Below are 112,966 nucleotides of genomic sequence, written 5' to 3'. Positions count from 1 at the left end.
CGACGTGATGTACATCCTCGCCAACGTCGGCGAGCTGCCCGCGTACCTGGACCGCGTGCACACCGTCTTCAGCCGCCTGCTGACCTTCCCCATGACGACCGTCGCGGCCGTCAACGGCCACGCCTTCGGCGCCGGGGCGATGCTGGCACTCTCCTGCGACTTCGCCGTGATGCGCGACGATCGCGGCTTCTTCTGCCTCCCCGAGGTCAGCCTCAAGATGGGGTTCACCCAGGGCATGGCCACCCTGCTGCGCTCGCGCCTGCCGTACCAGACCGCGCTCGAGGCGATGACCACCGGACGTCGCTACGGCGGCGGCGACGCCGTGGCCGCGGGCATCGTGCAGGCCGCCGTCTCCGACGAGGAGCTGCTGGCCACCGCGACCGCCCGCGCCGCGACCAACACCGCGGCCGACGGCCCGACCCTGAACAAGATCAAGAACGACCTGCACGCGCCGCTCATCGCGGACCTCGCCGTCCCGACGACCGAAGTCAAGTTCGGCTGACGGTGACCGGTCGCGTCACCTCCGTCCTGGAGGCGCTCACCGGCACCGTCGACCTCGTCCGGGACGACCTGGTCGCGGTCAGCCGTGCGGTGCACGGCCGGCCGGAGCTGGCGTTCGAGGAGCACTACGCCTGCGGACTGCTCGCCGACGCGCTGGCCGGGCACGGCTTCGCCGTCGAGCGCGGGATCGCGGATCTCGAGACGGCGTTCGTCGCCCGTGCCGGATCCGGTCCGCTGCGGGTCGCGGTCTTCGCCGAGTACGACGCGCTGCCCGGCATCGGGCACGCCTGCGGGCACAACATCATCGCCGCTGCGGCCGTCGGCGCCGGCATCGCGCTGGCCTCGGTCGCCGACGAGCTGGGCATCACCGTCGAGGTCTACGGCACCCCCGCGGAGGAGTCGGGCGGCGGCAAGGTGCTCATGCTGCAGCGGGGCGTGTTCGACGGTGTCGGCTGCGCGGGCATGGTGCATCCGGCCCCGTTCGACGTGGTGCGCACCCGCACCCTCGCGCTCGCCGACCTCGCGATCCGGTTCTCCGGCCGCGAGGCGCACGCCTCCGCCGCCCCGTGGGCGGGCCGCAACGCGGGGGACGCCGCCACCGTCGCCCAGGTCGCGCTGGGACTACTGCGCCAGCACCTCGAGCCCGGCCAGCAGCTGCACGGCATCGTCAGCGAGGGCGGGACCGCGCCGAACGTTGTGCCCTCGGCGGCGGAGCTGCTCTACTACCTGCGCGCCGACGACGCGCAGTCGCTGGAGCGCCTCGCCGCCCGGGCCGGCGACTGCTTCGCCGCGGGCGCGCTGGGCGCCGGCTGCACCCATGAGGTGAAGGAACTCGCGCCCGCCTACACCGAGCTGCGCAGCGACGACGCGCTCGCCGCCGCGTACCGCGCCGCGGCGATCGCGATCGGCCGCTCGCCCGTGGCGCCCGAGTTCGAGGGCCTGGTGCCGCTGGGGAGTACCGACATGGGCAATGTGAGCCACGCTGTACCGTCGATCCATCCGCTGATCGGCCTCGAGACCGACGGGGCCGTGACCCATCAGCCGGAGTTCACGGCCGCCGCCGCCACCGAATCCGCCGATCGGGCCGTGCGCGACGGTGCGCTGGCCCTGGCCGCAGCCTTCGCTGCGGTCGCGGAGGACGAGGGCGAGCGCGCCCGGCTGCTCACGGCGGCCGAGCGCCGTGGAAGTGATGGAGGCGGACAGTGAGCGGGACTGCGGGCGAGGATCTCTCGAGGGCCGCGTACGTCGATCAGTGGTTGCGGCGCAAGGGCGACTGGCTCCGCGAGTTCCGCCGCGACCTGCACGCGTACCCCGAGCTGTCCTGGCGTGAGCAGCGCACCACGGGCGCCGTCTTCGAGGCCCTGACCGCCGCGGGCCTGCACCCGCGCAGGCTCTCCACCACCGGCCTGGTGTGCGATCTCGGGCCCGCCACGGGCGAGCGGGTCGCGCTGCGCGCCGACATGGACGCCCTGCCCATTCACGAGGCCACCGGCCTGGACTACGCCTCCACCGTCGCGGGCGCCTCGCACGCCTGCGGCCACGACGCCCACACTTCGATCCTGCTGGGCACCGGACTGGTGCTCGCCGAGCTCGACCGCGCCGGGCGCCTGCCCGTCGGCGTGCGGCTGGTCTTCCAGCCCGCCGAGGAGGTCATGCCCGGCGGCGCACTGTCGGCCGTGCGCGACGAGGTCATGCAGGGCGTCTCCCGCATCTACGCCCTGCACTGCGATCCCCGCGTCGAGGTGGGCAGGATCGGCGTCCGCTCGGGCGCCATCACCTCCGCCGCCGATCACGTCGAGGTGATCCTGCACTCGCCGGGCGGACACACCTCGCGCCCGCACCTGACCAGCGACCTGATCTACGCCATGGGCGCCGTCATCACCGGACTGCCGGGCGTGCTCTCGCGGCGCGTGGACCCGCGCTCGGGCACCATCATGGTGTGGGGCGCCGCCAACGCAGGCTCCGCGCCCAACGCGATCCCGCAGATCGGCGCGCTGCACGGGACGGTCCGCACCGGTGAGCACCACATCTGGGAGTCGCTCGAGCCGCTCGTGCGCGAGATCATCGCCGAGCTGCTCGCGCCCCTGCGGGTCAAGCACGAGGTGAACTACACCCGCGGCGTGCCGCCGGTGATCAACGAGCACCTGGCCGCCACCCGGCTCGCGGACGCCGCCCGCGCCGTCTCGCCCGACGGTGCCGTCGACACCCCGCAGTCCGGCGGCGGCGAGGACTTCTCCTGGTACCTCGAGGAGGCGCCCGGCGCCATGGCGCGGCTGGGCGTGTGGTCCGGCGAGGGCCGCCAGTACGACCTGCACCAGCCCGACTTCGTGCTCGACGAGCGCGCGCTGGAGATGGGCGTGAAGGTCTTCACGAACGTGGTGTTCGCCTCCGAACGCTGACCGCCGTGCCCGAGTTGTATCCGCGCTGACGGCCACCCGCAGTGCCACGGCGAGCCGGATGTCACATCCGTGGTTTCTGTGACCGGGTCCGATAGTCGGAATGAGCAGGCCGTCGACGAGGTGTCTACCTGCGGGGCGTGTCGTCGTTGAGAACTCGATAGACGACGTAGCCGGCGAACCAGAAAGTCGCGACCACGCAGACGCCGAACAGGACGTCGAAGAAGATCACCATGGTTTGCGCCGACCATCCACTCTCCACATGGAGAGCAGCTTACCAGGTAAGCTCTCCACGTGGAGAAGTCATCGCGGGAGCCGATGCTGCGAGCAGGTCTGGACCTGCTCGGACGGGTCGGGCTCAAGAACTGGTCGATGCGCGCGGTGGAGGACGAGGCCGGTGTTCCGCACGGGACTGCGCGCCATCATTTCTCGAACCAACGCGGACTCGTGCTGGCGATGGTGAGGCACCTGCTCGACGTCGACCGACCGTCGGACGGCGCGACGGTACACGACCAGGTCGTCAGGTGGGTGGGAATCGAATCGGGGTGGACCCGCGCGCGGTACGAGCTGATCGTCGCCTCCTTTCACGACGAAGAGCTGGCAGCGGAAATCGTGCGCGCACGCGACCGACTCATCGAGGATCTTGTTGATCGCGGGCTGAACCCGACTGACGCGACCGCGCTCGCAGTGTCGTTGGACGGTTTCGTGCTCGACGCGGTGTTGCGGCGTTCTCCTGCCGCGAGAGTCGATCTCGATGCCATCCTCAGTCGCTTCGGAGTCGACTAGATCGCCGTCAGTCGGCGCGCCAAGCGCGCGACAACTGCGGGTTCAGCGCCGGCTTCGATGCTGGTGGCATGACAGCCATCCGTCTGATTCGGCACGGTTCGCCCCTGACCCGCAGTTGGGTCCCGCCCACTGTCGTCGTCGACGGACGGATGTGTCCGGTGAACGACGACGACACGCTGATCCCCGTCTCGCCCGGGGTACGGATGCTCGCCGTGTCGGAGAACATGCCTGCCCCGTCGAAGTGGGCGTCGATGTCGGTCTCCGTGGCCCCAGGTCAGGTGGTCACGGTGTATTTCTCGCCGCCCGCGTTTCCCTCTGTGAGCGGTGTTCTGGGGTTCGCGCCGCAGACCCATTCGAGCTGGCCATGGATGTACGTACTCCTCGGAGTCCTCGCTCTGATGGTGATCCTGCCAGCCGCGGTGTTCCTCGTCGTCCTGCTCATCGCGGCGGCGTGACCGCCGGAGGGGGAGGTCGGGTGCGATCGATGAGGGCGTCGCCGAGGGCGGTGCGGCGGTAGAGGACCCGGTGGCCGTAGCGGGAGCTCTCCACGATGCCGTTGGCGCCCAGCACCTTCAGGCTCTGCGACACGGCGGACGGTGAGATCCCCAGTGCGGCAGCCAGGTCCACGACCGCGGCAGGGTCGGCAAGTGCTGCGAGCAGGTCGGCCTTCGCCGCCCCGATGAGTCTGCGCAGTGCGTCGTCCGCCACGGGGCGAACGGTTTCCGCGAGAGTCGCCGATCCGCGGGCCGGATAGCCGATGTGCGGCGCGGTGCGGCGGGGATCGTGCGCCACGGTGATCATGCCGATGAAGACACTGGGCATCAGGGTCAGCCCGCGACCGCCCGACGAGAAGCGGCCGGAACCGGCGGTGCACGCGAGGTCCACGCTGAGTTCGCCCGTGCGAGTCCATTCCACACGGGGACTGAGTGATTCGAAGAGCTTTGTGGGTCCGCCCGTCGCCAGGACGCCGCCCCGGTGGGTGACGTCCGACTCGAGGATCCGCGAGAGCGTCGGCCAGACCGGTGCGATCGCCGCGCGGTGGTAGTCGGCGAGGGCCTCGGCGATGACCGGTGCCGGGTCGTCGAGCGAGAGCAACGTCGCCAGGGCGGGGGACGGCGGTCCGTCCTCGATGAGGCCGGCCAGTTCGGTGTGTGCAGTCGCCGGATCGGTGGCCGCGACGGCGGCGACGTGGTCGTCGAACGACGGGCGGCCCGAGCCCGGCGCCGTGATCGGGGTGAGGAAGTCGGGGATCCGGCGCCCGGAGGGCGACACCAGGGCGTCGATGAGGTCCCGGTCGTACGTGGCGCGGAGCTCGTCGGCGGCCGCGCGCCAGGCGGTCAAGTGATGCGACGTGCGGTGAATGTGATTGAGGTGGAAAATGCTGAGCGCTGTTTCGTTGAGCGGGGACACCACGAATCGGGCGTCGGCCAGGTCGCCGACGTCCAGCAGGTAGGTCAACATGTAGGCGCCACCTAATTCATTGGAACCCGCGACGAGGTTCGTGTGTGCTTGCCGTATGAGCGAATACAGAGAGCACTGGAACCTGACGGCGGATCCTCCGATGGCAGCAGTCTACGCCCGTCTCGCGGACGCGCACGAGCGCTCGGAGGCCGAGCGGGCGGCGCGGAACCGGGTGGGGCGCACCGTCGACCTGCGGCGAAGTGGCGTGCGGCCCCGGCTGGCCGGCGCGCTGCGACGGCTTGCGACGGCCATCGAGCCGGCACCGGCGACCTGCGGGTCCGACGCGGCCTGAGGGGTCTACTCCGGGCCGTCGGCGGAGGCGCCGGGGCCGGGCCCGACGTTGCGGGATTCGCGGGTGCGGATGTCGAGGACGTAGTCCTCCGGGGCGCCGGCGATGTACGCCGCGTCGGCCATCACACCGAGGTAGCGGGCCGAGGGCAGGCCGCCCTCGAAGGCGTCGACGACGTAGAGCCAGGCCAGCGTCGAGCCGCCGTCGATGAGGTCGACCCGCGCCTTGAGCTTGACGTGGATGCCCAGCTCGGAGCCTTCCCAGCGGTCGAGCGACAGCTCGTCGTCGGGCGTCACGTCGTAGAGCACGACGAACACCTTGGCATCGGGATCGGACGGGTCCTCGGTGACCGTCGCGAGCGCGCCCTCCCAGCCGATGTCCTCGCCGGAGAAGGTCAGGCGCCAGCCCCGCAGCCACCCCGTACCTGCCATGGGCGAGTGCGGGGCGCGCTCGGCCATCTGGTCGGGGTGCATGTTGGAGCCGTAGGCGGCGTAGATCGGCACAGGTGGACTTTACCGCGCCCGCCCACCGCGTGGCTCTGCCCGACGGTGCCCGCACGCGGCGCGGGCCCGGGCGCTAGCGTGGCAACCATGACGAACATCGTGATCATCGGCGGCGGTCCGGCGGGGTACGAAGCAGCACTGGTGGCGGTGGCGCACGGCGGCGACGTCACGGTGATCGAGTCCGACGGGATCGGCGGCGCGTGCGTCCTGTACGACTGCGTCCCGTCGAAGACCTTCATCGCCTCGACCGGCATCCGCACCGAGACCCGGCGCGCCGTCGACCTGGGCATCGAGCTGCACTTCGAGCGCGTCGAGATCGACGTCGAGCGGATCAACACCCGCGTCAAGGACCTCGCCGCGGCGCAGTCGGCGGACATCCGCGCCCGGCTCGTGGGCGAGGGCGTGCGGATCATCCGCGGCAGCGCGGCCATCGCCCCGAGCAATCCCGGCATGGCGCAGCACGTGGTGAACGTGGTCACCCCGACCGGTGGCGAGCAGATGCTCGAGGCCGACGTGGTGCTCGTCGCCACCGGCGCGTCGCCGCGCGTGTTGGAGTCCGCCAAGCCGGACGGCGAGCGGATCGTCACCTGGCGCCAGCTCTACGACCTGGAGGAGCTGCCCACGCACCTCGTGGTCGTCGGATCCGGCGTCACGGGCGCCGAGTTCGTGCACGCGTACACCGAGCTGGGGATCAAGGTCACCCTGGTCAGCTCCCGTGACCGCGTGCTGCCGCACGAGGACGAGGACGCCGCCCTGGTCCTGGAGGACGCCCTGGTCGACCGCGGTGTCTCGCTGGTCAAGCGCGCCTACGCCGACAAGGTCGAGCGCACCGAGGACGGCATCGTCGTGCGGCTCACCGACGGCCGCACCGTGGAGGGCTCGCACTGCCTGATGACGGTCGGCTCCATCCCGAACACCGCGGGGATCGGCCTCGAGGAGGTGGGGATCGAATTGGACAAGGGCGGCTACATCCCCGTCGACCGGGTCTCCCGCACCAAGGTGCCCGGCATCTACGCCGCCGGCGACTGCACCGGCGTGCTGCCGCTCGCGTCCGTCGCCGCGATGCAGGGCCGCGTCGCGATGTACCACGCGCTGGGCGAGGGGGTCTCGCCCGTCAAGCTCAAGACGGTCTCGTCGGCGATCTTCACCCGCCCGGAGATCGCGACGGTCGGCGTCTCGCAGGCCGCGATCGACGACGGCACGTACCAGGCGCGCACCGTCATGCTGCCGCTCGCGACCAACCCGCGCGCGAAGATGTCGGGGCTCAAGCGCGGCTTCGTCAAGGTCTTCTGCCGTCCCAATACGGGCCTGGTGATCGGCGGGGTCGTGGTGGCGCCCAACGCCTCCGAGCTGATCCTGCCGCTCACCGTCGCGGTGCAGAACGGGCTGACCGTGGACGACGTGGCGCAGACCTTCTCCGTCTACCCGTCGCTGGCCGGCTCGGTGACGGAGGCCGCACGACAGCTCATGCGCCAGGACGACCTGGCCTAGCGATCCGCCGGTGACCGATCACGACGCGGTCTTCGAAGCGCTGCGGCCCCGGCTGTTCGGGGTGGCCTACCGGATCCTCGCCTCGGCGCCGGACGCCGAGGACGTGGTCCAGGACGGGTGGCTGCGCTGGCGCGCGGCCGAGCGCGACGCGGTCCGCGACCCCGAGGCCTTCCTCGTGGTCACGGTGACGCGGCTCGCGCTGAACGCGGCGCAATCGGCGCGGGCGCGCCGTGAGCAGTACGTGGGAGAGTGGTTTCCTACGCCCGTCGACACCGCCGCCGACCCGGCGCTGGGCGCCGAGCGGACGGAGGCGCTGGAACTGGCCGTCGTGCACGTGCTGCAGCGACTGGCCCCGGAGGCGCGCGCCGCGTACGTGCTGCGTGAGGCCTTCGACCACCCGTACGCCCGGATCGCGGAGATCCTGCAGATGCGCGAGCCCGCCGTGCGCAAGCTGGTGAGCCGGGCCCGCACGCAGGTGGCGGGGGAGCGGCGCACCACGGCCACCCGCGCGCGGGCCCGGGCCCTGCTCGACGCCTTCCTCGCCGCCGCGCACGCGGGCGACGTCGCCGGGCTCGAGGCCGTCCTGGTGGCCGACGTGGTCAGCGAGACCGACGGTGGCGGGGCCCGCCGGGCCGGACGCCGGCCGGTGGTCGGAGGCAACGCGGTCGCCCGGTTCGTCGCGGGCTTCTCGGTGCGCTTCATGGCGGACACCACCGCGCGGATCGTCGAGGTCAACGGCCTGCCCGGTGCCGTCTTCACCCTCGACGGTGCGCCGGTGGCCCTGTTGTGTCCGACGGCCTCCGACGACGGTCTCACCCGGTTGATGTGGGTGATGAACGCCGAGAAGCTGGCGGATTTCGCCTGACGGTCACAACCGGACCTGCTATCCGGTCCTTGTAGTGGAGGCCCGAACGGATCGGGCCCGAGCGAGAGGACATGACATGGCGAAGTTCGTGGTGATCGGCGGCACCGGACTGATCGGGTCGAAGGTGGTGGCCGGCCTCACCGCCGCCGGGCACGAAGCGCTCGCGGCGGCCCCGAGCACGGGCGTGAACGCGGTCACCGGTGCGGGGCTCGCCGATGCGCTCGCGGGCGCCGAAGCCGTGGTGGACGTGGCGAATTCGCCGTCCTTCGAGGACGCCGCGGTGCTGGAGTTCTTCACCGCGTCCACCATCAATCTGCTCGCCGCCGCCCGGTCGGCGGGCGTCGCGCGCTACGTCGCGCTGTCGGTGGTGGGCACCGATCGGCTCGCCGAGAGCGGCTACTTCCGCGGGAAGATCGCGCAGGAGGAGCTGATCGAGGGCGGCGACGTGCCGTACACGATCGTCCGCGCCACGCAGTTCTTCGAGTTCGTGCCGGGCATCGCCGCCGCCTCCGAGGTCGACGGTGCCGTGCGCCTGCCGGGCGCGGGGATCCGGCCGATCGCCTCCGACGACGTGGCCGCCGCGGTCGTGCGGGCCGCGCTCGCCGCTCCCGTCGGTGGGCGCATCGAGGTCGCGGGACCCGAGGTCTTCGCCCTCGACGAACTGGTGCGCCGCGCGCTCGGGGAGGCCGGGGACGAGCGGACCGTCGTGCGGGATGCCGAGGCGACGTACTTCGGTGCGCGCCTGGACGACGGCACCCTGCTGCCCGGCCCGGGCGCCGAGATCGCGGCGACGAGGTTCTTCGGCTGATCGAGCACGCGTCGGCGGGCGCCGGAGCGGGCATATCGATCATGAAGTAACGAAATCTCACAGAAATTCGCAGTGTTTGTGAGTCGTTCTGTTAGATTTCGTGGCACTTCGTCTCGACTGCACAGGAGGCCGCCACTCATGACACTGGCGCTCGATGCTCCGCTCCGGCTCAACGTCGGCTTTCTCGACTACTGGCTCATCGCCATCTACTTCGTCTTCGTGCTGGGCATCGGCTACATGGCGCGCAGGCAGGTGGCCTCCAGCCTCGACTTCTTCCTCTCCGGCCGGCGCCTGCCCGCGTGGGTGACGGGCATCGCGTTCGTCTCCGCCAATCTCGGCGCGGTGGAGATCATGGGCATGTCGGCCAACGGCGCGCAGATCGGCATGGCGACGTTCCACTACTACTGGATCGGCGCCGTGCCGGCGATGGTCTTCCTCGGCATCGTGATGATGCCCTTCTACTACGGCTCCAAGGTGCGCAGCGTGCCGGAGTTCATGCGCAAGCGGTTCGGAACCGGTGCGCACCTGGTGAACTCGCTGAGCTTCGCCGTCGCCCAGGTACTCATCGCGGGCGTCAACCTCTTCCTCCTGGGCACCGTGATCAACGTGGTCCTCGGGTGGCCGCAGTGGGTTTCGCTGCTCGTGGCCGCCGCGGTGGTGCTCACCTACACGGTGCTCGGCGGCCTGTCCGCCGCCATCTACAACGAGGTGCTCCAGTTCTTCGTGATCCTCGCCGCACTCGTTCCCCTGACCGTGATCGGACTGATCAAGGTCGGCGGCTGGAGCGGGCTGAAGGAGAAGGTGATCGAGACCCGTACCGATCAGGGGGTCTCCGCCACCGTCGCCGATCAGCTGCACACCTGGCCGGGGCAGGCGCTCAGCGGGTTCGAGTCGCCGGTCTGGTCGGTGGTCGGCATCGTCTTCGGCCTCGGGTTCGTGCTCTCCTTCGGCTACTGGACGACGAACTTCGTCGAGGTGCAGCGCGCCATGGCCTCCGATTCGATGTCGGCGGCGCGGCGCACGCCGATCATCGGCGCCATCCCGAAGATGTTCATCCCGTTCGTCGTGGTGGTGCCGGGGATGATCTGCGCGGCCGCGGTCGGCGACATGATCAATCTCAAGAACAACGGGGCCGACGCCGGCGTGACGTACAACGACGCGATGCTGCTGATGATGCGCGACATCCTGCCCAACGGCCTGCTCGGCGTGGCGGTCGCCGGCTTGATCGCCTCCTTCATGGCGGGCATGGCGGCCAACGTCTCCGCGTTCAACACCGTCTTCAGCTTCGACCTCTGGCAGCAGTACGTCGTCAAGGACCGCGAGGACGCGTACTACATCCGGGTCGGTCAGGTGGCGACCGTCGTCGCCGTCCTCTTGGCCATCGGCACCGCGACCATCGCCGCCGGGTACTCGAACCTGATGGACTACCTGCAGACGCTGTTCGGGTTCTTCAACGCGCCGCTGTTCGCGACCTTCCTGCTCGGCATGTTCTGGAAGCGGATGACGCCGACCGCGGGCTGGGTCGGCCTCGTCTCGGGCACGCTCGCGGCGATCGTGGTCTTCGTGCTGCAGAACACCGGCGTCATCGACCTCCCCGGGCAGGGTATGGCCTTCGTCGCCGCATCGACGGCCTTCGTCGTGGACATCGTGGTCTCCGTGGCGGTCTCGGCCGTCACGAAGCCCAAACCCGACTCCGAGTTGGTGGGGTACGTCTACGCGCTGACCGACCGCGCGACGCTGCGGGGTGAGGACGATTCGGCCGCGCCCTGGTACTCGCGGCCCGTCCCGCTGGGCGCCGCGGTGATCGCCACCACGGTGGTGCTCGGGGTGATCTTCCGATGACCGGCGAGAACGACAACGGCTACGAGGAGAGGAACCCGAAGACCATGACCGACACCAGTGAGCGCGGCGCCCGCCTGGCGCGCCTGTTCGACATCCGCAACGTCGTCGGAGCACTCCTCGGGCTCTACGGGCTCGGCCTGCTCATCGCCGGCCTGTTCCCGGGGCTGGCGGAGGCCGGCACCCCGGGCCTCCAGCACCGGCCCGACGTCACGGATCTGGCGGCCGGTAGTTCCGCCAACCTCTGGGTCGGTGCCGCCCTGGTGCTCTGCGGCATCGCCTTCGTCGCGTGGGCGGTGCTGCGCCCGGCGCGGGCCTCGACGGATCAGGAGTAGGGCGCAGTGCTGGCAGCAGAGCGCCGTCGGTACATCCTCGCGGCGGCGGTGGCGCGCGGCGCGGTCCGCGTGATCGATCTCGCTGAGAGCCTGGACGTCTCGGAGATGACGATCCGGCGTGACCTCGACCGGCTCGAGGAGGCCGGGGAGCTGACCAAGGTGCACGGCGGCGCCGTCCGCACGGGCGCGAGCGCGGCCGCCCGCGGGTCGGAACCCATGTCGGCCCACAAGGCCGAGCGCGACACGGCGGAGAAGCGGGCGATCGCGACCACCGCGGCGGCGCTCGTGGAGGACGGCATGACCGTCGCGATCGGTGCCGGCACCACCACCCTCGAACTCGCGCGCCTGCTGCGCGGCCGCCCGATCGCCGTGGTGACCAACTCCATCTCCATCTTCCACGTGCTGACCGACCCGACCGGGGACATGATGGACGGGAGCGCGGTGCAGCTCACCGGGGGACAGCGCACCCCGTCGGACGCACTGGTCGGGCCCGTCGCGAACGCGATGCTCGAACGCGTCCGCTGCGATCGCGCGTTCCTGGGCACCCACGGCATCGACCCGACGGCGGGTTTCACGAGCCCCAACATCGGTGAGGCCGAGACCAATCGGCGCCTGATCGGGACGGCGCGCGTCACGCACATGCTGGCCGATCACACCAAGTTCGGAGAGATCGGCGCCCACCTGTTCGCCGAGTTCTCCGCGGTGGGCGGGCTCATCACCGATGCCGGGCTGGGGCCGGCGGCGCGCGAGGCGCTGGCCGATGTGCTCGCACTGACGATCGCGAACGGGGGCCCCGAATGACCCGGCACTCACCCACGCCGACCCGAGGCGCCCTCGCGGACGGCAGGGAGATCCTGCTCTTCGACCTCCCCGGGGCGCCGCAGCCCGTGCTCGGAGTCGATCACCGGAGCCTGGCGCCGCGGCCGGCGGAGCCGGTGACCACCGTGCGGCGGGACCCGCAGACCGGCGACCGGGTGATCATCGCGCCGGCCCGCCAGGACCGGACCTACAAGCCGGTCAAGTCGATGTGCCCGCTGTGCCCCGACCCCGAGGGGCTCTCCAGCGAGGTGCCCGTCGAGGACTACCGGGTCGCGGTGTTCGAGAACCGCTTCCCGTCGCTGGCGGGGACCGCGGCGCCCGGGCCCGGCCCCGTCGACGCCCTGCGGACGGAGACCGCCGGCGTCGGGCGTTGCGAGGTCGTCTGCTTCACCAGCGACCACGACGGTGCCTTCGCCCGGTTGCCGCACGAGCACGCCCGGCTGGTGCTCGACGTGTGGGCGCACCGGACGGCCGAGCTGCTCGCGCGGCCGGAGGTCGAGGAGGTGTACTGCTTCGAGAACCGCGGCGAGGAGATCGGTGTCACGCTGCCGCATCCGCACGGGCAGATCTACGCCTTCCCTTACCGGACGCCGCGCACGGAGTCGATCGTGGCGCGGGCCGAGGATTTCCGCGAGCGCGAGGGCGGGGACCTGTTCGAGGCGATCCTCGCCGCCGAGGTCGCCGACGGGACGCGCCTGCTCATCCGCACGGAGCACACCACCGCGTTCGTGCCGTACGCCGCGAAGTGGCCGGTCGAGGTGCACGTGTACCCGAACCGGCACGTGCGCAACCTCTCCGAGCTCACCGAGGCCGAGGCCGATGATCTGGCGGCGGTGTACTTGGCGCTGCTGCGCGCCTTCGACGCGCTCTACGACGCGCCCCTGCCGTACATCGCGTCCTGGCACCAGTACCGGCCCGACGCCGAGGAGGGGTACCTGCACGCGGAGCTGTTCTCCATCCGGCGCAGCGCCGACAAGCTCAAGTACCTGGCCGGCACGGAGTCCGGGCGCGACGCCTTCGTCACCGACAAGACGCCCGAGGCGATCGCGGACGGGCTGCGGGCGGTGATCGAATGACGGTGCGCGCCTACGCCCCCGGCCGGGTGAACCTGATCGGCGAGCACACCGACTACAACGACGGCTTCGCGCTGCCGATGGCCCTGCAGGTGGGCACCGACGCCGAATTCGACGCCACCGGTGCCGGTTCCGCGATCATCGTGAGCTCCGCGCAGGAGGAGGGCGCCGTCACCGTGCCGCTGGACACCATGCCGGGCGACGTCACGGGCTGGGCCTCCTACGTGGCGGGATGCGTGTGGGCGTTGCGCGGGCACGACGTCGACCTGCCGGCCGGGACACTGCGACTGCGCTCGGACGTGCCGGTGGGGGCGGGACTCTCGTCGTCCGCGGCGCTCGAATGCGCGGTGCTGCTGGCGTTGACCGCATCGTCGGGGGCGCTCGACCGGACCGAGCTCGCCCGGATCGCGCAGCGCGCCGAGAACGACTACGTCGGGGCGCCGACGGGCCTGCTCGACCAGATGAGCAGCCTGCACGGCGCCGAGGACACCGCGCTGCTGCTCGACTTCCGCACGCTCGCAGTCGATCCCGTTCCCCTGCGGCTCGGCGACGACGTGCTCCTCGCGATCGATTCGTACACGCCGCACCAGCACGCGGCGGGGGAGTACCGGCGCCGCCGCGAGGCCTGCGAGCGGGCGGCCGCGGAACTCGGGGTCGATTCCCTGCGTGACGCCGCGGACGACGACTGGAAGCGGCTGGCGGACGCCGAGACGCGGCGTCGGGCCCGGCACGTGCTCACCGAGAATCGGCGTGTGCTCGACGCCGCGGATGCGCTGCGCAGTGCCGATCACGCCGCCTTCGGCGCGCTGATGAACGACTCGCAGGCGTCGATGCGCGACGACTTCGCGATCACCGTGCCCGCCATCGACCTGATCGCCGAGACCGCCGTCGCGCTCGGCGCGTACGGCGCGCGGATGACCGGTGGTGGCTTCGGCGGCACCGTCATCGCCCTGGCGCCGGCCGACGCGGCCCGCAGCATCGTGGAGGAGCTGCCGGCCCGGGTCGCGGGTGCCGGCCACCCCACCCCGACGGTGACCTCGGTCCGGCCAGGGAGAGGCGCACACGTCATTGTGGATGTGTGAGCGCACAGATACGCCCGAACCGCCTCGCCTCCCGCCAGTCGGACTGTAGATTCCATTCCACGGAATTCGTCCGACTGTGAGGTCGGTGGGAAGAGGAGTGATGTGGTGGTTCGACGCGCTCTGGTAGTAGGCATTGTCGCGGTGGCGCTGACGGCCGCGGCATGCGGCTCCGGCGAAGATGCAGTGGTGTCGGGCTCGTCGACGGCGCAGGCGCCCGCAATGATCGTGCTGATCAATCCGAATTCGAGTGTGAGCGCGACCGACTCGATGGTCGCACTTGCGCGCTCCGAGGTGGGCGGAGCGGCCACGATCGTCGGCGTCACCAACGAGGGCGCGCCGGCGTTGCTCACCACCCAGCAGGACATGGTGACCGCCGCCCAGGGCGTGCTCCGTCGCGGCGTCGCGGCCGCGAAGGAGCCGGGCGTCCGGGCGATCGTCGTCGCGGCGTTCAGCGATCCCGGTCTGGCGGAACTGTCGAGTGCGGTGTCGATCCCCGTGTTCGGCATCGGCGCTGAGGCGTTCCGTGAAGCGGCGCAGGGCGGGCGTGCTTTCGGTATTGCGACCGTCACCTCGGACCCCGCACTGGTGGAGTCCTTCCGGCAGAAGGCCGACGAGCTGGGCGTCGGATCCCAGTACCGCGGTGTGCGGGTCACTCCCGGCGACGCCACGAGACTCGTCGCCGACCCGGACGCGCTCGACGCGGCCCTGCGCGATGCGGTACGCGCCTCGGTGGCGCAGGACGGTGCCGCGGCCGTGATCATGGGTGGCGGTCCGCTGTCACCGTCCGCCCTGCGGTTGCAGCCCGCGACCGACGTGCCGCTGATCGTCGCGGTCAACGCGGCGATGCGGAGCGCGGTCCGCGAGATCGGTTAAGCCGGTAGCGCCGTCGCGAGGCGGTGCACCGCTTTCCGCAGTTCTTCCGGGGTGCCGGTGGTGAAGCACAGGCGCAGGGCGTGCGAGAGATCGCGCTGCACCGCGAAGGCGGAGCCCGGGACGTAGGCGACTCCGGCCGCCACAGCCTCGTCGAGCCGGTCGGACGTCCGCGTTCCGTCGGTGAACTCGCCCCAGAGGAACATGCCGCCCTCGGGGCGGGTGGGGCGCAGGCGATCGCCGAACGCCTCGATCAGCGCCGCGTGCAGAGCGAGCGCCCGCTCGGCGTAGGCGGCGCGGATCCGCTCGACGTGCTCGTCGAGCCATGCGGTGTCCGCGAGCAGTTCGGCGGCGATGGCCTGGGTCAGGCTCGAGCCGCACAGGTCCGCCCCCTGCTTGAGTCGCTCGACGAGCGCGAGAACCCCGGCGTCGCCGTGCATCCAGCCCACCCGCAGCGACGGCGCGACGATCTTCGACGCGCTCGACAGGCGCAGCACCCGGTCGGAGTACGCGGCGACGGGTGGCACCGTCGACCCGGCGAACCGCAGCTCCCCGTACGGATCGTCCTCGATGATCCAGAAGCCGAATTCGTCGGCGAGACGGGCGAGTTCGCGCCGTCGTCCCTCGGCCAGCGTCGCGCCGCCCGGGTTGTGGAAGTTCGAGACCGTGTGCACGATCCGGACGCGCGCGCGTTGCAGGATCGGGCGCAGCTCGTCGGTGCGCATGCCGTCCGCGTCCATCGGCACGCCGATGACGCGCGCCCGTGTGGTGTCGAAGGCCTGCAGCGCGCCGATGTAGCCGGGGTCCTCGACGATCACCGCGTCACCCGGATCGAGCAGCGCCTGCGCCAGCAGCGAAAGGGCCTGCTGCGAGCCGTGCGTGACGACGACGGCCCCGGCGTCCCGGCCGAGCTTCGCGGACTCGCGGGCGTGCACCACCTCGCGCAGCGCCGGGGCGCCGGTGGTCACGCCGTACTGCAGCGCCGACGGTGACCGCAGGGCCGCCGCCGCGGCACGGGCCACCCGCTCCACGGGCAGCGACTCGGAGGAGGGGAGGCCGCCCGCCAGCGAGAGCACGCCGGGCTGCTCGACGACGGCGAGCAGGTCGCGGATCGCGGAACCGCGCACGGCGCGGACGGACAGGGAGCCGGATTCCTCGGACATGCAGGAACCATCTCAGACGCTGTCCCATATGTCGAAACCATTATCTCATTGATTGAGACAGCTGTAGCTGTCGCGCTCCCTAGCGGGACGTGCATCACCCCGGCGTGTCGTGCATTCCCCCTGTCCATGGACCTGGGGAGGTGGCCGCCCCGCTAGGGACGGCGACGGGGGCGGAGGCGGGGCGGCGGGTCAGGCCCAGTTCAGCGTGCGCTCCACCGCGCGGTTCCACTCGTCGAACAGGTGCTCGCGCTGCTCGGCCGGCATCGTCGGGAGCCACCGGCGATCCTCCGCCCAATTGGTGCGGATCTCCTCGAGCGTCCACACGCCGGTGGCGTACCCCGCGGCGTAGGCGGCGCCGAGTGCGGTGGTCTCGATGATCCGCGGCCGGATCACGGGCACGTTCAGCACGTCGGCCTGGAACTGCATCAGCATGTCGTTGACCACCATGCCGCCGTCGACGCGCAGCTCCGTGAGTGCGATGCCGCTGTCGCCGTTCATGGCGTCGATCACCTCGCGCGACTGGTAGGCCGTCGCCTCCAGCGCGGCGCGCGCGATGTGCCGCTTGTCGGAGAAGCGGGTCAGGCCCACGATGACGCCGCGGGCGTCGGGCCGCCAGCGCGGCGCGAACAACCCGGAGAACGCGGGCACCACGTAGACCCCGCCGTTGTCCTCGACACCCGTGGCCAGCTCCTCGATCTCGGGCGCCGACGAGATGATGCCCAGGTTGTCGCGCAGCCACTGCACCAGTGACCCGCTGACCGCGACCGACCCCTCGAGCGCGTACACCGTCGGCGCGTCGCCCAGCTTGTAGCAGACCGTCGTGAGCAGTCCGTGCTCGCTGAAGACCGGCCGCTCGCCGGTGTTGACCAGGAGGAAGTTGCCCGTGCCGTAGGTGTTCTTGGCAGTCCCCGGATCGAGGGCCGCCTGCCCGAACATGGCCGCCTGCTGATCGCCGAGGATCCCGGCGATCGGCACTCCGCCGAACACCCCGCGCTCCCGGACGGTGCCGTAGACCTCGGCGCTGGAACGGATCTCGGGCAGCATGGACATCGGGATCCCCATCGCGGCGCAGGTCGCCGGGTCCCACGCGCCGTCCGCGAGGTTCATCAACATCGTCCGCGAAGCGTTGGTGATGTCGGTGACGTGCAGCGGCCGGGTGGTGTCGGCGCGCCCCGGCCCGAAGTCGTCGTCGGTGGTCAGGTTCCACACCAGCCACGAGTCGATCGTCCCGGCGCACAGCTCGCCCCGCTCGGCCCGTTCCCGCGCACCGTCGACGTGATCGAGGATCCAGGCGATCTTGGGTCCGGAGAAGTAGGTGGACAGCGGCAGGCCGCAGGAGGCCCGGAACCGGTCGCGGTCGGGCTCGTCGAGGCCGACGGACGCGAGTTCCTCGCAGAGCGCGTCGGTGCGGGTGTCCTGCCAGACGACGGCGTTGTGGATCGGCTCGCCGGTGGCCCGGTCCCACACCACCACGGTCTCCCGCTGATTGGTGATACCGACCGCGGCGATGTCGGCGGCGGTGAGGTCGGAGGCGGCGAGGGCCTCGGCACACACCAGGCGCGTGTTCCGCCATATCTGCGTGGCGTCGTGCTCCACCCACCCGCCGCGTGGGAAGATCTGGTCGTGTTCCCGTTGTTCGGAGGCCACGATGGTCCCGCGCCGATCGAAGATGATGCACCGCGTCGAGCTGGTGCCCTGATCGATGGCGGCGACGAACTGCGGGGCGCGCGAGTAATGAGCCACGACCGAATACTGACATGGTGATCACTGATGAACGCTGCCAACCCTGAATCCGCCGCGACGCCGGGTGCTTCCGGCGCGGCCTCTGCGGGCGTCGCGACCACCGCGTCCCTGCTCTCACCGGAGTACCGGACCCAGGCCTGGGACCGCCTCGGCTCCGACGAGTTCGACCTCGTCGTGATCGGCGGCGGCGTCGTCGGCGTGGGCACCGCGCTCGACGCCGCGACCCGTGGCCTGAAGGTGGCGCTCGTGGAGGCCCGCGACTTCGCCTCGGGCACCAGCTCGCGCAGCTCCAAGATGTTCCACGGCGGGCTGCGCTACCTGGAGCAGCTCGAGTTCGGCCTGGTGCGCGAGGCGCTGCACGAACGCGAGCTCTCGCTCTCCACGCTGGCCCCGCACCTGGTCAAGCCGCTGCCCTTCCTGGCGCCGCTGACCAAGCGCGTCATTGAGCGGCCGTACATGGCGGCGGGCATGTTCCTCTACGACACCATGGGCGGCGCCAAGTCGGTCCCCGCGCAGAAGCACCTCACCCGCGCCGGCGCGCTGCGGCTCGCGCCCGGGCTCAAGCGCGGCGCTCTGGTCGGCGGCATCCGCTACTTCGACACCGTCGTCGACGACGCCCGGCACACCATGACCGTCGCCCGCACCGCGGCCCACTACGGCGCCGTGGTCCGCACGTCGACGCAGGTCGTCGACTTCCTGCGCGAGGCGGACCGGGTCTCCGGCGTCGTGGTCCGCGACAGCGAGACCGGCGAGACCACCGAGGTCCGCTCCACCGTCGTCGTCAACGCCACCGGCGTCTGGACCGACGAACTGCAGGCACTCTCGCACCAGAAGGGGCGCTTCCGGGTCCGGGCGAGCAAGGGCGTGCACATCCTGGTGCCGCGCGACCGAATCGTCAGCGACGTGGCGCTGATCCTGCGCACCGAGAAGAGCGTGCTGTTCGTGATCCCGTGGGGCATCCACTGGATCATCGGCACCACCGACACCGACTGGAATCTCGATCTCGCGCACCCCGCGGCCACCGCGACGGACATCGACTACATCCTCGACCACGTCAACAAGGTGCTCATCACGGAGCTGACCCGCGACGACATCACCGGCGTGTACGCGGGCCTGCGCCCGCTGCTGGCGGGCGAGTCCGACGAGACGTCCAAGCTCTCGCGCGAGCACGCCGTCGCCGCGATCGCGCCCGGCCTCGTGACCATCGCGGGCGGCAAGTACACCACCTACCGGGTGATGGGCGCGGACGCCGTCGACGCCGCGGAGGCCTACCTGCCGCACAAGATCCCCGCCTCGTGCACCGAGAAGGTGCCGCTGCTCGGGGCCGACGGCTACTACGCGCTGACCAACCAGACCACGTCGATCGCGCGCGAGCACGACGTGCACCCGCACCGGGTCACGCACCTGCTCAACCGGTACGGCTCGCTCATCGGCGACGTGCTGGCGTTGGCCGAGGAGGATCGAGGACTGCTGGAGCCGCTGGCCGGCGCCCCGCAGTACCTGCGGGTGGAGGCGCTGTACGCCGCGAAGGCGGAGGGTGCCCTGCACCTGGAGGACGTGCTGGCGCGACGCACTCGCATCTCCATCGAGTACCCGGACCGGGGTCTCGAGGCAGCCGCCGAGGTCGCGGAGCTCATCGCGCCGGTGCTGGGCTGGTCCGCGGCCGATGTCGCGCGGGAGTTGGAGAACTACGGCGCGCGCGTGGCCGCCGAGATCGAATCGCAGAGCATGCCGGACGACGAGACCGCCGACGCGCTGCGCGCCGCGGCGCCCGAGGCCCGCGGCGAGATCCTCGAGCCGGTGCCCGTCCCCGGCGCTGAGCACGGGGCGCTCCGGCAGTAGTCGTGCGCCGCCCCTCGCACTCGCCTCGGCCGAACGGCCGAGTCGCGGCGGGGTGGTTCGATCCTTCGGTGGAGTCGGCGGCGGCCGCACTCCGGCAGAGTCGCGTCATGATCATGACGCGCCTGGATCGGGTCATGCTCGGTGTGGTCCTCGCCGGCGGATGGGCGATCGGGACGGTGATCTCCCTCATCGTCAACGCGTCCCCGTTGTCCGTGGTCCTGATCGCGGTGGCGTCCCTGGGGGGCGCCGTCACCGTGTGGTCCGAGATCCGCGGAGCCAGCGCGGCATGGTCATGGGGTGGGGCGGCGGTCGCCGCCGTGGCGTTCACGGTGGCGGCCGTCGGTCCTCACGGCGAACCGATCTGGCCGGCCGGCGCGTGCTGGGTGTTCGTCATCGTCGCCGGGATCACGGCGTCGTACGCGGACACCTCGTTCGACGGGGTGCTCGAGCTCGCGGCGGGCGTCCTCGCCGTCCTCCCGGTGGTTCCGCTGGCGATGCACGCGCCGCAGCTGTGGATCCTGGCCTTCCTCATGGCGGGTGCGGTGAACGCCGCCGTCATGTTCGGACACCGGCACCGCACGGCGGAGCGGAAGATCGAGGAGACACGGGCGGAGGTCCAGTTGGCCGAGCGCACCGCGATGGCGCGGGAACTGCACGACGTGATCGCCCACGAAGTGACGGGGATCGTGGTGCTGGCGCAGGCGGGGATCGCGGCGGGCTCGGACGCCACCGGCACGCTCGCCCGGATCGAGCGCAGCGGCGCGCGCGCCCTCGCCGACATCCGCGCCATGGTCGGGACCCTGCGGGAGCCGAACGACGGTCCGCTGCCGCTCGCCCCGTCGGCGTCGGGATCGCTCGGGCTGCGGGCGGCGCTCGCCGATCTCGCCCAGGACGTCGCGGGGGAGCGGATCACGCTGGCCGTCGATCCCGCGGCGGACGGCGAGGAGGTCCCGGACCTCGTGCGGCTGGTCGCGCACCGCGTGGTGATCGAGGGCGTCACGAACGCCCGCCGGCACGCGCCGGGCGGGAGCGTGCGGGTCACCGTCGGGCGCGAGGACGGGGCGCTCCGGGTCGACGTGGCCGACGACGGACCCGCCGACGGCGGGCCGGCGGGCCCCGGCCCCGGCGGCGGAACCGGCTTGACGGGCCTGGTCGAGCGGGCGGCCACCGTCGGGGGAGAGGTGACGTACGGTCCCGACGGACAGGGGTGGTTGTTGTCGGCGAGCCTGCCGATGCACGGGGGAGCGGTGACGTGACGATCAGGGTGGTGCTGGCGGACGACCAGGAGATGGTGCGGATCGGCTTCGCGATGATCCTCGGGGCCGTACCGGACATGCAGGTGGTGGGGCAGGCGGCCGACGGGGTCGAGGCGGTCGGCGTGATCGCCGAAACCCGCCCCGACGTGGTGCTCCTCGACATCCGGATGCCCCGACTCGACGGCATCGAGGTGTGCCGGCGCGTCGCCGAATCGTCGACGCGGGTGGTGATCGTGACGACCTTCGGCGAGCCCGACTACGTCGACGCGGCGCTCGGCGCGGGTGCCTCGGGCTTCCTGCTCAAGGACGCCGGGCCGGACCTGCTGATCGCCGCGGTCCGCGCCGCCGCGACGGGGGACGCCCTGATCAGCCCCGAACTCACCGTCGACCTGCTGGCCAGGAGCCGGGGTTCCGGGCGGCGCGACGCCGCGGCGGCGGTGGCGCTCGCCGAACTGACTACGCGCGAGCGCGAGGTGGCCCAGTGCGTGGCCCGCGGCCGCACGAACGCCGAGATCGCCGACGAACTGGTGATCAGTCTGGGCACCGTCAAGACCCACCTCGGCGCGATCACCCGCCGGCTGGGCGCGCGCAATCGCGTCGAGGTCGCCGCGGCGATGTGGGCCGCGGGCGAGATGGACTGAGCCGCGTCAGCGAGCCGCGGGCGGGACGGTCACCGGCGCGGTGCTCGACGGCGCGGTGCTCGACGGCGCGGTGCTCGTGGCGCTCGCGGCGCTCGAGGAGGGAGCGGCGCTCGCGGACGGTGCCGCGCTCGCGGAGGGGCTCGCCGGGGTCAGGACGAAGGTCCACGCGCGGTTGTTGTCCGGATCGGTGAGCACGAGCTCGGTGCCGTTGCGCGACCAGATCCGCTCGCCCTTGAGGGCCTCGCTGATCGCGGTCTGCGTGCCCTTGGGGTCCTGGCAGTACATCATCGTCGACGCCAGGCCGGCGCCGAAGTCGACGCGGTCCGCCGTGGCCAGCGACGTCGCGGTGCCGGTCAGGGTGTTGCACGAGTCGTTGCCCGAGATGTTCGAGCCCTGGACCCGGAACCAGGCCTTCGGGTCGGACTTCAGGCGCCACTGCGCGCCCACGAGGGAGGGCTTCGACGGCGCCGCGGTGGCGGCGGGCGCGGAGCTCCCGGAGGGCTTCGAGGAGGTGGCGGGATCGGCGCCCGCGGAGGCGGCGCAGCCGGCCGTGAGCACGGCGGCGCCCGCGAGCAGAGGGAGGACGAGGGAGGCGGACTTACGCATCATGGATGCGATTATGCCGCCTCCCTCGTCACAGGGGAAACTTCAGCAACACCCTAGTGGGGCTTACTGATGTTCACGCTCTCCTTCGTGGGGCCGTCCGCCGGGCCGTCGGCGGCGGAGGTCGCCGGCGCGCCCGCGGCGTTCGCGACCGTCGCCGGGACGCCCGGCACCGCGGCGGCGTCCGCTGCGGGGTCGATGTCCAGCGTGGTGCGCAGGGGCTTGTTCGGCAGCAGGGCGACGGCGATCAGGGTGACGATCGCGCACACCGTCGAGACCATGAAGATGCGCCCCGTGGCGTCGCCGAACGCGGCGTTGGTGATCTCCACGAACAGCGGATTGCGCAGGTCCGGGACCACCTGCTGGGCGAGCGCACCCTCCTTGACCAGGTCGGTGACGCGTGCCGTGAGCACCGCGCCCAGCGCGGAGACGCCGATCGCGCCGCCGAAGGTGCGGAAGAAGGCCACGGAGCTCGAGGCCGCGCCGATGTTCTGCACGCTGACGGTGTTCTGCACGGCGAGCACCAGGTTCTGCATCAGGGCGCCGACACCCAGGCCCATGATCGCGATGAAGACCTGCACCCGCCAGATCGGGGTGAGGTGATCGATGGTGCTCAGCAGGGCGAAGCCGATGACCAGGACGATCGCACCGCCGACGACGAACTGCTTCCACTTGCCGGTCCGCGTGATCAGCTGGCCCGAGACGACGGACGAGAACAGCATGCCCACGACCATCGGGATGGTCAGGACGCCGGCCATCGTCGGGCTGTAGCCGCGCGAGTTCTGGAAGTAGAGGCCGAGGAACGACATGGCGCCGAACATGCCGACGCCCACCGCGATCGAGGCGATGATCGCGAGCGCGGTGGTGCGCTCGGTGATGATCGTGAGCGGGATGATCGGATCCTTCGCGCGCTTCTCCACGACGATCGTCGCGACGAGCAGTGCGATGCCCGCGGCCAGGTACACGGCCGACGAGGTGGACGCCCAGCCGTAGTTCTTGCCGGCGAACGAGACCCAGATCAGCAGCACGGACACGCCCGAGGTCAGCAGCAGGGCGCCGAGCCAGTCGATGGAGACGTCCTGCTTGCGGGTCGAGGACAGGTGCAGGGTGCGCTGGATCAGGATCAGCGCGAACACGGCCAGCGGCACGCTGACGTAGAAGCACCAGCGCCAGCCGATGTGGTCGGTGATGACGCCGCCCAGGATCGGACCGCCCGCCATCGAGACGGCCATGGTCGCGCCCATGTAGCCGGAGTACCGGCCGCGCTCGCGGGGCGGGATGATGCTGCCGATGATGGCGACGACGAGCGCCGTCAGGCCGCCCATGCCGATGCCCTGGATCACGCGCGCGACCATCAGGACCTCGATGTTCGGCGTCGCGCCGGCGAGCACGGAGCCGACCACGAAGATGATGATCGCGGCCTGCACCAGGACCTTCTTGTTGAACAGGTCGGCCAGCTTGCCCCAGATCGGGGTGGACGCCGCGTTGGCCAGGAGCGCGGTGGTGATCACCCACGAGAACGCGGTCGTCGAGGCGCCGAGGTCGTCGATGATCTTCGGGAGTGCGGTGGACACGACGGTGGTGCTCAGCAGCGCCGTGAACAGGGCGGCGAGCAGGCCCGCCATGACCTCGAGGATCTCCCGATGGGTCATCGGAGCCTCGGTCTGCGGTGGCGTTTCCGCCGTGGTCTCGGACATCGGGCCTTCCTTCAAAACTCTAAGCAATAACGTGCAGGGTGCAACTGTAACGGCGGCGAAGATATTCCACCAACTCATTACCGTGTGATGCGGCTCGCAGAAGGTGGAACGTGTTCTAGGTTGGTCGCATGGCCTTCACCATCGACCACAGCCGGGAGATCGCGGCGCCGCCCGCTCTCGTCTGGCAGGCGCTCACCGACTTCGACGCCTACCCCGAGTGGAATCCGTTCGCGGTGCAGGCGCGCTGCGACCTGCGACCCGGCGGCGCGATCACCATGCGGGTCGCCCTGCGACCGCCGAAGGTGATGACGCAGAAGGAGTTCATCGTCTCCGTCGACGAGGGGCGCGGGTTCGCGTACGCCATGAAGCCCGCTCCCGCAGGACTGCTACGCAGCATCCGCGAGCAGGACATCGCCGACCTCGGCGACGGGCGTTCGCGCTACACCTCGCACTTCCAGCTCGACGGTCCGCTCTCGCCCCTCGTCGGGCTGCTCCTCGGGGCGAACCTGCAGCGCGGCTTCGACGGCAACGTCGACGGTCTCGTGCAGCGGGCGGAGCTGCTCGCGCGCTGACCGCCGCACGGGCGCGTCAGCCGTCCATGCGGAAGCCGATCTTCAGCGTCACCTGGGTGTGCGCGACGGCCCCGTTCTCGATGTGACCGCGGGTGGAGACCACCTCGAACCACTCCAGGTTCCGCATGGTCTGCGCGGCGCGGTCGACCGCGTTGGCGATGGCCGCGTCGAACCCCTCCGTGGAGGACCCGACGACTTCGATGACTCGATACACGTTGTTCGTCATACCTCCCCATGTTCCGCCTCCACCGCGATCGGGGTGGCGGAACGGCGAGGTCGCTACTGCGCGCGCACGCGGCGCGTGAACCGCGCGCTCGCGCGGGCGACCACCCGGTCCTCGCCGTCGGTCACCCGGATGACGAACAGGTCCTCCTTGGGCAGGCGTTCCCCGATGCCGGCCTCGGCGCGCAGGGAGTCGCCCAGGCGGGTCGGGCGCAGGTAGTCGATGTGGATCGCGCTGGCCACGCCGGTGTGCTCGTCGTCGTTGGCCGCCGCGGCCACCGCCGTGCCGACGAGGGCGAAGACGAAGGCGCCGTGCGTGGTGTCGTGCGGGTTGAGGTGGTCCTCGGTGACCGTCACCGTCGACACCGCGCGGCCGCCGCCGTGCCCCGTCACCTCGATCCCGAGGAACTGGGCGTAGCGGTCGACGGGCTGTGTGCTCATGCCTCCATCCTTCCCGACGGTGTCGCGGGCTCCGCACCGTCCTCCCCCTCGATCCATCCCGTCCCCACCGGGACGCACGGCGGATCGGTGGGGAGGGAACGGATCGAGGGGGCAAGGTGGCGGATCGGTGGGGAGGGAACGGACCGGGTGGGAATGGCTCACCGGGCGCGCGCGGCGTCGACGAGGCCGTGCCGGGCCATTGCGGGCAGTAGCAGCGCGTGGAGCCGGCCCGGCACGATGAGGTGGCGCCACTGCCAGCGGATGACCTCGCCGCCGGAATCCGTGAACTCGGCGGCGCGGGCCTTCTCCTCGGCGAGGGCGGCGGCCTGCTCCTCAGCCGTTTCGCCGTACTTGCCCTCCCCGTCGAACTCGCCGACGAGGGTGCCCCACGCGAAGTCGGCGAAGTAGGTGCGGCCGCCGATCGCGTACTCGGCCTGCAGGCGCGGCTGCGGGAGATTCCAGTTCAGCATGTCGATCCGCGACCAGGATTCGCCCGGCGACTCACTGCGCTCGACCGACAGTTCGAGCGCTCGACGGGCCGTTGCAACGCCGCGCCGGGTGCCGAGCCGATCGAGGTGGACGTGCAACTCGTCGACGCTCACGGGTGGCGGATCGTCCGGCCTCGGGTAGCGCCGGACCAGGCGGACGGCGTCGAAGGCGCAGACGCCGCGGAGGAGGTCGCCGGACATCGCGACGTCGACCGCCGTCCGGGCCCGCGAGGTGACGGGGATGCCGTCCACCGTCGTGATCTCCTCCGGCTGAAGGGGCCGCGGGTGGAGGTGGACCTTGCCCGCCCGGCCGCCGCGGACGCCTCCGCCGTGGTCGCGCCCGGTGGTGAAGTGCACGTGGGTGCGTGCCGGATGGAGGAACGGTATGTCGTGCAGTGCCGCGGCGCTCTCGTGGCTGACCACGTGGATGCGGTTGACGGTCGCGGCTCGCACGCGCAGGAGGTACTTCACCCACGGCGCGCTGTCGTCGGGCACGGTGTACATGCCGCTCGCAAGCCGTTCGAGCTCGCCGGCGGCCACGGCGCGACTGATGGCGCCGCTGCTCCACCCCGTCGATTCCAGATGTCCCCGCGTCAAGATCGTCCCCATACCCGCAGTGAACCAGTGCCCGCGGACGTCGATCCCCGCGTAGACGCGGTTATCCACATGCAGTGGGGTTCGGGCGGTGCCGTCGTGGAATCCATCCACAGGCCATCGTCCCCCCCTGATACGTCGCCTCCCCACCTGAACGCCGCGCGAAACGGTGGGAGAGGAACGGATCGAGGGGGAGGGGTGGCGGATCGGTGGGGAGGCGACGAATCGGGTGGGAGATCAGCGGACGCGAAGACCTTTGGGGGTGCGGGCGAAGCCCGCGGCGGTCAGCGCCCCGGCCAGGGGCGAGGTGAGGGCGGGGGCACCGTCGATCTTCTCGACCGTGAGGCCACCGAACCGGGGCGCGGCACCGGCGAGCGCGGTCAGTGCGGCGTCCGGCGCGTCGGTGAAGGTGAGCAGGGTGCGGCCGCCGCGCTCGACGAAGAGGGCCAGCGCACCGTCGACCAGGACGACGACGGCGCCCGCCTTGCGCCCCGGCCGGGCGCCCTCCTCGCCGCGGTCGGGCCAGGGCAGCGCCGCACCGTACGGATTGGCGGGATCGGTGGCCGCCAGGACCAGCGCCGAGGTCTCGCCGTGCTGCTCGGCCCGTTCGAGCGCGGACGCCGCGTCGCGCAGCGCGTCGACGGTGCCGCTCCGCGCGAACTGGGCCGCCCCGAGGCGCTCGATGAAGTACCCGCGCCGCGCCTTGCCGGACTCCTCGAAGGCGGCCAGCGTGCGGTAGACCCGGGCGAAGCCGCCCTCCACGTGCTCGGCCGTGACCGCGCCGCGGGTCACCACGCCGTAGCGCTCCAGCAGTTGCTCGGCGATCGCCGCCGACTGCTCCGTGGCGCTCGCCTCCACCGGGGCGGGAGGCAGGGACCACCGGCCCCCGACCATCGGCGGGGCCTGGTCGACCGCGACGCGGTACCGCGCCCGCGGCGGTCGCCGGGGCGTGCGGTGCGCCGTGGCGCGGCGCCCGCCGGACAGGCGCGCACGGACCGGGGCGAAGGTGTCGCCCGTGAGTCGGCCCGCCCAGACCAGGTCCCACAGCGCCTCCGGCGTCGCGCCCGGGAGCTGGCGGTAGAAGTACGCCCCGCCGCCGCGGACCGCGTCCTCGATCGCCTCGTGCGCGGCGGTGGTGTCGAGCGGTGCCGGCGGCGGCAGCGTCAGCGGAGCGAGATCGGCGGGGTGGAAGGCGATCCAGCCGTCCTGCGCGCCGATCGCGCCGTGCCCGGTCCACACCACCTCGCCGGTGCCGGTGAGCTCGTCGAGCATGGCGGGGGAGTAGTCCGCGACGCGCTGCGGCAGGACCAGCGACTCCCACGCCGAGGCGGGCACGGGGACGCCGGCCAGCTGGTCGATGACCGCGGCGACGCCGTCGATGCCGCGCAGCGGGGACGTCAGGTGGTGCCAGCCCGCGAGGAACTGCGCGTACGCGCGTTCGGGCACGGGCTCCACGTCCTGCCGCAGGCGCGCGAGGCTGCGCTGCCGGATGCGCCGCAGCACCTCGGCGTCGCAGAACTGCGGCACACCGTCGAGACCGGCGTCGTCGGCGTCGGGGACGAACCGGCCCTCGATCACGCGCCGCGCCGCGACGAGTTCCGTGAGCGGGCGCTGCACCACCGCGACGCCCAGCCCGTAGCGGGCGGCGACCTCGGCGGCGGTGAACGGCCCGTGCCGGCGGGCGTACCGCGCGATCAGGTCACCCACCGGATCGGGCACCGCATCGGTGAAGGCCGACGCGATCCCCGGCTGCAACGGCACGCCCAGGCCGTCGCGCAGCCGCGCCGCATCCTCGACGGCCGCGATCCACCCGTCGCCGTACTCGAAGACGCGTCCCGCGGCGAGCAGCTCGTCCACCGCGGTAGGCGCTCCCTCGGACCGCGCGGCGATCTCGGCGCGGGTGAGCGGGCCGAGCTCGCGGATCAGATCCGCGACCTGCTCGACGGTGCGCGCCCGGTAGCCGGGCGCGGTGCGCTGCAGCTGGGCACCGACCTCGGCGACGATCTCGGCGTCGAGCAGCTCCGTCAGCTCGACCCGGCCGAGCAACTGCGAGAGCACCGCCGGATCGAGGCTGAGCACCGCCGCCCGGCGCTCGGCCAGCGGCGCATCGCCCTCGTACATGAACGCGCCCACGTAGCTGAACAACAGTGAGGCCGCGAACGGCGAGGGCACGGGCGTCTCCACCTCCGCCAGGCGGACCGACCGCGCCTCGAGGGCGCGGTGCACGGCGATCAGCTCGGGGACGTCGTAGACGTCCTGCAGGCACTCGCGCACGGCCTCGAGGACGATGGGGAACTGCGGGTACCCGCGCGCCACCTCGAGCAACTGGCTCGCGCGCTGGCGCTGCTGCCACAGCGGTGCCCGCTTGCCCGGATCGCGGCGCGGGAGCAGCAGGGCGCGCGCGGCGCACTCGCGGAACCGGGAGGCGAACAGCGCGCTCGATCCCACCGCGTCGGTGACCAGCGCATCGATCTCATCCGGCTCGAACCGGAAGAGCTCGCCACCGGGCGGGGTGTCGTCCGTATCGGGCAGGCGGATCAGGATCCCGTCGTCGGTGGCGGTGACCGCGCCCGAAAGCCCGAGGGAGGCGTTCAGGCGCGCGCCGATCGCGAGTGCCCACGGTGCGTGCACCTTCATCCCGAGCGGCGAGTGCAGCGCGACGCGCCAGTCGCCGAGCTCGTCGCGGAACCGCTCGACCACCAGCGTGCGGTCGGTGGGCAGGACGCCCGTGGCCCGCTGCTGCTCGTCGAGCAGGGCGATGAGGTTGTCGGTGGCCCACTCGCCGAGGCCCACCTGCTGCGCGCGGGCCCGCTGCTCGGTGGCGCCGAGCGCGGTGAACTCGCGGGTGAACCGGCCGATCGCCCGGCCCAGTTCGGCCGGGCGGCCGACCGTATCGCCGACCCAGAACGGCAGCCGGCCCGGCTGGCCGAAGGCGGGGGAGACCAGGACGCGGTCGTGCGTGATCTCCTCGATCTTCCAGCTCGTGGCCCCCAGCGCGAAGACATCGCCCACCCGCGATTCGTAGACCATCTCCTCGTCGAGTTCGCCCACGCGGGACGCCTTCTCACCGACCATGAACACGCCGAAGAGGCCGCGGTCGGGGATGGCGCCGCCCGAGGTGACGGCGAGCCGGCCCGCACCGGGCCTGCCGGTGAGTGTGCCCGCGTCGCGGTCCCACACCACGCGCGGGCGCAGCTCGCCGAAGTCCTCCGCGGGGTAGCGACCCGAGATCAGGTCGAGCACCGCCTCGTACGCCGAGTCCGGCAGCGCGGCATAGGGATGCGCCCGCCGTACCAGGGCCAGCCACTCGTGCACGTCGAGCACGTCCATGGCCGCGGCGGCGATGCTCTGCTGGGCCAGCACGTCGAGCGGGTTGCGCGGCACGACGAGCTTCTCGATCGCGCCCTCGCGCATGCGCTGCACGGTGACGGTGCTGTGCAGCAGATCCGTGCGGTGCTTGGGGAAGAAGACGCCGCGGCTGGGCTCGCCCACCTGGTGCCCGGCGCGGCCGACGCGCTGCAGCCCGGCGGCGACCGAGGGCGGGGCCTCCACCTGGATCACCAGATCGACCGCGCCCATGTCGATCCCGAGTTCCAGGCTGGAGGTGGCGACCACGCAGCGCAGCCGGCCCGACTTCAGATCGTCCTCGATGAGCGCGCGCTGCTCCTTGCTCACCGAGCCGTGGTGCGCCCGCGCCAGCACCGCCTCCGCCCCGTGCGTCTGGCCGCTGGCGAGCAGCTGCGCGGGCGAGCCGCCCGCGACGGCGGGATTGGGCGGCCCCGCGTGCACCCCCGCGGCGAGCTCGTTGATCCGGGCGGTGAGCCGCTCGGCCAGCCGGCGCGAGTTGGCGAAGACGATGGTGGAGCGGTGCCGCTCGATCAGCTCGACGATGGCCGACTCCACGTGGGGCCACAGCGAGCCCTGCTGCACGGGTTCGTCCGGATCCTCGGCGACCACGTCGAGCTCCGTCATGTCCGCCACGGGCACGGTGACGCTGAGCTCGAAGGCCTTCTCCGAGGGCGGGCGCACCACCGTCGCGGGGCGCGGGCCGCCGAGGAAGGCCGCCACCTCCTGCGCCGGCTCCACGGTGGCGGACAGGCCGATCCGCTGCGCCGGCTCCTCCAGCAGGGCGTCGAGCCGCTCGAGCGAGAGCGCCAGATGCGTGCCGCGCTTGGTGCCCGCGACGGCGTGCACCTCGTCGACGATCACGGTGTGCACCTGCGTCAGGCTCTCGCGCGCCTGCGAGGTGAGCATGAGGAACAGCGACTCGGGGGTGGTGATGAGGATGTCCGGCGGGGTGCGCACCAGTTGCCGCCGCTGCTGGGCCGGCGTATCGCCGGAGCGCACGCCGACGGTGACCGCCGGGGCCGGTTCGCCACGGCGCTCGCGCACGCGCGCGATGCCCGCCAGGGGCGCCCGCAGGTTGCGCTCGACGTCGACCGCGAGGGCCTTGAGCGGGGAGATGTAGAGCACGGACGTGCCGCGCGGACCGTCGGACTGCGACGGTGCCGGACGGTCCGCGAGCCGGTCCAGGGCCCACAGGAACGCCGAGAGGGTCTTGCCGGAGCCGGTGGGCGCCACGACCAGCGTGTTCTCGCCCCGGGCGATCGATCGCCACGCCCCGGCCTGCGCCGCGGTGGGGGCGGCGAACGACTCGGTGAACCACTCGGCGGTGGCGGGCGTGAACGCCCGGAGGGCGTCCGGCATGCCTTCATCATGGCGCAGGGCACCGACAACCCGCGGCCGGGAAGGTCGAGGCGCCCATTCGCGTGCGACTTTGTCGACCCTCTGATTGAATCGCAAAGAACGGATTCCGGACACGGGTCGCCGACGGCGATCGGGGAGAGAGCGGTGCGACATGGGGAACCCCGTCGTCGATTGTCCTGCAGGTGAGATCAGTGGCGCGCTGGTGGGCGGTGTCGCCCGGTACCTGGGGATCCCGTACGCGCAGCCCCCGGTCGGGGAGCGGCGCTTCCGCCTGCCCGAGCCGGTGGACCGGCTGCCCGGCGTGTTCCGTGCGACGGAGTTCGGGCCGACGCCGCCGGCGTCGATGGAACTCCCCGAGCCGTACAGCTATCCGGTGATCGAGGGCGACGACTGGCTCACGCTCAACGTGTGGGCCCCCGCGGACGCCGAGCCCGGCGCGAAGCTGCCGGTGTACGTGTGGATCTACGGCGGCTCGTTCGCGATGGGCAGCAGTGCGCAGTCCCTGTTCGACGGGACGGCGTTCGCGCGCGACGGGATCGTCTACGTCTCCATCAACTACCGGGTGGGCCTCGAGGGCTTCACGCACCTGGCCGACGCGCCGGACAACCGCGGCCTGCACGATCAGATCCTCGCTCTGCAGTGGGTGCAGGAGAACATCGAGGCCTTCGGCGGCGATCCTGCGCGGGTCACGATCGGCGGCGAGTCCGCGGGGTCGATGAGTGTGTCCACGCTGGCCACGACGACGTACGCGGGATCGCTGTTCCAGCAGGTGATCTGCGAATCGGGCATCGGCGTCGCGGCCCCGGTCGAGACGGCGCGCAAGGCCGCCATGCCGCTGCACGCGGGCCTGGGGCTCCACATGGCGGCGAAGGCCCTGCGCGACGGCGACCCGCGGCAGCACGCCGCCGCGGTGGCGAAGGTGATGCGCACCCTGAGCCCGCACAACGTGCTCACGCTGTTCCCTCCCGTCATCGACGGCGACCTGGTGCCGGTCAACCCGGCCGCCCGCCTCGCGAGCGGCCCGGTGCCCGTCCGGATGCTCATCGGCAACAACCGCAAGGAATCCGATTTCTGGCGGGTCTTCGGTGAGTTCGTGCCGAGCGATCGCACCCTCACCGCGCTGGGCGAGCTGCTGCGCCCGTTCGGCGCCGTCCCGCCCGTCGTGGCGGCCTACCAGGAGGTCTACGGCTCCTCGCTGACGGCCGGGGAGATCTTCCTCGAGCTGCTCTCCGACGGTGCCTTCGGCGGCCCGACCTACGCGGCGCAGACGGGTCAGGGCGAGAACTGCTACGCCTACTACTTCACCTGGCCGTCGAGCATCCACACGAAGTCGGCGATGCACACGCTCGATCTGGGCTTCGCCTTCGACAACATCGCCGATCCGGGCTTCACCCTCTACGGCGGCGAGGACGCGCCGCAGGAACTGGCCGACGACGTGCACGGCCGATGGGTCGACTTCATCACTACGGGCACGCCCGGCGCCGGGTGGAGCCCGTTCCGGTCCGAGGAGGACCTGCACGTGTTCGGCCCGGCGGCCGAGCGGAACACCCGGGCCCTGTCCGCCTGGACGTACTGATCCGGCGGTCGCCGCGCCGGCGCCCCGGCGACACGCCGACGGTACCGTTGTTGCCTGTGTGACTACTGTGATTCATGATGTTCTGGAGGTACGGACCGAAGGAGCACGCATGACCACGCACGTCACGTCGAACAGCCACCGTCGCGCCTGGTTCCGGGGCGCCGTCGCCGCGGCGGCCGTCGCGGTGGGCATCAGCGGCACCATGGCCGCCGTCGCCAAGGCCGATCAGCAGGTGGGCCGGTTCCTGGTCAAGGGCCAGATCGAGGTGTCCTACTTCGCGACCGGCGGTGCCCCGACCTGGGGTGTTCCACTGATCGCCGAGTCCAACGCCGGACGCGGCGGCAAGTTCCAGATCTTCAAGAACCAGGCGTCGTTCTACTGGCACCCGTCCGCCGACGGCGGCAACGCCCACCAGGTCGGCGGCGCGATCCGCGCGAAGTGGGGCGAGAACCGCTGGGAGAACGGCCCCCTCGGCTACCCGATCACCGACGAGATCCGGGCCCGCGGCCCCTTCAACGCCGTCACCGGCGCGATGAACGCCTTCCAGGGCGGCGTGGTCTACTGGTCGCCGGCCTCGGGCGCCTGGCCCGTGTGGGGCGAGATCCTCGTCAAGTGGAGCGCCGACAAGCGCGAGTCCGGCAAGTACGGCTACCCGACCGGCCCGGAGGTGCGGACCGGGAGCGGCTTCTCGCAGAGCTTCCAGCGCGGCGTCATCACCTGGCCGTGACGACGACGGGCGGACCCGGCCGTACGGCGCGGGCCCGCCCGGAGACGGTGGAACCGGTGATCAGGCCTGTTCGCGTGTGGTGGCCGCGATCAGCTGATCGAGCACCGTCGCGAGCTCGTGCTCGCGACGCTCCAGCGGCGTGAAGGCGCCGTCGCCGTCGAAATCGGTGAACAGGCCGAGGCTGACCTGCGCGCGCACGTCGACCATCGAGAAGTTCGCGGTGATCTGGCGCCAGTGCTCCACCGAACGGACGCCGTTGTCGGCACCGTAGGCGACGAAGGCCACGGTCTTGCCGGTCCACTCGGGACCGATCGAATCGAAGGCGTTCTTGAAGCCGCCCGGCACCGAGTGGTTGTACTCGGGGGTGACGAAGATGAAGCCGTCCTCGGTGTCGATCGCCTTGCCCCACGCGGTGACCGCCGCGCTGTCGTAGTTCCGGTTGGCGGCGCCGGGCACCGTGGCGGAGGTCAGCAGCGGCACGTCGAACGCCTTGAGATCGATGACGGTGATCTCGACGCCCTCACGCGCCTCGGCCTGGGCGGCGACCCACTTGCCGACCTCCTCCGCCTTGCGCCCGTCGCGGATGGAGCCCAGGATGATGCCGATCTTCATGTGAGTCCTTTCGGGTTTGCGATCGCCCACGCGGGCGCACGGCTCTCACCGTAGCCGAGCGCCCGCATGCGCACCCGGCGTCGGATCAGCGGCGTGCGGTCAGGGCGACGAGGGCGTCGATGGTCGCCGCGAGCTCCCCCGTCCGCCGGTCCACCGGCGTGAATCCGCCGTCCGGAGCGAAGTCGGTGTGCAGGCCCAGGCCGACCTGCTGCACCGTGCCCACCATGTCGAAGATCGCGGTGATCTGACGCCAGTGCTCGACCGAGCGGATGGCGCCGGTGGCCCCGTAGCCGACGAACGCCACGGTCTTGCCGCTCCACTCCGAGCCGAGCAGATCGTAGGCGTTCTTGAGCGCGCCCGGCACCGAGTGGTTGTACTCGGGGGTGACGAAGACGTAACCGTCCTGGGCGTCGATCGCCTGACTCCACGCGGTCACCAGCGGGTCGTCGTACTTCTTGTTCGCGTTCTCCGGCGGGGTGGGAGCCATCAGGATCGGCAGATCGAACGCCGCGATGTCGAGCAGGGTGGCCTCGACGCCGTCGCGGGCGGCCACCGCCGCCGCGACCCATTCTCCGACCTGTTCCGCCTTGCGGCCCTGGCGTACCGAGCCGACGATGATGCCGATCTTCATGGGGTCCCCTCCCAGAGGTTTCGCAGTCGCAAACGCGAGTGCTGGCTCACAGTAGCTCGGCGGAGCCGGTTCGGTCGGGTGTTTGGGCGGCTGGGCTCCCCACGGGCACAATGGATGTGTGCCGGACAACGACGATCCCGTCCTCGCGCACGTCGGACCGCGGCTTCGCGCGATCCGGCAGGAGCGCGACATCACGCTGACCGCGGTGGCCGAGGCCACCGGCATCTCGGTGAGCACGCTCTCCCGGCTCGAGGGCGGCACCCGCAAGCCCACCCTGGAACTGTTGCTGCCGCTGGCCCGGACGTACGGCCTCCCGCTCGACGAGCTCGTCGACGCGCCGGAGACCGGGGACCCGCGGGTGCGACTGACGCCGCAGCGGCACGGGGACCGGACCATCGTCCCGCTCACCCGCCGAGCGGGTGGCCTGCGGACCTTCAAGGAGGTGATCCGGCCGGCGCGCGGGGTGAGCGTTCCCCGGCAGGTGTCGCACCCGGGCTACCACTGGATCTACGTGCTCGACGGGCGGCTGCGGCTGCTGCTCGGCGAGAAGGACATCGTGATCAAGCCCGGCGAAGTGATCGAGTTCGACACCCGCCTACCGCACTGGTTCGGCAGCGCGGACGGTGAGCCGGTCGAGTACCTCGGCATCTACGGGCCGCAGGGCGAGCGCGCGCACCACGTGTCGGGGGACTAGCCCCGGTCGGAGATTCCGCACTCAGATCGGCTCCGAGGCCGAATTCCCCCTCGGAGGGGAAACGGATGCGAAATCCCCGGCGCCTAGTCGCTGCCGAGGCCGGTGGCCTTGCGCAGGTGGCTCACGCCCGGGAGCTTGTTCACGCCGCGCTGCACCTCGCTGAGCTTGCCGGTGACCTCCACCAGCGGCGGGAGCACCGCGTCGAGGGTGTTGAGCGCGGGATCGGCGACCGCGGTGAGCCGCTCGACGCGGTCGATCACGTTGTTGGCGCGCTCGATCATGTCGGCCATCGCGAGCATGACCTTCGGCAGCTCCGCGATGAGCTCGATGGTGTCGGGCGGGATGGTGCTGAGCTTGCCGACGCTGGTCACGGTGCGGCCGGTGTTGTCCATCGCCTTGCCGGCGGCGGCCCGCACGGAGTCGACGAGGTCGTTGACCGATTCGCTGATGCTGGGTGGAGCCTTCGGGGGCTCCGGCTTTCTCGCCATGCCACGATCATCGCGCGCGGGCGCGCCGATCGCGGGGATTTCGCTAGAGGGACGCGCCGAACCGCTGCACCGCGGCCCGCGCGGTGCGCAGCCCCTCGCTGTCCTCGCCGTCGACGGTGACTTCACCGGACGGGTGCAGGACGACCTCGCCGATCGACTCGCCCGTGGTGTTCACCCGGACGGCCCAGGCGTAGGCCTCGTCGGCCAGCCAGGCGTCGGGGCGCAGTTCCGTGAGGTACCACGCCCCGACGTTCAGGCCGACCGGATCCACCTGATCAGGCCTCGTCGGACTTGATCTCGAGCAGGACGGTGCCCTGCGTGACGGCGGTGCCGGGCTCGATCGCCAGGCCGGTGACGACACCGTCCTTGTGCGCCGCGACTGGGTTCTCCATCTTCATGGCCTCGAGCACGACGACCAGATCGCCGGCGCTGACCTGCTGGCCGTCCTCGACGGCCACCTTCACGACGGTGCCCTGCATGGGCGCGGTCACCGAGTCGCCCGTGGCGGCCACGCCGGCGCCGCGGTCGCGGGTGCGCGGCTTCGGCTTGCGACGGATCACGCCGGCGCCGCCGGCCGCGCCGCCACCGCCGAGCGAGAGCTCGCCGGGCAGCGAGACCTCGACGCGGCGGCCGTCGACGACCACGACCACGTTCTGGCGGGGGAGCGAGTCGTCCTCCTCGATGGCCTGGCCACCGGTGTACGGCTCGATCGGGTTCTCCCAATCGGTCTCGATCCACTTCGTGTAGACCTCGAAGCCGTTCTCGTCGCCGATGAAGGCGGGGTTGGAGACGATGTGGCGGTGGAACGGGATGACCGTCGCCAGGCCCTCGACCTCGAACTCGGCCAGCGCGCGCCGCGAGCGCTCCAGCGCCTCCTCGCGGGTGGCGCCGGTCACGATGAGCTTGGCCAGCATCGAGTCGAACTGGCCGCCGATCACGTCGCCCTGGTCCACACCGGAGTCGACACGGACGCCGGGGCCGGTGGGCTCGCGGTAGACGGTGATGGGGCCGGGGGCGGGCAGGAAGCCGCGGCCGGCGTCCTCGCCGTTGATCCGGAACTCGAAGCTGTGGCCGCGCGGAGTGGGATCCTCCGTGATGGTCAGTTCCTTGCCCTCGGCGATGCGGAACTGCTGGCGCACGAGGTCGATACCGGCCGTCTCCTCGGTGACGGGGTGCTCGACCTGCAGGCGGGTGTTCACCTCGAGGAAGCTGACCAGGCCGTCGGCCGCGACGAGGAACTCGACGGTGCCGGCGCCGTAGTACCCGGCCTCGCGGCAGATGTCCTTGGCCGACTGGTGGATGCGGTCGCGCTGCTCGGTGGTGAGGAACGGCGCGGGCGCCTCCTCGACGAGCTTCTGGAAGCGGCGCTGCAGCGAGCAGTCGCGGGTGCCCGCGACCACGACGTTGCCGTGCTGGTCAGCGATGACCTGCGCCTCGACGTGGCGGGCCTTGTCCAGGTAGCGCTCCACGAAGCACTCGCCGCGCCCGAAGGCGGCGACGGCCTCGCGGGTGGCCGACTCGAACAGCTCGGGGATCTCCTCGACGGTGTAGGCGACCTTCATGCCGCGGCCGCCGCCGCCGAACGCCGCCTTGATGGCGACGGGCACGCCGTACTCCTTGGCGAACGCGACGACCTCGTCCGCGCCGGAGACCGGATCCTTGGTGCCGGGCGCCATCGGGGCGTTGGCCCGCTCGGCGATGTGCCGGGCGGTCACCTTGTCGCCCAGGTCGCGGATGGACTCGGGCGACGGCCCGATCCAGGTCAGGCCCGCGTCGATGACGGCCTGCGCGAAATCGGCGTTCTCGGACAGGAAGCCGTAGCCGGGGTGGATCGCGTCGGCACCGGACTTGCGTGCGGCGTCGAGGATCTTGTCGAAGACGAGGTAGGACTCGGCCGAGGTCTGTCCGCCCAGGGCGAAGGCCTCGTCGGCCAGGCGCACGAACTTGGCGTCGGCGTCGGGTTCTGCGTACACGGCGACGCTGGTCAGGCCGGCGTCCCGGGCGGCGCGGATGACGCGGACGGCGATCTCGCCACGGTTGGCGATCAGCACCTTCTCGATCTTCTTGTCAGCGTGGGCTGCCACTCAATCTCCTTGTTCCTTGCGGTACGCACCGGAACGCGCACCGACATGGGTATCCCGTAGAACACAGTCAACGACCAGTCTATGCCTACGGTCCTGTGGCGCAGCTGACAGTCCCCACTCGGGTTCAGTTACCCGCGAGTAACCGTCGCATCGCCTATTTCGGTCACCATCGAACGTAGCGCGCCGAGGTAGAGCGTGACACTCCGGCGTGCCGTGTCGAAGCCGGGGAAGCGCGCGGCCACGTGCAGACCCGTCGGTGTGCGCAGCATCCAGAGGTAGACGTCGTCGATCGAGTAGTCCCGCGAGCGCAGCGCGCCGGCCCCGCCGTCGTCGTTGCTCTCCGCGCCGGGCGCGGAGCGGGTGTCCATGAAGGAGACGACGAAGCGCGGCGGCGGCGCCTGGGAGCGGCCGGGCTCCTCGGCGAGCACCTCCCCGATCCGCAGGTAGGGCAGGGTGCTGCCGATCTTGGAGTGCTTCCACGCCGACTGCGCCCGCTGCGCCAGCTCGCCGAAGGTGCGGGTACCCGTCGTGTCGAGCCGGAACGGCGCGATACCCACGAACCAGCCGAGCGCCGCGATCCACTGCTCGGCGTCGCGGGTGTGCCGGGTGACGGCGCACCGGAACACCGGCCCGAAGCCGAGGTCGGTGTTGATCTTGGCCATGCACGCGAGCACGCCCGTCACTATCGAGGCGCCGGACTCCGAGCAGACGCGGGTGAAGTTGTTGGCCCGGTCGTCGTCGAGCAGGTGGAAGTTGAGCGCGCCCTGCGGGAGCCGGGGCACGCCGTCGGGGTCGCGGCTGAGCGCCGCGCGGGTCTCGTCGGCCAGTTCTGTGGCGCGCAGCGGCAGCAGCGGCATCGGGAACGGATCGGGGCGGAAACCGGTCTCGCTGAGGTACTCGTCCCACATCTGCGCCGCGGGGTGGCTCGCCCCGGCGCGGTCCGCGGACTGCCGGTCGGTGTCCGAGTAGTTGACGTAGCTGCCGGTGGGCAGCAGGCGGGCGGGCTCGCCGCCCATCGCCTCGCGGTAGAGCTCGCGCAGCTCGTACGGGCTCAGGATCAGCGAGTAGCCGTCCAGCAGGGAGTGGTCGGCGGCGAAGAAGAGGGTGAACGAGTCCTCGCGGGCGACCGTCGAGAACAGGTACGCCGGCCAGGTGAGCGGGGCCGTCGACCGGTCGAACTCCCCCAGCAGCTGCTCGGCCAGGGGACCGGTGGAGCGGTAGGTGCCCACCGTCCTGATCCGCAGGTCGACGGTGTCGGTCTGCGCGCTGCGGCGGCGCGGCCTGTCGTCCTCGAGGAAGACGTGCGTGCGCAGCACCTCGTGCCGGTCGATCCACGCCCGCAGCGCCGTGCGCAGGCCGGGGATGGACAGCGGCTCGTCGAACTCGACGCCGAGGCCGAGCCAGGACTCGCGGCCGCCGTCGATGTGGCGGCGCTCGAGCACCGCCTGCGCGCCCCGCAGGTGCGCCTCGTGCACGTGCGAGGTCGCGCGCGGATCGTCGCGCCAGCGCGCCGCCGGGCCCGTCGTGGGGATCCAGTTGCGCAGTTCACCCGGGCGCAGCGGGTACGCGTCCAGCTCGGTGAATCGCATCGCGGGCCTCGCTCGGCGCGGCTACCCGGCGAGCCGGCGCTTGATCCGCGCCAGCATCGCCGACATGCCGCGCAGCCGCAGCGGGCTGACCACGGAATCGAGGCCCAGGGCGTGGTGGAAGTCGTCGGGCACCGCGAGGATCGCGGCGGCGGGCTGCCCGTCGAGGCCCTGCGCGAGGATCGACGCGAAGCCGCGCGTGGTCGGGGCCTCGGGCGGCGCGCTGAAGTACAGCCGCACCGCCTCGGGATCCGTCGCATCGACGTCCAGGAACAGCGGCGACTGGCACTCCGGGACCGGTTCCATCGCCGCCGCACTCAGGTGCTCCGGCAGCTCGGGCAGCTCCCGGGAGAATTCGAGCAGCATCTCGAGCCGGTCCTGCTCGCCGACGCCGGCGAAGTCGTCGACGATCTCCGCAAGCGGCGCGGGAAGGGCGGCCGTCATGCGCCCGGAGCCGTGCCCGGCTCCTCGCCCCGCACGATGGGCGCCCGGACGGTGTTGCCCCACTCGGTCCAGGAACCGTCGTAGTTGCGGACGTCCGAGAAGCCGAGCAGGTGCGTGAGGACGAACCAGGTGTGGCTCGAGCGCTCGCCGATGCGGCAGTAGGCCGTGACGGGCGCCTGCGGGTCCAGTCCGCCGTACACCTCGAGCAGGTCGGCGTGGGGGAGGAAGCGCCCGTCCTGCCGGGCCGCCTTCGCCCACGGGATCGACACGGCCGTGGGGATGTGGCCGCCGCGCAGGGCGCCCTCCTCCGGGTAGTCGGGCATGTGGGTGCGCTCGCCCGTGTACTCCTGCGGCGAGCGCACATCGACCAGTGCCCGCCGCCCGATGTCGGCGCGCACCTCGTCCGCGAAGGCGCGGATGCGCGAGTCGTCCCGCGGGACGACCGGATAGTCGCTGCGCGGGTACTCGGGCTGCTCGAGCGAGACGTCGCGGGCGTCGCTGATCCACTTGTCGCGGCCGCCGTCGAGCAGGCGCACGTCCGGGTGCCCGAAGAGCGTGAACACCCACAGCGCGTACGCGGCCCACCAATTGGACTTGTCGCCGTAGATGACGACGGTGTCGTCGCGGCTGATCCCCTTGCTGCGCATGAGTTCCGCGAACTGTTCGCCGGTGATGTAGTCCCGGGTCACCGGGTCGTTGAGGTGCAGGTGCCAGTCCACCTTCTGCGCCGTCGGGATGTGCCCGATGTCGTAGAGGAGCACGTCCTCGTCGGACTCGATCACCTTCAGGCCGGGGACACCGAGGTGCCCGCTCAGCCAGTCCGCGGTGACGAGGCGCTCGGGGTGTGCGTAGTCCTGCAGTTCCGCGCTCGGATCGGTCTCGATAGCCACGTCCGCCAGCCTAGCGCGCGCGGTCACCCGAAGGTCGCCAACGTCGCCCGCAGGTCCTCCGCGTACCGGGCGACCTCCGCCGTGGCGGTCGCGGTGTCGGGGCACTGCGCGCCGATCTCGAGGCCGCCGGACTCCCGGGTGAGCCAGAGCGAGACGTTCGCGGTGCTCCCGTCCCCCGGGAACATCATCGACGAGGCGACCTCGGGCAGCGCCGACGCCACCGGCCGCGCATCGAGGTAGGAGATGAGCGGGGGCCGGGTGACCGCGGCCGGGTCGACGGTGCCCTCCGCGAACAGGACGCCGAGGGCGGCGGCGGTGGGGATCGCGCCGGCCCGGCGCGCGGCGCGCACGGCCTCCCCGGCGTCGGCGATCACCTGCGCGGGCTCCTTGTCCGCCAGGCCTTCGAGCAGCAGCGGGGCGAAGCCGACGACCCAGCCCTGCGTGAGGCTCAGATCCGCATCGGGGGAACTGAACTCGCGGCGCAGGTCCTGGACCACGACCCGCATCCAGGTGTCGGATCCGGTGCGCGCGTGGTCGGTGATGGCGAGGGCCGCGTAGAGCGCCGCCGACAGGCGCGCGGGGGCGACCGAGGCCTCGAGCGCGGCGACCTGGTCCGTGTCGAGCAGCCGGTGGTGCAGGGCCTGCACGGGTGCCGATGCGCCCGGCTCGAGGCCCGTGTCGATCGGCAGCCGCTCGAGCCCGCCGCCGGTGGCCGTGAACGCGCGGCGCCAGACCTGCAGGGCGGGGTCCGAGGGATCGGTCGCCGCGGTGCGGTCGCGCTCGGTGCGCGCGACGTGCGAGTGCGGGGCGAGCGCGGACGGGAGCGGGGCGCTCGTGCCCTCGCGGTGCGCCCGGTAGCGCACGATGATCTCGTTGAGCCCGAGCAGCAGCGACGCGCCATCGGTGGCGCTGTGATCGGCCGCGACGTACAGGCCGAAGGAGTCCTCCCCGGCGATCGCACCGATCACCGCGCCGGGCACCCGCCACGCGGTCGCCTCCTCCGAGAAGCGTCCCCGCAGCCGCGCCGTGAGCTCCGGGCCGTCCGGCGCCGGGCCCGCGTCGACGGCGGCGACGGTGATCGCCTCGGCCGGCGTGACGAGCCGCTCCCAGCCGTCACCCGCTCGCACGAACCGGGTGCGCAGTGACTCGTGGGCGCGCACGAAGTCGGTCACGGCCGCGGTGAGCGCGGCGACGTCCGCCCGGCCCCGCACGTCGGCCGCGAATCCGATGTAGGCCGTGTGCCGTTCGGCCTTCTCGGCCGCGGCGAGGTGCTCGGCCTGCAGGAAGGTGGGCCCGACGTCCGCGGGCTGCTCGCCCGCGCCGACCGTGGCCGTGAAGTCGATCAGGGTTCCCTGCGGAGGACGCCAATCATCCAGTGCTGCACCGATCATCGTTCCTCCTCAGATGTTCCAGAACTCGGGGGCGATCCCGAACCGCTCGGCGGTCGCCGCGAGGTGCCGCTGCGCGTCGGCGGCATCGGCGAAGACGAGCGGATCCAGGCAGACCACGCTGAGCGTGAGCGTGTCCCCGACGATGTCGAGCCACGCGGCCAGCCCGCCACCGCCGCGCGCGAGCCGCTCCGGGGTGACCGGGGTGGGCGCGGCCACCATCAGGATCCGGTCGGCCGCCGGCCCGAACAGCGACGGGAAGTCCGGATCGACGGCGCCCATGTTCGAGCACGTGAGCATCGACAGCGGGTGCGGCCCGGCCAGCCGGTCCACCAGGGCGTCGGGGATGAAGTGCGCGGCCACCTCCAGCGGCGTCGAGCGCCGCTGCGTGCCCGGCCGGTTGCCGCTCGCGACGAGGGCCGCCTTGATCGTCGCGTGCAGGCCCGCCAGATCGCCCTCGATCGCGTCCCTGGTGACGGCGACGGTCACCGACGCGGTGTTGTTCGCATCGCGGGAGCCCTCCGCGCGCACGTCGATCGGGATGTTGGTGGGCACCGCGTCGATCCCGGCGTACCGCTCGGTGCTCAACAGCAGGTCCGTCATGAACGCCACGAGAAGCGTGTTCCCACTGGCGGACCGGGCTTTCGCCGCCGCCTTCCACGCGGTCCCGGTGGTGGACAGGGCCACGACGAGCGGGGTGGGGCCGTCCCCGGCCGGAGCGCCGCCGGGGGCGGGACGCTCGACCGCCGGGACCGGCGTGCGCGGCGCCTCGCGCTCGCGCACCGTCCGGATCAGGCGGCGGAACTGGCGCCCGGAGTCCACCAGGTCGTCGGTGATCCGCGGTGCGCGCGCCCGCTCGTCGGGGGTGCGCGCGCCGCTCAGGCCGCGCGAGGCGGCCAGCAGTGCGGCGTACATCGCGCCGCCGTCCGCGGCGGTGTGCGGGTACTGCACGGTGACCAGGGTGCGCCCGTCGGTGCGGTGCGCCCGCGAGACCGAGACCAGGCCGCGGTCGCCGCCGGCGTGCTCGCGCTGCTCCTGCAGCCACGCCACCGTCGACGAGGGTTCCAGGGGCTCCTCGCGCAGGTGCAGGGTCACCGTCGGCGGTCCGGGCAGCCACGAGCTGCGGGCGCCGGGCACGGGGGAGCGGCGCAGGGTCCGGTTCAGCGGTCCGCGCGCCAGGTGCCCGACGGTGCGCCGCAGGTCCGCGATCGTGGGCGCGTTCTCGGTGGCGTAGTCGAAGGTCGCCTGGGAGATCAGGTGTCCGCGGAGCACCACGCCCGCCAGCTCGATCGTCCGGTCGTCGTCGGTGACTCGGTTGGCACGGCAGTCATCGCGCAGGATGGGCATGGACTTCTCCTTCGGTTGTCGAGAACGCCTCGGCGTCGGGGCCGGCGGCGGGATCGCCGGGCCGGAGCCGGAGCGCGAACACCGCGCACAGGGCGGTGAGGACCGCGCACAGCAGGACGGTCGCGCTGAACGCGGTGCGGGCGGAACCGCCCTCGCTCATCCGCGCGTACAGCGTGCCGAGCACACCGGTCCCCAGCGCGGAGCCGGTCTGCTGGCACACCGCGAAGACCGCCGTGGCGGTGGCGGCGCGGGCCCCCGGGATGTCGGTGAGCACCACGCCGAGCGCGGGAGCCGCGCACAGCCCGAGGCCGGCCGCGGCCACCGTCGAGGTGATCACCAGCGGCAGCGAACCGTCCAGGCCCGCGACCATGCTCGCGAACATCGCCGAGAAGCCCACCGCCGTGGCGCTCACGCCCGCGATGATGAGCAGGCGCGCCGGCACCCGCGCCAGCACCATGCCCAGGGCGATGCCGCCGAGGGCGCCGCACCCGGCGGGGACGAGCAGCGCGCCCGCGCGGAGCGGTGGCAGCTCCAGGCCGTCCTGCAGGTACAGGGTGAAACACAGGTAGAAGCCGCCGATCGCGGCCTGCCCGAAGAGCTGGATGATCACGCCCCAGCGGAAGTTGGGGCTCGCGAACAGGTCCGGATCGACGATCGGCCGCAGCGCGGACCCGCTGCGCAGCAGATGCCGCTCCCAGGCCAGGAAGCCGCTGCCCGCCACCGCCAGCGTCGCGAACAGTACCAGCTCCGTCGTGCCTGCCTGCCCCGAGAACGCGAGCAGCGCAACGGTGATCGCGACCACCATCAGGGCGAGCCCCACCCAGTCCAGGGGATCGGCGCCGTCCTCGGCCCGCGGGCGCGCCGGGAACGGCGCCGCCAGGAGCACCACGACGGCGAGGACGCCGATCGGCACGTTGACGTAGAACACGGCCCGCCAGCCGATCCCGAACGCGTCGATCGCGAGCAGACCGCCGCCGACGAGGGGGCCGAGCAGGATGGCCGCGACGGACGTGGCGCTCACGGCCGAGAGCGCGCGGGCGCGCCACGAGCCCGGCAGGATCTGCTTGACCATCGCGGTGACCTGGGGGACGATCATCGCCGCGCAGGCGCCCTGGAACACTCTGCCGGCCAGCAGGACCGGCAGCGCGGAACTGGCCGCCACCACGATCGAGGCGAGGGTGAACACGGAGATCCCGCCGAGCATCGCGGCGCGGGGACCGACCCGGTCACCCAGCGCGCCGCCGGGGATGAGGAACGCGGCGAAGCTCAGCGCGTAGGCCTCCGCGATCCAGATGCCCCGCGCGGGGGAGAGCCCGAGATCGCGCTGGATCGAGGGCAGCGCGATGTTGGCGATCGTCACGTCGACGGTGGCCATGAACAGCACCAGCAGGCCCACGCCCAGCAGGGCCGCCGCGGCGCCGTCGCTCATCCGGGGCTGTGCCCGGGTGGCCGCGGCCGTCACGGCCGCACCGCCTCGGGAGCGAGCGTGGCCGCCAGGTGCGCGGCGAGCGCCGCGCTCCCCAGCGCGGTGGGATGGCGCGGCGGCGTCAGCGAGACGAGGGAGTCCCCCTCGAACCAGCGCTCGGAGCGCGGGGCGGCACCGTCGTGGCCGCGGGTGATGTCGAGGACCGAGACGAAGGTGACGCCCGTCCGGTCGCACGCGGTGCGGTACACGTCCTCGAGCGCCTCGAAGAACTCCGCCGCGGTGTGCAGCGCCAGCTCGGAACCCGATGCGGCGCACAGCGGGACGTCCGCGTCGGGGAGCGGGTAGTAGCCGCCGTGGCCGACCAGCAGGACCGTCGCGTCCGGCGCGCGGCCGCGGACGTCGGCGAGGGCCACCGCGAGGTGCGCCCCGAGGCCCGTGAGCGCGGCGTCGATGCGGCGCGCGCGGTCGGTGTCGCTGCGGAACCGCGCCGCGGCACCGGGGCGGTGGGAGAAGGCGCCGCCGATCAGCGAGTGCCAGCGGATGTCGTTGCCGCCGATGGAGAGCGTGACCAGATCGGTCTCCACGCTCAGCGCGTCGGCCTGGGGCGGCAGCACCACCCGGCGCAGCCCCTGATAGCGCACCTGGCCGCGACGGTGCAGGTTCTCGGTGGTGGCGCCGACGCACGAGCGGTCCTCGAACAGGGCCGGGCGCAGCAGCGCCGCGAGCTCGTGCGGGTAGCCGCGGCCGCTGCGGCCGTCGGCACGGCGCAGCAGGCTCAACCACGTGGGGGCCGCCGCGCGCGAATCGCCCAGCGCGACGTACGTGCCCCAGTCGCCGGGTGCCCGGCCGGCCACCGTCACGCGGCCCACTTCTGGGGGACGGCGACGACGGCCACGGTGGAGCGCAGGGACTGCAGGACGGTGCGCATCGTGCGGTGCGCCTGCGGGGTGTCGGGGTGGCGGGTGCGCACCGAGACGCCGTCGTGCGTGCGGGAGAACCACAGTTGGACGTCGTCGCACCGGGTGATGTTGGAGACGTGCGTGCGGTTCGTACCGAACCCGCTGTCGCCCTGGGTGATCCGACGGTAGTCCAGGTACGAGGCCATGAACACGTCCTGGCGCCGGGGCCGGTATCCGCCGGTGGTCGCCGCGATCACCTGGCCGAGCGGCACGTCGGCCCGGTCGCGGGCGCGCCGCAACTCCTGCTGCGTGAGCGCCACGCTGCGTTCGAAGAGCGTGCACGGATCGGCCGGCCGGCCGTCGTCGTGCACCGAGACGGTGATCGGGGCGCTGGTGACGAACCAGCCCAGGGCACGTGCGTAGCGCTCGTCGTAGCGGGTGTGCGCGGGGAAGGTCAGCGGCAGCAGGTCCGAACCACCGGCCGCGTGGGTCGCCATCGCCAGCGCCGTCAGCAGCCCCGCGTAGGTGGTGCCCCCGGCCCGCGCCGTGGCCGCGGAGAAGGCCTCGGCCTCGTCGGCGTCGAGCAGCAGCACCTCGGCGCTGTGCTGCGGTGCGCTCTCCCCGATCGGGACGCCCAGCTCCAGCGGGAACTCGGGGGCGTGGCCACCGGCGTCGGCGAGGAACTCGATCCACTCGGCCAGCCGCGGATCGTGCGGATCGACCTGCTCGGCGGCCGCCTCCTCACGGCAGTAGTCGAGGTGCCCGTCGCCCGGGACCGACACCGCGGGCGCGACGCCCGCGTAGGCGGCCGCCACCTCGTCGATCGCGATGGCCAGCGACAGCGCGTCGACGTGGACGTGGTCGAAGCCGCAGACGATCGTCGAGGTGCCCGGCCGGCTGATCGCCGCGAGGACGTAGTTCGGGAAGCGCAGGGGGCGGCACTGCTCGTCGAGCCGGCCGCGCAGACGCACGGACGGCTGTGCCTCGTCCTCGGCGTGCTCGGCGACGGGCGCGCCCACCCGGATGCTCCCCGCCGGGTGCACCGATCGCTGCGGGGTGCGCGCCCCGTCGTCGGCGACGGCGAACTGCGAGCGCAGCGTCGCGTGGGTGTCGACGAGGCGCTGGAAGGCCTCCTGCAGCGCCTCCTCGTCGATGGGACCGTCGACGTCGAAGACGCCGCACAGCCAGGTGCCCGGGGAGGAGTCGTCGCCGTCCGCGGCGCGCAGGTGCGACTGCTGGTTGAAGCACGGGGGGACGTCGCTGGGGACGGCGGTCCCCGTCGGCACGACGGGGAACTCCAGGTACCGGCCGGGCGCGGTGCGCAGGCCGTCGATGGTGGTGACGCGCATGGTTCCTCCCGGGATCAGCCGGCGTGGCCGGTCAGGGCGGTGGGGACGTCGCTGGCGTGGTCGATCACCTCGGCCAGCTGCTCGCGCAGCGCGGCGATGAGCCGGAAGACGTTCGCCGAGGCGACCGGGTTCGACGGGAAGCGGGCCGAGAAGTACAGGCCCGTGTGCGAGCGGCTGATCCAGATGTAGAGCTCGTCGTCGGCGGTGCACTCCGAGCGCAGCACCGCGGCGTTCTGCTCGCCCCACTCGGCGGCACCGGGGACGTAGCGGACGTCGACGTAGCTGAGCACGTACCGCGGCGCGGGAAGCCCACGGCCCGTGCGCTCCTCGACGATCGACGAGAGCAGCGGGTACGGGACCGGCACGACGTCGCGGTTGCGGCGCAGGGCGTCCGCGACCGACTCCAGCGTGGCGCTGAGCGCCGAGGTGGCCGGCAGCGCCAGGTCCACCGGCATGAGGCCGACGAACCAGCCGGCGGAGGTGGCCCAGCGCTCCTCCGAGCGGGTATGCATCGGCATCACGAAGCGCACGTGGTCACTGCCGGTCAGCCCTGCCTCGGCCCGCGCGAACGCGCCGACCACGCCGTTGCCCGCCTTGCCGCCGGCCGCCTTGCAGGCCGCGTCGAAGGCGGCGGTGCGCTCGACGTCGAGCAGCTGCAGGGACAGGCTGGACTGGAAGACCCGCAGGTTGGCGCGGGCGTCGCGATCGGTGAGCGGGAGGCCGAAGCGGGGCGACTCCCCGTCGTCCTCGGCGAGGTAGTCCAGCCACGTGCGCACCGCCGGGTGCTCGAAGTCGATGTGCTCGAACTGATCCCGCTCCAGCGCGCAGAAGTCGAGGTAGCTGCTCGACGGCGTCAGCCGGGCGGGCCGGTCCGCCCGCTCCGCGCGGTAGAGCTCGGTGAGCTCGCTGATGGCGAGCACCTGGGTGTAGGCGTCCATCACGGAGTGGTCCGCGCCGAAGACGATGGTGAAACCGGGGCCCGCCGGGTTGTCGACGGTGGCGAGCACGCAGTGCGGCCAGCGCGAGGGCGTGATCGTGGCGTCGAAGTAGTTCTTCAGGTGCTGATAGACCCGCAGCGAGGTGGTCAGCTTGCCGACGCTCTGCGCGACGAAGTCGATCGACTCCGGCGGGGTGGTGGTGCGCAGCAGGGTGCCGTCCTCGGCGTGCGAGATGAGGCTGCGGAAGGCCTCGTGGCGGCCGAACCAGCCGCGCAGGGCCCGGCGCAGGGCGTCCTCGTCGAGATCCTCGTCGATCTGCCAGACCCCGCCGATCCACTCGCCCGGCCGCACGACGGTGGTCTCGTGGTGCGCCGCGCGCCGCACGTGGTCCGCCTGGTTGTGGCTCGGCGGCCGGTGATCGGCGCGCCAGCCGGTATCGGGATCGACGACCACGGGGATCCACTCGGTGACGACGCCGGTCGTGAGCGGGTAGTCGGCCAGTTCGGTGTATTCCATGACGTTCCTCCTGGTGCGGTGCGGGGGTGGTGCGGTCCGGCGGTGGGCGACGGGATGTCAGGCGGCGGTGCCGACGGGGAGCAGGCTGCGGATCTCGTCCTCGATCCGCAGCAGGAGCCGCTCGGACTCCGCGGCGGGCGTGCCGGGGCGGGTCCGCAACTCCACCGAGAGGCGGCCGGCGAAGACCGACAGGACGTACGAATCCTCCTGCGGTGCAGCGGCGGTGCGGTGCGAGTGGAAGTCCGGGACCTCGAGGTTCGCGGGTGCGACCGGCGCGCCGACGGTGCCCAGGTCCTCGATCCGGCCCACGGGCGCCCCGGCCCGGTCGAGCAGCTCGCCGACCAGCTCGCCGAGGGGGATCGCCCGCACCCGCGCGGTGTCCAGCAGGTCGGCGGTGGTGCGCGCGTCGAGGCGCAGGCGCAGCGCGTCGTCCGTGCGCGCACCCTCCGGCTCCCGGGCCGGGCGGCCGCCGGCGGCGGGAAGTCGCTGCGGCTCGGTGGGGAAACCGAAGGCGCGCACGCCGATCGGGCGGTGCACGCGCGGCCGGTCGCCGGCGGCGAGCGCGGTGTAGAACTCGAACAGGCGGCGCGCCGGGGCGAGGACGCCCACCGGCTGCGCCGCGGCCCTGCTGATCCACAGGGTGAGGCGGTTCTCCTCACCGATGCCGGTGAGCCACAGGGCCGAGAGCTGTTCGGTCCCGACGAACGACGGCGGCGTCTGCGCGAAGCCGGCCCACGGTGCGGCCGTGTCGCGGAAGCCGATCGCCGCGGCGACCGCCGGATCGCCGGGGGCGAACCGGAAGCGATCGTGCTCGGCCGTCACGCGGGCGGCGAGCGCGGGGTACTCCTCGAGCAGGGCCGCGTACGCCGCGCGCAGGGCGGTCACGTCGATCCGGCCGCGCACGGCGAACGAGCAACCGTCCACCTCGCGGGTCGCGGCGTGGGGGACCGGGGCTCCGGGGGTGGTGAGTGGTCCAGGCGTCGTGGTCATGTGATGACGCTAAGACGCGAGGCATTCCTTTCGCGAGGCGAAAGAGTGGTGTCGCTCGTCACTCGGTTCAGGTCTTGACCAGGGTTGGCGGAAGCGCGGGTTAGGGGATACTTCGGTGTTCTTGCAGGTCGGACGCCGTACGTGATTGAAGTGTGGAGTGTGTCGCCCGAGCTGCGGAAACGCGATGATCGCGCGCTGTTAACGAGATGATTACGCGGAGGACGGGCCCAAACCTATGAGGTCTCTCACATCATGCTGGTGAACTTTCAAGGCCGGTCGGACCACAGCTCGACGGGCGAGACGCCGAGCTCACCCAGCAGCGCCCGGGTGAGGGGCAGCGAGATGCCGATCACCGAGCTCGGGTCGCCGTCCACCGCCTCGACGAACCAGCCGCCGAGCCCGTCCAGGGTGAAGCCTCCGGCCACCTCGAGCGGCTCGGCGGTCGCGACGTAGGCGTCGATCTCGGCGTCCGTGGGCGTCCCGAACCGCAGTGTCGTGGAACGGGTCCCGGTGACGGTGCTCGCGACGGCGCCGTCCTCGAGCAGGATCGCGCAGTGCCCGGTGAGGAGGCGGCCGGTACCGCCCCGCATGGCCCGCCACCGCGCTGTCGCGGTGGCGGCGGTGTGCGGTTTGCCGACCAGCTCACCGTCGATCGACAGCATCGAGTCGCAGCCGATCACCACGGCGCGGCCGGGGATCGGGTCCACCGCGACGATCCGGTCCACCACGTCCTGGGCCTTGGCCCGGGCCAGGACCTCGACGGCGTCCCCATGGGTCACGTCCGGGCCCAGGCCGGCGAGGATCGCGTCCTCGTCGACCTGGGAGACGGAGACCAGCGGCGCGGTGCCGGCGGCGCGCAGCACCCCCAACCGCGCCGGCGAGGCCGACGCGAGCACCAGGCGCACGGGGGTGGAGATCAGGACCCCTTGGTCCAGAAGATCGGGGTCTGGCTGGTGAAGGCGTTGGGGCCGTTGAAGTACTGCGGGCGCATGCGCTCGCGGTTGTCGCCCCAGATCGACTTCGGGCCCTCCGGGCCGGTCTGCGGCGCGGAGCCGGCCGCGGCGGCCAGCACGGCCACGACGGCCGCGACGTCCTCGGCCGACGGGTTGCCCTTCTCGAACCGGATGGCGGCGCTGAGCTTCTCGACGTCGGCCGCGCTGGCCTGCACCGGCTTGTCGTTCGCGCTCACAGCGGGATGTTCCCGTGCTTCTTGGGCAGGGTGGCGACCACCTTGCGCTCGAGCATGTTCAGCGCCGTGACGATCTGGCCGCGGGTGTGCGAGGGCGGGATGACCGCATCGACGTAGCCGCGCTCGGCCGCCACGTACGGGTTGACCAGCGTGTCCTCGTACTCCTGCTGCAGCTTCAGGCGCAGGGCCTCGACGTCCTCGCCCGCCTCGGCGGCCGCGGCGAGCTCCTTGCGGTAGACGAAGCCGACGGCGCCGGACGCGCCCATCACCGCGAACTGCGCGGTGGGCCACGCCAGGTTGATGTCGGCGCCCATGTCCTTGCTGCCCATCACGCAGTACGCGCCGCCGTAGGCCTTGCGGGTGACCACGGTGATCTTCGGGACGGTGGCCTCGCCGTAGGCGTAGAGCAGCTTCGCGCCGCGGCGGATGATGCCGTCGTACTCCTGGCCGATGCCGGGCAGGAAGCCGGGCACGTCCACCAGGGTGACGATCGGGATGTTGAAGGCGTCGCAGAAGCGCACGAAGCGGGCGGCCTTCTCCGAGGCGTCGATGTCGAGGCAGCCGGCCAGCTGGGTGGGCTGGTTGGCGACGAGGCCGACGCTGCGGCCGTCGATGCGGCCGAAGCCCACGATGATGTTCATCGCGCGCTGCGGCTGGATCTCGAGGAACTCGTCGTCGTCGAGCAGGCGGCGGATGACCTCGTGCATGTCGTACGGCTGGTTCGGCGAGTCCGGGATCAGCGTGTCCAGCTCGCGGTCCTCGTCGTTGACCGACTCCTCGATCGAGCCCGTGAGCGGGTCGGTCGGCACGAAGCGGGGCGCCTCGGCGCGGTTGTTCGAGGGGAGGTAGGTCATCAGCTCGCGCACGTAGTCGAGCGCGTCCTGCTCGCCCGAGGCGACGTAATGCGCCGTGCCGGACTTTGTCATGTGGGTCTGGGCGCCGCCCAGCTCCTCCTTGGTGACCTCCTCGCCGGTCACGGACTTGATCACGTCCGGGCCGGTGATGAACATCTGGCTCTCGTGATCGACCATCACGACGAAGTCGGTGAGCGCGGGGGAGTAGACGTGGCCGCCGGCGGCCGCGCCCATGATCACCGAGATCTGCGGGATGACGCCCGAGGCCTGGGTGTTGCGCATGAAGATCTTCGAGTACAGGGCGAGCGAGACCACGCCCTCCTGGATGCGCGCGCCGGCACCGTCGATGATGCCGACCAGCGGGCGGCCGGTCTTGGTGGCCAGGTCCATGACCTTGACGATCTTCTCGCCGTAGACCTCGCCGAGCGAGCCGCCGAAGACCGTCGAGTCCTGGCTGAAGACGCACACCTCGCGGCCGTCGATGGTGCCGTAGCCGGCCACCACGCCGTCGCCGACGGGGCGGCGGGCCGCCATGCCGAAGTTGGTGGAGCGGTGCTGCGCCAGCTTGTCGAGCTCGACGAAGGAGCCCTCGTCGAGCAGCGCCAGCACGCGCTCGCGGGCCGTGAGGCGGCCCTTCTCGTGCACCTTGTCGATCGCCGCCTGGCCCATCGGGGCCAGGGCCTCGGCGTCCTTCGCGCGGAAGGCCGCCAGCTTGCCGGCGGTGGTGTGGATGCTGGGCGCGGCGTCAGCGTTGTCACCGGCGCCGGAGGCGCCGTCGGTGGTGGAGGCACTCGTCATGCAATCGACTCTAACCAATAGAGTCGATTCGGAACCGCACTGCCCATCGATGGAGGAGGTCGTGGTGCTCCCCGATCAGACGGTGATCGCCGAAGCCGTGCGCGGCACGCGCTGGCACGAGGTCTCGGTGGTGCCCAGTACGGGCTCCACCAACGCCGACCTCGCCGACGGGGTCCGCGCGGGCGAGGAGCCCGGCCGCGTCCTCATCGCCGATGTGCAGACCGCGGGCCGCGGCCGCCACCTGCGGCCCTGGTCGGCGCCCGCCGGCACCCAGCTCTCCCTCTCCGTGACGGTGGCGGTGCCCGCCGCGGCCGCGCCCCGCGCGGGCTGGCTCTCGCTCGTGACCGGCGTCGCCGCCGTCGCCGCGGTGCGGGAGGTCACGGGGCTGACCGCCGGACTGAAATGGCCCAACGACGTGCTGCTGGAGCCCGCGCCCGGGGGCCGCGGCGGTAAGACCGCCGGCATCCTCTCCGAGCTCGCCACCGGGCCCGACGGTGCGCTCGTCGCCGTCATCGGCACCGGGCTGAACACGACCCTGGCCGCCGCCGACGTGCCGGTCGAGACGGCCACGTCGCTCCAGCTGGCCGGCGCCGAGAACCCGGACCGCACCGCCCTGGCCATCGCCTACCTGCGCCACCTCGACGCCGGGCTCGCCGCCTGGACCGACGACCCCGCCGCGGCCCGCGCCGACTACCTGGCCGTGTGCGTCACCGTCGGGCAGGAGGTGACGGTCTCGCTGCCGGCCGACGAGGTGCTGCGCGGCACCGCCGTCGACGTGGACGTCGAGGGCCGCATCGTGGTACAGGACGCGGCCGGAACGCGCCACGTGCTCTCGGCCGGCGACGTCACCCACCTGCGGCCGGCCTGATCGTGGGCTTCCCGGCCAAGGCCCTCGTCGACGACGAGCGGATCCTGCTGCACACGCGGCCGCAGGCCACCCGGATGATCGTCCCGGTGCTGGTCCTGTTCGCCGCGTGCGCCGCGGCGGGCGTCGCGCTCGGGCTGCTCGGCCGCGCTCGGCTCGACGGTGCGCTGCCCGACTGGTTGCTGCTGGCGATCGTCGTGGTGTGGGTGCTGATCGTCGGCTGGTGGACCGTACGGCCCTGGGCGGTGTGGCGCGCCACGCACCTGGTGATCACCGACCTGCGGATCATGTTCCGCTCCGGGATCGTGCGCCGCCGCGGCATCGACATCCCGCTGCGCCGGATCAACTCGGTGCAGTACCACCAAAGGCTCCTCGACCGGATGCTGCGCAGCGGCGTGCTCACCGTCGAGTCCGCGGGGGAGGATCCACTGGACTTCCCCGACGTGCCTCGCATCGCCGCCACGCACGCGCTGCTCGTCGACGCGCTCGACGACGCGGACGACGACCGCGGTCGCGACGGCCGTTCGGCGGAGTACCCTCGGCGCTCATGACCACGCGGGTGCTCCTGGCCGAGGACGACGAGGCGATCGCATCGCCGCTGGCCCGCGCGCTCTCGCGCGAGGGCTACGAGGTGGACGTCGCCGCCACCGGGACCGACGCCCTGCGCCGCGCCGTGGACGAGGAGTACGCGCTGCTCATCCTCGATCTCGGCCTGCCCGAGATGGACGGGCTCGAGGTGTGCCGCGAGGTCCGCGCTGCGCGCCCCGAGCTGGCGGTGCTCATGCTCACCGCCCGCACCGACGAGATGGACTTCGTGGTCGGCCTCGACGCGGGCGCCGACGACTACGTCGGCAAGCCCTTCCGCATGTTCGAGCTGATGGCGCGCACCCGGGCGCTGCTGCGGCGCAGCGCTCCGGCGCAGGACGCCCCCGAGGTGGTCGAGGCCGGCGGGATCCGGCTCGACGCCAGCGCGCGGCGGGTCACCGTCGACGGGGAGGACGTGGCCCTGGCGAACAAGGAGTTCGAGCTGCTGCGCTTCCTCATGGAGCACGCGGGTCGGCTGCTCTCGCGCGAGGAGATCCTCGCCGACGTCTGGGGCGATTCGGACCTGCGGGGCTCGAAGACCCTGGACATGCACATCTCCTGGCTGCGCCGCAAGATCGGCGACGATCCCGGATCGCAGCGCCGGATCGTCACCGTGCGCGGCGTGGGTTTCCGATTCGACGCGGAGTAGAAACGGCCGACTTCCCGTACGGGTTGCAGTTGCAACATATGCTCGCGCGGTGCACACCGTTGACCGCCCCGTCCTGACGCGGCGGACGGCCCTGCTGGGAGCCGCCGCCGCGATCACCGCCGCAGCCCTTCCCGCGCCGGTGCGCGCCGCTCCCGAGCGCACGCACGTCACCGCCCTCGTGATCGGCACCGGGTTCGGTGGGTCCGTCGCAGCGCAGCGCCTCGGCGCCGCCGGCGTCGACACGCTGGTCCTCGAACGGGGCCGCTCCTACCGGCTCGACGATCACGCCGAGGTCTACGCGCCCGGTACGAACCCGCTGCACCCCGACGCGCTGTGGGCGCCGGAACTCGGGCGGACCGGCGTGCTCGACGTCGACCTCGCCGGCACGCTGGCGATCCTGCGCGGCGCCGTCGTCGGCGGCGGTTCCGTCGTCTACTTCGGGGCCACCGTGCCCCCGCATCCCCGGTACTACGACAAGATCTTCCACTCGGGGCCGCGGTACCCCCAGCTCGCTGGGGAGTACCTGCCGCGGGCGCTGCGGAACCTGCGCGCGGCGCCCATCCCCGACGACGTGCGGGCCAGCCGCCCGTTCGCGACCCTGCGCCGGTTCGAGGCGTCGATGGACCGCGCCGGGTGGCGGTGCGAATCGGTGCCCTGCACGATGAACTGGGACGTCGTGCGCCGCGAGCTGCGCGGCGAGGTCCGGCCGTCGGTGACCGCCGGAGAGATGACCTTCGGCGTGAGCAACGGCGGCAAGCGCGAACTCTCGACCACCTACCTCGCCGCCGCGCTCGCGCAGCCCTCGGTGCGGCTGCGCACGCTGCAGCGGGTCACCGGCATCACGCAGGAGCGCGGACGGATCGCCGTGCACGTCGAGGAGCTGAACGGCGGCGGCGGGGTCGAGCGGCGTCGCGACTACACCTGCGATCAGCTCTACCTGGCCGCCGGCTCGTACGGCACGACCGAGCTGCTGCTGCGGTCGCGGCTCGCGGGCGGGCTCCCGAACCTCAACGAGCACGTGGGCACGCAGGTCGGTGACAACGGCAACCAGGTCGCGGTGCAACTGCGCGCCGACGGGCTCGGGCCGCAGGCCGGGGCCATCGCGACCTCGGCGTTCGTCGATGACGACGACGATCACCTGCCTGTGCGGGTCGAGACCATGGGCATGCCGCTGTCGATGCCGGCGATCCCCGTCTTCACCGTTCCGGCCGACTGGGAGAACCGGGCGTCCTGGACGGTGGTCGGTGGGGAGCCACGGCTGCTCGTGCCGCCGCTGGGGATCTCGGCCGACGCGGGCGCGGCGAGCGCGCGGGTGCTCCGCCGACTCACCGAGGTCGACGGCGGCCTGGCGCTCGCACCGCTGCCCGTCGCGGCGGGGCTCGGCGCCGACCCGGCGCTCGGCTTCGCGAACGCGGGCCTGCCGCCCACCGCCACCGCCCATCCGCTGGGCGGCGTTCCACTCGGTGCGGCCTCGGACGCCGAGGGCCGGTTGCACGGGCATCCCGCCATCCGGGTTCTCGACGGCGCCGGCATCCCCGGCAACGCGGGCGGGGCCAACCCGTCGCTGGTGATCACGGCCTTCGCCGAGTATCTGATGGACCGGGCGCTCGGCGCCTGATGCTCAGCGGGGCTCGGGCTCGGTGAGGGCGTGCGGGGGTTCGAGGTCGTCGCCCGCGCCCGCTGCGGGGAGGAAGACGGCGAAGGTTGTGGGCTTGCGGCTCTGCAGCTGCAGGCGGCCACCGTCGGCCTCGACGAAGGCGCGCGCGAGGGCCAGGCCCACGCCCGTGCCGTCGCCCGCCGAGTAGCCGCGCCGGAAGATGCGCTGGGCGTCGGCGTCGGAGATGCCCGATCCCTCGTCCGCGACGGTGATCTGCACGGTGTGTTCGCCGACCGGGCGCAGCGTCACCGTCACCTCGCCGCTGCCGTGCTCGAGCGCGTTGTCGACGAGCACGGCGACGGCCTCCCGCGTGCGTGTCGCCGTCGCCCGGGCGGTGAGCGGCGGACCGTCGGGCGGACGGACGGTGAGCCGGCGGCCGGCCCGGGCGAACGACGGCGCGAGGTCGGCGAGCAGCGGAGCGAGCTCCGCCCGCACGTCGACGGTGCCGCGCGCGGACCGCTCGACCCGCGACATGCGCACCATGTCGCCGACGGAGGAGGTCAGTCGGTCGACCTGGTCGAGGGCCGCCTGCGCCTCGGAGACCACCTCGGGATCGGGGTGCAGGGTCAGCTCGTCGAGGCGGATGTGGATCGCCGTCAGGCGGCTGCGCAGTTGGTGCGAGACGTCGCCGACGATCTGCCGCTCCCGCTGCAGGCGGTCGGCGATCTCCACGGTCGCGGCGTCCAGCACGTCGAGGACGCGGTCGAGCTCCTCGATGCCGTGCCGGTGCGGGTCGGGCCGGAAGTCGCCGCCGGCGAGGCGCTGCGCGCGGTGCGCGACCTCCTGTACCGGGTCCGCGACGCGGCTGGCGGTCACGGCGGCGACCACCACGCCCGCGGTGAGCGAGAGCACCATCACGATGAACTCGATGGTCAGCGCGCGGTACTGGTCGTCGCGGATCACCGAGTAGTCCTGCTCGATGCGCAGCAGGCCGGCGTCGCCGAGCGAGGTGCCCTCGGTCATCGCGTGCTGGAACGGCCCGCGGCCGACCGTGAGCTCGCGCGGCGTGCCGGTGCGATCGGTGTAGGAGAGGGTCAGCCGGCCCTCGGACGGGACCAGCAGGCGGAGCGCCTCGACCGGCGGCTCGTCGACGACGCCGGTGCGCTGCTCCTGCACCAGGATCTCCGACGAGGCCCGCTGCAGGCGGTGCTGCAGGTCCGTGCGGGCGGTGTCATCGAGCCAGCGCCACGTGTAGAACATGAGCGGTAGGCCGAGGAACAGGCCCGTGACCGCGACGACCGCGATCGTCGAGCGGAGGATGCGATGGCGCACGCCCGGAGGGCTCAGCGTTCGCCGGCGGACGTCGTATCGCCGGCGGCGGGGATGGACTCCTGGACCGGGGCGTCGCGCATGTCCTCGGGGAACGCGTAGCGGCGCAGCGCCCAGAACCGGAAGGCCATCTGCAGCAGGTTGCCCACGATGTAGTTGAGCACGAAGTCGACCACGATCAGCGTGGTCTTCGAGTCGACGTTGCGCAGGTCGAAGAAGTTGTTCGCGATGAAGATGGGCGCGGCCATGATGAGCACGCCGATGCCCGAGATGGCGAAGAACAGCAGCGCCTCGTGGTGCTTCTCCCTGCCGCCGCGGTGTTTGAAGCTCCACTCGCTGTTGAGGATGTACGAGAGGATCACGGCGCAGACGCCCGAGAAGATCTTGGCGACGGTGGGCTTGTCATCGAGGACCGTGAGGACCAGGCCGTAGAAGATGGCGAGGTCGAAGACCGCCGTCGTGCTGCCCACGATCGCGAACTTGATCAGCTCGTGGTGCTGCATGACGAGTCCGCGGAGCGGTGCCGGGGTGCGATCCAGGATCGCCTCGATGAATGCCACGTGCGCCACTCTAACGGAACCGTGAATCGTACCGCGGAGAGTGTGACGCGGTCGGAGCGGGGCCGCACGCTGTGCCGGGCACCCCCGGACTGTGGTGGACCTGCGATTATGGACGGGTGAGTGATGTTCAAACGCGCCGGTCGCGGCCCGTCGTGGCCATGGTCGGCGGCGGCCAGCTGGCCCGCATGACCCATCAGGCCGCCATCGCGCTGGGCCAGTCCCTGCGCGTGCTCGCCGCCGCGCCCGACGAGCCCGCGCCCCAGGTGTGCCCGGACGTGGTCCTCGGCGACCACGACCGGCTCGAGGACCTGCGCCGCGTCGCGACCGGCGCGCACGCGCTGACCTTCGATCACGAGGGCGTGCCCACCGAGCACCTGCTGGCGTTGCAGGCCGAGGGCGTCACGGTCAACCCGCCGCCACAGGCGCTGCTCTACGCGCAGGACAAGCTGGCGATGCGGCACCGGCTGACCGAACTCGGCGCCCCCGTGCCCGGCTTCGCCGAGATCGGCACCGTCGACGAGGTGCGGGCGTTCTGGGAGCGCTACCCCGGCGCCGTGGTGCTCAAGGCCGTGCGCGGTGGCTACGACGGTCGTGGCGTCTGGCTGCCGGACACCCTGGACGAGGCGCTGGAGGTGGCGAAGGCCCAGCTCGCCGCCGGAGTGCAGCTGCTGGGCGAGCAGCGGGTGGAGCTGGCCCGCGAGCTGTCGGCCATGGTCGCGCGCTCGCCCTTCGGGCAGGGCGCCACCTGGCCGGTGGTGGAGACGGTGCAGCGCAACGGCCAGTGCGCGGTGGTGCTCGCGCCCGCCCCGAACCTGTCCGACGCGGAGGCGTCCTTCGCCGAGTCCCTGGCGCTGCGGCTCGCCAACGAGCTGGGCGTCGTGGGCGTGATGGCGGTGGAGCTGTTCCAGACCCCGTCGGGCGAGATGCTGGTCAACGAGCTCGCGATGCGGCCGCACAACTCCGGCCACTGGTCGATGAACGGCTGCGTCACCAGCCAGTTCGAGCAGCACGTGCGGGCCGTCCTCGACTACCCGCTCGGCGGCACCGCCCCGACCGCGCCGCTCACCGTCATGGCGAACGTGCTGGGCGCACCGTCGGAGCCCGAGATGGGCGTCGACGAGCGGCTGCACCACCTCATGGCCCGGATGCCCGAGGCGCATGTGCACATGTACGGCAAGGAGGGGCGGCCCGACCGCAAGATCGGGCACGTCAACCTGGTCGGTGCGCCCGACGGCGACCGGAACGACCCCGACTACGCGGCGGAGCTGCGGGAGCGGGCGGAACGTGCGGCGCACTGGATGGCGACCGCGGAGTGGACCGATGGATGGAGTGAGCATGGCTGAGAACACCGGACCGCGCGTCGGACTGATCATGGGCAGCGACTCGGACTGGCCGACGATGGAGGCCGCCGCCGAGGCACTCGCCGAGTTCGGGATCCGGTTCGAGGTGGGCGTGGTCTCCGCGCACCGCACCCCCCAGCGGATGCTCGACTACGCCAAGGGCGCCGCGGACCGCGGCGTCGAGGTGATCATCGCCGGCGCCGGCGGCGCCGCGCACCTGCCGGGCATGGTCGCCTCCGCGACCCCGCTGCCCGTCATCGGCGTGCCCGTGCCGCTCAAGCACCTCGACGGCATGGACTCGCTGCTCTCGATCGTGCAGATGCCCGCCGGGATCCCCGTGGCGACGGTGTCCGTGGGCGGCGCCCGCAACGCCGGCCTGCTCGCCGTGCGGATCCTCGGCGCCGCCGATCCCTCGCTGCGCCAGCGCATGGTCGTCTTCCAGGAGAACCTGGAGAAGATGGTGCTCGACAAGGACGAGGCGCTGCGCAAGAAGCTCCTCGAGGGGTAGCCGCCTGCCGCCGTTGCGGCGCGGCGGCGGAGACGCGTCGCTAGCCTGTCCCCATGACGGGTCAGGTGCGCGTGCACAACTTCGCGATCTCGCTGGACGGCTTCGGGACCGGAGCGGACCAGAGCCGCGACGCGCCCTTCGGGCACGCCGGTGGATCTCTGATGCAGTGGTTCTTCGGCACCCGGCGGGGCGCGGCGATCCACGGACTGACCAGCGCGGCCCGCGGCGTCGACGACGCCTTCTCCGAGGCCTGGGACGAGGGGATCGGCGTGGAGATCATGGGGCGCGGCAAGTTCGCGCCCACGCCGGAGGTCCTCGCCGACGAGTCCTGGCGCGGCTGGTGGGGTGAGCAGACGCCCTTCACCACGCCGATCATCGTGCTCACCACCCGGCCCCGGCCCGCCTTCACCACGGCCGACGGGGTGGAGTTCCGGTTCCTCGACGCCTCACCCGCCGAGGCGGTCGCGGCGGCGCGGGAGATCGCGGGGGAGAAGGACATCCGCATCGGCGGGGGAGTGCAGACGGTGCGCGAGTTCCTCGCCGCCGACCTCGTCGATCACCTACATCTGGTGGAGGTGCCGATCGTGCTCGGCCGCGGCGAGCGGCTGTGGGACGGGCTCGAGGGCGTGCAGGAGCGGTTCGCGATCGAATCCACCGCCAGCCCCAGCGGCGTCGTGCACCGCGTCTTCACGCGCTCACTGCGCTGACCACCGGACGATCGCCGGCGTCGATCGTCACCCGGAACGGCGCGTGCTCGGTGAAGTGCGCCGGAAGCAGGAGCAGGCCCTCGTCGGCGCACCGTCGAAGGAGTTGCTCGCGGGTGGCCCGCGCGGTTTCGGGATCGGCGTCGCCGCCCTGGACGAGGTCCGGATGCAGGAGCTGGATCGGGTGGTGGATCGCGTCGCCGGCGACGATCGCGCCGCCCTCGGAGGAGCTGATCTCCACCGCGAGGTGCCCGTCGGTGTGGCCCGGGGAGGCGCGCACGATCACCTCCGTGTGGTCGTCGGCGGCGATGACCTCGCCGTCGTCCACCGCGCGCCAATGGCCCTCGCGCAGTACCGGGCCGACGCTGTCCACGTAGGTGCGGGCGAGATCGGCCATGACACCGTCGAGACCGTCGCCCGCTGCGAGCGACTGCAGGGCGATCAGATCCGCCCGGGCGAAGAGGTAGACGGCGTTCGGGAACGTCGGCCGCCACTGCCCGTCGACGAGCCTGGTGTTCCATCCGCAGTGATCCGGGTGCAGGTGCGTGCTGATGACGAGGTCCACGTCGTCCGGGGCGATCCCGGTCGCGGCGAGGCGATCGAGGTAGTCGGTGTCGAACATGTGATGCGGCAGCAGCGCGGGCCGCTCCTTGGCGTTGCCGTTGCCGGTGTCCACCACGATCGTCGTCTCGCCCAGGCGGATCAGATAGGTGTGGATCGCCAGCAGCAGATCGCCGGTGTCGGGGTCGATGTAGCCCGGGCCCAGGTCCGCCAGCGCCGCCTCGGCGAGGCCGTCCGGGATCGCGGGGAACAATCCGGCGGGCGGGAAGGCCCACCGGTCGAGCTCCGTGACCTGATCCACCTGTGCCGCGCCGAACGTCGTCGTGAAGGTCATGGCTCGATTGTCGTTCACATTCCGAAGGACCGCTCGTGCTGGGCGGAGCGGCGGTGGTTGTCCCCGGGAACAGGCGGACCGTCGGATATTGGTTACGTGCGACTAACTGACCCTCGGAAGGGCATGGATACAATCAGCGCGGACATAACACGTAGACGCTGATGGAGGCCCCCATGGCTGGCAACCCCGACTTCGACCTGTTCCAGCTCCCCGAGGAGCACGAGGAACTGCGCGCCGCCATCCGGGCGCTCGCGGAGCGCGACATCGCGCCGCACGCCAAGGACGTCGACGAGAAGGAGCGGTTCCCGCAGGAGGCCCTGGACGCACTGGTCTCGAGCGGCTTCAACGCCATCCACGTGCCCGAGGAGTACGAGGGCCAGGGCGCCGATTCGGTCGCCACCTGCATCGTCATCGAGGAGGTGGCCCGCGTCTGCGGCAGCTCCTCGCTGATCCCCGCCGTCAACAAGCTCGGCACCATGGGCCTGATCCTCAACGGCTCCGAGGAGCTCAAGCAGCACGTGCTGCCCTCGCTCGCCAACGGCGAGGCCATGGCCTCCTACGCCCTCTCGGAGCGCGAGGCCGGCTCCGACGCCGCGTCGATGCGCACCCGCGCCCGCAAGGACGGCGACGACTGGGTCCTCAACGGCTCCAAGTGCTGGATCACCAACGGCGGCAAGTCCACCTGGTACACCGTCATGGCCGTCACCGACCCGGAGAAGGGCGCCAACGGCATCAGCTCCTTCATCGTGCACAAGGACGACCCCGGCTTCTCCGTCACCGGCTACGAGCACAAGCTGGGCATCAAGGGCAGCCCGACGGCCGAGCTGGCCTTCGAGGAGTGCCGCATCCCCGCCATGCGCATGATCGGCGCCGAGGGCACCGGCTTCAAGACCGCGCTGCAGACCCTCGACCACACCCGCCCGACCATCGGCGCGCAGGCCGTCGGCATCGCGCAGGGCGCGCTCGACGTGGCGATCGAGTACATCAAGGACCGCAAGCAGTTCGGCAAGTCCATCTCCGAGTTCCAGGGCGTGCAGTTCATGGTCGCCGACATGGCGATGCGCCTCGAGGCCGCGCGCCTCATGGTCTACACCGCGGCCGCCCGCGCCGAGCGCGGCGAGAAGAACCTGGGCTTCATCAGCTCCGCGTCGAAGTGCTTCGCCTCCGACGTCGCGATGGACGTCACCACCGACGCCGTGCAGCTGCTCGGCGGCGCCGGCTACACGCGCGACTTCCCGGTCGAGCGCATGATGCGCGACGCCAAGATCACCCAGATCTACGAGGGCACCAACCAGGTGCAGCGCCTCGTCATGAGCCGCCAGCTGCTGCGCTGAGCCCGACGGGCCGATACCGGCTCGCCCACGGTTCGATAACGATCCGCCCCTCCCGCCCGGTCCGCACCTAGCCTGGACCGGACGAGAGGGGCGGACGTGCATCTGAGGACCGGTGGGCGCACGATCACGGCGATCGCGCTCGGCGCGGCCCTGACCGCGTGCACCCAGGACGGGGCGGTGACGGCGCCGTCGGGCATCGCGCGGCCGTCGGTGACGACGATGACCGGTGCGGCACCGCCGAGCTCCGCCCCGGCGCCGACGACGACCACCGCGACCGCCACCGCCGCCGCGCCCGCCGGCGCGTCGGTCGCCCCGGGGGAGACCATGCTCGCGGACCTGCGGACGGGCGCCCGCGACGGCGCCGACCGGGTGGTGCTGGAGTTCACCGGCCCGGTGCCGCCGTACCGCATCAGCCGGGAGGCGGGGCCCGTCGTGGACTGCGCGTCGGGCGCGACGCTCGGCGGACCGGGGCAGTACCTCGTGGTGCGGGCCGAGCCGGTGGGGATCTTCGACCACGACGGGGTGTCTCCGTACACCGGCGAGCGCACGGTCGCCGGACCCGGCGGCGCCGTCGCGCGCGCGATCATGACGTGCCACTTCGAGGGGCAACTGCAGGTCGCGATCGAGCTCGCCGGTACCGCGCAGCGCTACGCCGACTCGACCCTGACGGGGCCGGGACGCATCGTCGTCGACGTGCAGCGGTAGCGGCTCAGGCGACGCGCGCGGTCGCCTTCTCGACGCCGAACTTGTCCATCAGCTTCGCCGGGTCCGGGTTCGACACGTGGATCACCGACGCGGGCGCCGCGAACGGGGCCAGCAGGCCGTCGTAGAGGTCGTCGACGGAGCGCCACTCCCGGGTGGAGAGCACGCGGTCGCCCGCCGCGTAGCCGGCCGAGGCGGACAGGGCGGTCGAGCGGGCCAGCACGATCTCCGCGTCGTCACCCGCGAGCGCAGTGCCCGCGCCGCCGGGGGTGAAGGCGTCGGGGTGCACGCGCACCTCGGTGGTGTAGTCGTCGATGCCCGGGGGCAGGTCGGGCACGGCCATGCCGAAGGCGTCGAGGCCGACGGCGAGGATCTCGTCGCCCTCCGCGTCGTCCAGGCGATCGGGAGAGGCGAAGGTCACGTCGCCGGACTCGCCGAAGCGCACCTCGCAGCCGGCCCACCAGGCGCCGAACAGGATCCCGGCGGTCTGCCAGTGCGCCGGCAGCAGTACGCCGACGGGGTCGCCGGGGCCCAGCCCGTACTGGTCGCGCAGCAGATTCCCGCACTTGGCGGCCCAGTTGCCCAGTGTGATCGCCGAGAGCCCCATGCGGGCGCCGGTGGCATCGTCGTACCAGGTGAACCGGGGTGCGGCCCCGTCGGCCTGGACGATCGGCACGAGCAGCCGATCGGTCACCGTCAGTCCACGCACGGCACGCCCCCGTCCTGCTGGGCCGTGAAGCCGGGTTTGTTGAGCAGCGAGCTGATGCGCGCCGCCTCGCTCGGGTCGAGCGCCTCGGTCATGCCGGGCGGGATCGACGTGGTGGTCGCCGCGGAGTCGGAGTCGGAGCCCGAATCGCTCGACGACCCCGGGCCGGCGTAACCGTCCTGGATCAGGACCTTCACGTGCCCGGACTGCACGGTGCCGCTCGCGACCACCGGCAGCCCGCCGAGCAGTGCGGCGACGGCCTTCGCGCCCTGATCGTTGGCAGACGAGGCCAGCACCGCGCTCTTGGCGCTGGACGAGGACTCGGTCGACGAGGCGTTACCCGTGGAGCCCTGCGCGAAGCCCTTGCCGCCCAGGAACGTCGAGACGTTGCCGGCCAGGCCCGATGTGGTGCCCGCGTTCACCACGTCCACCGTGTAGGAGGAGCGGTTCACCGAGGGAACGGCCGGCGACGACTTCGTCGTGGGCTTCGGCTTGGCCTCTCCCGGCTTGTCGCCGAGCAGACCCGCGACGTACGCCTGCACCTGCTTCGGGTCGACGACCACCACGGACTGTGTGCCGTCGTCGCTCCAGCCGTCGTCGCGGACGACGGGCACCGTCGAGAACTTGATGTTGCCCGCCGAGAGGTTCGCCAACTCCTTCGCGAAACCCATCACGTCCCACTCCTGATCGAGCGTGACCGATGTGGTGAGCGCGTTCTGCAGCTGGCTGAGCTTGTTCGGGCTGGTGAGCGTGCCGGTGGAGAGGATCTTGCCGGCCAGCGAGGCCATGAAGACCTGCTGCCGGGTCACCCGGTCGAGGTCGCCGCGGGGCAGGCCGTGCCGCTGGCGCACGAAGCTCAGCGCCTGCGGGCCCTTGAGCGTCTGCTTACCGGCCTTGAACCGCGCGCCCGAGAACGGGTCGTTGACGGGCTTCTTGAGGCACACGTCGACGCCGCCGACGGCGTTGGTGAGGCGGGAGAATCCGACGAGGCCGATCTCCGCGTAGCGGTCGACGGAGACGCCCGTGAGGTTCGCGACCGTCTCGATCAGTGCCTTGCGGCCCTCCTCGTTGCCCTTCTGGATCGCGGTCTTCTCGTCGTCGCCGTTGGCCATCGCCTGGTCGCGGGTCACGTTCGCCGCACCCGCGAAGGCCGAGTTGATCTTGCCCTTGCCCTGATCGGGGATCGCGACGTAGGCGTCGCGCGGGATCGAGATCGCGGTGGCCGAGCGGCCGTCGTTGGGGATGCGGATCAGGATGATGGTGTCGGTGTTGAGCGTGCCGTCGTCGACGCCCGCGTTCAGTCGCGCCAGCTCCTGCTTGGTGAGCGGATTGCCCTTGGCATCGGTGCGCGAATCGGTGCCGACGAGGAGGATGTCGGTGGCACCGTCGGGCTTGGCCGCGATGCTCGGCCCGCGGACGATGTCGTCGGCGAAGCGCGACCACCAGAACCACGCGACACCCGTGACCACGAGCACGATCGCGGTGGTCAGCGCGAGCAGCGTCTTACCGCTGCGCTGCAGGCGCTCGCGGGTCTCGTCGTTCAGGTCGCCTGCGCCGGGCACGGCCCGGACGCGGGGCGAAGGCGCACCGTCGACGGCCTCGTTCTGGGCGCGCACGCTCCTGCGCCGCAGTCCCGACCGGGTGCGCGCGGTGCTGCGCGCGTCCGTGTCGGCGGCATCCTTGCGTCGCGCGCCGGCGCCCTGGGAATGGCGCGCGCCGCGTCGGCTGGGGCTGTCGGACACCCACCACTCCTCAACGTCGGGAAAGCGGGCCGTCTGCTTCGGCCCGCATGATCACATCTCCATAACGGTACCGACTCGCGACGCGGACCCACCGCAGACGCGGCCGTGACGTACCGTTCGCTCTGTGGAACTGGTGGTCACCGGCGCGGCCGGGCAAGTGGGGTCCGCCCTGGTCGCGGCGGCCGCGGCGCGGGGAATCGCGACGCGTGCGCTGGGTCGTGCACAGCTCGATGTGACTTCGCCACAGTCGGTCGCAGGGCTCGCCCTGGGCCCGTCGACGGTGCTCGTCAACTGCGCGGCACACACCGCGGTGGACGCCGCCGAATCCGAGCCGGACGCCGCCGCGGACCTCAACGCGGCCGCGCCCGCGCTGCTCGCGCAGCGCTGCGCCGCCACCGGCGCGCGGCTGGTGCAGGTCTCCACCGACTACGTCTTCGGGCCCGCCCCGGAGCCGCCCCGGCCGTGGGAGCCGACGGACCCGACGGGCCCGGCCGGCGTCTACGGGCGCACCAAGCTCGCCGGTGAGGAGGCGGCCCGCGCCGCCGACCCGCGGACCGTCGTGGTGCGGACCGCGTGGGTCTACACCGGTCGCGCCCCCGGCCCGGACGGCACGGACGGGTGGGCGCGGGACTTCGTCGGGACGATGGGGCGGCTCGCCGACGGCGGCGTCGACCCGAACGTCGTCGACGACCAGACCGGCTCGCCCACCTACGCCCCCGACCTGGCCTCCGGACTGCTCGACCTGGCCGTCCTGCTGGGGGAGGAGCCCGAGCGGCCCGGCGCGGTGCTGCACGCCGCCGGCGGAGGCTCCGCCACGTGGTTCGACCTCGCGCGCGGCGTCTTCGCGCGGACCGGCGCGGACCCCGCGCGGGTCACGCCCTGCACCACCGACGAGTTCCCCCGGCCCGCGCCGCGCCCGGCGTACTCGGTGCTCTCGCCCGCCGCGTGGGCGGCGTGGGGGCTCGCGCCCCTGCCCGACTGGGACGACGCGCTGGACCGGGCCCTGCGGCGGGCGGTGGGCGGCCCCGCCCCGCGCGACCGGTAACCTGACCGCGTGCCCGGAACCGACACCTCGCTGCCCACGATCGCCGTGGTCACCGTCACCTACTCGCCGGGCGAGCACCTCGAGAACTTCCTGGCCAGCATCGACGGCGCCTTCTCCGGTGCCGCCCCGCGCGTGCTCATGGCCGACAACGGCTCCGTCGACGGTTCCCCCGAGGCCGCCGACGCCGCCCACCTCGAGGCCGAGCTGCTGCGCACCGGCGCCAACCTGGGCTACGGGGGTGCGATCAACTACGCGGCGGCGCGGCTGGACCTCGACGCGATCGACTTCCTGCTCATCAGCAACCCCGACGTCGTCTTCGGGCCCGGCGCGATCGACGCCCTCGTCGAGGCCGCGGCGCGGCACCCCGAGGCCGGATCGCTCGGGCCCCTGATCCGCGACCCCGACGGCACCGTCTACCCGTCGGCGCGCGCCGTGCCCAGCATGCGGTTCGGGATCGGGCACGCGCTGCTCGGCACCGTCTGGAAGTCGAACCCGTGGACGCGGGCCTACCAGCAGTCGCAGGCCGAGGTCGCCGAGCGCGAGGCGGGCTGGCTCTCGGGCTCGTGCCTGCTCGTGCGGCCGGAGGCCTTCGCCGCGATCGGCGGCTTCGACGACCGCTACTTCATGTACATGGAGGACGTCGACTTCGGCGACCGCCTGACCCGCGCCGGCTGGCGCAACGTCTACGTCCCGACGGCGGAGATCGTGCACGCCAAGGGACACGCGGCGGGGAAGGTGCCCGAGCTCATGCTCCCGGCGCACCACGCCTCCGCGTACCGGTTCTTCGCCGACCGGCATCCCGGTCCGGCGGCCGCGCCCCTGCGCGCGGCGATGAAGGTGGGGCTGGCCGCGCGCTCGCGGATCAGTGTTCTCGCGGCGACGCGGAAACGAAAAGGGGAATGATGACCTCGGTGGATCAGGACGCCGGTGTGGACCTCAGCGACGTGGAGGCCGTGATCCTGGTGGGCGGCAAGGGCACGCGCCTGCGCCCGCTCACCCTCTCGGCGCCCAAGCCGATGCTGCCGACGGCGGGCAAGCCCTTCCTGCTGCACCTGCTCTCCCGCATCCGTGATGCGGGCATCCGCCGCGTGGTGCTGGGCACCTCGTTCAAGGCGGAGGTCTTCGAGGAGTACTTCGGTGACGGCTCCGAGCTCGGGCTCGAGCTGTCCTACGTGGTCGAGGACGAGCCGCTGGGCACCGGCGGCGGCATCCGCAACGTGCTGTCCGCGCTCAAGGCCGACGACGTGCTGGTCTTCAACGGCGACGTGCTCGGCGGCTCCGACATCCGTGCCGTCGTGCAGACGCACCGCGACAAGGACGCCGACGTCACGATGCATCTCGTGCGCGTGCCCGATCCGCGCGCCTTCGGCTGCGTGCCCACCGACGCCGACGGCCGCGTCACCGCCTTCCTGGAGAAGACGCAGGATCCGCCGACCGACCAGATCAACGCCGGCTGCTACGTCTTCAAGCGCTCGGTGATCGAGGAGATCCCCGCGGGCCGGCCGGTGTCCGTCGAGCGCGAGGTCTTCCCGTCGCTGCTCAACGGCGGTCGCAGGCTCTACGGGCACGTCGACTACGGCTACTGGCGCGACATGGGCACCCCCGAGGACTTCGTCGCCGGCAGCTCGGACCTCGTGCGCGGCATCGCCCCGTCGGCCGCGCTCGACGGCGGCCGCGGCGAGTGCCTCATCCACCCCGGCGCCTCCGTCGCGCCCGGCGCGCTGGTGATCGGCGGATCCGTCGTCGGGCGCGGCGCGGAGATCGGCGCGGGCGCCCGCCTCGACGGCGCCGTCGTCTTCGACGGGGTGCGGGTCGAGGCCGGCGCGATCGTCGAGCGCTCGATCATCGGCTTCGGCGCGCACATCGGCCCGCGGGCCCGCATCCGGGAGGCCGTCATCGGCGACGGTGCCTCCGTGGGCGCGCGCTGCGAGCTGCTGCACGGAGCGCGCGTGTGGCCCGGCGTGGAGCTGCCCGACGGCGGCGTGCGGTTCTCGACGGACGTCTAGCCATGGCTGACTTCCTGCGGTACGTGGCGATCGGGGACTCGTTCACCGAGGGCGTCGGCGACCCCGACCCGACGGGCACCCACGAGTACCGCGGCTGGTCCGACCGGGTCGCCGAGGTGCTGGCGGCGCGCTCCCCGGACTTCGGGTACGCGAACCTGGCGATCCGCGGCAAGAAGATGGACCAGATCGTGGCCGAGCAGGTCGATCAGTGCCTGGACCTCGGACCCGACCTGGTGACCGTGTACGCGGGCGCGAACGACCTGATCCGGCCCTCCGTCGACGTGGACGCGGTGGTCCGCGTGTACGACGAGATGCTGGGGCGGCTCGCGGACTCCGGCGCGACCGTCGTGGTGTGGACCGCGGCCGACACGCACGGCGGCGGCCTGTTCGGGGCGCTGCGCGGCCGGTTCGCCATCTACAACGAGCTCGTCCGCGAGATCGCGGCCGACCGGAACCTGGTGCTGCTCGACTACTGGCGGATGAAGGAGTACCGGGACCTGCGGATGTGGGAGTTCGACCGGATCCACATGTCCGTCCCCGGGCACCTGCGCATGGCGATCGCGGTGCTCGACGTGCTGGGCGTGCCGCACGATCTGGAGGTCCCGGACCTGGGGCCCGAGCCGGTGATCACCCCCGCCGAGGACCGCGAGATCAAGCGGAAGTGGCGGCGCGAGTTCGCCTACCCGTGGATCTCCCGGCGCGTGCGCGGCATCTCCACCGGCGACGGCCTGCCGCCGAAGTACCCGACGTTGCTGCGGCCCGTCGGGGTCTCGGCGGACCGATAGTCTTTCCTGGCCCCCATGCGCGCGGCGCATGGGTGGCAAAAGAGCAGGTCAGTGACTGTTTCTCCGGATCCCTTCACGTTCCGCGCATGGCTCGGCGCCGGCGAGCGATCCCTCCTCGCCGCTCGTCGCGTCCTCATAGCGTCGTTCACTTTTCATAACGTTGCAACGCTATGAAGAAGCAGGACCGACCTGTGGACCGCGGTCCGGGCAGCGGATGTCATCTGAACAGGGCGTCGCGAGCGACTTCGACACGACCTACGGGGCACGAAGACGCCGTGGTTTTCGGCGACTGCATCGCAGGTGGGCGGCGCGCCGATTCCGCAGGCACGTCGATCGCCACCGATTCCGCTGGAGATGTCCGTTGTGCCACGGGTGGTCACGATTGCCTAGCCCGTGAACGACATCCACGGCGCCCGGCGACCCCCGGATCTAGCCCTCCGGGACGAAGGCCTTCGCCGCGGCGACGAGGCCGCCGCCGAGCGGCAGGATGACGGGGAGCAGGTTCTCGTCCGCAGCGATGATGCGCGTGGCCTCGCGGGCGGCGAAGGCCTCGTCGTCGTAGGCCTCGGGATCGGGGATGCGGTAGCCCGCGTCGCCCAGGTTCACCACCACGACGCCGCCGGGGCGGAGCAGGCGCACCGCGTCGATGACGTAGCGCGGGTGATCGACGGGCTCGCCGTCGAGGAAGATGAGGTCGTAGGCGGCGTCCGCGAGGCGGGGGAGCACGTCGAGGGCGTGGCCGTTGATCAGGCGCGTGCGGTTCGCGGCGACCCCGGCCTGCTGGAAGCCGATCCGCGCGGCCGCCTGGAACTCCTGCTCCGAGTCGATGGTGGTGAGCACGGAATCGGGGCGCATGCCCGAGAGCAGCCACAGGCCGCTGATGCCCGCGCCGGTGCCCACCTCGACGACCGATTTCGCGCCGCCCGCGGCGGCGAGCACCGACAGCAGCGCCCCGACGGACGGCGAGACCGCGTCGACCCCCAGGTCGGCGGCGCGCTCGCGGGCCGAGGACATCGCCTCGTCCTCGACGATGGCGTTCTCGGCGTACGTGACGAGGGCGGATGCGGCGGATTCAGACACGCCGCAATGGTAGCCGGTCGCCCACCGGTCACCGTGCCGTGACACAACCGTCACCGACCGCGATGCATGCACAGGTAACACTCAGGGAGGAATCAGCGCTCCCACACCGCGGCAGGGAAAGGTATCGGTCAGTGAAGAACGACCCGGCGTGCGATCCACGATCGTGGGAACAAATCGGACGCCCCGGGAGTTCTGTCAGGTAAGAGCCACACCGTCCGGTGCTGGCACGAGGAGGAGCGCATGGCCCTGGCCCGCAAGGCCGGACCCCGGCAGGAGTCGCAGCCCGAGGCTGCGTACGCGACGTTCGACGACGAACGTGCTGCTGAACCCGCAGGTACCGCCGCATTCGATGCGTCCGGTGACCGTTCCGACATGCCCACCTGGGACGAGCTCGTCCGCGAGCACGCCGACCGGGTCTACCGCCTCGCCTACCGGCTCTCCGGCAACGCGCAGGACGCCGAGGACCTCACGCAGGAGACCTTCATCCGCGTCTTCCGCAGCCTGCAGAGCTACGAGGCCGGCACCTTCGAGGGCTGGCTGCACCGCATCACCACCAACCTCTTCCTCGACATGGTCCGCCGCCGCAACCGCATCCGCATGGAGGCGCTGCCCGAGGACTACGAGCGCGTCCCGTCGAGCGATCCGGACCCCGGCCAGATCTACGCCGACGCCAACCTCGGGCCGCAGCTGCAGAACGCGCTGGACGCGCTGGCGCCCGAGTTCCGTGCCGCGGTCGTCCTTGCTGACATCGAGGGGCTGAGCTACGAAGAGGTCGCGGCCACGCTGGGCGTCAAGCTCGGCACCGTGCGTTCGCGCATCCACCGCGGCCGCAAGTCCATCCGCGAGGCGCTGGCCAACCAGGGCCTGACCAGCAGCGCGGCGCTCGCCTACTGAGAACGCCCGTCGCTGCGGCGGGGAACTGCGGGCCGACTCCGATCGTTGAACTCGTGAGTGCAGGTACTGTGGCGAGAGAACCGCGGTACGGCCGCCGGACCGAGCAGAGGAGGGGAGCGTCGTGGAGCACCTCAGTGGCAGTTTCAAGCGCGTCTTCGCCCGCCGCCCGGGCGAGTTCTCGTCCACCGAACACCTCGCGTACGAGGCTGTCGTCGCCTTCGTCGACGGCGAGCTCCGGATGAACGCGCACCTGCGCGCCGGTACCCACATCGCCGAGTGCGCCACCTGCGCGGCCGAGGTCGACGCGCAGCGTCAGGTCCGCACCGCCCTGCGCGAATCGGGGGAGATCACCGTCCCGCACCGCCTGCTCGGCCAGCTCTCCCAGATCCCCACGGCGTGCCACGGCCCGCAGCCCTTCGAGGGCTTCCCCACGTTCACCCCGGAGCCCACGCGACGCGACGAGCGCAACAAGCGCGGCCGGCGGCGGAACGCTCGGTAGATTCGCTGACGTGACCTCCGATCCCGACGCCCGGCGCCCGCGCCTGGAGCCGCGCCCCACGTACCGCCCCTCGGTGTCCGAGGGCGAGCAGGTCGTCTTCGGCAGGCCGGACGGGGTCGACGGTGCCTTCGCCCCCGAATCCGTCCGCAGCGCCACCGCGCGCGGGCCGCAGCCGCAGGCCGCAGCGCCCGATCCCGTTCTCACCGAGGCCTTCTCCCGCCCGGCCGGCGCCACCGAGGCGCTGCAGCGGGATCCGTACGCCGCGCCGCTGGTCCCCGATCCGGAGCCCGAGCCCGTCGACCCGTGGCGCGATACGCAGTCCGTCGCCGCGCTCGGTGAGCCCGGTGTCACGCCGCCCGCGACGCCGCAGCCTCAGCCCGACACGGAGCAGCTCGGCGTCCGCGACGTTCTCTTCGGCCGCCGCGTCTCGGTGCGCGCGCTGGTCGTGCTCGGCGTGATCGCCCTCGTGATCGGCCTGCTCGGCGGCGCAATCGGGCGCATCACCGGCAGCTCCGTCCAGAAGCTCACCGACTCCCGCGTGAGCATCCCCGTCGACGACACCGAGGTCACCGACCAGGGTGCCGTCGCCGGCATGGTCTCCAAGGTCGGCGCCAGCGTCGTCACCATCGAGGTGCGCACCAAGACGACCGGTGAGACCGGCTCCGGCTCGGTGATCGACGCCGAGCGCGGCTACATCATGACCAACAACCACGTCGTCGAGACGGCGTCCAACAACAAGGACGCCAAGATCGAGGTCGTCTTCTGGAACGGCAGGCGCACCCCGGCGCAACTCGTCGGGACGGACCCGTACACGGACGTCGCCGTGGTGAAGGTCGCGGTCGACGGGCTGCAGCAGATCAGCCGCGGCGATTCGAGCCGGCTCATCGCGGGCCAGCCGGTGGTGGCGATCGGCTCGCCGCTCGGGCTGCGGCGCACCGTCACCTCCGGCGTGGTCTCGGCCACGCATCGCCCGGTGCAGGGGCCGGCCAACGGCCCGAACCCGCCCGCCACGTTCGACTCGGTGCAGACCGACGCGTCCATCAACCCCGGCAACTCCGGGGGGCCGCTGCTCGACCTCAAGGGCCGGCAGATCGGCATCAACACGCTCGGCCTGGCGCCGTCGGGTGGCTCCATCGGCCTGAACTTCGCCATCGCGGCGGACGTCGCCTTCCCCATCGCCGAGTCGATCATCCGCGGCGAGAAGGTCGTGCACGCCGATCTCGGCATCAACGGCCGCGAGGTCAGTAACGAGGCCGCGTCCGGCGTGCGCGTGGAGAACGTGAAGAAGGGCGGCGCCGCCGAGAAGGCCGGCATCCGCGAGGGCGACGTCATCACCAAGGTCGGCGACACCGAGGTGGCCGAGGCCGCCGACGTCATCGTCGCGATCCGTGCCACGGGCGTCGGCAAGGAGACGACGGTGACCGTCGCCCGCGACGGCCGGCAGGTCCCGATCACGGTCACGCCGCAGCCGCTGAACTGAGCCGCCGTGGCGTGCACGCGCCGCTGAGCGTCCCGTAGCATGGCGGAGTGTTCAGCAATCTCGGCATGGGGGAAGTCCTCATGCTGGTCGTGGTGGGTCTGGTGATCCTGGGGCCGGAGCGGCTCCCGGGAGCGGTCAACTGGTTCTTCACCGCGCTGCGGCAGGTGCGCGACTACGCCACCGGCGCCACGCAGCAGCTCAAGGACGACATGGGCGGCGATTTCGATGCCATCCGCGAACCGCTGCAGCAGATCCAGAACCTGCGCGGCATGACGCCCACCGCCATCGTCACCAAGCACCTCCTCAACGGCGACGACTCGGTGATCCGCGAGATGGGCGATCAGGTCCGCTCCACCGCCGACGCGCTGAATCTGCGCAAGGCCGTCGACGCCGCCGCGCCCGTCGCCGCGCCCGTCGCCTCGCTCGAGAAGGCCGCGCCCGAGTCCCCGATGCCGGAGCAGCGCGCCCCCACCATGCCGCGGATGCACAAGCCGCTGGCCCCGGAGGAGCGCGCCCCCTTCGACGTCGACGCCACCTGAGCCCGGCCTCGCCCGAACGGTTCCGGCAGCGCGCTGCCGATCTTCGTCAGCGCTGCCGGTTCTCGGCAGCGTAGGTGGGTTCCGGCAGCGTGAGCAGGGGATTCGGCAGCGTTCCACGATGCCGAGTGCGGTCGGTCGGTCGTGCCCCTGTGGAAAACCGCGATCCTGTGGATGACCGGGCTCGCGCAGCTCGATCGCGCTCGCCGGTGCGGTTCACTGACCGCATGGGACAGATGTGGACACGAGCGCAGCTCAGGGCGATGGGCTGGAGCGATGAGCGGATCGCCCGTGCAGCGGACGCGGAGCTGACGCGACTGGCGCACGGCGTCTACGGCGAGCGGACCGCCGACGCGCCGCAGTGGGTCCGGGACCGGGAACGCGTTCTCGCGGCGGCGCTGACCTGCGATGCGGTGGTCAGCCACGAGAGCGCCGCGTTCCTGCACGGCATTCCCGTCCTCCGCCCGGACCGGCGGTACGTGCACTTCACCATCGACCGCGCCGGCGGCGGATGGAAACGCCGCGAACAGCACGTGCACGCGCGGCCGCTGAGCGCGGATCAGATCACGATCGTCGATGGGGTGCGGGTGACGTCGCGGTGTCGCACTGCGGTGGACGTCGCCATGTCCGGCGGGGTGGAGCGGGCGGTCTGCGCGTTCGACGCCGTCCGCCTCGAGCCCCGGTATCCGCGGCCCGAGGACCCGGACCCGATTCCGGTCGCCGACCTGCAGACGTGCCTGGGCCGGCTGGCGCGATGCCGGGGCGCCGCAGTGGCGCGGAGGGCGCTCGACCTCTCCGTGACGTGCAGCGAATCCGCGGGCGAGTCCCTCTCGCGCATGCAGATCCTCGGTGCGCGCCTGCCGAGGCCGCGGTTGCAGGCCCCGCGGGTCCTCGACGACGAGCTCTTCTACGCCGACTTCGACTGGGGCACCGTGGTGGGAGAGTTCGACGGTCGCGCCAAGTACGGCGACGATCCCGAGGAGGTCACCGCCGCGCTCGCCGAGGAGAAGCGTCGACAGGAGCTGTTCGCCGCCGCTGGGATCGACGTGGTCCGCTGGCGCTGGCGGGTGCTGAACACCGCCGGCGGGCTGCATCGACTGTTGCTGCCCGCGCTGGCCCGCGGCGGACTCATCGCCGCGGGTGTGTGACGGCGCCGGGTTTCGGCAGCGCGCTGCCGGAACTCACCCACGCTGCCGAAAGTCGGCAGCGCACAGGAAATCCGGCAGCGCGCTGCCGAAAGTCGGCAGCGCACAGGAAATCCGGCAGCGCGCTGCCGAAACCTGTGCGACGCACCGGCCGCCGGAACGCAGGCGCGTGCACGCCGGCGGCGGACCGTCGGGCTAGAGGTGGCGGGTGGTGTCGATGCCGAGCGACATGCCGGCCAGGCCGCGCTTGCGGACGGCGAGCTTGTCGGCGATGGCGCGCAGGGCGGCGCCGGTGGGGGAGTCCGGCGCGGAGAGCACCACCGGGACGCCCCCGTCGCCGGCCTCGCGCAGCTGCGGGTCCAGCGGGATCTGGCCGAGCAGCGGCACGTCGGCACCCACGGCCCGGGTGAGCCGGGACGCGACCTGCTCGCCGCCGCCGGAGCCGAAGACGTCCAAGACGGTCCCGTCGGGCAGCGTGAGCCCCGACATGTTCTCGATGACGCCGGCCACGCGCTGGCGGGTCTGCAGCGCGATGGCGCCGGCCCGCTCGGCGACCTCGGCGGCCGCGGTCTGCGGGGTCGTGACCACCAGGATCTCGGCCCCCGGGATGAGCTGGGCGATGGAGATCGCGACGTCGCCAGTGCCGGGCGGCAGGTCGAGGAGCAGCACGTCGAGATCGCCCCAGAAGACGTCGGCGAGGAACTGCTGCAGCGCGCGGTGCAGCATCGGGCCGCGCCACACGACGGGGGTGTTGCCGGTGGTGAACATGGCCACCGAGATCACCTTCACGCCGTGCGCCTGCGGCGGCATGATCATCGAATCGACCTGGGTGGGCCGCGCGTCGGTGCCCATCATCCGCGGTACGGAGTGGCCGTAGATGTCGGCGTCGAGCACGCCGACGGACAGCCCACGGGCAGCGAGCGACGCGGCGAGGTTCACCGTCACGGAGCTCTTGCCCACGCCGCCCTTGCCCGACGCGACCGCGTACACGCGGGTAAGCGAGCCAGGTTGGGCGAACGGAATGACGGGCTCGGCCTTGTCGCCGCGCACCGTCTTGCGCAGCTCGGCGCGCTGCTCGTCGTTCATCACGTCCAGCTCGACGCGCACCGCGCCGGTGCCGGGCACGTCGGCGACGGCCGCCTGCACGCTGTCGACGATCCGGGTGCGCATCGGACAGGCGGAGGTGGTCAGGTACACCTCGACGTCGACCGACGAGTCGGCCTGCACCGCCACCGACTTCACCATCCCCAGATCGGTGATCGGCTTGCCGATCTCGGGGTCGTTCACGGTGGCCAGGGCCGACCGGATCTGCTCTTCCGTAACCGCACTCATAACGCCCACCATCGTATCCGCAGGCCCGGGCGCGAGAAATCCGCCTTACCGCGGGGGACGGGGCACCGTCGGGGACGAGGAGGGAACGGGCCTGCTCGACGGTGCCGGGCGCACCGAGGGCGGCGTGGGACGGACCGCGGGAGGAGGAACCGGGCGGCTGGTCGACGGTCCGCTCGGCGGGATCGCGAGCGCGCCGCCCGGCCCGGCGGGGGCGGACGGGGCGGGCGTACCGGGGCGGGCCGGGCCCGACGGTGCGCCGGGCGCACTCGGACGGCCGGCGGTGCCGGGCGGCGGCGTCGCGCAGTCGGTCACGGTGGTGGGGAGCGGCTTCCCGTCGGGCCCGCGAGCCGCGCCGGATGCGGCCGGTGCCGAGGGCCCGGCGGGCGGCTTCGCCGAGGTGGTCGCGGCCCCTGGTGTCGCGGGGACCCCGGCCGCCGAGGTCGTCGCCGGGGGCGCCGTGCCGGGGCCGGACGGTGCCGCAGCGCCCGGCGATGCCGGAGGCCCGGACGGCCCGGACGGGCCGGACGGGCGCGACGGCGCACCGTCGGGCGCGCCGCAGCCGACGACGACCACCCGGCCGGGCGGCAGGGGCTTGGGCAGCTGTGTCGGCGGCGCGACGGGGGCGGTCATGTCGGGAATGCCGCCGACGGGGATCGCGCGGTCGCGGTAGGCCTTGGACCAGGCCACCACGTTGTCGACGTAGGCGTTCGACTGGTTGTAGGCGAAGACCGCGACCCGCTGCGCCGGTTCCGCCGACAGCCCGGATGCGCTGGAGCAGAGGTAGCGGGCGGCGCCGTACGCGGCGTCGCGCACGTTGTTGACGTCGGCCTTGCCGTCGCCGGAGCCGTCGCCGCCGAACAGGGCCCAGGTGGTGGGGAGGAACTGCATGGGGCCCAACGCCCGGGCGAAGCCGGCGCCGTCGCGGATCACGGCGTTGCCGGCGAGCGTCCCGTCGAGGACGGGGCCCTCGATCGGGGTGAGGGTGTTGCCCGCGGCGTCGACGTTGCCGCCGTCCGCGTGGCCGGATTCGATGCGGCCGATCGCGGCGACGAGGTTCCACTCGACGCCGCAACCCGGCGCCTCGAGCGCCATCCGGTCGGCGGCGCCGCGGTAGGCGGCGTACGCCGCGCCGGGGATGCCGAGCGGGCCGGGCGCGACCTTGACCGCCTCCGGCCGGGGCGGGACGGGGACGTGCCGCGATGCGGGGGCGGCGGCCCCGGCGGGGGCGGGTGGGCGCAGGTCCGCGAGGCCGATCGCGGCCTGCGCGACGAGCTGGGGACCGTCGGCGCGGGGTTCGGTGGCGATCCGTGGGCCGACGGTGTCGGCGCCCGCGACGCCGAGCAGTAGGGCGGCCGCACCCGCCGCGGCGGTGGCTCCGAGGATCCGCACTTCTCGTCCCTCCCGGTTACTGACGAGTCAGTTTCGTGGCGCACGTTACTGCGCCGCAGCACCGTTGCGGGTGGGACTTCAGTGAAAATCAAAGATGTCATTCAGGTTCGGAACGATCGCCCTCGAGCTCACGATGTCGAGTTCTGCGGCGCTACGAGTGCTCCTGCGCACGTCCGCGACCGCGGAACGCGGCATCGTGAGGCGGTCAGGAAAGGGCGGCGATGGCGTCGGCCAGCAGCTCCGGCGCGTCGTCGACGCCGTGCACGTGCCACGGAGAGACCCAGCCGGCGGCGGCCAGCCCGGTGTAGACCGCGCCGGTGCGGGTCTGGAGTACGCCGTCGCGCTCGTAGGCGTCGCGTGCGCGGGCGGCGTCGCTCGCCTCCCGCGAACGGGCCCGCTCAGCGGCGACGGTCACCGGCACGTCCAGGTAGACCTGCAGGTCGGGGCGCGGTAGGCCGAACCGGTCGAACTCGAGCTCGCGCACCCAGGTCGCCACGGCACCGTCGGGGCCCTCGCCCAGGCGCGCGGCGCTGTACGCGGCGGAGGAGGCGGCGTACCGGTCGAGCAGCACCACGTCGTGGGTGGCCAGTGCGGCGCGGATGTCGGGCGCGGCGGCCTGCCGGTCGAACGCGAAGAGAAGGCCCATGCCGTAGACGGACTCCGCGACGTCGCCGTTGCCACCGCGCAGCGCCTCGGCGGCGAGGTCGGCGAACTGCGTGCCGTAGCGGGGGAAGGCGAGCGCGGTCACCGTCAGGCCGCGCCCCGTGAGGCGCTCCGTGACCGCGCGGGTCAGCGTGTTCTTCCCCGCGCCGTCGAGGCCTTCGATCGCGACCAGTCGTCCCATGCAGGCGATCGTAGGGTGCGCCGCCGACCGGACGTGCGGCGCGGTGCGATCGCGAACTGGCCGTGTGGATGTGTCGTACGGGCGGGAACTCGGGCGGCAATGACACTATGGACAGCATGAAACCCCGGATCCTGGTGATCGACGACGATCCCGCGCTCGCGGAGATGCTCACCATCGTCCTGCGCAACGAGGGCTTCGACTCGACGGTGGTCGGCGACGGCACGCAGGCGCTCAGCGCCGCCCGCGAGTTCCGGCCCGACCTGGTGCTGCTGGACCTGATGCTCCCCGGCATGAACGGCATCGACGTGTGCCGCGTGCTGCGCGCCGATTCGTCCGTGCCGATCGTGATGCTCACGGCCAAGGCCGACACCGTCGACGTGGTGCTCGGCCTCGAGTCCGGCGCCGACGACTACGTGATCAAGCCGTTCAAGCCGAAGGAACTCGTCGCTCGGGTGCGGGCCCGGCTGCGCCGCACCGACGACGAGCCCAGCGAGCTGCTCTCGATCGGCAACGTGGTCATCGACGTGCCGGCGCACAAGGTGACCCGGGACGGCGCGGTCATCTCCCTCACGCCCACCGAGTTCGACCTGCTGGTGACGATGGCGCGCAAGCCGCGCCAGGTCTTCACCCGCGACGTGCTGCTCGAACAGGTGTGGGGCTACCGGCATCCGGCGGACACCCGCCTGGTCAACGTCCACATCCAGCGGCTGCGCGCCAAGATCGAGAAGGACCCGGAGAACCCCGAGATCGTGCTCACCCTGCGCGGCGTCGGCTACAAGGCCGGTCCGGCGTGAGCCGCGGGAACGCCGGAGCCCGCTCCGCATGAGCGGGTCCCGTCGGTCCGAGCTGATCGGGCGGGCGCGGACCGCATGGCAGTGGCTGCGTCGGCGCGACCCCGCCGACCTGCTCGGCGACCTGATGCGCCTGGTGGGCGCCGCACTGTCGTACGCGGGGCGGATGTGGCGGCGATCGCTGCAGCTGCGGGTGGTCACGCAGACCCTGGTGCTCAGCCTCACGGTGCTGCTCCTGCTGGGGTTCGTGCTCACCTCGCAGATCACCAACCAGCTGATCAACGCGAAGCTGGCCGCGGGCGAGGAGGAGACGGCCCGGGTCAAGCAGAACGTCGAGGTCGCGCTCGGGCGCACCGAACCGCGCACCGAGGGCGTGGAGTCGGTGCTGCGCAGCGTACGGTCCAGCCTGGTCAGTCAGGGGCTCGACGTGGGCCCGACGGCGGCCCGCTCCGGCAACTACGACCCCGTCCTGATCGTCCCGAACGGCGCCGGGCGCCCGCCCACCGTGTTGGGCAGTGAGAGCGAGGTCCCGCAGAGCCTGCAGAACTTCGTCCGCAGCGGCCAGGCGTCCTATCAGCACGCGACCGTCACCGACAGCACCGGCAGGTACGGCAAGGTGATGGTGATCGGCACCCCCGTGCAGTCGACCATCGCGGGCCTCGAGCTGTACCTGGTGTTCCCGCTCACGCAGGAGGAGAACACCCTCAACCTGATGCAGGGCACGCTCTACACCGGCGGCGCGGTGCTGGTGCTGCTGCTGGCCGCGGTCAGCCTGCTGGTGGCCCGGCAGGTGGTGCTGCCGGTGCGTTCCGCGGCGCGGATCGCCGTGCGCTTCGCCGAGGGCAGGCTGAAGGAACGCATGCCCGTGCGCGGTGAGGACGACATCGCGCGCCTGGCGATGAGCTTCAACGACATGGCCGAGTCGCTGTCCAAACAGATCGGCCAGCTCGAGGAGTTCGGCGATCTCCAGCGCCAGTTCACCTCCGACGTCTCGCACGAGCTGCGCACGCCGCTGACCACCGTGCGGATGGCCGCCGACATGATCGCCGACTCCGCCGACGAGCTCGATCCCGGCCTGCGCCGCACCACTGAGCTCATGGTCAAGGAGCTGGACCGGTTCGAGACCCTGCTCGCCGAGCTGCTCGAGATCTCCCGGCACGACGCGGGCGTCGCCGAGCTGCACGCCGAGCGGATCGACATCGAGGTCCCGATCGCCTCCGCGATGGCGACCGTCCGGCACCTGGCCGAGCAGTCCGAGACCGAGCTGATCCTGGACATGCCGGACGACCCGGTCATCGTCGAGGCCGACACCCGGCGCGTCGAGCGGGTGCTGCGCAACTTGCTCGCCAACGCCATCGACCACAGCGAGGGCAAGCCGGTCATCCTCACCATGCGCGCCGACGACGACGCCGTGGCGGTCACCGTCCGCGACTACGGCGTGGGCCTGCGCCCCGGCGAGGAGAAGCTCGTCTTCAACCGGTTCTGGCGCTCCGATCCGTCGCGGGTGCGCCGCTCCGGCGGCACCGGCCTGGGCCTGGCGATCAGCATCGAGGACGCCCGCCTGCACAGCGGCCGGCTCGAGGCCTGGGGCGAGCCGGGCAGCGGCTCCTGTTTCCGGCTGACGCTGCCCCGCACGCGCGGCGGCAAGGTCACCGTCAGCCCCCTGCCCCTGAAGTCGATGGCGCGCCGCGGCGCGGACGGGAGTTCCGACGATGCCTGACCTGCGACGCACCGCCGGCGTGCGGGCGGTCGCCGTCCTGCTCGCGACCCTGCTCGTGCTCGCCGGTTGCGCCAACATCCCGGCGTCGACCAGCCCGCGGGTGATCGGCGACCTGGGCGGCGAGTCGGCCTCGCCCGACCGCGACATCACGCCGCGCCGCGACGCGCAGCCCGAGATCATCGTCCGCGACTTCCTCAAGGCGAACGCGCTCGCCGACGGGAACTACGCGGCCTCGCGCAAGTTCCTGCTGCAGAACGCCGACTGGCAGGTGCCCAAGCGGGCCGTCGTGGTCAAGAACATCGACGTGCTGCCCACGGACCGCGCGGCCGGCTTCATCAAGGCCACCATCCGCGCGCAGGCCACGGGTTACCTCGAGCTCGACGGCACCTTCACCCCGGCCACGCAGTCGATCACGCAGAACGTCCAGCTGGTGCAGGCCGACGGGCAGTGGCGCATCCAGGGGATCAGCGATGTCGGGACCGAGCCCATCCTGGTGATCGACGCCGATCAGTTCGGTTCGGTCTACCACCGCTACCTGCTGTACTTCCCCGATCCGACGGGCCGCACGCTGGTGCCGGACGCGCGCTGGCTGGCCAGCCCCCGCTCGAAGCTCGCCGCCGACCTGCTGTTGCTGCTGGTCCGAGGCCCACGCGCCTCCCTCAAGGACGCGGTGTTCAATCCCTTCGGTACCAACGCGGCCGTCCGCGGCGCGGTGACCGCCGCGCAGGGCGAGAACCGCGACCCGGGCGTGGGTTTCGCGGGTGTGCAGGTGGACTTCACGGGCCTGCCGCGGATCGAACCCGACGTCGCGCGGCTGGTCGCGGGGCAGGTCGTGTGGACCCTCGCGAGCGCCGACGTGCAGGGGCCGTACGTGATCACCGTCGACGGATCCTCGCTCGACGACAAGCACCAGGCCGGCTGGAACCCCAACGACGTCGCCTCGATCAGCCCGAACGCCTCCTCCGATCTCGCGGTCGGCCTGCACGGCGTCCTCGACGGCCGGTTCGTCAAGATCGCCGCCGACCAGGTCACGCCCGTCGCCGGACCGCTCGGCTCCGGTACGGGCATCCGGTCGGTGGGACTGTCGGGCACGGGGCGTCAGGTGGCGGCCGTCCTCGACGCGGGCGCTCGCGGCGAGCCCGGGACCGCGCTGACGATGGGGCCCTACGGCGGCGTTCCGACGCAGGTCCTCACGGCCGGCTCGATGACGAGGCCGTCGTGGACGCCGGACGACGGCAGCGTCTGGACGGTGCTCGACGGGACGCGGGTGGTCCGGGTCCGGCAGGACCAGTCCACCGGCGAGGTCACCACCGCGGACATCGACTCCGGCGAGGTGGCGGCCGCGGTCCCCGGCCCCATCTCCGAACTGCGGCTCTCCCGCGACGGTGTGCGGGTGGCCCTGGTCGTCGCCGGCCGGGTGCTCGTGGGCGTCGTGCAGACCGCGGCCGACGGGCGGACCCGCATCACGAACCTCGCGCAGGTGGTCACCGACCGGGACCTGGCCGCGTCGTCCGTCGACTGGCAGAGTGGCGACACCCTGTTCATCGGCCGCAACACCTCCGACTCGCCGGTGCTGCAGGTGCGCTACGACTCCGGCGAGATCCGGGCCCTGCCGAGCCGCAACCTCTCGCCGCCGGTCACCAACGTCGCGGTGTCGATGAGCGCCGTGTACGCCACCGACATGTCGGGGGTGTGGGAGATCGGCATCGGTCCCGACAGCGACGAGCAATACTGGAGCCAGGTGGATCGCCTGGCGGGGGGCCGGGCGAACCCGGTGCTGCCGGGGTAGGACCGCCGGAGCGGGGGGAGCCGTGCACGTGGTGCGAAGGCTCGCCGGCGCGGTGGCCGGCGGGGCCGACGATCTGCTCGAACTCGCGGTACCGCGCACCTGCGGCGGCTGCGGTGCCCCGCGGGTGCGCTGGTGCGCGCGGTGCGAGGCGGCCCTGCACGACGCGCCGGCCCTGATCCGCACCACCGTCGAGCCCGGGACACCCGTGTGGACGCTGGGCCGCTACGACGGTCCGCGCCGCCGCGCGGTGCTCCAGCTCAAGGAACGGGGCCGGGGCGATCTGGCCGCGCCGCTGGGCCGGGGCCTGGCGCACGCGCTGTTGCGCCTGCGCGCGTGGGGTGAGCTCGACGGTCCGCTGGTGCTGATCCCCGCGCCCACGACGGCCTGGGCCGCGCGCCGCCGCGGCGGCGACGTGGTGACCGCGGTGTGCCGCGCCGCCGCCCTCACCGCGACGGGGTGTGCGCGATGTCCGTCGCCCCCGTGCTGCGCTCGGTGGGCGCGGCGGAATCGGTGGGGCTCAGTGCTGCTGCGCGGGCCGCCAACGTCCGCGGCACCGTCCGGGTGCGCGGCCTGCCGGGCGCCGGCACCGTCGTCCTCGTCGACGACGTGGTCACCACCGGCGCCACCCTGGCCGAGTCCGTCGCCGCGCTCGCCCGGCGGGGCGTGAGCGTCGCCGCCGCGATCACCCTCGCCGCGGCGTGAGCGTGCGGTGGGCACGGAGCGCGTCCCGGACGCGGTCGCTCGCACTCGCGCGGCGGGAGGTCGCCGAGCGGGGTCGCCGCGGAGTGGCGCGCCGGTGAACTCACAGTGACCAAATCCTGGCGGGATCGGCGAACCGGGGCTATCTTCGGGGGTACCTTTCCCGGTTCGAGAAAGAGGAGGTGATGTCGCACCCTCCCTGGCGCCCGGCAGTCCGCCCGGCGTTCGAATCTGAGCCTGCATCCGCGCGCACCTGACCGAGTCCGGACTGGTGATCCGTACTGGCGCAGTGTGATCGGGCCCGCACGAAAGGTTTCACATGACCCTTCTGTCCCCGCGAGATACGAACCGCACCAATACGCCCAGCGTCGAGGTCGACCCCTTCCGCGAACCCGGCCACATCGCCGACGAGCGCGACAAGGAGTACCTCACCCCCGACTGCCCCGTGGCCATCGACGGCCGCAACGTGGAGGTCCCCGATCACTTCCGCGTGTACCTGGAGGACAAGCTGGCGCGCCTCGAGAAGTTCCGCCCCACCATCACCCTGTTCGAGGTGAGTCTGTTCCACGAGCCCAACCCGCGGCAGTCCAAGTCGTGCCAGCGGCTTGAGCTCACCGTGCGCGGCAAGGGCGGCGTCGCCCGTGCCGAGGCCGCGGCGGAGAACTTCTACGCCGCCTTCGAGACCGCCCTGTCCCGGCTGCAGAGCCGGCTGCGCAAGGCCGCGGACCGCAAGAAGGTGCACTACGGCAACCGCACCCCGGTCTCCGTGGCCGAGGCGACGGCCCCGTCGGCCCTGCCGGACGCCCCGCCCCGCACCGAGGACGACGACGATCCGTACGCCGCGCTGGTCGAGGATCACCTGCCCGGCCAGATCGTGCGCACCAAGGACCACCCGGGCACCCCGATGACCGTGGATGACGCGCTCTCCCAGATGGAACTGGTCGGTCACGACTTCTTCCTGTTCTTCGACAAGGAGACGGAGAAGCCGTCCGTGGTGTACCGGCGGAAGGCCTTCGACTACGGCCTCCTCCGCCTGACCTGACGTTTCGCCTACCATGGATCCCGGTCGCGGACGACGCGGCCGGGATTCGTGTGTGCGCGCGCTCACTTGACTCGTAACGGATTGAGGTTGCTCAGTGGTTCTCTCCAAGGTGCTGCGGTTCGGCGAAGGCCGGATGGTCAAGCGGCTCGACGGCTTGGCCTCCTACGTGGAGAGCCTGGGCGACGAATACGCGGCGCTCTCCGACGAGAAGCTCCAGGCCAAGACCGAGCTCTTCAAGACGCGGCTGGAGAAGGGCGAGTCGCTCGACGAGATCCTGCCCGAGGCGTTCGCCACGGCCCGCGAGGCCGCGTGGCGCGTGCTCGGCCAGAAGCCCTACCACGTCCAGATCATGGGTGCGGGTGCCCTGCACGAGGGCGACATCGCCGAGATGAAGACCGGTGAGGGCAAGACCCTGACCTCCGTCATGGCCGCCTATGCCAACGCGCTCACCGGTAAGGGCGTGCACCTGGTCACCACCAACGACTACCTCGCCAAGCGCGACGCCGACTGGATGGGCCGCGTGCACCGCTTCCTCGGGCTCGAGGTGGACTGCATCCTGGCGGGCCAGGACCCGGAGCGCCGCCGGCAGGCCTACAGCGCCGACATCACGTACGGCACCAACAACGAGTTCGGCTTCGACTACCTGCGCGACAACATGGCGCACAGCGAGCAGGAGCTCGTCCAGCGCGGCCACAACTACGCCATCGTCGACGAGGTCGACTCGATCCTCATCGACGAGGCCCGCACGCCGCTCATCATCTCCGGCCCGGCCGACGGTTCGAGCAAGTGGTACACCGAGTTCTCCCGGATCGTGCCGCTGATGGAGAAGGACACCCACTACGAGGTGGACATCCGCAAGAAGACGATCGGCGTCAACGAGGCCGGCGTCGAACTCGTCGAGGACCAGCTGGGCATCGAGAACCTCTACGACGCGCAGAACTCGCTGCTGGTCAGCTACCTCAACAACGCGATCAAGGCCAAGGAGCTCTACGAGCGCGACAAGGACTACATCGTCCGCTCGGGCGAGGTGCTCATCGTCGACGAGTTCACCGGCCGCGTGCTCGCGGGACGCCGCTTCAACGAGGGCATGCACCAGGCGCTCGAGGCCAAGGAGGGCGTCGAGATCCAGGCCGAGAACCAGACGCTCGCCACCATCACGCTGCAGAACTACTTCCGCCTCTACGACAAGCTCTCGGGCATGACGGGTACGGCCGAGACCGAGGCCGCCGAGCTGCACCAGATCTACAAGCTGGGCGTCATCCCGATCCCGACCAACAAGCCGATGATCCGCAAGGACCAGACGGACCTGATCTACAAGACGGAGGAGGCGAAGTTCGCCGCCATCGTCGACGACATCGCCGAGCGGCACGAGGCCGGCCAGCCGGTGCTGATCGGTACCACCTCGGTCGAGCGCTCCGAGTACCTCTCCCGCCAGCTCGAGCGCAAGAAGATCCCGCACACCGTGCTCAACGCCAAGTTCCACGAGCAGGAGGCGGCGATCATCGCCAAGGCCGGTACGCCCGGCGCGGTCACCGTCGCCACCAACATGGCCGGCCGTGGTACCGACGTCGTGCTCGGCGGCAACCCCGACATCCTCGCGGACCTGGCGCTGCGCGAGCAGGGCCTCGACCCGGTCACGACGGCCGAGGAGTACGAGGCCGCCTGGGACGCGACGATCGAGCAGATCAAGAAGGAGTCCAAGGCGGCGGGCGACAAGGTCCGCGAGGCGGGCGGCCTGTACGTGCTCGGCACCGAGCGGCACGAGTCGCGGCGCATCGACAACCAGCTGCGCGGTCGCTCCGGCCGCCAGGGCGACCCCGGCGAGTCCCGCTTCTACCTCTCGCTCGGCGACGAGCTGATGCGGCGCTTCAACGGCGCGCAGATCGAGGCGTGGATGAACCGTGTCAACCTGCCCGACGACGTGCCGATCGACAACAAATTCGTCTCCCGCGCCATCCGCAGCGCGCAGACGCAGGTCGAGCAACAGAACTTCGAGATCCGCAAGAACGTCCTCAAGTACGACGACGTGCAGAACGAGCAGCGCAAGGTCATCTACGACGAGCGTCGCAAGATCCTGCGTGGCGAGGACCTCTTCGACCAGGTCAACCACATGACCGACGACGTGGTCTCCGCGTACGTCGACGGCGCCACCGCCACCGGCTACGTGGAGGACTGGGACCTCGAGGAGCTGTGGACGGCGCTGCGCACCCTGTACCCGATCGAGCTGGACTGGAAGCAGGTCGTCGGCGAGGACGAGAACGGCGATCGCGACGAGATCACCAGCGGTGAGCTCAAGGAGATCCTTCTCAAGGATATTCACGCGGCGTACGACAAGCACCAGGAGAGCATCGAGCAGGCCGCGGGCGAGGGCACCATGCGCCAGGTCGAGCGTTCGGTGCTGCTGTCGGTGCTGGATCAGAAGTGGCGCGAGCACCTCTACGAGATGGACTACCTCAAGGAGGGCATCGGCCTGCGGCAGATCGCGCAGCGCGACCCGGTGGTCGAGTACCAGCGCGAGGGCTACGACATGTTCAACGGCATGCTCGAGGGCCTCAAGGAGGAGTCGGTCGCGACGCTGTTCAAGGTGCAGGTCCAGCAGCCCGAGGACGGCGCCGCCGGCGCCGAGGGGAGCGCTCCCGCGCAGGCGCAGGTGAGCAGCCCGGTGGCCGAGCCGGATCCGGAGAAGATCCGGCTCTCCGGACCGTCCGAGACGGGCGACCTGACCGAGGTCGCGCAGACCGCCGACGAGCCGCAGGGCACCCGTTCCGAGCGGCGCGCGGCCAAGCGCGACGCCGAGAAGGCCGCGCAGAAGGCGGCCGCGGCGCGCGGCAAGCACCGCCGCAAGTAGGGCACGGCGACCGTAAGAAGGGCGGCTACTTGCCGCCCTTCTTCGCGTAGTCGGGCACACGCTCCTGGCCGGTGCGCTCGCCGATGACGTCCATCAGCCGGTCGGTGGCGCGGCGGATCGACTCGGGATCGTCGAGACTCGCGTCGCTCAGGTCCAGCGGCGGCAGCACGTCGACCGCGACGCGGCTCCGCAAGAAGTTCTTGCGCGTCCGGTGATCGGTGCGCGCCAATGCGATCGGGACCAAGGGCGTGCCCGTCGCCAGCGCCACGCGGACCGCCCCGGTCTTGCCCTTGTAGAGCCGGCCGTCGGGGGAGCGGGTGCCCTCGGGGTGGATGCCCCAGGCGCCGCCGCCCTCGACGATCGACGTGGCCGCCTCGAGGGCGGGCGCCGAGACGGAGCCGCCCCGGCGGTCGACGGGGATCTGTCCCATGCCGGAGAAGAAGATCTTCTTGAGCCGCCCCTTGAGGCCCGGCTCGGTGAAGTAGTCGGCCTTGGCGAGGAAGCTCACCGGCCGGCGCGCGCTCTGCACCACGTAGAACGAGTCGGAGATCGCGAGGTGGTTGGCCGCCAGGATCACCGGCCCCGTGCGTGGAATGTTCTCCAGCCCGGTGTATTCCGGGCGCCCCCACACCCAGAGCGCGGGGCCGATCAGCAGGTGGCGCGCCACCCGGTAACGGAACGCGGCACGCAGCGAACTCAGCGACATCCCCTGTATGTACCGCTTCGTGGCCCCGGGCGGTCCCGATTCGCGCAAACGCGCCCCCGCGCCGCTCATGCGGCCGTGGTGAACGCGACCCACCGCCACCGTCCGGCCGCGGCCTCGACCCGTCCCGCGGCCGCGAGCACCCGCTCCCCGCGGGTGTAGGTCAGAAAGATCTCCGCCCCCACCTCCGGGCCCGGCGTGCGGCGCCGCGGCCGCTGCACCAGCTCGCGGGGAGTGCCGACGTGCACGTTCCCCCAGCCCGAGACGGTGGTGGCCGGCCCCGTCTCCGCCAGTGCCCGCAGCACGTCGACGACGGTGCCGGTGGCGATCGTCGCCAGGTGCTTGGCCGGCCGGCGGCGGTCGAGCACCTCGAACACCGGCCGCAGGGTGGAGAGCACGAACCTGTGCGCGTCCGGGTGGACGGCCGCGACCGGCCCGGGGGTCGCGACGGGCTCGGACGGGCCGGACCGGGCGGGGGCGGGCAGCGGCGGCGCGGGCGAGACGGCGCGGGCGCGGCACAGCGGCTGCGCCGGTGGTTCGGCGTCCGGCGCGCGCAGCACGACGAAGCCGGGATCGACGGTGCGCGGTGCGCGCGTGCGCGACCCGCCGGCTGTGGAAATGATCGCCCCCATACTGATTAGACGCATCAGCGGGCCGTTCGGATCCCACGCACTCGCCCGGGCGGTGCAGGGGTGATCCCGTATGCTGGCGCCGACGATCGGTGCGCGGGGGAGGTGCAGGTGAAGGGCAGGCTCGGCCAGTCGGATGCGGAGTTCTACGCGTTGGAGGACTCCACGACGCCCACGCACGTCGGCTCCCTGGTGGTCCTGGGACGCCCCGAGGAGGGGCTGGACTACGAGCGCCTGCTCGACACGATCGAGGAGCGGCTCGCGGAGGTGCCGCGCTACCGGCAGAAGGTGCGCACCGTGCCGCTCGGGATCGCCCGCCCGGTGTGGATCGAGGACCGCGATTTCGACATCACCTACCACGTGCGGGTCTCCGCACTGCCCCAGCCGGGCAGCGACGATCAGCTGCACGACCTGGTGGCCCGGCTCAACTCGCGCCCGCTCGACCGGGAGCGGCCGCTGTGGGAGGTCTACCTGATCGAGGGCCTCGCCGATGACCGGCTCGCGGTGTTCTCCAAGACCCACCTCGCGCTGGTCGACGGCCGCGCGAACGTCGACCTGATGCAGCTCCTGCTCACCGACTCCCCGCACACGCCGCAGCCGCCCGAGGACCTGTGGATGGGCCAGCACGAGCCCAGCGACGGTGAACTGGTGATGGGCGCCGTCATCGACATGCTCTCGCGCCCCAAGCGCACCGCGGCGATGTTGCAGGGCGTCGTCGGCGAGGTCGCCGAGTCCATCACGGGCCTGCAGGAGGACGCCGCCAACGTCATCGAGCGGGCGTCGAGCCTGGTGCGGGCGCGCACCGCCGTGACCCCGGTCCGCTCGCTCAACGTGCCCGTCTCCCGGAGCCGCCGGTTCGCCGTGGCCCGGATGGAGCTCGACGAGTTCCGCCGCCTGCGCGCCGCATTCGGCTGCACCGTCAACGATCTGCTGCTGTCGGTGATCGCCGGTGGCCTGCGCACGTGGCTGATCTCGCGCGGCGAGCCGATCAGCGCCGGCACCGAGGTGCGGGTGCTCGAGCCGATCGCCGTCGACGACGTGGGCCTCGGCGTGGGGGAGCAGGTGCGCGCCTACGTGGTGCGGCTGCCCGTGGCCGAGGGCAACGCCGTCGTGCGGATGCGCCAGATCGCGCACGGCGCGGCGGCGCAGGTGGACCGGAACCGGCAGGTCGCGGCCCGGGCGCTGGCCACCAGCGGCGGCTTCACCCCGCCCACCCTGCACGCGCTCGGGGCGCGCACCGCGATGAGCGTCTCGCCCCGCTCGTTCAACACCCTGGTCACCAACGCGCCGGGCCCGCAGGCCCCGGTGTACCTCTCCGGCATCGAGGTGCAGCAGGTGTACCCGGTGCCGCCGCTCATCGCCAATCAGGTGGTGGCGATCGGCATCACGTCGTACAACGGCACCGTCTACATCGGCCTGAACGCCGATCGCGACGGGATGTGGGACGTGATGTCGATGACCGAGTTCTTGTACGAGGCGCTGGACGAGCTCGCCGCGTCCGCGAAAGGGGAGTAGATGACGGTCCGCGTGTACGTGCCGAGCACCTTGGCAGGGCTGCAGGTCCTGCAGCGCGACGGCGAGCTCTTCCCCTTGGGCGGCACCGTCTTCGGGGTGACCCCGGCGCTGCGCGAGGCCTACACCTCGGGCGACGACGAGGAACTCGCCGAGGCCGCGATGCGCCAGGCCGCGCGGGCCTCGCTGCGGCTGCTCGCCGTCGACGACGAGCCCGCCGCGGACGGGGAGGGCGAACCGGACCCGGTGCGGCGCGTCGTGATCACCGTCGACGTCGCGGCGGCGAAGGAGCGCCCGGACCTCGACGACGCCGTGCTCAAGGTGAACGAGCCGATCCGCCTGAAGAACGTCGTGGCGGTGCACGTCGACGTCTCCGAGGCCGAGCCTGCCGTGACCCGCGCAGCGCAGGTCGTCGACGCCGCGGATCTCGGCGACGAGGACGCCGAGCTCGCCGTCGGCGACGCCGAGGATCACGACCTGGCCTGGTACGCCACCCAGGAACTGCCGTTCCTGCTGGAACTGCTCTGACGCCCGAGCTCGGCGTTACGGTGGGGACATGACAGTGCGCGGTGCCCGGTACGCGGCGGCCGTCCTCGTGGGGGCGGGCGTGCTGAGCGTCGCGCCCACCGCCGCCGCGGCCCCGGTGCCGCTGACCGGTACGCAGTGGCGGTTCGAGTCGAGCGGCTTCGCCCGCACCGCGCCGGTGCGGTACACGGGCTCCCCGGCGTACTTCAGCATCACCGGCAAGGGCGGTGGCGGCAACGACGGCTGCAACGTCTTCGGCATGGACGTCGCTCTCGACGGCGATCGCGCGCGGTTCAGCGGCCTGGTCTCCACACTGCGCGCGTGCGTCGCGCCGGGCGCGGGCGAGCATTTCCGCGCCGCTTTCTCCGGCGTGCGCACCGTCCGGGTGGAGGGGAACCGCCTGCGGGTCAACGACGGTCCGCGCGGCTACTGGACCTTCGTCGCCGCGGGCCCGGCGAAGCGCTGATCGCTCGGGGACGCGTCCCGAACGTCGGGTCCTGCGCCCCTCGGCGCCGAAATCCTGCCACCGACCGCCGCAGAACCCGACGTTCGGTCGCGGCACCCGATAGGACAACCTGCCCGAAATTGTCCCAAGAGGTTACGGCACCGTAGGCTCACGGGCATGAGCAACTCTTTCCGAGCCTTCCGTGATTGGCTCGAGGCCCCGGCCAAGGACGTCTCCGCCGAGCATCCCCGCACCAACCTGGTGCGCGGCGCGGTGGCGCGGCTCACCACGCCGCTGCTGCCGGACGACTACCTGCACCTGATCAATCCGCTGTGGTCGGCGCGGGAGCTGCGCGGCAAGATCGTGCGCGTCGAGCAGGAGACGGACGAGTCGGTCACGCTCACGATCGAGACCGGCTGGGGCTTCAACACCAAGTACGAGGCCGGCCAGTACGTGGGCATCGGCGTCCTCGTCGACGGCAAGTGGACGTGGCGCTCGTACTCGCTGACCTCGGTGCCCGACATGGGTCAGGGGCGCGGCCCGCGCGAGGTCTCGATCACCGTCAAGGCGATGAACGAGGGCTTCCTGTCCAACCACCTCGTCACGGGGGTGCGCGAGGGCACCATCGTGCGGCTGCAGGCGCCGTCGGGCGACTTCACGCTCCCGAACCCGCTGCCGCCGAAGGTCCTGTTCCTCACCGCGGGCAGCGGCATCACGCCGGTCATGGCGATGCTCCGCACGCTCGAGCGGCGCGGCATCCCCGCCTCCACCGACATCGTGGCCGTCCACTCCGCGCCGAACGCCGATTCGGCGCTGTTCCGCGACGAGCTCGCGGCGTTCGACGCCAATCACGACAACGTCTCCGTGCAGCTGCGCTACACCCGCGACGAGGGCCGGCTCACCCCGGAGAACATCGGCGCGGCCGTGCCGGACTGGCAGGAGCGGCAGACCTGGATCTGCGGGCCCGGCGTGTTCCTCAACGACATGGAGAAGGCCTGGAAGGACCGCGGCATCGAGTCGCGCCTGCACCAGGAGCGGTTCACCGTCGAGCGCGCGGACGTCTCCGCCTCGGGCGGCGAGGTCGGCTTCCTCAAGTCGGGCAAGAAGACCGACGTCGACGGTGCCACCACCCTGCTCGAGGCGGGCGAGGCGATCGGCGTGCAGATGCCCTTCGGCTGCCGCATGGGCATCTGCCAGACCTGCGTGGTGCAGCTGGCCGACGGCCAGGTCCGCGACCTGCGCAGCGGCGAGCTGCACACCGAGGGCGAGCGCATCCAGACCTGTATCTCCGTGGCGGTCGGGGACTGCACGCTCGACGTCTGACGCCTGCTCGGGCCGCCCCGATTGACACCTACGAGGCCGTAACTTACGGTTGCGTAGGTTAGAACGGACACCACCGGAGGGCGGCCCCGCATGGCGATCACCGACATTCCCGAGTACGCGCACCTCACCGAGGCCGACGTCGAGACGCTCGGGGCCGAGCTGGACGCGATCCGGCGCGACATCGAGTCCGCGCGCGGCGCGTCCGACGTGCGGTACCTGCAGCGCACGATCGCCGCCCAGCGCGGGCTGGAGGTGGCGGGCCGCCTCATGCTGCTCGGCGCCCACAAGCGCGGATTCTGGTGGGGCTCGGCGGTCTCGCTGGGGCTCGCCAAGATCATCGAGAACATGGAGCTCGGGCACAACATCATGCACGGGCAGTGGGATTGGATGAACGATCCCGAGATCCACTCCACGACATGGGAGTGGGACAACGCCGGTACGTCGCGGCTGTGGAAGCACACCCACAACTACGTGCACCACAAGTACACGAACGTCCTCGACATGGACGACGACGTGGGCTACAAGACGCTGCGCGTCACGCGTGATCAGCCGTGGACCCCGTTCAACGCGGGCAACCTGGCCTACAACACGATCCTCATGCTGCTCTTCGAGTACGGCGTGGCGATCCAGCACCTCGAGCTCGGTCGCGCCGCCACCAAGTGGAAGAAGCCGTGGTTCGACCGCGAGGGCTTCAAGGCCGACGCCTCCGACGTCGGCCACAAGATCGGCCGGCAGGTGCTCAAGGACTACGTCGCGGCGCCGCTCCTGGGTGCGCCCCTCGGCGGTCGGCGCGGCTGGCGCAAGGCGCTCACGGCCACCGTCACCGCCAACGTCATCCGCAACGTCTGGACCAACGCGGTCATCTTCTGCGGGCACTTCCCCGACGGTGCCGAGAAGTTCACCAAGCAGGACGTCGACAACGAGACGCAGGCCGAGTGGTACCTGCGCCAGATGCTCGGCAGCGCCAACCTCTCGGGCGGCCCCGTGATCGACTTCCTCTCGGGCAACCTGAGCTACCAGATCGAACACCACCTGTTCCCGGACCTGCCGTCGAACCGGCTGGCGGAGATCGGCGTCCGCGTGCGTGCGCTGTGCGAGAAGTACGACCTGCCGTACACGATCGGCCCGCTGCACGTGCAGTACTACAAGTCGTGGCGGACCATCGCCAAGCTCTCGCTGCCGGACAAGTACCTGCGCGATACCGCCGACGACGCTCCCGAGACCGCCTCCGAGGCGATGTTCGCGGGCACCGAGTTCGCGCAGCCGCGCATCGACGAGGCCACCGGCCGCCGGTTCGGCCTCAAGGCCGCCCGCGCCGCGGTGCACGCCCGCCGTCGCCGCCGCGCCTGAGCGCCGCCGCTGAGCGCTGCTGCCGAGTATCCGCGGTCGAGCAGCGCGGCAGGACCGAGAGGAACCCTCCCCTAACGGGAGGGTAGAGTTCGGAGCGGCGCGCGCCCCTGCGCGCCGTCCCACTCGTGCGTCGCACCCGGCCCCTCGCGCTGTGCGACCGATGTCCCGGAGGTCCGATCGCGATGGCAGTACGAACGGATCCGGTGACCCCGGCCGGCGAGGTCGGGGTCCGCGCGGCGCTGCGCAGTCCCCGACGGCTGAAGACCGAGGTGCTCGCGGGCCTCGTCGTGGCCCTGGCCCTGATCCCCGAGGCGATCTCGTTCTCGATCATCGCCGGAGTCGATCCGCGCGTGGGCCTGTTCGCGTCCTTCACCATGGCGGTCACCATCGCCGTCGTCGGCGGCCGGCCCGCGATGATCTCCGCCGCCACCGGCGCCGTCGCCCTCGTGGTGGCGCCCATCGCGCGGGAGCACGGCCTGGACTACCTGCTCGCGACGGTGATCCTCGCCGGCGTCCTCCAGGTGGTCTTCAGCCTCCTCGGCGTCGCCAAGCTGATGCGGTTCATCCCGCGGTCGGTGATGGTCGGCTTCGTCAACGCCCTGGCCATCCTGATCTTCCTCGCCCAGCTCCCGCACCTGACCGACGTGCCGTGGCTGGTGTACCCGATGATCGTCGTCGGCATCGTCATCCTGGTCGGCCTGCCGAGGCTCACCACCGCGGTGCCCGCGCCGCTGGTCGCGATCGTCGTGCTCACCGCCGTCACCCTCGGATTCGGGCTGGGCGTGCCCGACGTCGGCGACGAGGGGGAACTGCCGAGCACGCTGCCGCACTGGCTGATCCCCGACGTGCCGTACACCCTCGACACGCTGCGGCTGATCGCTCCGTACGCGGTCGCGGTGGCGCTGGTGGGGCTGCTCGAATCCCTGATGACGGCCAAGTTGGTCGACGACATCACCGCCACTCCGTCGGACAAGACCCGCGAGGCCTGGGGGCAGGGCGTGGCCAACGTCGTCACCGGCTTCTTCGGGGGCATGGGCGGCTGCGCGATGATCGGGCAGACGATGATCAACGTCAAGGACTCCGGTGCGCGTACCCGGATCTCGACCTTCCTCGCCGGCCTGTTCCTGCTGATCCTCGTCGTCGGCCTCGGCGACCTGGTGGCGCGGATCCCGATGGCCGCGCTCGTGGCGGTGATGGTGATGGTGGCGGTGGGCACCTTCGACTGGCACAGCATCGCCCCCGCCACCCTGCGGCGCATGCCGCGCAGCGAGACCGCGGTCATGCTCGTGACCGTCGCGATCACCGTCGCCACGCACAACCTCGCCTACGGCGTCATCGGCGGTGTCATCGTCGCGACGCTGCTGCTGGTGCGGCGGGTCGCGCACTTCACCGAGGTCGTGCCGGTCGACTCCGACGATCCCGGCACGCGCGTCTACCGGGTGCGCGGCGAGCTGTTCTTCGCCTCCAGCAACGACCTGGTCCACCAGTTCGACTACGTGGGCGATCCCGCGCGCGTGATCGTCGACCTCGGGCAGGCGCACGTCTGGGACGCCTCCACCGTCGCCGCGCTCGACGCGATCGAGACCAAGTACCGCGGCAAGGGCAAGACGGTCGAGTTCGTCGGCCTCGACCCGGCGTCGTCGGAGCGGCACGACCGCCTGCGCGGGCACCTCGGCGGCGAGCACTAGGCTCGCGCCATGACCGACGATCGGGGACGCGGCCCGCTGCTGCAGATCGGCCAGGTCGCGGAGGCGACGGGACTCTCGCTCAAGACGATCCGGCACTACGACGAGATGGGGCTGGTCGCCCCGTCCGAGCGCAGTCCCGGCGGCTTCCGGCTCTACACCCCGGCCGACGTGGAGCGCCTGCTGGTGATCCGGCGGATGAAGCCGCTCGGCTTCACGCTCGAGCAGATGCGGGACCTGCTCGCCGCGCTGGACACGCTCGCCGATCCGCAGGCCCCGGCCGGAGTGCGCGGCGACGCCGCGCTCTTCGTCGACCAGTGCTCGGACGCTGCGCACCAGCGGTGCGCCGAGCTGCGCGACCAGCTGGCGATCGCGGAGGAGTTCGCGGACACCCTCGCCGGCGCGGCGGCGCGCCACCGGGTGTGACCTGAGCCCCACGGTGGAACAAGATCGGTGACTTTGTCCCAAACGGCTGCTACGGTGGAATCGTTCTGTTCTTGAGGCCGCTGCATGCGGTCGTACCGATTGGGGATCGCCTCGTGGCTATCACTGACATCGCGGAGTACGCGCACCTGACCGACGCCGACATCGAGGCGCTCGGTGCCGAGTTGGACGCGCTGCGCCGTGAGATCGAGGAGAGCCGCGGCGAGGAGGACGCCAAGTACATCCGCCGCGTGATCAAGAGCCAGCGCATCGCGGAGACCGCGGGCCGCGTCTTCGGGCTCGGTGCCGGCATGAAGGGCTGGAAGGGCAAGGCCGCCTGGGCCGCCTCCGCCGCGTGCCTGAGCTACGCGAAGGTGATCGAGAACAACGAGCTCGGCCACAACATCATGCACGGCCAGTGGGACTGGATGAACGATCCGGAGATCCACTCCACCAACTGGGAGTGGGACAGCGCCTCGGACGGCAAGTTCTGGCGCCACACCCACAACTACATGCACCACAAGTACACCAACGTCACCGACATGGACGACGACATCGGGTACGGCATCCTGCGCGTCACGCGCGATCAGCCGTGGGAGCCGTACATGCTCTTCAACCCGATCTACAACTTCACCCTCATGATCGGCTTCCAGTACGGCAAGGCCGTGCAGCACCTCGAGCTGATGAACGCCATGAAGGCGGCGCTCAACGGCGGCGAGCAGTACGCGAACTACGACTGGGAGGAGTTCCGCTCCCGGCTCAAGGTGGTCCTGACGAAGATCGCCAAGCAGACCGCCAAGGACTACGTCCTGTTCCCGGCGATGGCCGTCCCGTTCACCGGCGCCCGTGGCTACAAGAAGGCCGCCTCGGCCAACTACGTGGCCAACACCGTGCGCGACGTGTGGGACCACATGACGATCTTCTGCGGCCATTTCCCGGACGACGCCGAGAAGTTCACCATCGAGGACATCGAGAACGAGACGCTCCCCGAGTGGTACCTGCGCCAGATGCTGGGCACCGCGAACTTCGAGGGCAGCGACGCCCTGCACTTCATCACCGGGCACCTGGGCCGGCAGATCGAGCACCACCTGTACCCGGACCTGCCCTCGAACCGGTACAACTACATCAACTCGCGGCTCGTCGAGATCTGCGAGAAGTACGACCTGCCCTACAACACCGGCCCGATGTGGAAGCAGTACGCCGAGTCGTGGCGCACCATCATCAAGCTCTCGCTGCCGGACCGGTTCCTCAAGGCCACCGTCGACGATGCGCCCGAGACGCACTCGAACAAGCGCTTCTACGACGAGAACGGCGTGAGCACCGTGGTGCGGGGCGAGATCGATGCAGACGGCAACCGTCGTGGCCTGCGCTCGCACGTCGAGGAACTGGCGGCCGCGAAGTGACCGGTCCGGCCCGACTGCGCGTAGCCTGAAGACGTGGCTATCACTGATGTCGGCGAATACGCGCACCTCGACGACGCCGATATCGCGCGACTCGCAGCCGAGCTGGACGCGATCCGCGCCGAGATCGAGGCGTCCCGCGGCGAGCGGGACGCGCGGTACATCCGCGGCGTGATCCGCGCCCAGCGCGGGCTCGAGGCGGCGGGGCGGCTCGCGATCCTGGGCTCGAGGAACCGCTGGTTCTGGGCCGCGGGCGCGGGCATGCTCGGGGTCGCCAAGATCATCGAGAACATGGAGCTCGGGCACAACGTCATGCACGGGCAGTGGGATTGGATGAACGATCCCGAGATCCACTCCACCACGTGGGAGTGGGACATGGCGTGCCCCGGCGCGCACTGGAAGCACTCGCACAACTTCCTGCACCACAAGTACACCAACGTCCTGGGCAAGGACCTCGACATCGGGTACGGCGTCATGCGGGTCACCCGCGACGAGAAGTGGGAGGCCAAGCGGTCCGCGCAGGTCCTCAACAACCTCTTCCTCGGGCTCACCTTCGAGTGGGGCATCGCCCTGCACGACATCGAGCTGGCCGAGGCGATCGCCGGCAACAAGCCGTGGCCGCAGACGCGCAAGCAACTGCGCGAGATGGGGCTCAAGGCGGCCCGCCAGCTGGGGAAGGACTTCCTGCTCTACCCGGCGATCAGCAAGGCCGTCGGCGGCTCGTTCGGGCGCACGCTCACCGCGAACCTCACCGCCAACATCGCCCGCAACATCTGGACCTACGTGGTCATCTTCTGCGGGCACTTCCCCGACGGTGCCGAGAAGTTCACCACCGAGTCCATCGACGACGAGACGCCGGGCGAGTGGTACCTCCGGCAGATGCTCGGCAGCGCGAACATCTCCGGCGGGCCCGTCATGGATTTCATGACCGGCAACCTGAGTTACCAGATCGAGCACCACATGTTCCCGGACCTGCCCTCGAACCGGCTGGCCGAGATCGCGGTCAAGGTCCGCGCGATCTGCGAGAAGTACGACCTGCCCTACACGGAGGGCTCGCTGCTGCGCCAGTACTACCTCTCGCAGCGCACCATCGCCAAGCTCTCGCTGCCGGACCGGTGGCTGCGCGCCACCGCCGACGACGCCCCCGAGACCGCGTCCGAGCTGCGCTTCGCAGCGGTGCGTGAGCGGCTCGCGCTCGCGCAGGAGAACGCGCACGAGCGGCTCGTGCACGCGCAGGAGGCGGCGCACGACCGGCTCGCGCTGGCGCAGGAGAACGCGCACGAGCGGCTGGTGCACGCCCGCGAGGCCGCGCACGCCGCCCAGGAGGAGGTCGAGCGCGTCGGCCTGCGCTCGGCGATCGCCGAGGCCGCACGGCACAAGGTCGAGCAGAAGCGCATCGAGGTGGAGGCCAAGCGCGCGCGTCGCGGCCGCCGCCGGCGCTCGGGTGTGGCGTAGAATCGGGACTTTGGGCAGCCTAAGAAGGGCTGCGTGTCGATCGTTCCGGGAGTGTTGCAGATGAAGCCCTTGCGCGTCGCGATCGTGGGTTCCGGGCCGTCGGGGTTCTTCGCCGCCGGGAACCTGCTCGAGCAGGACGACATCGACGTCCAGGTCGACGTGTTCGACCGGCTGCCCACGCCGTTCGGGCTGGTCCGCTACGGCGTGGCGCCCGATCATCCCGCGATCAAGTCGGTCACCAAGATCTTCGACCGCACGGCGCAGCACGAGAACTTCCGCTACTTCGGCAACGTCGAGGTCGCGACCGACGTCACCGCCGCCGAGCTCGCGCAGTGGTACGACGCCGTCATCTACGCGATCGGGGCGTCGGGCGGTCGCCGCCTCGAGGTCGACGGTGCCTGGCTGCCCGGTAACCACCCGTCGAGCGACTTCGTGGGCTGGTACAACGGCCACCCCGATCGCCGCGACCTCGACGTCGACCTCGCCGTCGAGCGCGCCGTCGTCATCGGCAACGGCAACGTCGCGCTGGATGCGGCCCGGATCCTCGTCACCGACACCGACAAGCTCTCCGGTACCGACATGGCCGAGCACGCCCTCGAGGCCCTGCACGGCTCGTCGGTGCGCGAGGTGGTCGTCCTCGGCCGCCGCGGCGCCGAGCACGCCGCGTTCACCCCCTCCGAGGTCGCCGAGCTGGGCAAGCTGCCCGGCGTCGACGTGATCGTCGACCCCGCGGACGTCCCCGCCGAGGACAAGGAGCGCGACAAGGCCCGCCCGCCCGTCGAACGCAACAACCTCAAGCAGCTGCGCAAGCTGGCCGCCCAGGAGCCCACCGGCGCCGACCGGCGGATCGTGCTCAAATTCCTGCGCTCGGTGGTCGGCATCGGCGGAGAGGACCGGGTGCGGTCGGTGTCGGTGGCGACCAACGAACTCGTGGCGGGGGAGGACGGCGCCGTCGAGGCGCAGCCCACCGGCACCGTCGCCGAGCTCGACGCCGGCCTGGTCATCCATGCCGTGGGCTACCACGGCACCCCCATCCCGGGGATCCCGTTCGACACCGAGCGGGGCGTCTTCCGCAACGCCGAGAGCCGCATCGTCGGTTACGACGGCGCGCCCCTGCCGGGCCACTACGTCGTGGGCTGGATCAAGCGCGGACCCTCGGGCGTGATCCCCACCAACCGCGACTGCGCGCGCGACACCGTGGCGGTGCTGCTCTCCGACGTCGCCGAGGGCCGGTTCACGCCCAGCGGGTTCGACGGTGCCCAGGTGGAGCGGTTCATCGTCGACCGGGTGCCGAACCTCGTGGAGTACGACGGCTGGATCGCCATCGACGCCCACGAGACCGCGCTGGCAGAGGAGGACGAGCGGCCGCGCGTCAAGCTCACCAGCGTCGACGCGATGATCGACGCCGCGCAGGCCGCCGCGGAATGATCGCCCGCGCGGATTTCGACGATCCGGCTCTGGCGGCCTTCCTCGCCGCGCACCACGCGGACATGGCGCCCACCGCACCGCCCGAGAGCCAGCACGCGCTGGGGCTCGACGAACTGCGCGCGCCGCACGTGCGGCTCTGGACGCTGCACGACGACGGGGTCCTCGTGGGCACCGTCGCGCTGGCCGGGCTCGAGGACGGCCACGAGGAGCTCAAGTCGATGCGCACGGCGCCGCACGCCCGGGGCCGCGGCGTCGCGCGCCGGCTGCTCGCGGTCGCGCTCGAGGACGCGGGGGCCCGTGGGGTCCGCCGGATCTCGCTCGAGACCGGCGCCCAGGAGTTCTTCGCGCCGGCCCACGCGCTCTACGCCGCACACGGATTCGTGCCGTGCCCGCCGTTCGGCCACTACACCGAGGATCCGAACAGCGTCTTCCTGACACGGCCGGTGCATCGGGAATGACCCGGGTACCGTTGCTGTTGAGATCCAACAGCGCCCCGAGCCCATCGGGGAGAGCCTGAATAGGAGCGAATATTCATATGACTGACAACGGCACCATCACCACGATCCCCGGCCGCGAGACCGCGGTGCTCGCCGGCGGATGCTTCTGGGGAATGCAGGATCTGCTGCGCAAGCAGCCTGGCATCGAGAGCAGCCGCGTCGGTTACACCGGCGGGTCCAACGACCACGCCACGTACCGCAACCATCCCGGTCACGCGGAGGCCGTCGAGGTCGTCTTCGACCCCACGAAGACGAGCTACCGCGACATCCTGGAGTTCTTCTTCCAGATCCACGACCCGTCCACCAAGGACCGGCAGGGCAACGACGTCGGGTCGAGCTACCGCTCGGCGATCTTCCCGCTCTCGCCCGAGCAGGAGCAGGTCGCTCGCGACACCATCGCGGACGTGAACGCCTCGGGCATCTGGCCCGGTGACGCGGTCACCACGATCGAGCCCGTGGGCCCGTTCTGGCAGGCCGAGCCGGAGCACCAGGACTACCTGGAGAAGTACCCGGACGGCTACACCTGCCACTACCCGCGCCCGGGTTGGAAGCTCCCCAAGCGCGCCTCCTGAGTCAGGTCAGGACCGCCGGGAACGCGGCGAGCTCGGGCAGTGCCTGAGTTCGCCGCGCGAACCGGAGGGCGTTGCGGCGGTAGGCCGGATCGTCGAGAACCTTCGTGGTCGCGGCGGCGATGGACTGCGCCGTCACGGCCACCGGGTCGAGGGCGATGCCCGCGCCGAGCAGCTCGGCCTGCGCCGCGTTCGCCGGATGGTCGCCGAACAGGGGTAGGAGCACCGTCGGCACCCCGGCCTGCAGCGATTCGCGCACGCCGTTGAACCCGCCGTGCGTGATGAACGCGTCGCAGGTCGTGAGCACCGTCTGCTGATCGACGAAGTCCGTGATCACCACGTTGGCGGGCGGATTCGGCACGGGGTGCGTGCCGACCGCGACCACGGCCCGCACGTCCAGCGTTCCGAGCGCCGCGATGATCGCGTCGAGCAGTGCGGTGCCGATGCCGATCTGCGGGGCCACCGAGCCCAGGCTCGCGAGCACGAGCGGGCGGTCCGCGGGCAGGTCCGCGATCGCCGGGTCGAGTGGCGCGTGACGGCGCGGGCCCGGCCGGAAGCAGTGCACGTTCTCGATCGATCGCCCCGGTGGATAGAAGTCCACCGGGGTCTGCGCTATCCGCGGGGGCTGCGGCGGGTCCGACAGCGCCTCCAGCCCGTGGGCGCGGCGCACCGCGGAGAGCACGTCCAGCACGGCGGGCGCGTGCTCGTCGAGCATCGGCGCCACGTCGAGGATCGCCTCCCGGCAGCCGAGCCGCTCGGCCACCAGGTGCCCGCCGAACTCGGTGTTGTCGCGCAGGATCAGATCCGGCACGTCGTCGCCCAGAGCGTCGAGCAGCGCCGTCGCCGCCCGGTGCGCCAGCACGCCGATGAACGCCCGCGCAGAGACCCGCGGGTCCGCGGTGGGTAGCACGTCCCCGATCTGCGGAGGATCCGTCGGCGGGACGTAGTCGGTGACGGAGAACTCCTCGGCCCGCAACGCCGGGTCGGTCACGATCTGCCGCATCTCGGGTACGCCGGGCAGTGCCAGCACGTCGAATCCGTACTCGGCCACCAGTTCCCGTCCGGCCTCGGGCACGGCGACGGTGACCCGGTGCCCGGCGTCGCGCAGCGCCGCGGCGGCCGGCAGGACGAACGGGACCAGGTGCGAGTAACCGGCGATGCCGGTGATCAATATCTTCACACAACTAACGATATCGGAGCGGGTGCGTACCCTCACGCCCAATCGGGGGTGGAGCCCAGATCCGCGAGCAGGCCGCGCACCGCCATCGCCCGACGGTGCGCCGTCCCCTTCAGCCCGTCCAGGCGGCACTCGGGATCGGCGGGCGGCCCCAGGTGTGAGCAGCCGCGCGGGCAGTCCTGGACGGCCTCGTCGAGGTCGGGGAACGCGGCGATCACGTCCTCGGTGGAGATGTGCGCGAGTCCGAAGCTGCGGATGCCCGGGGTGTCGACGACCCATCCGCCCTCCGGCAGCCACAGCGCCACCGATTGGGTGGAGGTGTGCCGGCCCTTGCCCACGCCGGAGACCACGCCGGTGGCGCGGTTGGCATCGGGTACGAGCCGGTTGACCAGCGTCGACTTCCCGACGCCGCTGTGCCCGATGAGGGCGCTCACGCGTCCGGTGAGCAGGTCGCGTGCCGCGTCCAGCGGGTCGTCGCGGCCGGCGGCGATCACGGTGAGGTCGAGGTCGGCGAAGGCCGCGGTGAACTCCTCGGCGTCGGCGAGGTCGCCCTTCGTCAGGCACAGCACCGGGGTGAGTCCGCCCGCGTAGGCCGCGATGAGTGTGCGCTCGACGAAGCCGGTGCGCGGCGGCGGGTCGGCGAGCGCCGTCACGATGAGCAACTGCTCGGCGTTGGCGACCACGATCCGCTCGTACGGGTCGGTGTCGTCGGCGGTGCGGCGCAGCACCGTCCTCCGCTCGTCCACCCGCACGATGCGGGCGAGCGTGTCCTTGCGGCCCGTCAGATCGCCCACGACGCCGACGGAGTCACCGACGACGATCGGCGTGCGGCCCAGCTCGCGAGCGCGCATGGCGGTGATGACCCGGTCGGGGTCGCCGTCGAGTGCGCAGCCCCACCGGCCGCGGTCGACGGAGACCACCATGGCGGCCGCGGCGGCGCTGTGGTCGGGCCGGTTCTTGGTGCGCGGCCGACTGCTCTTGCCCGGGCGCACCCGGACATCGCTCTCGTCGTACTCGCGCTTACCCAAGGCTCACGATTCGGTGCCGAGGAGTGCGTGCCACAGCGCGGGGAAATCGGGCATCGTCTTCGCCGTGGTCGCGATGTCCTCGACCTCCACACCCTCGGTGACCAGGCCCAGGATCGCGCCGGCGGTCGCCATCCGGTGGTCGGCGTAGCTGTGCCAGACGCCGCCGTGCAGCGTCGCGGGCTCGATGTGCAGGCCGTCCTCGGTCTCGGTGCACCGCCCGCCGAGGTTCGTGATCTCGGTGGTCAGGGCCGCGAGCCGGTCGGTCTCGTGGCCGCGCAGGTGGGCGATGCCCCGCAGCCGCGAGGGGGAGTCGGCGAGGGCTGCCAGCGCTGCGACGGTGGGCGTCAGCTCGCCGATGTCGCGCAGGTCCCAGTCGACGCCGTGGAGCGCGCCGGTGCCGCGCGCGACGAGCGCACCGTCGGTGTGCGCGACCTCTGCGCCCATGGCCGCGAGGATGTCGGCGAACTGGACGCCGGGCTGCGTGGAGCGCGGGTTCCAGTGCGGCACGGTGACGGCGCCGCCGGTGACCGCGGCCGCGGCGAGGAAGACGGTGGCGTTCGACAGGTCCGGCTCGACGGTCCACTCGTGCGCGCGGAGCCCGCCCGGCGCGACCCGCCACGTGTTCGCCTCGGAGGTGTCGACCTCGGCGCCGGCGGCGCGCAGCATGTCGACGGTCATCTCGATGTGCGGCATCGACGGCACGGGCTTCCCGTCGTGGTGCACCGTGACGCCCTCGGTGAAGCTCGGGCCGCTCAGCAGCAGGCCGGAGACGAACTGCGAGCTCGCTGAGGCGTCGATGGTGACGGTGCCGCCGCGGATCGGCCCGTGGCCGTGCACGGTGAAGGGGAGGGCGTCGCCGTCGATGCGGGCGCCGAGGCCGCGCAGCGCGTCGAGCACGGTGCCCAGGGGCCGGATCCGGGCCTGCGGGTCACCGTCGAAGGCGACGGTGCCGTGCGCGCCCGCCGCGAGCGGGGGCAGGAAGCGCATGACGGTTCCGGCGAGGCCGCAGTCGACCGCGCCTCCGTGCAACTCGCCGCCGGTCACCGCAACCGTGGTGTCGGTAACGACGTCGACGTGCGCGCCGAGCGCCCGCAGTCCCCGCGCCATGAGGTCGGTGTCGCGGCTGCGCAGCGCGTTCGTCAGCGTCGAGCGCGACGGTGCTTGCGCGGCAAGGATGTACGCGCGATTGGTGATCGACTTCGAGCCGGGGAGGGCGACGGTGCCCGTCACCGGACCTGCGGCGAAGGGCGCGGGCCATAGCTCCAACTGCTCCACGCGCTCATCCTCGCACATGAGGGTCGCCTCACCGCGTGCTACCTTGCTGGGCGAAACAGGTCAGGTCGTCACCGCCGGGAGATCTTTCGATGAAGCGCACTCGTACGTTCGCGAGCAGGGCCGTCGTGGCCGCTGCCACCCTTGCCACCCTGGCGGCCTCCACGGGCGTCCTCGCCCCGGCCGCCTCGGCCGATCCGAAGCCGGGCGAGCCGAAGCCGGCCGCCGCGCCGGTCAACCGCGCGGGGGAGCTGGTCATCGGTTCGGGCAACCTGCCCGACAGCCTGGACTTCGAGGGCGCGGTGCTCTCGGGCGCCGCCGCCGGCTGGAACGCCGCCTGGGCCTCGCTCAACCGCGCCGCCGTCACGCCGCCCGAGTGCAAGGTGCTCTACGCGGGCCTGCCCATCCCGAAGGGCACCGACACCGCGCAGACCAACGGCTCCACCCGCGGCGTCGAGTGGTCGATGGTGATCTCCAAGTTCGCCATGGACCTCGCCCCGCTGCGCGCCGCGCTGCCCAAGTGCGGCACCTTCAAGGCGGTCCGCGACGGCGCGACCAGCGAGCTGAGCGTCCGCCCCATCGCCGTCACCGGCGCCCCGGACGGGCTGGGCCTCGAGTTCACCGCCAAGATCAAGCGCGGGAACCAGGTGCAGTACCTGCAGTCGCGCCAGTACACCGCCGTGGTCAACGGCGTGACGATGTCGCTGCGCGGCGGCCGCGATTCCCGCGAGCCCGCGCCCTTCATCGGTGCCGATGACCAGCTGGCCGTCGACCTGCTGGGCGTGCAGATCGCGATCCTCAAGAACCCGCCGGAGCCCACGACCCCGCCGGTCAAGCCGGCACCGTCGGCCAAGCCGGGCGCGCCCTCGGCGAAGCCCGGCGCGCCGTCCGCGAAGCCCGCGGCCCCGTCGGCCAAGCCGGCCCCCGCGAAGCCCGCGGCCCCGGCCGCGAAGCCGGCGCCCGCCTCCGCGCCGGCGCCGCAGCCGGCGCGCTGATCCCTGAACTAACGTTCAGGTAATGTGCATCGGGTGGAGACCACCCGGGAGTTCAGCGTCGGCCAGCTGGCCGCGCGCAGCGGTGTCGCCGTGTCGGCGTTGCACTTCTACGAGCGCGAGGGCCTGATCTCCGCGCGCCGCACGTCCGGCAATCAGCGCCGCTACCCGCGGGAGACGCTGCGCCGCGTCGCGTTCATCCGGATCAGTCACCGGGTGGGCATCCCGCTGGCCACGATCCGCGAGGCGCTCGCCACGCTGCCCGACGGCCGCACGCCCACCAAGTCCGATTGGGAACGGCTCTCGCAGTACTGGCACGACGACCTCTCGCACCGGATCGACGAGCTCACCCGGCTGCGCGACAACCTCACCGACTGCATCGGCTGCGGCTGCCTGTCGATGGCCTCGTGTGCGCTCGCGAACCCGCACGACGCCCTGGCCACGACCGGCGCCGGGCCGCGGCGCGTGTTCGACGAGTTCCGCTCGTAGCGCGCCGGAAACCGTCGGTGCCCCGTCGTAGGCTGGGCTCATGTGCGGACGCTACGCGGTGACCACCGATCCGGCGCTGTTGGCGGCGGAGATCGATGCCGAGGACGAGACCGAGGGCACGGCGCTGGACGTGCCCGGGTTCAACGTCGCGCCCACCACGAACATCGTGGCAGTGGTCGCCCGGCACCCGCGGGAGGCGCCCGCCGATCCGGCGACGCGGCGGCTGCGCGCCATGCGGTGGGGGCTGCTGCCGCACTGGCAGAAGACGCTGAGCGGGCCGCCCCTGTTCAACGCCCGCGCCGAGTCCGTGAGTGAGAAGCCGGCGTTCCGCACCGCGGTCAAGAACAAGCGCTGCCTGATCCCGATGGACGGCTGGTACGAGTGGCAGGTGCTCGATCCGGAGGCGAAGAAGCCGCGCAAGCAGCCCACCTACCTCACCCCGGTCGACGGGACGCGGATGTACATCGCCGGGCTGTGGTCCGTGTGGCGTCCCGCCGATGCCGGCCCTGACGTGCCGCCCACGCTGTCGGCCACGGTGCTCACCACCGACTCGGTGGGCCCGCTGCGGGCGGTGCACGATCGGATGCCGCTGGTGCTCACGCCGGACGCCTTCGACGCGTGGCTGGATCCGGACGGCCCCGTCGACCCGGCGCTGCTGCGGCCGCCCGCGCTGGAAGTGGCCGAGCGGATCGAGATCCGGCCGGTGTCGGCTCTGGTGAACGCCGTCGCCAACACCGGGCCGGAACTGATCGAGCGCGTCGAGCCCGGCAGCGAGCCGGGGCAGCTCAGCCTGCTGTAGGGCCCTTCGCGCGGCGACCTCGCACCGGTCGCCGCGGGGCGCCCCGTCGGCCTACTTGATCGTGCGGATCAGCTTCTTGTTGAGGAACTCCTCGATGCCCAGCGGCCCCATCTCCCGGCCGAAGCCGGAGCGCTTCACGCCGCCGAAGGGCAGCTCCGCGCCCTCGGCGAGGACACCGTTGACGAACACCATGCCGGCCTGGATGCCGTCCGCCATGCGGGCGGCCTGCTCGGGGTCGGTGGTGAAGACGTACGAGCCGAGCCCGAAGGGGGTGTCGTTGGCGAGCGCGAGGGCCTCGCCCTCGCCGTCCACCTTGTAGACGGTGGCGACGGGCCCGAAGAGCTCCTGCCGGAACGCCGGGTTGTCCTCGGTGACCTCGGTGAGCACCGCCGGCGGGTGGAAGGCACCGTCGCGCCGGCCCTCGATGGCCAGGTGCGCGCCCGCCTCGACGGCCTGCGTCACCTGCTGCTCCAGCGCGATCGCCGCGCGCTCGGAGGACAGCGGCGCGATGCCGTCGCCGGCGGCCAGCAGCTTGCCGGTGAACTTCGCGAGGAAGTCGTCGTACAGGTCGGACGCGACGATGAACCGCTTGGCGGCGTTGCAGGACTGTCCGGTGTTGTCGAGGCGGCCCGCGACCGCGGCGTCGACGGTGGCGTCGAGGTCGTCCGTCGAGAGCACGATGAAGGGGTCCGAGCCGCCGAGCTCGAGCACGCACTTCTTCAGGTTGCGCCCGGCGATCTCGGCGACGGTCGCGCCCGCCCGCTCCGAGCCGGTCAGCGAGACGGCGGCCACGCGCGGATCGGCGATGATGTCCGCCGCCTGATCGTTGGTGACGCGGATGTTGACGTAGGCGCCCGACGGCAGTCCCGCCTCGGCGAAGATCAGCTGCATCGCCTCGGCCGATTCGGGGCACTGCGGTGCGTGCTTGAGCAGGATCGTGTTGCCCGCGGCCAGGTTCGGGCCCGCGAACCGCGCCACCTGGTAGTAGGGGAAGTTCCACGGCATGATCCCGAACAGCACGCCGATCGGGGAGCGCCGGATGACCGCGGTGCCGTCGCCCTCGAGCAGATCCAGCGGTTGGTCCGCGAGGAACTTCTCGGCGTTGTCCGCGTAGTAGGTGTAGATCGCGGCCGAGAAGTCGACCTCGCCGAGGGCGTCCTCGAGCGGCTTGCCCATCTCCCGCTGGATGATTCCGGCCAGCATCTCGCGCCGCTCGGTGTGCAGTTCGGCGACCCGGCGCACCAGTGCCGCCCGCTCGGCGACCGTCGACTCCTGCGGCCAGCGGCGCGCGGTCCGCGACGCCGCGTCGATCGCCGCCTCGATCTCGGCGGGCTCCGCCGTGGGGTAGGTCTGCAGGACCTCGCCGGTGGCAGGATCGGTCACGGCGTACTGGATGTCGGCCATCGTGGGATCTCCTCGTGGGGGACGGAATCGGTTTTCTCCCCCCACGATAGGCAGATCCGGCGGTTCGCGTGTCCGCTCCGACCTACTGGCTTCGTGCGGCCCGTCCTACAGCGGGGCGAACAGCTGCACCTGGTAGCCGTCCGGATCGAGGACCCCGGCGTATCGCTGCCCCCACGGCGCGTCGAAGGGTGCCATCGCGCTCGGACTGCCCGCGGCGACGAGCTCGTCGTGCACCTCGTCGACCACGGCGGGGGAGGAGCACAGGACGCACAGCGTCGCGTTCTGCCCGGGCTGCTTGACCCACCCCGGTTCCATGGAGCGGATCACCGCGGCGGTGTCCCACATCAGCCGCATCCCGCCCGGCAGCGCCGCCTCCACGTGCGGCTGCCGTTCGGCACCGTCGGGGATGTCGAGTCCGAGGCGGCGGTAGAACGCGAGGGAGGCGGGCAGGTCCTCGGTGACCATGCCGATGGCGTCGAAGCGCAGTCGTCGTGTCATGCGGCCCACGGTAGGCGCGCGGGGCGGCACCGTCTTGAACGTTCCGGACATACGCTCGAAGGGTGAGTGCAGCACCCGTGTCGCTCCCGTCGCGCTACGCGGAGCGACCGTCGACCGTCCCCGGTGCCGTCCGCTGGCGCGCCACGGGGACGGGCGGTGCCGCGCTGATCCTGCCCGACGGGTGCATGGACGTCATCGTCGTCGACGGTGCGCCGATCGTCGCCGGCCCTGACGCCGTCGCCGCCCGCGTATCCGGTTCCGACGGTGCGCGTCTCGACGGTGTGCGGTTCCCGCCCGGGATGCTGCCGCAGCTGCTGGGGATCGGTGCCGACGAGCTCACCGGCAGGCGAGTGCCGTTGGCGGAGGTGCTGCCGCATCGCCGGCGCACCGCCGGTGACGACCCGGAGGCGATCGCCGCCGCCCTGCTCGACGGCGTGGACCTGGACCGCCGGATCACCGGCATCGTCGCGCGATTGGGTGCGGGACGCGCGATCGGTGCGGTCGCCGCGGAGGCGGAGCTGGGCGAGCGGGCCCTGCACCGCCTGGCCCGCCGGTCCTTCGGCTACGGCCCGAAGACGCTCGCGCGGATCCTGCGGTTCCAGCGCGCCGCAGCACGGATCGGTGCGGGGGAGAACCTCGCCGCCGTCGCGGCATCGGCCGGCTACGCCGACCAGGCCCACCTCACGCGGGAGGTCCGCGCGCTCACCGGGACCACGCCCGGCGAACTGCGGAGGCCGATCAGCGGCACGGATCCAGGCGCCGCCCGGCGCGCAGCGCGGAGGCGGTGAGGACGAGTCCCGCCACCGCCAGGGTGCCACCGACGCCGAACCACGAGAGTGCGTCGTCGCTGAACCGCTGTCCGGCGATAGCGACGCCGACGTGGAAACCGCCGTGCACGCCGACGGCGCCCCACAGCGATCGCGTCCACAGCAGCACTCCGACGGCGAGCAGGGCCATGCCGAAGGGCAGGGCGAGGTACGCGAGGTGGTCGCCGACGGTCTGCTGCCCGCCGCTGGAGACGAGGTGGATCGCGGTGAAGCCGAGCGTGGTCACGACGATCGCGACCAGCGGACGCTCGCGCATCGAGGTGAGGAGCCAACCGCGGAACAGCAGCTCCTCGGAGGTGCCCTGCATCAGGAACGCTTGCGAGACGACCGCGATCACCGTGAACCCGGCGGACGCGCTGGAGCCTTCACCGACGGCGGCCGTCTGCGCCGGGAGCGCGAGTGAGACGGCGGCCACCAGCGCCGCGCAGGCGGCCGTCCCGATGAGCAGCCAGGCCGGTGAGGAGCGCGTGAAGACCCACCCCGTGCTGCGGAGCGGCCGACGTTCGATGTGCCGGCACCAGAGCCACACCACGCCGACGACGGTGGCGCAGACGACGGCGTTGGACGCGACGGCCAGGGCCAGGCCCAGATTCGTCCGGTTGAGTCGCTCGCCGTCCAGCACCGCCGCGCTGAGTGCGAGCACCGCCGTCCCGATGACATTGGCGCCGAACAGGGTTCCGACCGCGACGACGACGCGGATCGCGATTCCCGTCGGAGTCAGGGGCAGACGGGGTTGGTGCACTGGCGCGGACACACCCCGACCCTAACGACCGGCTGCACCAGGCGCAGGGCGGTCGTGGGTCACCAGTTGATGCCGGGCAGGCGGTTGAGGGTCTTGCGGGCGAGGCGGCGCAGCCCCTGATCGCCGGAGATGCCGAACAGCGGACTGACGGCCGCGGTGGAGATGTCCTTCGACAGGTCCTTCGTCGCCGCGCGCGTGGCCGCGAGCCGACCGCGCGGCGTATCCACCTCGGCCACATCGACTTCCAGCACCTTGGCCGCGCCCTCGCCGTCCCCCTCGGGTTCGGGGAAGAGCAGGTAGCCCTGGTGCTGCGCCGCGGCCGCGATCCGCGGGGAGAGGAACTGGCCGAACTGCGCCAGGGTGCCGAGCGGGGTGTCGATGCGGCGGGGGCGCTCGATGATGGCGCGCACCACGATCTGGCCGGCCTTCTCCACCGAGAGCGCCATGGCGTTGTCGTAGGCGTCCGTCGGTTCGATCATCCGGGTGCGGGTGAGCGGCATGTGGATGTTGGTGAACGTCACGTGGTCGGACATCGTCTCGGCGGCGGTGATGTCGCTGAACGCCTCGAGCGCCGACTTCGACGCGATGTACGCGGCGAACCGCGGGCCGCGCACCTGCACGCCGATCGAGGAGATGTTGACCACGTGCCCCGACTTGCGGGCGATCATGTGCGGCAACAGTTCCAGGATCAGGTAGACGGCGCCGAAGTAGTTCACCGCCATGGTGCGCTGGTAGTCGTGCGCGCGGTCGACCGAGTTGATGGTGGCGCGGCGGATGGACCGGCCGGCGCTGTTGACCAGCACGTCCACGTGCCCGTGCTCGGCGAGGATCTGAGCGACGGTGGTGCGCACGGCTTCCGGGTCCGTCACGTCGCACTGGTAGGCGCGGACGGTGCCCTTCGGCAGGCCCGGCAGGCCCGGCTCGGCCTCGATGCGCAGTACCGCGTCGGCCAGGTCCTCGGGCTTGCGCGCGACGATGAAGACGTGGGCGCCCTTGAGCACCGCCTGCTTCGCCGCCTCCCGGCCGATGCCCGAGGAGCCGCCGGTGAGCAGGATGTGCTTGCCCACCAGGGGGCCGCGCGGATCGTCGCGCCGGTTGCGCGACGGGTCCAGGTGCTCGGCCCAGTAGCGGAACAGGCGCGGCCCGTAGGACTTCAGGCGCGGCAGCGAGACGCCGAGGCGGCTGAGCTCGCGGAAGGTGGCCTCGGAGTCGAACCGGGTGTTGTAGAAGGGGTGGTCGAGCACCGACGGCGGGATGCCGATCTGCCGGGCGATGGTGTCGCGCAGCGCGCGCACCTCGCCCCGCCGGCCCAGGCGCGCCGCGAACTCGCCCAGCGGTGCGCTGGGCACCGGCAGCGTCTTCGGCCCGGAGAAGGCGGGCGCGATGGCGTCGTAGATGGTGGCCATGCTCTGGCCCTTGGGGTCGGCCAGGTGGTACACGGTGCCCGGCGCGGGCGGTGCGGTGACCAGCGCGGCGATCCCGGCGGCGACGAAGTCGACCGGCACGATGTTGGTGTACCCGAGGTTCGCGAACGGCACGTGCAGGTGGTGCGGGATGGTGCCCATCAGCCGCAGGAACGGGAAGAAGTAGTAGGGCCCGTCGATCTTGTCGGCCGCGCCCGTCGTGGAATCGCCTACGACGATCGCGGGCCGGTAGATCTGCCACGGCGCCGCGCTGTCGCGCACCAGGCGCTCGGCCTCGTACTTGGTGCGGTGGTACGGCGTGGGGAAGAACTGCGCGACGTCGAAGTCGGCCTCGGAGAACCAGCCCTCGTGGTTGCCCGCGACCGCGAGCGAGGAGACGTGGTGCATCGTCGCCCCGAGCCGCTCGGCGACCTCGAG

The 112,966-nt window shown here is 71.9% G+C and carries 108 protein-coding genes (2 of these 108 cut by a window edge); 62 read left to right on the top strand and 46 right to left on the bottom strand.

Annotated features, from left to right (window positions below; genetic code table 11):
• The 5 genes from BLQ62_RS17985 to BLQ62_RS17965 all read left to right on the top strand — a co-directional run.
• Nucleotides 1-502, top strand: the 3' portion of a protein-coding gene (locus BLQ62_RS17985; protein WP_068530350.1) for an enoyl-CoA hydratase/isomerase family protein. Its footprint begins 209 nt before the window's first position; the window shows 502 of its 711 coding nt (coding positions 210-711); the start codon falls outside the window, past its left edge; the stop codon is at nt 500-502.
• A 2-nt stretch (nt 503-504) separates the two neighbouring features.
• A complete protein-coding gene (locus tag BLQ62_RS17980; RefSeq protein WP_414929932.1) occupies nt 505-1,707 on the top strand; it encodes an amidohydrolase in 1,203 nt (400 codons plus the stop codon).
• Entirely contained in the window at nt 1,704-2,900 is a 1,197-nt protein-coding gene (locus tag BLQ62_RS17975; protein WP_068568179.1) for an amidohydrolase, read from the top strand. Before BLQ62_RS17980 ends, BLQ62_RS17975 begins: the two co-directional genes overlap by 4 nt.
• 291 nt (nt 2,901-3,191) lie before the next feature.
• Nucleotides 3,192-3,683: a TetR/AcrR family transcriptional regulator gene (locus tag BLQ62_RS17970; protein ID WP_231857710.1), complete on the top strand. Its 492-nt coding sequence runs from the start codon at nt 3,192-3,194 to the stop codon at nt 3,681-3,683.
• A gap of 68 nt (nt 3,684-3,751) precedes the next feature.
• Nucleotides 3,752-4,138, top strand: coding sequence for a hypothetical protein (locus BLQ62_RS17965; protein ID WP_083350816.1), 387 nt, complete (start codon nt 3,752-3,754; stop codon nt 4,136-4,138).
• On the opposite strand, the gene BLQ62_RS17960 is transcribed toward BLQ62_RS17965, so the two are convergent.
• Entirely contained in the window at nt 4,122-5,144 is a 1,023-nt protein-coding gene (locus BLQ62_RS17960) for an ArsR family transcriptional regulator (RefSeq protein WP_068568183.1), read from the bottom strand. The two genes, BLQ62_RS17965 and BLQ62_RS17960, sit on opposite strands and share 17 nt — an antisense overlap.
• A gap of 100 nt (nt 5,145-5,244) precedes the next feature.
• On the opposite strand from BLQ62_RS17960, the gene BLQ62_RS17955 reads away from it, so the two are divergent.
• On the top strand, nt 5,245-5,436 hold the full coding sequence (locus BLQ62_RS17955) for a hypothetical protein (protein WP_068568185.1): 192 nt from the start codon (nt 5,245-5,247) through the stop codon (nt 5,434-5,436).
• A 5-nt stretch (nt 5,437-5,441) separates the two neighbouring features.
• Here BLQ62_RS17955 and BLQ62_RS17950 read toward each other — a convergent pair whose 3' ends face one another.
• Nucleotides 5,442-5,936 carry a gamma-glutamylcyclotransferase family protein gene (locus tag BLQ62_RS17950; protein ID WP_068528874.1) on the bottom strand — a complete coding sequence of 165 codons (495 nt, stop codon included), beginning with the start codon at nt 5,934-5,936 and terminating at the stop codon, nt 5,442-5,444.
• A gap of 87 nt (nt 5,937-6,023) precedes the next feature.
• Between BLQ62_RS17950 and BLQ62_RS17945 the strand changes: the two genes are divergently transcribed.
• From BLQ62_RS17945 to BLQ62_RS17905, 9 genes are all read left to right on the top strand, one after another.
• Nucleotides 6,024-7,427, top strand: coding sequence for an NAD(P)H-quinone dehydrogenase (locus tag BLQ62_RS17945; RefSeq protein ID WP_068528877.1), 1,404 nt, complete (start codon nt 6,024-6,026; stop codon nt 7,425-7,427).
• Between the two features lie 10 nt (nt 7,428-7,437).
• Nucleotides 7,438-8,292, top strand: a complete 855-nt coding sequence (locus BLQ62_RS17940) for a sigma-70 family RNA polymerase sigma factor (RefSeq protein WP_068568187.1) — start codon at nt 7,438-7,440, stop codon at nt 8,290-8,292.
• Between the two features lie 76 nt (nt 8,293-8,368).
• The gene (locus BLQ62_RS17935; RefSeq protein WP_068568188.1) at nt 8,369-9,100 is read left to right on the top strand and encodes an SDR family oxidoreductase; all 732 of its coding nucleotides are present in this window, start codon (nt 8,369-8,371) and stop codon (nt 9,098-9,100) included.
• A 138-nt stretch (nt 9,101-9,238) separates the two neighbouring features.
• Nucleotides 9,239-10,942 carry a sodium:solute symporter family protein gene (locus BLQ62_RS17930; protein ID WP_068528885.1) on the top strand — a complete coding sequence of 568 codons (1,704 nt, stop codon included), beginning with the start codon at nt 9,239-9,241 and terminating at the stop codon, nt 10,940-10,942.
• 44 nt (nt 10,943-10,986) lie between these two features.
• Entirely contained in the window at nt 10,987-11,274 is a 288-nt protein-coding gene (locus tag BLQ62_RS17925) for a hypothetical protein (protein ID WP_068530356.1), read from the top strand.
• 6 nt (nt 11,275-11,280) lie between these two features.
• A complete protein-coding gene (locus BLQ62_RS17920; RefSeq protein WP_068528889.1) occupies nt 11,281-12,075 on the top strand; it encodes a DeoR/GlpR family DNA-binding transcription regulator in 795 nt (264 codons plus the stop codon).
• Nucleotides 12,072-13,169: a galactose-1-phosphate uridylyltransferase gene (gene galT, locus BLQ62_RS17915; protein ID WP_068568191.1), complete on the top strand. Its 1,098-nt coding sequence runs from the start codon at nt 12,072-12,074 to the stop codon at nt 13,167-13,169. Before BLQ62_RS17920 ends, galT begins: the two co-directional genes overlap by 4 nt.
• Nucleotides 13,166-14,248 (top strand): galactokinase, encoded by a 1,083-nt coding sequence (galK, locus tag BLQ62_RS17910; protein ID WP_068568192.1) that lies wholly within the window; start codon nt 13,166-13,168, stop codon nt 14,246-14,248. Before galT ends, galK begins: the two co-directional genes overlap by 4 nt.
• A 219-nt stretch (nt 14,249-14,467) precedes the next feature.
• Nucleotides 14,468-15,121: an aspartate/glutamate racemase family protein gene (locus BLQ62_RS17905; protein ID WP_068528899.1), complete on the top strand. Its 654-nt coding sequence runs from the start codon at nt 14,468-14,470 to the stop codon at nt 15,119-15,121.
• Here the strand turns inward: BLQ62_RS17905 and BLQ62_RS17900 are convergent.
• Together BLQ62_RS17900 and glpK are read right to left on the bottom strand one after the other, a co-directional pair.
• Nucleotides 15,118-16,281, bottom strand: coding sequence for an aminotransferase-like domain-containing protein (locus BLQ62_RS17900; protein ID WP_068568194.1), 1,164 nt, complete (start codon nt 16,279-16,281; stop codon nt 15,118-15,120). The genes BLQ62_RS17905 and BLQ62_RS17900 overlap by 4 nt on opposite strands.
• 189 nt (nt 16,282-16,470) lie before the next feature.
• Entirely contained in the window at nt 16,471-18,024 is a 1,554-nt protein-coding gene (gene glpK, locus BLQ62_RS17895; protein WP_068568197.1) for a glycerol kinase GlpK, read from the bottom strand.
• 27 nt (nt 18,025-18,051) lie between these two features.
• Here glpK and BLQ62_RS17890 point away from each other — a divergent pair, with 27 nt between their 5' ends.
• The 3 genes from BLQ62_RS17890 (at nt 18,052) to BLQ62_RS17880 (ending at nt 21,763) form a co-directional block, all read left to right on the top strand.
• Nucleotides 18,052-19,866, top strand: coding sequence for a glycerol-3-phosphate dehydrogenase/oxidase (locus tag BLQ62_RS17890; protein ID WP_231857711.1), 1,815 nt, complete (start codon nt 18,052-18,054; stop codon nt 19,864-19,866).
• A gap of 107 nt (nt 19,867-19,973) precedes the next feature.
• Nucleotides 19,974-21,122, top strand: coding sequence for a sensor histidine kinase (locus BLQ62_RS17885; protein WP_139061734.1), 1,149 nt, complete (start codon nt 19,974-19,976; stop codon nt 21,120-21,122).
• Nucleotides 21,119-21,763, top strand: coding sequence for a response regulator (locus BLQ62_RS17880; RefSeq protein ID WP_082756827.1), 645 nt, complete (start codon nt 21,119-21,121; stop codon nt 21,761-21,763). Before BLQ62_RS17885 ends, BLQ62_RS17880 begins: the two co-directional genes overlap by 4 nt.
• A 6-nt stretch (nt 21,764-21,769) precedes the next feature.
• On the opposite strand, the gene BLQ62_RS17875 is transcribed toward BLQ62_RS17880, so the two are convergent.
• Nucleotides 21,770-22,372, bottom strand: coding sequence for an META domain-containing protein (locus BLQ62_RS17875; protein ID WP_068568198.1), 603 nt, complete (start codon nt 22,370-22,372; stop codon nt 21,770-21,772).
• A 50-nt stretch (nt 22,373-22,422) separates the two neighbouring features.
• Nucleotides 22,423-24,063 carry an MDR family MFS transporter gene (locus BLQ62_RS17870; RefSeq protein WP_082756828.1) on the bottom strand — a complete coding sequence of 547 codons (1,641 nt, stop codon included), beginning with the start codon at nt 24,061-24,063 and terminating at the stop codon, nt 22,423-22,425.
• A 128-nt stretch (nt 24,064-24,191) separates the two neighbouring features.
• Between BLQ62_RS17870 and BLQ62_RS17865 the strand changes: the two genes are divergently transcribed.
• A complete protein-coding gene (locus tag BLQ62_RS17865) occupies nt 24,192-24,635 on the top strand; it encodes an SRPBCC domain-containing protein (RefSeq protein WP_068568199.1) in 444 nt (147 codons plus the stop codon).
• 16 nt (nt 24,636-24,651) lie between these two features.
• Here the strand turns inward: BLQ62_RS17865 and BLQ62_RS17860 are convergent, their stop codons facing one another.
• From BLQ62_RS17860 to BLQ62_RS17845, 4 genes are all read right to left on the bottom strand, one after another.
• Complete coding sequence (locus BLQ62_RS17860) at nt 24,652-24,861, bottom strand: dodecin (RefSeq protein WP_068528915.1); 210 nt, start codon at nt 24,859-24,861, stop codon at nt 24,652-24,654.
• Nucleotides 24,862-24,914: 53 nt separating this feature from the next.
• Entirely contained in the window at nt 24,915-25,298 is a 384-nt protein-coding gene (locus BLQ62_RS17855) for a PaaI family thioesterase (protein WP_068528916.1), read from the bottom strand.
• A 158-nt stretch (nt 25,299-25,456) separates the two neighbouring features.
• A complete protein-coding gene (locus BLQ62_RS17850; protein ID WP_082756865.1) occupies nt 25,457-26,395 on the bottom strand; it encodes a type IV toxin-antitoxin system AbiEi family antitoxin domain-containing protein in 939 nt (312 codons plus the stop codon).
• 222 nt (nt 26,396-26,617) lie between these two features.
• A complete protein-coding gene (locus tag BLQ62_RS17845; protein ID WP_068568201.1) occupies nt 26,618-31,087 on the bottom strand; it encodes an ATP-dependent helicase in 4,470 nt (1,489 codons plus the stop codon).
• Between the two features lie 151 nt (nt 31,088-31,238).
• On the opposite strand from BLQ62_RS17845, the gene BLQ62_RS17840 reads away from it, so the two are divergent.
• Nucleotides 31,239-32,663, top strand: coding sequence for a carboxylesterase/lipase family protein (locus tag BLQ62_RS17840; protein ID WP_082756830.1), 1,425 nt, complete (start codon nt 31,239-31,241; stop codon nt 32,661-32,663).
• Between the two features lie 109 nt (nt 32,664-32,772).
• On the top strand, nt 32,773-33,390 hold the full coding sequence (locus BLQ62_RS17835) for an LGFP repeat-containing protein (RefSeq protein ID WP_068568203.1): 618 nt from the start codon (nt 32,773-32,775) through the stop codon (nt 33,388-33,390).
• Nucleotides 33,391-33,450: 60 nt separating this feature from the next.
• Here BLQ62_RS17835 and BLQ62_RS17830 read toward each other — a convergent pair whose 3' ends face one another.
• Complete coding sequence (locus tag BLQ62_RS17830) at nt 33,451-34,002, bottom strand: NADPH-dependent FMN reductase (RefSeq protein WP_068568204.1); 552 nt, start codon at nt 34,000-34,002, stop codon at nt 33,451-33,453.
• Between the two features lie 85 nt (nt 34,003-34,087).
• On the bottom strand, nt 34,088-34,633 hold the full coding sequence (locus BLQ62_RS17825; protein ID WP_068528929.1) for an NADPH-dependent FMN reductase: 546 nt from the start codon (nt 34,631-34,633) through the stop codon (nt 34,088-34,090).
• A 118-nt stretch (nt 34,634-34,751) separates the two neighbouring features.
• On the opposite strand from BLQ62_RS17825, the gene BLQ62_RS17820 reads away from it, so the two are divergent.
• Nucleotides 34,752-35,327: a helix-turn-helix domain-containing protein gene (locus BLQ62_RS17820; protein WP_068528931.1), complete on the top strand. Its 576-nt coding sequence runs from the start codon at nt 34,752-34,754 to the stop codon at nt 35,325-35,327.
• An 83-nt stretch (nt 35,328-35,410) separates the two neighbouring features.
• Here BLQ62_RS17820 and BLQ62_RS17815 read toward each other — a convergent pair whose 3' ends face one another.
• The 16 genes from BLQ62_RS17815 to BLQ62_RS17740 form a co-directional block, all read right to left on the bottom strand.
• Nucleotides 35,411-35,815: a hypothetical protein gene (locus BLQ62_RS17815; protein WP_068528934.1), complete on the bottom strand. Its 405-nt coding sequence runs from the start codon at nt 35,813-35,815 to the stop codon at nt 35,411-35,413.
• A gap of 43 nt (nt 35,816-35,858) precedes the next feature.
• The gene (locus BLQ62_RS17810; RefSeq protein WP_068528937.1) at nt 35,859-36,086 is read right to left on the bottom strand and encodes a hypothetical protein; all 228 of its coding nucleotides are present in this window, start codon (nt 36,084-36,086) and stop codon (nt 35,859-35,861) included.
• Between the two features lie 4 nt (nt 36,087-36,090).
• Complete coding sequence (locus tag BLQ62_RS17805) at nt 36,091-37,899, bottom strand: acetyl/propionyl/methylcrotonyl-CoA carboxylase subunit alpha (protein WP_068528940.1); 1,809 nt, start codon at nt 37,897-37,899, stop codon at nt 36,091-36,093.
• Nucleotides 37,900-38,027: 128 nt separating this feature from the next.
• Nucleotides 38,028-39,488, bottom strand: coding sequence for a condensation domain-containing protein (locus BLQ62_RS17800; RefSeq protein ID WP_068528942.1), 1,461 nt, complete (start codon nt 39,486-39,488; stop codon nt 38,028-38,030).
• 21 nt (nt 39,489-39,509) lie between these two features.
• Nucleotides 39,510-39,929, bottom strand: coding sequence for a SufE family protein (locus BLQ62_RS17795; protein ID WP_068568205.1), 420 nt, complete (start codon nt 39,927-39,929; stop codon nt 39,510-39,512).
• Nucleotides 39,926-40,819 carry a sulfurtransferase gene (locus tag BLQ62_RS17790; RefSeq protein ID WP_068530370.1) on the bottom strand — a complete coding sequence of 298 codons (894 nt, stop codon included), beginning with the start codon at nt 40,817-40,819 and terminating at the stop codon, nt 39,926-39,928. Before BLQ62_RS17790 ends, BLQ62_RS17795 begins: the two co-directional genes overlap by 4 nt.
• A gap of 23 nt (nt 40,820-40,842) precedes the next feature.
• The gene (locus tag BLQ62_RS17785) at nt 40,843-42,210 is read right to left on the bottom strand and encodes a condensation domain-containing protein (RefSeq protein ID WP_068568206.1); all 1,368 of its coding nucleotides are present in this window, start codon (nt 42,208-42,210) and stop codon (nt 40,843-40,845) included.
• A 9-nt stretch (nt 42,211-42,219) separates the two neighbouring features.
• Complete coding sequence (locus tag BLQ62_RS17780) at nt 42,220-43,554, bottom strand: hypothetical protein (RefSeq protein ID WP_068568207.1); 1,335 nt, start codon at nt 43,552-43,554, stop codon at nt 42,220-42,222.
• Nucleotides 43,535-45,016, bottom strand: coding sequence for an MFS transporter (locus BLQ62_RS17775; RefSeq protein WP_139184239.1), 1,482 nt, complete (start codon nt 45,014-45,016; stop codon nt 43,535-43,537). The genes BLQ62_RS17780 and BLQ62_RS17775 overlap by 20 nt, the downstream gene beginning before the upstream one ends.
• Nucleotides 45,013-45,840: an SGNH/GDSL hydrolase family protein gene (locus tag BLQ62_RS17770; protein ID WP_160126300.1), complete on the bottom strand. Its 828-nt coding sequence runs from the start codon at nt 45,838-45,840 to the stop codon at nt 45,013-45,015. The genes BLQ62_RS17775 and BLQ62_RS17770 overlap by 4 nt, the downstream gene beginning before the upstream one ends.
• Entirely contained in the window at nt 45,837-47,228 is a 1,392-nt protein-coding gene (locus tag BLQ62_RS17765; protein WP_068568210.1) for a condensation domain-containing protein, read from the bottom strand. Before BLQ62_RS17765 ends, BLQ62_RS17770 begins: the two co-directional genes overlap by 4 nt.
• A 14-nt stretch (nt 47,229-47,242) precedes the next feature.
• Nucleotides 47,243-48,682 carry a condensation domain-containing protein gene (locus tag BLQ62_RS17760; protein WP_068528963.1) on the bottom strand — a complete coding sequence of 480 codons (1,440 nt, stop codon included), beginning with the start codon at nt 48,680-48,682 and terminating at the stop codon, nt 47,243-47,245.
• A 57-nt stretch (nt 48,683-48,739) separates the two neighbouring features.
• Nucleotides 48,740-49,672, bottom strand: a complete 933-nt coding sequence (locus BLQ62_RS17755; RefSeq protein WP_082756833.1) for a hypothetical protein — start codon at nt 49,670-49,672, stop codon at nt 48,740-48,742.
• A 266-nt stretch (nt 49,673-49,938) separates the two neighbouring features.
• On the bottom strand, nt 49,939-50,568 hold the full coding sequence (locus BLQ62_RS17750; RefSeq protein WP_197467327.1) for a Maf family protein: 630 nt from the start codon (nt 50,566-50,568) through the stop codon (nt 49,939-49,941).
• A gap of 20 nt (nt 50,569-50,588) precedes the next feature.
• On the bottom strand, nt 50,589-50,861 hold the full coding sequence (locus tag BLQ62_RS17745) for an acyl-CoA carboxylase epsilon subunit (protein ID WP_068568212.1): 273 nt from the start codon (nt 50,859-50,861) through the stop codon (nt 50,589-50,591).
• Complete coding sequence (locus tag BLQ62_RS17740; RefSeq protein ID WP_068528976.1) at nt 50,858-52,513, bottom strand: acyl-CoA carboxylase subunit beta; 1,656 nt, start codon at nt 52,511-52,513, stop codon at nt 50,858-50,860. The genes BLQ62_RS17745 and BLQ62_RS17740 overlap by 4 nt, the downstream gene beginning before the upstream one ends.
• Nucleotides 52,514-52,562: 49 nt before the next feature.
• Here BLQ62_RS17740 and BLQ62_RS17735 point away from each other — a divergent pair, with 49 nt between their 5' ends.
• Genes BLQ62_RS17735 through BLQ62_RS17720 form a run of 4 tightly spaced genes read left to right on the top strand, consistent with a single transcriptional unit; the run spans nt 52,563 to nt 56,230 of the window.
• Complete coding sequence (locus BLQ62_RS17735; RefSeq protein WP_068528979.1) at nt 52,563-53,381, top strand: biotin--[acetyl-CoA-carboxylase] ligase; 819 nt, start codon at nt 52,563-52,565, stop codon at nt 53,379-53,381.
• Between the two features lie 2 nt (nt 53,382-53,383).
• Nucleotides 53,384-53,929: a PH domain-containing protein gene (locus BLQ62_RS17730; protein WP_068568213.1), complete on the top strand. Its 546-nt coding sequence runs from the start codon at nt 53,384-53,386 to the stop codon at nt 53,927-53,929.
• Nucleotides 53,926-54,612 (top strand): response regulator transcription factor, encoded by a 687-nt coding sequence (locus tag BLQ62_RS17725; RefSeq protein WP_068568214.1) that lies wholly within the window; start codon nt 53,926-53,928, stop codon nt 54,610-54,612. The genes BLQ62_RS17730 and BLQ62_RS17725 overlap by 4 nt, the downstream gene beginning before the upstream one ends.
• Nucleotides 54,613-54,661: 49 nt before the next feature.
• Nucleotides 54,662-56,230 (top strand): GMC family oxidoreductase N-terminal domain-containing protein, encoded by a 1,569-nt coding sequence (locus BLQ62_RS17720; RefSeq protein WP_068568215.1) that lies wholly within the window; start codon nt 54,662-54,664, stop codon nt 56,228-56,230.
• A gap of 3 nt (nt 56,231-56,233) precedes the next feature.
• Here the strand turns inward: BLQ62_RS17720 and BLQ62_RS17715 are convergent, their stop codons facing one another.
• Nucleotides 56,234-57,541, bottom strand: coding sequence for a sensor histidine kinase (locus tag BLQ62_RS17715; RefSeq protein WP_068568216.1), 1,308 nt, complete (start codon nt 57,539-57,541; stop codon nt 56,234-56,236).
• An 11-nt stretch (nt 57,542-57,552) separates the two neighbouring features.
• Nucleotides 57,553-58,098, bottom strand: coding sequence for a GtrA family protein (locus tag BLQ62_RS17710; RefSeq protein WP_114653210.1), 546 nt, complete (start codon nt 58,096-58,098; stop codon nt 57,553-57,555).
• A gap of 116 nt (nt 58,099-58,214) precedes the next feature.
• Between BLQ62_RS17710 and BLQ62_RS17705 the strand changes: the two genes are divergently transcribed.
• The 3 genes from BLQ62_RS17705 to BLQ62_RS17695 are packed head-to-tail and all read left to right on the top strand — an operon-like array spanning nt 58,215 to nt 60,653.
• Nucleotides 58,215-59,441 (top strand): 5-(carboxyamino)imidazole ribonucleotide synthase, encoded by a 1,227-nt coding sequence (locus tag BLQ62_RS17705; RefSeq protein WP_269451332.1) that lies wholly within the window; start codon nt 58,215-58,217, stop codon nt 59,439-59,441.
• Nucleotides 59,434-59,946 carry a 5-(carboxyamino)imidazole ribonucleotide mutase gene (gene purE, locus BLQ62_RS17700; RefSeq protein WP_114653204.1) on the top strand — a complete coding sequence of 171 codons (513 nt, stop codon included), beginning with the start codon at nt 59,434-59,436 and terminating at the stop codon, nt 59,944-59,946. The genes BLQ62_RS17705 and purE overlap by 8 nt, the downstream gene beginning before the upstream one ends.
• A 53-nt stretch (nt 59,947-59,999) precedes the next feature.
• Complete coding sequence (locus BLQ62_RS17695; RefSeq protein ID WP_068568217.1) at nt 60,000-60,653, top strand: dihydrofolate reductase family protein; 654 nt, start codon at nt 60,000-60,002, stop codon at nt 60,651-60,653.
• Here the strand turns inward: BLQ62_RS17695 and BLQ62_RS17690 are convergent.
• Nucleotides 60,634-61,545: an MBL fold metallo-hydrolase gene (locus BLQ62_RS17690; protein WP_068568218.1), complete on the bottom strand. Its 912-nt coding sequence runs from the start codon at nt 61,543-61,545 to the stop codon at nt 60,634-60,636. The two genes, BLQ62_RS17695 and BLQ62_RS17690, sit on opposite strands and share 20 nt — an antisense overlap.
• A gap of 173 nt (nt 61,546-61,718) precedes the next feature.
• On the opposite strand from BLQ62_RS17690, the gene BLQ62_RS17685 reads away from it, so the two are divergent.
• Together BLQ62_RS17685 and BLQ62_RS17680 are read left to right on the top strand one after the other, a co-directional pair.
• A complete protein-coding gene (locus tag BLQ62_RS17685; RefSeq protein ID WP_068568355.1) occupies nt 61,719-62,879 on the top strand; it encodes an acyl-CoA dehydrogenase in 1,161 nt (386 codons plus the stop codon).
• Between the two features lie 96 nt (nt 62,880-62,975).
• The gene (locus BLQ62_RS17680) at nt 62,976-63,584 is read left to right on the top strand and encodes an AMIN-like domain-containing (lipo)protein (RefSeq protein WP_068529011.1); all 609 of its coding nucleotides are present in this window, start codon (nt 62,976-62,978) and stop codon (nt 63,582-63,584) included.
• A 4-nt stretch (nt 63,585-63,588) separates the two neighbouring features.
• Here BLQ62_RS17680 and BLQ62_RS17675 read toward each other — a convergent pair whose 3' ends face one another.
• Entirely contained in the window at nt 63,589-64,290 is a 702-nt protein-coding gene (locus BLQ62_RS17675) for a TIGR03089 family protein (protein WP_170842923.1), read from the bottom strand.
• On the bottom strand, nt 64,278-66,029 hold the full coding sequence (locus BLQ62_RS17670; protein WP_082756835.1) for an LCP family protein: 1,752 nt from the start codon (nt 66,027-66,029) through the stop codon (nt 64,278-64,280). The genes BLQ62_RS17675 and BLQ62_RS17670 overlap by 13 nt, the downstream gene beginning before the upstream one ends.
• A 124-nt stretch (nt 66,030-66,153) precedes the next feature.
• Between BLQ62_RS17670 and rfbD the strand changes: the two genes are divergently transcribed.
• From rfbD to BLQ62_RS17650, 4 genes are read left to right on the top strand one after another with little or no spacing between them, the layout of a single operon-like run.
• Entirely contained in the window at nt 66,154-67,074 is a 921-nt protein-coding gene (gene rfbD / locus BLQ62_RS17665; RefSeq protein ID WP_068568219.1) for a dTDP-4-dehydrorhamnose reductase, read from the top strand.
• 9 nt (nt 67,075-67,083) lie between these two features.
• The gene (locus BLQ62_RS17660; RefSeq protein ID WP_231857712.1) at nt 67,084-67,977 is read left to right on the top strand and encodes a glycosyltransferase family 2 protein; all 894 of its coding nucleotides are present in this window, start codon (nt 67,084-67,086) and stop codon (nt 67,975-67,977) included.
• Nucleotides 67,977-69,080: a mannose-1-phosphate guanylyltransferase gene (manB, locus tag BLQ62_RS17655; protein ID WP_068529016.1), complete on the top strand. Its 1,104-nt coding sequence runs from the start codon at nt 67,977-67,979 to the stop codon at nt 69,078-69,080. The genes BLQ62_RS17660 and manB overlap by 1 nt, the downstream gene beginning before the upstream one ends.
• A 2-nt stretch (nt 69,081-69,082) precedes the next feature.
• Complete coding sequence (locus BLQ62_RS17650; protein WP_068529020.1) at nt 69,083-69,865, top strand: SGNH/GDSL hydrolase family protein; 783 nt, start codon at nt 69,083-69,085, stop codon at nt 69,863-69,865.
• A 429-nt stretch (nt 69,866-70,294) separates the two neighbouring features.
• Here the strand turns inward: BLQ62_RS17650 and BLQ62_RS17645 are convergent, their stop codons facing one another.
• Nucleotides 70,295-70,945: an O-methyltransferase gene (locus BLQ62_RS17645; RefSeq protein WP_068568220.1), complete on the bottom strand. Its 651-nt coding sequence runs from the start codon at nt 70,943-70,945 to the stop codon at nt 70,295-70,297.
• Between the two features lie 240 nt (nt 70,946-71,185).
• On the opposite strand from BLQ62_RS17645, the gene sigE reads away from it, so the two are divergent.
• From sigE to BLQ62_RS17620, 5 genes are all read left to right on the top strand, one after another.
• Nucleotides 71,186-71,839, top strand: coding sequence for an RNA polymerase sigma factor SigE (gene sigE, locus BLQ62_RS17640; RefSeq protein WP_068529029.1), 654 nt, complete (start codon nt 71,186-71,188; stop codon nt 71,837-71,839).
• A gap of 121 nt (nt 71,840-71,960) precedes the next feature.
• Nucleotides 71,961-72,338, top strand: coding sequence for a hypothetical protein (locus tag BLQ62_RS17635; protein WP_068529032.1), 378 nt, complete (start codon nt 71,961-71,963; stop codon nt 72,336-72,338).
• A 10-nt stretch (nt 72,339-72,348) separates the two neighbouring features.
• Nucleotides 72,349-73,818, top strand: a complete 1,470-nt coding sequence (locus BLQ62_RS17630; protein WP_068529035.1) for a S1C family serine protease — start codon at nt 72,349-72,351, stop codon at nt 73,816-73,818.
• A gap of 47 nt (nt 73,819-73,865) precedes the next feature.
• On the top strand, nt 73,866-74,357 hold the full coding sequence (tatB, locus tag BLQ62_RS17625) for a Sec-independent protein translocase protein TatB (protein ID WP_068529038.1): 492 nt from the start codon (nt 73,866-73,868) through the stop codon (nt 74,355-74,357).
• 224 nt (nt 74,358-74,581) lie between these two features.
• Entirely contained in the window at nt 74,582-75,502 is a 921-nt protein-coding gene (locus tag BLQ62_RS17620) for a type IV toxin-antitoxin system AbiEi family antitoxin domain-containing protein (RefSeq protein WP_082756836.1), read from the top strand.
• Between the two features lie 192 nt (nt 75,503-75,694).
• On the opposite strand, the gene BLQ62_RS17615 is transcribed toward BLQ62_RS17620, so the two are convergent.
• From BLQ62_RS17615 to BLQ62_RS17605, 3 genes are all read right to left on the bottom strand, one after another.
• Nucleotides 75,695-76,831: an Mrp/NBP35 family ATP-binding protein gene (locus BLQ62_RS17615; RefSeq protein ID WP_068529045.1), complete on the bottom strand. Its 1,137-nt coding sequence runs from the start codon at nt 76,829-76,831 to the stop codon at nt 75,695-75,697.
• Nucleotides 76,832-76,876: 45 nt separating this feature from the next.
• Nucleotides 76,877-78,220 (bottom strand): lytic transglycosylase domain-containing protein, encoded by a 1,344-nt coding sequence (locus BLQ62_RS17610; RefSeq protein WP_068568222.1) that lies wholly within the window; start codon nt 78,218-78,220, stop codon nt 76,877-76,879.
• Between the two features lie 205 nt (nt 78,221-78,425).
• Entirely contained in the window at nt 78,426-79,064 is a 639-nt protein-coding gene (locus tag BLQ62_RS17605) for a dTMP kinase (protein ID WP_068568223.1), read from the bottom strand.
• Nucleotides 79,065-79,171: 107 nt separating this feature from the next.
• Here BLQ62_RS17605 and mtrA point away from each other — a divergent pair, with 107 nt between their 5' ends.
• The 6 genes from mtrA (at nt 79,172) to secA (ending at nt 87,953) form a co-directional block, all read left to right on the top strand.
• Nucleotides 79,172-79,858: an MtrAB system response regulator MtrA gene (gene mtrA, locus BLQ62_RS17600; protein WP_068568224.1), complete on the top strand. Its 687-nt coding sequence runs from the start codon at nt 79,172-79,174 to the stop codon at nt 79,856-79,858.
• A gap of 52 nt (nt 79,859-79,910) precedes the next feature.
• Nucleotides 79,911-81,575 carry an MtrAB system histidine kinase MtrB gene (gene mtrB, locus BLQ62_RS17595; protein ID WP_068530396.1) on the top strand — a complete coding sequence of 555 codons (1,665 nt, stop codon included), beginning with the start codon at nt 79,911-79,913 and terminating at the stop codon, nt 81,573-81,575.
• Entirely contained in the window at nt 81,568-83,364 is a 1,797-nt protein-coding gene (gene lpqB / locus BLQ62_RS17590) for an MtrAB system accessory lipoprotein LpqB (protein WP_068529056.1), read from the top strand. The genes mtrB and lpqB overlap by 8 nt, the downstream gene beginning before the upstream one ends.
• Nucleotides 83,365-83,829: 465 nt before the next feature.
• Nucleotides 83,830-84,066 (top strand): phosphoribosyltransferase family protein, encoded by a 237-nt coding sequence (locus BLQ62_RS24450; RefSeq protein ID WP_331711123.1) that lies wholly within the window; start codon nt 83,830-83,832, stop codon nt 84,064-84,066.
• A gap of 316 nt (nt 84,067-84,382) precedes the next feature.
• Nucleotides 84,383-85,105 (top strand): ribosome hibernation-promoting factor, HPF/YfiA family, encoded by a 723-nt coding sequence (gene hpf / locus BLQ62_RS17580; protein WP_082756839.1) that lies wholly within the window; start codon nt 84,383-84,385, stop codon nt 85,103-85,105.
• Nucleotides 85,106-85,238: 133 nt separating this feature from the next.
• The gene (gene secA, locus BLQ62_RS17575; protein ID WP_068530404.1) at nt 85,239-87,953 is read left to right on the top strand and encodes a preprotein translocase subunit SecA; all 2,715 of its coding nucleotides are present in this window, start codon (nt 85,239-85,241) and stop codon (nt 87,951-87,953) included.
• A 25-nt stretch (nt 87,954-87,978) separates the two neighbouring features.
• On the opposite strand, the gene BLQ62_RS17570 is transcribed toward secA, so the two are convergent.
• Nucleotides 87,979-88,659 (bottom strand): lysophospholipid acyltransferase family protein, encoded by a 681-nt coding sequence (locus tag BLQ62_RS17570; RefSeq protein WP_068529062.1) that lies wholly within the window; start codon nt 88,657-88,659, stop codon nt 87,979-87,981.
• Nucleotides 88,660-88,724: 65 nt separating this feature from the next.
• Nucleotides 88,725-89,288, bottom strand: coding sequence for an Rv3235 family protein (locus tag BLQ62_RS17565; RefSeq protein ID WP_068568225.1), 564 nt, complete (start codon nt 89,286-89,288; stop codon nt 88,725-88,727).
• A 108-nt stretch (nt 89,289-89,396) separates the two neighbouring features.
• Between BLQ62_RS17565 and BLQ62_RS17560 the strand changes: the two genes are divergently transcribed.
• The 12 genes from BLQ62_RS17560 to msrA all read left to right on the top strand — a co-directional run bounded on the left by BLQ62_RS17560 (nt 89,397) and on the right by msrA (nt 101,900).
• Complete coding sequence (locus BLQ62_RS17560; protein ID WP_068568361.1) at nt 89,397-90,800, top strand: WS/DGAT/MGAT family O-acyltransferase; 1,404 nt, start codon at nt 89,397-89,399, stop codon at nt 90,798-90,800.
• Complete coding sequence (locus BLQ62_RS17555; RefSeq protein ID WP_068568226.1) at nt 90,801-91,325, top strand: DUF6912 family protein; 525 nt, start codon at nt 90,801-90,803, stop codon at nt 91,323-91,325.
• A gap of 28 nt (nt 91,326-91,353) precedes the next feature.
• Complete coding sequence (locus tag BLQ62_RS17550) at nt 91,354-91,788, top strand: META domain-containing protein (RefSeq protein ID WP_068568227.1); 435 nt, start codon at nt 91,354-91,356, stop codon at nt 91,786-91,788.
• Between the two features lie 156 nt (nt 91,789-91,944).
• Nucleotides 91,945-93,090, top strand: coding sequence for a ferredoxin reductase (locus BLQ62_RS17545; RefSeq protein ID WP_068529074.1), 1,146 nt, complete (start codon nt 91,945-91,947; stop codon nt 93,088-93,090).
• Between the two features lie 90 nt (nt 93,091-93,180).
• Nucleotides 93,181-94,440: a fatty acid desaturase family protein gene (locus BLQ62_RS17540; protein WP_068568228.1), complete on the top strand. Its 1,260-nt coding sequence runs from the start codon at nt 93,181-93,183 to the stop codon at nt 94,438-94,440.
• 182 nt (nt 94,441-94,622) lie between these two features.
• A complete protein-coding gene (locus BLQ62_RS17535) occupies nt 94,623-96,128 on the top strand; it encodes a SulP family inorganic anion transporter (protein ID WP_068568229.1) in 1,506 nt (501 codons plus the stop codon).
• 9 nt (nt 96,129-96,137) lie between these two features.
• Nucleotides 96,138-96,551, top strand: coding sequence for a MerR family transcriptional regulator (locus BLQ62_RS17530; protein WP_068529081.1), 414 nt, complete (start codon nt 96,138-96,140; stop codon nt 96,549-96,551).
• Nucleotides 96,552-96,664: 113 nt separating this feature from the next.
• The gene (locus BLQ62_RS17525) at nt 96,665-97,951 is read left to right on the top strand and encodes a fatty acid desaturase family protein (protein WP_068529084.1); all 1,287 of its coding nucleotides are present in this window, start codon (nt 96,665-96,667) and stop codon (nt 97,949-97,951) included.
• 33 nt (nt 97,952-97,984) lie between these two features.
• Nucleotides 97,985-99,403: a fatty acid desaturase family protein gene (locus BLQ62_RS17520; protein ID WP_068529086.1), complete on the top strand. Its 1,419-nt coding sequence runs from the start codon at nt 97,985-97,987 to the stop codon at nt 99,401-99,403.
• Nucleotides 99,404-99,436: 33 nt separating this feature from the next.
• A complete protein-coding gene (locus tag BLQ62_RS17515; RefSeq protein WP_331711124.1) occupies nt 99,437-100,831 on the top strand; it encodes an FAD-dependent oxidoreductase in 1,395 nt (464 codons plus the stop codon).
• Nucleotides 100,828-101,289, top strand: coding sequence for a GNAT family N-acetyltransferase (locus BLQ62_RS17510; protein WP_068529092.1), 462 nt, complete (start codon nt 100,828-100,830; stop codon nt 101,287-101,289). Before BLQ62_RS17515 ends, BLQ62_RS17510 begins: the two co-directional genes overlap by 4 nt.
• Nucleotides 101,290-101,366: 77 nt before the next feature.
• The gene (gene msrA / locus BLQ62_RS17505) at nt 101,367-101,900 is read left to right on the top strand and encodes a peptide-methionine (S)-S-oxide reductase MsrA (RefSeq protein ID WP_068529095.1); all 534 of its coding nucleotides are present in this window, start codon (nt 101,367-101,369) and stop codon (nt 101,898-101,900) included.
• A gap of 1 nt (nt 101,901) precedes the next feature.
• On the opposite strand, the gene BLQ62_RS17500 is transcribed toward msrA, so the two are convergent.
• Genes BLQ62_RS17500 through aroA form a run of 3 tightly spaced genes read right to left on the bottom strand, consistent with a single transcriptional unit; the run spans nt 101,902 to nt 105,395 of the window.
• Nucleotides 101,902-103,077 carry a glycosyltransferase gene (locus tag BLQ62_RS17500; RefSeq protein WP_139184238.1) on the bottom strand — a complete coding sequence of 392 codons (1,176 nt, stop codon included), beginning with the start codon at nt 103,075-103,077 and terminating at the stop codon, nt 101,902-101,904.
• Between the two features lie 32 nt (nt 103,078-103,109).
• Complete coding sequence (gene rsgA, locus BLQ62_RS17495) at nt 103,110-104,102, bottom strand: ribosome small subunit-dependent GTPase A (protein ID WP_068568232.1); 993 nt, start codon at nt 104,100-104,102, stop codon at nt 103,110-103,112.
• 3 nt (nt 104,103-104,105) lie between these two features.
• A complete protein-coding gene (gene aroA / locus BLQ62_RS17490) occupies nt 104,106-105,395 on the bottom strand; it encodes a 3-phosphoshikimate 1-carboxyvinyltransferase (protein ID WP_068568233.1) in 1,290 nt (429 codons plus the stop codon).
• Between the two features lie 71 nt (nt 105,396-105,466).
• Between aroA and BLQ62_RS24025 the strand changes: the two genes are divergently transcribed.
• From BLQ62_RS24025 to BLQ62_RS17475, 3 genes are read left to right on the top strand one after another with little or no spacing between them, the layout of a single operon-like run.
• Complete coding sequence (locus BLQ62_RS24025) at nt 105,467-106,369, top strand: hypothetical protein (protein WP_176582429.1); 903 nt, start codon at nt 105,467-105,469, stop codon at nt 106,367-106,369.
• Nucleotides 106,370-106,402: 33 nt separating this feature from the next.
• Nucleotides 106,403-106,855, top strand: coding sequence for a redox-sensitive transcriptional activator SoxR (gene soxR / locus BLQ62_RS17480; RefSeq protein ID WP_068568235.1), 453 nt, complete (start codon nt 106,403-106,405; stop codon nt 106,853-106,855).
• Nucleotides 106,856-106,895: 40 nt separating this feature from the next.
• Nucleotides 106,896-107,654 (top strand): SOS response-associated peptidase, encoded by a 759-nt coding sequence (locus BLQ62_RS17475; protein ID WP_068529113.1) that lies wholly within the window; start codon nt 106,896-106,898, stop codon nt 107,652-107,654.
• A gap of 51 nt (nt 107,655-107,705) precedes the next feature.
• Here the strand turns inward: BLQ62_RS17475 and BLQ62_RS17470 are convergent, their stop codons facing one another.
• Both BLQ62_RS17470 and BLQ62_RS17465 read right to left on the bottom strand, forming a co-directional pair.
• Nucleotides 107,706-109,058, bottom strand: a complete 1,353-nt coding sequence (locus tag BLQ62_RS17470; RefSeq protein ID WP_068568236.1) for an NAD-dependent succinate-semialdehyde dehydrogenase — start codon at nt 109,056-109,058, stop codon at nt 107,706-107,708.
• Between the two features lie 105 nt (nt 109,059-109,163).
• Entirely contained in the window at nt 109,164-109,556 is a 393-nt protein-coding gene (locus BLQ62_RS17465; RefSeq protein ID WP_231857713.1) for a VOC family protein, read from the bottom strand.
• A gap of 62 nt (nt 109,557-109,618) precedes the next feature.
• On the opposite strand from BLQ62_RS17465, the gene BLQ62_RS17460 reads away from it, so the two are divergent.
• On the top strand, nt 109,619-110,344 hold the full coding sequence (locus BLQ62_RS17460) for a helix-turn-helix domain-containing protein (protein WP_231857714.1): 726 nt from the start codon (nt 109,619-109,621) through the stop codon (nt 110,342-110,344).
• On the opposite strand, the gene BLQ62_RS17455 is transcribed toward BLQ62_RS17460, so the two are convergent.
• Together BLQ62_RS17455 and BLQ62_RS17450 are read right to left on the bottom strand one after the other, a co-directional pair.
• Nucleotides 110,295-111,137 (bottom strand): CPBP family intramembrane glutamic endopeptidase, encoded by an 843-nt coding sequence (locus BLQ62_RS17455; RefSeq protein ID WP_139184237.1) that lies wholly within the window; start codon nt 111,135-111,137, stop codon nt 110,295-110,297. The two genes, BLQ62_RS17460 and BLQ62_RS17455, sit on opposite strands and share 50 nt — an antisense overlap.
• Before the next feature lie 47 nt (nt 111,138-111,184).
• Nucleotides 111,185-112,966 carry the 3' portion of an SDR family oxidoreductase gene (locus BLQ62_RS17450; protein WP_068568239.1) on the bottom strand. It continues 330 nt past the right edge of the window, so 1,782 of the gene's 2,112 nt are visible here — the last part of the coding sequence; its start codon lies beyond the right edge, outside the window; it ends in the stop codon at nt 111,185-111,187.

The organism is Tsukamurella pulmonis (assembly GCF_900103175.1).
GTDB lineage: Bacteria > Actinomycetota > Actinomycetes > Mycobacteriales > Mycobacteriaceae > Tsukamurella > Tsukamurella pulmonis.
This window is presented reverse-complemented; position numbering and strand designations above follow the sequence as displayed.

Excerpts from the sequence above, each read along its gene's own strand:
- BLQ62_RS17780 (WP_068568207.1), bottom strand. The coding sequence starts at position 43,554 with ATGCCCATCCTGCGCGATGACTGCCGTGCCAACCGAGTCACCGACGAC.
- sigE (WP_068529029.1), top strand. The coding sequence starts at position 71,186 with ATGGCCCTGGCCCGCAAGGCCGGACCCCGGCAGGAGTCGCAGCCCGAG.
- msrA (WP_068529095.1), top strand. The coding sequence starts at position 101,367 with ATGACTGACAACGGCACCATCACCACGATCCCCGGCCGCGAGACCGCG.
- BLQ62_RS17740 (WP_068528976.1), bottom strand. The coding sequence starts at position 52,513 with ATGACGAGTGCCTCCACCACCGACGGCGCCTCCGGCGCCGGTGACAAC.
- BLQ62_RS17945 (WP_068528877.1), top strand. The coding sequence starts at position 6,024 with ATGACGAACATCGTGATCATCGGCGGCGGTCCGGCGGGGTACGAAGCA.
- BLQ62_RS17900 (WP_068568194.1), bottom strand. The coding sequence starts at position 16,281 with ATGTCCGAGGAATCCGGCTCCCTGTCCGTCCGCGCCGTGCGCGGTTCC.
- BLQ62_RS17555 (WP_068568226.1), top strand. The coding sequence starts at position 90,801 with ATGACGGTCCGCGTGTACGTGCCGAGCACCTTGGCAGGGCTGCAGGTC.
- BLQ62_RS17615 (WP_068529045.1), bottom strand. The coding sequence starts at position 76,831 with ATGAGTGCGGTTACGGAAGAGCAGATCCGGTCGGCCCTGGCCACCGTG.
- BLQ62_RS17550 (WP_068568227.1), top strand. The coding sequence starts at position 91,354 with ATGACAGTGCGCGGTGCCCGGTACGCGGCGGCCGTCCTCGTGGGGGCG.
- BLQ62_RS17830 (WP_068568204.1), bottom strand. The coding sequence starts at position 34,002 with ATGAAGATCGGCATCATCCTGGGCTCCATCCGCGACGGGCGCAAGGCG.
- BLQ62_RS17905 (WP_068528899.1), top strand. The coding sequence starts at position 14,468 with ATGATCGTGCTGATCAATCCGAATTCGAGTGTGAGCGCGACCGACTCG.
- BLQ62_RS17510 (WP_068529092.1), top strand. The coding sequence starts at position 100,828 with ATGATCGCCCGCGCGGATTTCGACGATCCGGCTCTGGCGGCCTTCCTC.
- BLQ62_RS17760 (WP_068528963.1), bottom strand. The coding sequence starts at position 48,682 with ATGGAATACACCGAACTGGCCGACTACCCGCTCACGACCGGCGTCGTC.
- BLQ62_RS17465 (WP_231857713.1), bottom strand. The coding sequence starts at position 109,556 with ATGACACGACGACTGCGCTTCGACGCCATCGGCATGGTCACCGAGGAC.
- BLQ62_RS17545 (WP_068529074.1), top strand. The coding sequence starts at position 91,945 with ATGAGCAACTCTTTCCGAGCCTTCCGTGATTGGCTCGAGGCCCCGGCC.
- BLQ62_RS17825 (WP_068528929.1), bottom strand. The coding sequence starts at position 34,633 with ATGAAGATCGGCATCATCGTCGGCTCGGTACGCCAGGGCCGCAAGGCG.
- galT (WP_068568191.1), top strand. The coding sequence starts at position 12,072 with ATGACCCGGCACTCACCCACGCCGACCCGAGGCGCCCTCGCGGACGGC.
- mtrA (WP_068568224.1), top strand. The coding sequence starts at position 79,172 with ATGGACAGCATGAAACCCCGGATCCTGGTGATCGACGACGATCCCGCG.
- BLQ62_RS17855 (WP_068528916.1), bottom strand. The coding sequence starts at position 25,298 with ATGAGCACACAGCCCGTCGACCGCTACGCCCAGTTCCTCGGGATCGAG.
- BLQ62_RS17960 (WP_068568183.1), bottom strand. The coding sequence starts at position 5,144 with ATGTTGACCTACCTGCTGGACGTCGGCGACCTGGCCGACGCCCGATTC.
- BLQ62_RS17890 (WP_231857711.1), top strand. The coding sequence starts at position 18,052 with ATGAACGCTGCCAACCCTGAATCCGCCGCGACGCCGGGTGCTTCCGGC.
- BLQ62_RS17690 (WP_068568218.1), bottom strand. The coding sequence starts at position 61,545 with ATGACCTTCACGACGACGTTCGGCGCGGCACAGGTGGATCAGGTCACG.
- BLQ62_RS17840 (WP_082756830.1), top strand. The coding sequence starts at position 31,239 with ATGGGGAACCCCGTCGTCGATTGTCCTGCAGGTGAGATCAGTGGCGCG.
- BLQ62_RS24450 (WP_331711123.1), top strand. The coding sequence starts at position 83,830 with ATGTCCGTCGCCCCCGTGCTGCGCTCGGTGGGCGCGGCGGAATCGGTG.
- BLQ62_RS17850 (WP_082756865.1), bottom strand. The coding sequence starts at position 26,395 with ATGGGGACGATCTTGACGCGGGGACATCTGGAATCGACGGGGTGGAGC.
- BLQ62_RS17650 (WP_068529020.1), top strand. The coding sequence starts at position 69,083 with ATGGCTGACTTCCTGCGGTACGTGGCGATCGGGGACTCGTTCACCGAG.
- BLQ62_RS17565 (WP_068568225.1), bottom strand. The coding sequence starts at position 89,288 with ATGGGGGCGATCATTTCCACAGCCGGCGGGTCGCGCACGCGCGCACCG.
- purE (WP_114653204.1), top strand. The coding sequence starts at position 59,434 with ATGGCTGAGAACACCGGACCGCGCGTCGGACTGATCATGGGCAGCGAC.
- BLQ62_RS17965 (WP_083350816.1), top strand. The coding sequence starts at position 3,752 with ATGACAGCCATCCGTCTGATTCGGCACGGTTCGCCCCTGACCCGCAGT.
- BLQ62_RS17875 (WP_068568198.1), bottom strand. The coding sequence starts at position 22,372 with ATGATGCGTAAGTCCGCCTCCCTCGTCCTCCCTCTGCTCGCGGGCGCC.
- BLQ62_RS17535 (WP_068568229.1), top strand. The coding sequence starts at position 94,623 with ATGGCAGTACGAACGGATCCGGTGACCCCGGCCGGCGAGGTCGGGGTC.
- BLQ62_RS17540 (WP_068568228.1), top strand. The coding sequence starts at position 93,181 with ATGGCGATCACCGACATTCCCGAGTACGCGCACCTCACCGAGGCCGAC.
- BLQ62_RS17870 (WP_082756828.1), bottom strand. The coding sequence starts at position 24,063 with ATGTCCGAGACCACGGCGGAAACGCCACCGCAGACCGAGGCTCCGATG.
- BLQ62_RS17815 (WP_068528934.1), bottom strand. The coding sequence starts at position 35,815 with ATGGCGAGAAAGCCGGAGCCCCCGAAGGCTCCACCCAGCATCAGCGAA.
- BLQ62_RS17570 (WP_068529062.1), bottom strand. The coding sequence starts at position 88,659 with ATGTCGCTGAGTTCGCTGCGTGCCGCGTTCCGTTACCGGGTGGCGCGC.
- BLQ62_RS17785 (WP_068568206.1), bottom strand. The coding sequence starts at position 42,210 with ATGATCGGTGCAGCACTGGATGATTGGCGTCCTCCGCAGGGAACCCTG.
- aroA (WP_068568233.1), bottom strand. The coding sequence starts at position 105,395 with ATGTGCGAGGATGAGCGCGTGGAGCAGTTGGAGCTATGGCCCGCGCCC.
- BLQ62_RS17835 (WP_068568203.1), top strand. The coding sequence starts at position 32,773 with ATGACCACGCACGTCACGTCGAACAGCCACCGTCGCGCCTGGTTCCGG.
- hpf (WP_082756839.1), top strand. The coding sequence starts at position 84,383 with ATGACCCTTCTGTCCCCGCGAGATACGAACCGCACCAATACGCCCAGC.
- BLQ62_RS17470 (WP_068568236.1), bottom strand. The coding sequence starts at position 109,058 with ATGGCCGACATCCAGTACGCCGTGACCGATCCTGCCACCGGCGAGGTC.
- BLQ62_RS17695 (WP_068568217.1), top strand. The coding sequence starts at position 60,000 with ATGACGGGTCAGGTGCGCGTGCACAACTTCGCGATCTCGCTGGACGGC.
- BLQ62_RS17955 (WP_068568185.1), top strand. The coding sequence starts at position 5,245 with ATGGCAGCAGTCTACGCCCGTCTCGCGGACGCGCACGAGCGCTCGGAG.
- lpqB (WP_068529056.1), top strand. The coding sequence starts at position 81,568 with ATGCCTGACCTGCGACGCACCGCCGGCGTGCGGGCGGTCGCCGTCCTG.
- BLQ62_RS17860 (WP_068528915.1), bottom strand. The coding sequence starts at position 24,861 with ATGACGAACAACGTGTATCGAGTCATCGAAGTCGTCGGGTCCTCCACG.
- manB (WP_068529016.1), top strand. The coding sequence starts at position 67,977 with ATGACCTCGGTGGATCAGGACGCCGGTGTGGACCTCAGCGACGTGGAG.
- BLQ62_RS17765 (WP_068568210.1), bottom strand. The coding sequence starts at position 47,228 with ATGCGCGTCACCACCATCGACGGCCTGCGCACCGCGCCCGGCCGGTAC.
- galK (WP_068568192.1), top strand. The coding sequence starts at position 13,166 with ATGACGGTGCGCGCCTACGCCCCCGGCCGGGTGAACCTGATCGGCGAG.
- BLQ62_RS17725 (WP_068568214.1), top strand. The coding sequence starts at position 53,926 with ATGACCACGCGGGTGCTCCTGGCCGAGGACGACGAGGCGATCGCATCG.
- BLQ62_RS17795 (WP_068568205.1), bottom strand. The coding sequence starts at position 39,929 with ATGACGGCCGCCCTTCCCGCGCCGCTTGCGGAGATCGTCGACGACTTC.
- BLQ62_RS17475 (WP_068529113.1), top strand. The coding sequence starts at position 106,896 with ATGTGCGGACGCTACGCGGTGACCACCGATCCGGCGCTGTTGGCGGCG.
- BLQ62_RS17685 (WP_068568355.1), top strand. The coding sequence starts at position 61,719 with ATGGCTGGCAACCCCGACTTCGACCTGTTCCAGCTCCCCGAGGAGCAC.
- BLQ62_RS17885 (WP_139061734.1), top strand. The coding sequence starts at position 19,974 with ATGATCATGACGCGCCTGGATCGGGTCATGCTCGGTGTGGTCCTCGCC.
- BLQ62_RS17930 (WP_068528885.1), top strand. The coding sequence starts at position 9,239 with ATGACACTGGCGCTCGATGCTCCGCTCCGGCTCAACGTCGGCTTTCTC.
- BLQ62_RS24025 (WP_176582429.1), top strand. The coding sequence starts at position 105,467 with ATGAAGCGCACTCGTACGTTCGCGAGCAGGGCCGTCGTGGCCGCTGCC.
- BLQ62_RS17755 (WP_082756833.1), bottom strand. The coding sequence starts at position 49,672 with ATGACCACGACGCCTGGACCACTCACCACCCCCGGAGCCCCGGTCCCC.
- BLQ62_RS17845 (WP_068568201.1), bottom strand. The coding sequence starts at position 31,087 with ATGCCGGACGCCCTCCGGGCGTTCACGCCCGCCACCGCCGAGTGGTTC.
- BLQ62_RS17925 (WP_068530356.1), top strand. The coding sequence starts at position 10,987 with ATGACCGACACCAGTGAGCGCGGCGCCCGCCTGGCGCGCCTGTTCGAC.
- BLQ62_RS17605 (WP_068568223.1), bottom strand. The coding sequence starts at position 79,064 with ATGGGACGACTGGTCGCGATCGAAGGCCTCGACGGCGCGGGGAAGAAC.
- BLQ62_RS17935 (WP_068568188.1), top strand. The coding sequence starts at position 8,369 with ATGGCGAAGTTCGTGGTGATCGGCGGCACCGGACTGATCGGGTCGAAG.
- BLQ62_RS17735 (WP_068528979.1), top strand. The coding sequence starts at position 52,563 with ATGGAGGAGGTCGTGGTGCTCCCCGATCAGACGGTGATCGCCGAAGCC.
- secA (WP_068530404.1), top strand. The coding sequence starts at position 85,239 with ATGGTCAAGCGGCTCGACGGCTTGGCCTCCTACGTGGAGAGCCTGGGC.
- BLQ62_RS17800 (WP_068528942.1), bottom strand. The coding sequence starts at position 39,488 with ATGCGATTCACCGAGCTGGACGCGTACCCGCTGCGCCCGGGTGAACTG.
- BLQ62_RS17865 (WP_068568199.1), top strand. The coding sequence starts at position 24,192 with ATGGCCTTCACCATCGACCACAGCCGGGAGATCGCGGCGCCGCCCGCT.
- BLQ62_RS17620 (WP_082756836.1), top strand. The coding sequence starts at position 74,582 with ATGGGACAGATGTGGACACGAGCGCAGCTCAGGGCGATGGGCTGGAGC.
- BLQ62_RS17530 (WP_068529081.1), top strand. The coding sequence starts at position 96,138 with ATGACCGACGATCGGGGACGCGGCCCGCTGCTGCAGATCGGCCAGGTC.